This window comes from Candidatus Magnetaquiglobus chichijimensis (genome assembly GCF_045865675.1).
GTDB classification, from domain to species: domain Bacteria; phylum Pseudomonadota; class Magnetococcia; order Magnetococcales; family Magnetaquicoccaceae; genus Magnetaquiglobus; species Magnetaquiglobus chichijimensis.
This window is the reverse complement of sequence record NZ_BAAFGK010000004.1, coordinates 461,371-576,713: the sequence shown is the minus strand read 5'-3', so window position 1 is coordinate 576,713 and position 115,343 is coordinate 461,371. Positions and strand designations below refer to the sequence as shown.

General features: G+C 60.8%; 91 protein-coding genes, 2 tRNA genes, 2 other RNA genes and 5 pseudogenes. 49 read left to right on the top strand and 51 right to left on the bottom strand.

What is annotated here, in order from left to right; all coding sequences use genetic code 11:
• Positions 1-318 precede the first annotated feature (318 nt).
• Entirely contained in the window at positions 319-1,599 is a 1,281-nt protein-coding gene (locus tag ACOY6C_RS06895) for an AAA family ATPase (RefSeq protein ID WP_420904747.1), read from the top strand.
• Positions 1,559-2,284 (top strand): RloB family protein, encoded by a 726-nt coding sequence (locus tag ACOY6C_RS06890; protein WP_420904746.1) that lies wholly within the window; start codon positions 1,559-1,561, stop codon positions 2,282-2,284. The genes ACOY6C_RS06895 and ACOY6C_RS06890 overlap by 41 nt, the downstream gene beginning before the upstream one ends.
• Here ACOY6C_RS06890 and ACOY6C_RS06885 read toward each other — a convergent pair.
• On the bottom strand, positions 2,281-3,198 hold the full coding sequence (locus ACOY6C_RS06885) for an alpha/beta hydrolase (RefSeq protein WP_420904745.1): 918 nt from the start codon (positions 3,196-3,198) through the stop codon (positions 2,281-2,283). The two genes, ACOY6C_RS06890 and ACOY6C_RS06885, sit on opposite strands and share 4 nt — an antisense overlap.
• Positions 3,195-3,620 carry an NUDIX hydrolase gene (locus ACOY6C_RS06880; protein ID WP_420904744.1) on the bottom strand — a complete coding sequence of 142 codons (426 nt, stop codon included), beginning with the start codon at positions 3,618-3,620 and terminating at the stop codon, positions 3,195-3,197. The genes ACOY6C_RS06885 and ACOY6C_RS06880 overlap by 4 nt, the downstream gene beginning before the upstream one ends.
• 230 nt (positions 3,621-3,850) lie before the next feature.
• On the opposite strand from ACOY6C_RS06880, the gene ppk2 reads away from it, so the two are divergent.
• The 10 genes from ppk2 to ACOY6C_RS06830 all read left to right on the top strand — a co-directional run bounded on the left by ppk2 (position 3,851) and on the right by ACOY6C_RS06830 (position 18,341).
• Positions 3,851-4,702 (top strand): polyphosphate kinase 2, encoded by an 852-nt coding sequence (gene ppk2 / locus ACOY6C_RS06875; RefSeq protein ID WP_420904743.1) that lies wholly within the window; start codon positions 3,851-3,853, stop codon positions 4,700-4,702.
• Positions 4,703-4,754: 52 nt separating this feature from the next.
• The gene (locus ACOY6C_RS06870) at positions 4,755-7,184 is read left to right on the top strand and encodes a phosphotransferase (protein WP_420904742.1); all 2,430 of its coding nucleotides are present in this window, start codon (positions 4,755-4,757) and stop codon (positions 7,182-7,184) included.
• Between the two features lie 18 nt (positions 7,185-7,202).
• A complete protein-coding gene (locus tag ACOY6C_RS06865) occupies positions 7,203-8,111 on the top strand; it encodes a M12 family metallo-peptidase (RefSeq protein ID WP_420904741.1) in 909 nt (302 codons plus the stop codon).
• 414 nt (positions 8,112-8,525) lie between these two features.
• Positions 8,526-10,034, top strand: a complete 1,509-nt coding sequence (gene dacB, locus ACOY6C_RS06860) for a D-alanyl-D-alanine carboxypeptidase/D-alanyl-D-alanine endopeptidase (protein WP_420904740.1) — start codon at positions 8,526-8,528, stop codon at positions 10,032-10,034.
• Between the two features lie 125 nt (positions 10,035-10,159).
• The gene (locus tag ACOY6C_RS06855; protein ID WP_420904739.1) at positions 10,160-11,866 is read left to right on the top strand and encodes an AAA family ATPase; all 1,707 of its coding nucleotides are present in this window, start codon (positions 10,160-10,162) and stop codon (positions 11,864-11,866) included.
• Positions 11,863-13,521 carry a GspE/PulE family protein gene (locus ACOY6C_RS06850; protein WP_420904738.1) on the top strand — a complete coding sequence of 553 codons (1,659 nt, stop codon included), beginning with the start codon at positions 11,863-11,865 and terminating at the stop codon, positions 13,519-13,521. The genes ACOY6C_RS06855 and ACOY6C_RS06850 overlap by 4 nt, the downstream gene beginning before the upstream one ends.
• A gap of 183 nt (positions 13,522-13,704) precedes the next feature.
• Complete coding sequence (locus tag ACOY6C_RS06845; RefSeq protein WP_420904737.1) at positions 13,705-15,627, top strand: ExeA family protein; 1,923 nt, start codon at positions 13,705-13,707, stop codon at positions 15,625-15,627.
• Positions 15,609-16,019 carry a DotD/TraH family lipoprotein gene (locus tag ACOY6C_RS06840; RefSeq protein WP_420904736.1) on the top strand — a complete coding sequence of 137 codons (411 nt, stop codon included), beginning with the start codon at positions 15,609-15,611 and terminating at the stop codon, positions 16,017-16,019. The genes ACOY6C_RS06845 and ACOY6C_RS06840 overlap by 19 nt, the downstream gene beginning before the upstream one ends.
• Complete coding sequence (locus ACOY6C_RS06835) at positions 16,016-17,578, top strand: tetratricopeptide repeat protein (protein WP_420904735.1); 1,563 nt, start codon at positions 16,016-16,018, stop codon at positions 17,576-17,578. The genes ACOY6C_RS06840 and ACOY6C_RS06835 overlap by 4 nt, the downstream gene beginning before the upstream one ends.
• An 82-nt stretch (positions 17,579-17,660) precedes the next feature.
• On the top strand, positions 17,661-18,341 hold the full coding sequence (locus ACOY6C_RS06830; RefSeq protein WP_420904734.1) for a glutathione S-transferase family protein: 681 nt from the start codon (positions 17,661-17,663) through the stop codon (positions 18,339-18,341).
• A 77-nt stretch (positions 18,342-18,418) separates the two neighbouring features.
• Here the strand turns inward: ACOY6C_RS06830 and ACOY6C_RS06825 are convergent, their stop codons facing one another.
• Entirely contained in the window at positions 18,419-18,778 is a 360-nt protein-coding gene (locus ACOY6C_RS06825) for a metalloregulator ArsR/SmtB family transcription factor (RefSeq protein ID WP_420906094.1), read from the bottom strand.
• A gap of 95 nt (positions 18,779-18,873) precedes the next feature.
• Between ACOY6C_RS06825 and ACOY6C_RS06820 the strand changes: the two genes are divergently transcribed.
• The 13 genes from ACOY6C_RS06820 (at position 18,874) to ACOY6C_RS06760 (ending at position 32,387) form a co-directional block, all read left to right on the top strand.
• Positions 18,874-21,603 (top strand): GspE/PulE family protein, encoded by a 2,730-nt coding sequence (locus tag ACOY6C_RS06820; RefSeq protein ID WP_420904733.1) that lies wholly within the window; start codon positions 18,874-18,876, stop codon positions 21,601-21,603.
• Positions 21,600-22,814 (top strand): type II secretion system F family protein, encoded by a 1,215-nt coding sequence (locus ACOY6C_RS06815; protein WP_420904732.1) that lies wholly within the window; start codon positions 21,600-21,602, stop codon positions 22,812-22,814. The genes ACOY6C_RS06820 and ACOY6C_RS06815 overlap by 4 nt, the downstream gene beginning before the upstream one ends.
• Positions 22,814-23,380 (top strand): hypothetical protein, encoded by a 567-nt coding sequence (locus ACOY6C_RS06810; RefSeq protein ID WP_420904731.1) that lies wholly within the window; start codon positions 22,814-22,816, stop codon positions 23,378-23,380. Before ACOY6C_RS06815 ends, ACOY6C_RS06810 begins: the two co-directional genes overlap by 1 nt.
• A complete protein-coding gene (locus tag ACOY6C_RS06805; RefSeq protein WP_420904730.1) occupies positions 23,358-24,056 on the top strand; it encodes a prepilin-type N-terminal cleavage/methylation domain-containing protein in 699 nt (232 codons plus the stop codon). The genes ACOY6C_RS06810 and ACOY6C_RS06805 overlap by 23 nt, the downstream gene beginning before the upstream one ends.
• Positions 24,053-24,838 carry a hypothetical protein gene (locus ACOY6C_RS06800; protein ID WP_420904729.1) on the top strand — a complete coding sequence of 262 codons (786 nt, stop codon included), beginning with the start codon at positions 24,053-24,055 and terminating at the stop codon, positions 24,836-24,838. Before ACOY6C_RS06805 ends, ACOY6C_RS06800 begins: the two co-directional genes overlap by 4 nt.
• Positions 24,839-24,843: 5 nt before the next feature.
• Positions 24,844-25,539, top strand: a complete 696-nt coding sequence (locus ACOY6C_RS06795) for a hypothetical protein (RefSeq protein ID WP_420904728.1) — start codon at positions 24,844-24,846, stop codon at positions 25,537-25,539.
• 2 nt (positions 25,540-25,541) lie between these two features.
• Positions 25,542-26,219, top strand: coding sequence for a type II secretion system protein (locus tag ACOY6C_RS06790; RefSeq protein WP_420904727.1), 678 nt, complete (start codon positions 25,542-25,544; stop codon positions 26,217-26,219).
• Positions 26,220-26,457: 238 nt separating this feature from the next.
• Positions 26,458-26,988, top strand: a complete 531-nt coding sequence (locus ACOY6C_RS06785; protein WP_420904726.1) for a hydrogenase maturation protease — start codon at positions 26,458-26,460, stop codon at positions 26,986-26,988.
• Entirely contained in the window at positions 26,963-28,054 is a 1,092-nt protein-coding gene (locus ACOY6C_RS06780; RefSeq protein WP_420904725.1) for a hydrogenase small subunit, read from the top strand. The genes ACOY6C_RS06785 and ACOY6C_RS06780 overlap by 26 nt, the downstream gene beginning before the upstream one ends.
• The gene (locus ACOY6C_RS06775; RefSeq protein WP_420904724.1) at positions 28,051-28,719 is read left to right on the top strand and encodes a hypothetical protein; all 669 of its coding nucleotides are present in this window, start codon (positions 28,051-28,053) and stop codon (positions 28,717-28,719) included. The genes ACOY6C_RS06780 and ACOY6C_RS06775 overlap by 4 nt, the downstream gene beginning before the upstream one ends.
• On the top strand, positions 28,716-30,074 hold the full coding sequence (locus ACOY6C_RS06770) for a (Fe-S)-binding protein (protein ID WP_420904723.1): 1,359 nt from the start codon (positions 28,716-28,718) through the stop codon (positions 30,072-30,074). Before ACOY6C_RS06775 ends, ACOY6C_RS06770 begins: the two co-directional genes overlap by 4 nt.
• Entirely contained in the window at positions 30,071-31,801 is a 1,731-nt protein-coding gene (locus ACOY6C_RS06765; RefSeq protein WP_420904722.1) for a nickel-dependent hydrogenase large subunit, read from the top strand. Before ACOY6C_RS06770 ends, ACOY6C_RS06765 begins: the two co-directional genes overlap by 4 nt.
• A 307-nt stretch (positions 31,802-32,108) precedes the next feature.
• Complete coding sequence (locus tag ACOY6C_RS06760) at positions 32,109-32,387, top strand: hypothetical protein (protein WP_420904721.1); 279 nt, start codon at positions 32,109-32,111, stop codon at positions 32,385-32,387.
• A 28-nt stretch (positions 32,388-32,415) separates the two neighbouring features.
• On the opposite strand, the gene ACOY6C_RS06755 is transcribed toward ACOY6C_RS06760, so the two are convergent.
• Complete coding sequence (locus tag ACOY6C_RS06755) at positions 32,416-33,990, bottom strand: GlcNAc-transferase family protein (RefSeq protein ID WP_420904720.1); 1,575 nt, start codon at positions 33,988-33,990, stop codon at positions 32,416-32,418.
• Between the two features lie 166 nt (positions 33,991-34,156).
• On the opposite strand from ACOY6C_RS06755, the gene ACOY6C_RS06750 reads away from it, so the two are divergent.
• Positions 34,157-35,455 carry a hypothetical protein gene (locus ACOY6C_RS06750; protein WP_420904719.1) on the top strand — a complete coding sequence of 433 codons (1,299 nt, stop codon included), beginning with the start codon at positions 34,157-34,159 and terminating at the stop codon, positions 35,453-35,455.
• A 102-nt stretch (positions 35,456-35,557) separates the two neighbouring features.
• Here the strand turns inward: ACOY6C_RS06750 and ACOY6C_RS06745 are convergent, their stop codons facing one another.
• A complete protein-coding gene (locus ACOY6C_RS06745; protein ID WP_420904718.1) occupies positions 35,558-36,730 on the bottom strand; it encodes an ankyrin repeat domain-containing protein in 1,173 nt (390 codons plus the stop codon).
• Positions 36,731-37,038: 308 nt separating this feature from the next.
• Here ACOY6C_RS06745 and ACOY6C_RS06740 point away from each other — a divergent pair, with 308 nt between their 5' ends.
• From ACOY6C_RS06740 to ACOY6C_RS06725, 4 genes are all read left to right on the top strand, one after another.
• Positions 37,039-37,926 (top strand): DMT family transporter, encoded by an 888-nt coding sequence (locus ACOY6C_RS06740; RefSeq protein ID WP_420904717.1) that lies wholly within the window; start codon positions 37,039-37,041, stop codon positions 37,924-37,926.
• Positions 37,927-38,036: 110 nt separating this feature from the next.
• Complete coding sequence (locus tag ACOY6C_RS06735) at positions 38,037-39,254, top strand: cation diffusion facilitator family transporter (RefSeq protein ID WP_420904716.1); 1,218 nt, start codon at positions 38,037-38,039, stop codon at positions 39,252-39,254.
• 130 nt (positions 39,255-39,384) lie between these two features.
• Positions 39,385-39,708 carry a hypothetical protein gene (locus ACOY6C_RS06730; protein WP_420904715.1) on the top strand — a complete coding sequence of 108 codons (324 nt, stop codon included), beginning with the start codon at positions 39,385-39,387 and terminating at the stop codon, positions 39,706-39,708.
• A 57-nt stretch (positions 39,709-39,765) separates the two neighbouring features.
• The gene (locus ACOY6C_RS06725) at positions 39,766-40,065 is read left to right on the top strand and encodes a YciI family protein (RefSeq protein ID WP_420904714.1); all 300 of its coding nucleotides are present in this window, start codon (positions 39,766-39,768) and stop codon (positions 40,063-40,065) included.
• On the opposite strand, the gene ACOY6C_RS06720 is transcribed toward ACOY6C_RS06725, so the two are convergent.
• Positions 40,046-40,543 carry a putative molybdenum carrier protein gene (locus tag ACOY6C_RS06720; RefSeq protein ID WP_420904713.1) on the bottom strand — a complete coding sequence of 166 codons (498 nt, stop codon included), beginning with the start codon at positions 40,541-40,543 and terminating at the stop codon, positions 40,046-40,048. The two genes, ACOY6C_RS06725 and ACOY6C_RS06720, sit on opposite strands and share 20 nt — an antisense overlap.
• Positions 40,544-40,694: 151 nt before the next feature.
• On the opposite strand from ACOY6C_RS06720, the gene ACOY6C_RS06715 reads away from it, so the two are divergent.
• A complete protein-coding gene (locus tag ACOY6C_RS06715; RefSeq protein ID WP_420904712.1) occupies positions 40,695-41,588 on the top strand; it encodes a sensor histidine kinase in 894 nt (297 codons plus the stop codon).
• A gap of 3 nt (positions 41,589-41,591) precedes the next feature.
• Entirely contained in the window at positions 41,592-42,065 is a 474-nt protein-coding gene (locus ACOY6C_RS06710) for a chemotaxis protein CheD (protein WP_420904711.1), read from the top strand.
• Between the two features lie 80 nt (positions 42,066-42,145).
• On the opposite strand, the gene ACOY6C_RS06705 is transcribed toward ACOY6C_RS06710, so the two are convergent.
• The gene (locus ACOY6C_RS06705) at positions 42,146-44,644 is read right to left on the bottom strand and encodes an ABC transporter permease (protein WP_420904710.1); all 2,499 of its coding nucleotides are present in this window, start codon (positions 44,642-44,644) and stop codon (positions 42,146-42,148) included.
• A 173-nt stretch (positions 44,645-44,817) separates the two neighbouring features.
• Between ACOY6C_RS06705 and ACOY6C_RS06700 the strand changes: the two genes are divergently transcribed.
• Positions 44,818-44,895 (top strand) — tRNA-Arg (locus tag ACOY6C_RS06700).
• A 179-nt stretch (positions 44,896-45,074) separates the two neighbouring features.
• A tRNA-Leu gene (locus ACOY6C_RS06695) sits at positions 45,075-45,161 on the top strand.
• Between the two features lie 321 nt (positions 45,162-45,482).
• Here the strand turns inward: ACOY6C_RS06695 and ACOY6C_RS06690 are convergent.
• The 3 genes from ACOY6C_RS06690 to abc-f form a co-directional block, all read right to left on the bottom strand.
• Positions 45,483-46,844: a diguanylate cyclase gene (locus ACOY6C_RS06690; protein WP_420904709.1), complete on the bottom strand. Its 1,362-nt coding sequence runs from the start codon at positions 46,842-46,844 to the stop codon at positions 45,483-45,485.
• A gap of 51 nt (positions 46,845-46,895) precedes the next feature.
• Positions 46,896-47,750, bottom strand: a complete 855-nt coding sequence (locus ACOY6C_RS06685; protein WP_420904708.1) for a methyltransferase domain-containing protein — start codon at positions 47,748-47,750, stop codon at positions 46,896-46,898.
• A gap of 142 nt (positions 47,751-47,892) precedes the next feature.
• Positions 47,893-49,893, bottom strand: coding sequence for a ribosomal protection-like ABC-F family protein (gene abc-f / locus ACOY6C_RS06680; RefSeq protein WP_420904707.1), 2,001 nt, complete (start codon positions 49,891-49,893; stop codon positions 47,893-47,895).
• Between the two features lie 290 nt (positions 49,894-50,183).
• Here abc-f and ACOY6C_RS06675 point away from each other — a divergent pair, with 290 nt between their 5' ends.
• The 6 genes from ACOY6C_RS06675 to ACOY6C_RS06650 all read left to right on the top strand — a co-directional run bounded on the left by ACOY6C_RS06675 (position 50,184) and on the right by ACOY6C_RS06650 (position 60,542).
• Entirely contained in the window at positions 50,184-52,583 is a 2,400-nt protein-coding gene (locus ACOY6C_RS06675) for an ATP-binding protein (RefSeq protein WP_420904706.1), read from the top strand.
• Between the two features lie 127 nt (positions 52,584-52,710).
• Positions 52,711-54,456 carry a diguanylate cyclase domain-containing protein gene (locus tag ACOY6C_RS06670; RefSeq protein ID WP_420904705.1) on the top strand — a complete coding sequence of 582 codons (1,746 nt, stop codon included), beginning with the start codon at positions 52,711-52,713 and terminating at the stop codon, positions 54,454-54,456.
• A gap of 36 nt (positions 54,457-54,492) precedes the next feature.
• Positions 54,493-55,773, top strand: coding sequence for an O-acetylhomoserine aminocarboxypropyltransferase/cysteine synthase family protein (locus ACOY6C_RS06665; protein ID WP_420904704.1), 1,281 nt, complete (start codon positions 54,493-54,495; stop codon positions 55,771-55,773).
• A 283-nt stretch (positions 55,774-56,056) separates the two neighbouring features.
• The gene (dsrA, locus tag ACOY6C_RS06660) at positions 56,057-57,337 is read left to right on the top strand and encodes a dissimilatory-type sulfite reductase subunit alpha (RefSeq protein ID WP_420904703.1); all 1,281 of its coding nucleotides are present in this window, start codon (positions 56,057-56,059) and stop codon (positions 57,335-57,337) included.
• 118 nt (positions 57,338-57,455) lie between these two features.
• A complete protein-coding gene (dsrB, locus tag ACOY6C_RS06655; protein WP_420904702.1) occupies positions 57,456-58,529 on the top strand; it encodes a dissimilatory-type sulfite reductase subunit beta in 1,074 nt (357 codons plus the stop codon).
• A gap of 126 nt (positions 58,530-58,655) precedes the next feature.
• Positions 58,656-60,542, top strand: a complete 1,887-nt coding sequence (locus tag ACOY6C_RS06650; protein ID WP_420904701.1) for an NAD(P)-binding protein — start codon at positions 58,656-58,658, stop codon at positions 60,540-60,542.
• A gap of 191 nt (positions 60,543-60,733) precedes the next feature.
• On the opposite strand, the gene ACOY6C_RS06645 is transcribed toward ACOY6C_RS06650, so the two are convergent.
• Positions 60,734-61,753, bottom strand: a complete 1,020-nt coding sequence (locus ACOY6C_RS06645) for a hypothetical protein (RefSeq protein WP_420904700.1) — start codon at positions 61,751-61,753, stop codon at positions 60,734-60,736.
• A gap of 316 nt (positions 61,754-62,069) precedes the next feature.
• Here ACOY6C_RS06645 and katG point away from each other — a divergent pair, with 316 nt between their 5' ends.
• Positions 62,070-64,250 carry a catalase/peroxidase HPI gene (katG, locus tag ACOY6C_RS06640; protein ID WP_420904699.1) on the top strand — a complete coding sequence of 727 codons (2,181 nt, stop codon included), beginning with the start codon at positions 62,070-62,072 and terminating at the stop codon, positions 64,248-64,250.
• 264 nt (positions 64,251-64,514) lie between these two features.
• Here katG and ACOY6C_RS06635 read toward each other — a convergent pair whose 3' ends face one another.
• From ACOY6C_RS06635 to ACOY6C_RS06560, 16 genes are all read right to left on the bottom strand, one after another.
• Positions 64,515-65,288 (bottom strand): TorF family putative porin, encoded by a 774-nt coding sequence (locus tag ACOY6C_RS06635; RefSeq protein ID WP_420904698.1) that lies wholly within the window; start codon positions 65,286-65,288, stop codon positions 64,515-64,517.
• 62 nt (positions 65,289-65,350) lie between these two features.
• Complete coding sequence (gene feoB, locus ACOY6C_RS06630; RefSeq protein ID WP_420904697.1) at positions 65,351-67,735, bottom strand: Fe(2+) transporter permease subunit FeoB; 2,385 nt, start codon at positions 67,733-67,735, stop codon at positions 65,351-65,353.
• A gap of 4 nt (positions 67,736-67,739) precedes the next feature.
• Positions 67,740-67,967 carry a FeoA family protein gene (locus ACOY6C_RS06625; RefSeq protein WP_420904696.1) on the bottom strand — a complete coding sequence of 76 codons (228 nt, stop codon included), beginning with the start codon at positions 67,965-67,967 and terminating at the stop codon, positions 67,740-67,742.
• A 141-nt stretch (positions 67,968-68,108) separates the two neighbouring features.
• Positions 68,109-68,273 carry a hypothetical protein gene (locus tag ACOY6C_RS06620; RefSeq protein WP_420904695.1) on the bottom strand — a complete coding sequence of 55 codons (165 nt, stop codon included), beginning with the start codon at positions 68,271-68,273 and terminating at the stop codon, positions 68,109-68,111.
• Between the two features lie 257 nt (positions 68,274-68,530).
• A complete protein-coding gene (locus ACOY6C_RS06615; RefSeq protein ID WP_420904694.1) occupies positions 68,531-69,856 on the bottom strand; it encodes a sensor histidine kinase in 1,326 nt (441 codons plus the stop codon).
• Positions 69,853-70,530 (bottom strand): response regulator transcription factor, encoded by a 678-nt coding sequence (locus tag ACOY6C_RS06610; protein WP_420904693.1) that lies wholly within the window; start codon positions 70,528-70,530, stop codon positions 69,853-69,855. The genes ACOY6C_RS06615 and ACOY6C_RS06610 overlap by 4 nt, the downstream gene beginning before the upstream one ends.
• Positions 70,531-70,541: 11 nt before the next feature.
• Entirely contained in the window at positions 70,542-70,910 is a 369-nt protein-coding gene (locus tag ACOY6C_RS06605; RefSeq protein WP_420904692.1) for a P-II family nitrogen regulator, read from the bottom strand.
• Positions 70,911-70,914: 4 nt separating this feature from the next.
• The gene (locus ACOY6C_RS06600) at positions 70,915-71,727 is read right to left on the bottom strand and encodes a DUF1538 domain-containing protein (protein ID WP_420904691.1); all 813 of its coding nucleotides are present in this window, start codon (positions 71,725-71,727) and stop codon (positions 70,915-70,917) included.
• A 9-nt stretch (positions 71,728-71,736) separates the two neighbouring features.
• Positions 71,737-72,483 (bottom strand): DUF1538 family protein, encoded by a 747-nt coding sequence (locus ACOY6C_RS06595; protein WP_420904690.1) that lies wholly within the window; start codon positions 72,481-72,483, stop codon positions 71,737-71,739.
• Between the two features lie 74 nt (positions 72,484-72,557).
• Positions 72,558-74,015 (bottom strand): TrkH family potassium uptake protein, encoded by a 1,458-nt coding sequence (locus ACOY6C_RS06590; RefSeq protein WP_420904689.1) that lies wholly within the window; start codon positions 74,013-74,015, stop codon positions 72,558-72,560.
• Between the two features lie 9 nt (positions 74,016-74,024).
• The gene (gene trkA, locus ACOY6C_RS06585; protein WP_420904688.1) at positions 74,025-75,413 is read right to left on the bottom strand and encodes a Trk system potassium transporter TrkA; all 1,389 of its coding nucleotides are present in this window, start codon (positions 75,411-75,413) and stop codon (positions 74,025-74,027) included.
• 121 nt (positions 75,414-75,534) lie between these two features.
• Entirely contained in the window at positions 75,535-76,071 is a 537-nt protein-coding gene (locus ACOY6C_RS06580) for a DUF3124 domain-containing protein (RefSeq protein ID WP_420904687.1), read from the bottom strand.
• A gap of 239 nt (positions 76,072-76,310) precedes the next feature.
• Complete coding sequence (locus tag ACOY6C_RS06575; RefSeq protein ID WP_420904686.1) at positions 76,311-77,807, bottom strand: sigma-54-dependent transcriptional regulator; 1,497 nt, start codon at positions 77,805-77,807, stop codon at positions 76,311-76,313.
• A gap of 13 nt (positions 77,808-77,820) precedes the next feature.
• Positions 77,821-79,593 (bottom strand): ATP-binding protein, encoded by a 1,773-nt coding sequence (locus ACOY6C_RS06570; RefSeq protein WP_420904685.1) that lies wholly within the window; start codon positions 79,591-79,593, stop codon positions 77,821-77,823.
• 266 nt (positions 79,594-79,859) lie between these two features.
• The gene (locus ACOY6C_RS06565) at positions 79,860-81,173 is read right to left on the bottom strand and encodes a DUF4010 domain-containing protein (RefSeq protein WP_420904684.1); all 1,314 of its coding nucleotides are present in this window, start codon (positions 81,171-81,173) and stop codon (positions 79,860-79,862) included.
• 81 nt (positions 81,174-81,254) lie between these two features.
• Entirely contained in the window at positions 81,255-81,443 is a 189-nt protein-coding gene (locus ACOY6C_RS06560) for a hypothetical protein (RefSeq protein ID WP_420904683.1), read from the bottom strand.
• Between the two features lie 643 nt (positions 81,444-82,086).
• Between ACOY6C_RS06560 and ACOY6C_RS06555 the strand changes: the two are divergent.
• Positions 82,087-82,246, top strand: a pseudogene (locus tag ACOY6C_RS06555) (TerD family protein); the annotation flags it as partial.
• Between the two features lie 351 nt (positions 82,247-82,597).
• On the opposite strand, the gene ACOY6C_RS06550 reads toward ACOY6C_RS06555, so the two are convergent.
• The 14 genes and pseudogenes from ACOY6C_RS06550 to ACOY6C_RS06485 form a co-directional block, all read right to left on the bottom strand.
• Positions 82,598-85,990 carry an isoleucine--tRNA ligase gene (locus ACOY6C_RS06550; protein ID WP_420904682.1) on the bottom strand — a complete coding sequence of 1,131 codons (3,393 nt, stop codon included), beginning with the start codon at positions 85,988-85,990 and terminating at the stop codon, positions 82,598-82,600.
• A gap of 205 nt (positions 85,991-86,195) precedes the next feature.
• Positions 86,196-87,212 (bottom strand): annotated as a pseudogene (locus ACOY6C_RS06545) (response regulator); the annotation flags it as partial.
• Between the two features lie 90 nt (positions 87,213-87,302).
• Positions 87,303-88,091, bottom strand: a pseudogene (locus ACOY6C_RS06540) (ATP-binding protein); the annotation flags it as partial.
• Between the two features lie 135 nt (positions 88,092-88,226).
• Positions 88,227-89,177, bottom strand: a pseudogene (locus tag ACOY6C_RS06535) (PAS domain S-box protein); the annotation flags it as partial.
• Between the two features lie 32 nt (positions 89,178-89,209).
• Complete coding sequence (locus ACOY6C_RS06530) at positions 89,210-91,414, bottom strand: PAS domain S-box protein (RefSeq protein WP_420904681.1); 2,205 nt, start codon at positions 91,412-91,414, stop codon at positions 89,210-89,212.
• The gene (locus ACOY6C_RS06525; protein WP_420904680.1) at positions 91,407-92,321 is read right to left on the bottom strand and encodes a response regulator; all 915 of its coding nucleotides are present in this window, start codon (positions 92,319-92,321) and stop codon (positions 91,407-91,409) included. Before ACOY6C_RS06525 ends, ACOY6C_RS06530 begins: the two co-directional genes overlap by 8 nt.
• 9 nt (positions 92,322-92,330) lie before the next feature.
• The gene (locus ACOY6C_RS06520) at positions 92,331-93,416 is read right to left on the bottom strand and encodes an HD-GYP domain-containing protein (protein WP_420904679.1); all 1,086 of its coding nucleotides are present in this window, start codon (positions 93,414-93,416) and stop codon (positions 92,331-92,333) included.
• Between the two features lie 505 nt (positions 93,417-93,921).
• Positions 93,922-94,227 (bottom strand): STAS domain-containing protein, encoded by a 306-nt coding sequence (locus tag ACOY6C_RS06515; RefSeq protein ID WP_420904678.1) that lies wholly within the window; start codon positions 94,225-94,227, stop codon positions 93,922-93,924.
• On the bottom strand, positions 94,224-95,318 hold the full coding sequence (locus ACOY6C_RS06510) for a SpoIIE family protein phosphatase (protein WP_420904677.1): 1,095 nt from the start codon (positions 95,316-95,318) through the stop codon (positions 94,224-94,226). The genes ACOY6C_RS06515 and ACOY6C_RS06510 overlap by 4 nt, the downstream gene beginning before the upstream one ends.
• A gap of 198 nt (positions 95,319-95,516) precedes the next feature.
• Complete coding sequence (locus tag ACOY6C_RS06505; protein WP_420904676.1) at positions 95,517-98,690, bottom strand: ABC transporter substrate-binding protein; 3,174 nt, start codon at positions 98,688-98,690, stop codon at positions 95,517-95,519.
• Positions 98,691-98,926: 236 nt separating this feature from the next.
• Positions 98,927-99,547, bottom strand: coding sequence for a class I SAM-dependent methyltransferase (locus ACOY6C_RS06500; RefSeq protein ID WP_420906093.1), 621 nt, complete (start codon positions 99,545-99,547; stop codon positions 98,927-98,929).
• 726 nt (positions 99,548-100,273) lie between these two features.
• Positions 100,274-100,840 (bottom strand): transcription/translation regulatory transformer protein RfaH, encoded by a 567-nt coding sequence (gene rfaH, locus ACOY6C_RS06495; protein ID WP_420904675.1) that lies wholly within the window; start codon positions 100,838-100,840, stop codon positions 100,274-100,276.
• A gap of 606 nt (positions 100,841-101,446) precedes the next feature.
• Positions 101,447-102,061 (bottom strand): 3'-5' exonuclease, encoded by a 615-nt coding sequence (locus ACOY6C_RS06490; protein ID WP_420904674.1) that lies wholly within the window; start codon positions 102,059-102,061, stop codon positions 101,447-101,449.
• A gap of 157 nt (positions 102,062-102,218) precedes the next feature.
• The gene (locus ACOY6C_RS06485; RefSeq protein WP_420904673.1) at positions 102,219-102,431 is read right to left on the bottom strand and encodes a cold-shock protein; all 213 of its coding nucleotides are present in this window, start codon (positions 102,429-102,431) and stop codon (positions 102,219-102,221) included.
• 389 nt (positions 102,432-102,820) lie between these two features.
• On the opposite strand from ACOY6C_RS06485, the gene ACOY6C_RS06480 reads away from it, so the two are divergent.
• Complete coding sequence (locus tag ACOY6C_RS06480) at positions 102,821-102,994, top strand: N-6 DNA methylase (protein ID WP_420904672.1); 174 nt, start codon at positions 102,821-102,823, stop codon at positions 102,992-102,994.
• A 39-nt stretch (positions 102,995-103,033) separates the two neighbouring features.
• Here the strand turns inward: ACOY6C_RS06480 and ACOY6C_RS06475 are convergent, their stop codons facing one another.
• The 4 genes from ACOY6C_RS06475 to ACOY6C_RS06460 form a co-directional block, all read right to left on the bottom strand.
• Entirely contained in the window at positions 103,034-103,258 is a 225-nt protein-coding gene (locus tag ACOY6C_RS06475; protein WP_420904671.1) for a hypothetical protein, read from the bottom strand.
• Between the two features lie 68 nt (positions 103,259-103,326).
• Positions 103,327-104,067, bottom strand: a complete 741-nt coding sequence (locus tag ACOY6C_RS06470) for a GNAT family N-acetyltransferase (RefSeq protein WP_420904670.1) — start codon at positions 104,065-104,067, stop codon at positions 103,327-103,329.
• A 5-nt stretch (positions 104,068-104,072) separates the two neighbouring features.
• On the bottom strand, positions 104,073-105,731 hold the full coding sequence (locus tag ACOY6C_RS06465; protein WP_420904669.1) for a B12-binding domain-containing radical SAM protein: 1,659 nt from the start codon (positions 105,729-105,731) through the stop codon (positions 104,073-104,075).
• A 34-nt stretch (positions 105,732-105,765) separates the two neighbouring features.
• Entirely contained in the window at positions 105,766-106,536 is a 771-nt protein-coding gene (locus ACOY6C_RS06460) for a hypothetical protein (RefSeq protein ID WP_420904668.1), read from the bottom strand.
• Positions 106,537-107,481: 945 nt separating this feature from the next.
• Between ACOY6C_RS06460 and ACOY6C_RS06455 the strand changes: the two genes are divergently transcribed.
• The 3 genes from ACOY6C_RS06455 (at position 107,482) to ACOY6C_RS06445 (ending at position 109,739) form a co-directional block, all read left to right on the top strand.
• Complete coding sequence (locus ACOY6C_RS06455) at positions 107,482-108,234, top strand: hypothetical protein (RefSeq protein ID WP_420904667.1); 753 nt, start codon at positions 107,482-107,484, stop codon at positions 108,232-108,234.
• Positions 108,231-108,641, top strand: a complete 411-nt coding sequence (locus ACOY6C_RS06450; RefSeq protein ID WP_420904666.1) for a hypothetical protein — start codon at positions 108,231-108,233, stop codon at positions 108,639-108,641. The genes ACOY6C_RS06455 and ACOY6C_RS06450 overlap by 4 nt, the downstream gene beginning before the upstream one ends.
• Before the next feature lie 87 nt (positions 108,642-108,728).
• On the top strand, positions 108,729-109,739 hold the full coding sequence (locus ACOY6C_RS06445) for an Rpn family recombination-promoting nuclease/putative transposase (protein ID WP_420904665.1): 1,011 nt from the start codon (positions 108,729-108,731) through the stop codon (positions 109,737-109,739).
• A 1,118-nt stretch (positions 109,740-110,857) separates the two neighbouring features.
• On the opposite strand, the gene ssrA (ACOY6C_RS06440) is transcribed toward ACOY6C_RS06445, so the two are convergent.
• Positions 110,858-111,221: a transfer-messenger RNA gene (gene ssrA / locus ACOY6C_RS06440) on the bottom strand.
• A gap of 359 nt (positions 111,222-111,580) precedes the next feature.
• Here ssrA (ACOY6C_RS06440) and ACOY6C_RS06435 point away from each other — a divergent pair.
• Together ACOY6C_RS06435 and ACOY6C_RS06430 are read left to right on the top strand one after the other, a co-directional pair.
• Positions 111,581-111,784 carry a transposase gene (locus ACOY6C_RS06435; protein WP_420904664.1) on the top strand — a complete coding sequence of 68 codons (204 nt, stop codon included), beginning with the start codon at positions 111,581-111,583 and terminating at the stop codon, positions 111,782-111,784.
• Positions 111,727-111,999: pseudogene (locus ACOY6C_RS06430) on the top strand (transposase); the annotation flags it as partial. The gene ACOY6C_RS06435 and the pseudogene ACOY6C_RS06430, both read left to right, overlap by 58 nt.
• 490 nt (positions 112,000-112,489) lie before the next feature.
• Here the strand turns inward: ACOY6C_RS06430 and ACOY6C_RS06425 are convergent.
• Genes ACOY6C_RS06425 through ACOY6C_RS06415 form a run of 3 tightly spaced genes read right to left on the bottom strand, consistent with a single transcriptional unit; the run spans position 112,490 to position 113,251 of the window.
• Complete coding sequence (locus ACOY6C_RS06425) at positions 112,490-112,711, bottom strand: hypothetical protein (RefSeq protein WP_420904663.1); 222 nt, start codon at positions 112,709-112,711, stop codon at positions 112,490-112,492.
• A gap of 52 nt (positions 112,712-112,763) precedes the next feature.
• Positions 112,764-113,147 (bottom strand): hypothetical protein, encoded by a 384-nt coding sequence (locus tag ACOY6C_RS06420; RefSeq protein ID WP_420906092.1) that lies wholly within the window; start codon positions 113,145-113,147, stop codon positions 112,764-112,766.
• Positions 113,063-113,251, bottom strand: a complete 189-nt coding sequence (locus ACOY6C_RS06415; protein WP_420906091.1) for a DUF6444 domain-containing protein — start codon at positions 113,249-113,251, stop codon at positions 113,063-113,065. The genes ACOY6C_RS06420 and ACOY6C_RS06415 overlap by 85 nt, the downstream gene beginning before the upstream one ends.
• Positions 113,252-113,378: 127 nt before the next feature.
• On the opposite strand from ACOY6C_RS06415, the gene ACOY6C_RS06410 reads away from it, so the two are divergent.
• On the top strand, positions 113,379-113,573 hold the full coding sequence (locus ACOY6C_RS06410; RefSeq protein WP_420904662.1) for an HU family DNA-binding protein: 195 nt from the start codon (positions 113,379-113,381) through the stop codon (positions 113,571-113,573).
• Positions 113,574-113,752: 179 nt separating this feature from the next.
• Here ACOY6C_RS06410 and ACOY6C_RS06405 read toward each other — a convergent pair whose 3' ends face one another.
• Positions 113,753-114,322 (bottom strand): hypothetical protein, encoded by a 570-nt coding sequence (locus tag ACOY6C_RS06405; protein WP_420904661.1) that lies wholly within the window; start codon positions 114,320-114,322, stop codon positions 113,753-113,755.
• A gap of 534 nt (positions 114,323-114,856) precedes the next feature.
• Positions 114,857-115,220, bottom strand: a transfer-messenger RNA (tmRNA) gene (ssrA, locus tag ACOY6C_RS06400).
• Between the last annotated feature and the right edge of the window lie 123 nt (positions 115,221-115,343).

The following is a 115,343-nucleotide window of genomic DNA, read 5'->3' as shown; positions in this document are numbered from 1 at the left end:
AGTCTGTGCGAGCGTCGTTTCCGAATTTTGGAAACGACGCTCGCATCTTGCACACCCACTTCAAAAATCATGACGCCACGTCAACTGCAATCCAAAGCCCCTCGCCCCACGCATGACCGGTGGAAGGATAGGTTGGCAACAAAATCCCACGTCTCCTGATACAATCCTGAACCCCTGCACCCGGTTCGCCTCTCGCGTTTCGGCTACCCTCTCTTGGGGTGACTTCAATTCGCCTTTTTCACAAGCTACACATCAAAATGAATTGCACTTTTGCATAAAAAGCGCATAATCAAGATCCATTTTAATCAAAGAGGATCCATGACCATGCTGATCGAGTTCCGGGTCAAAAATTTCCGCTCCATTCGCGACGAAATGGTATTCAGCATGGTGGCCACCAAGGATGCTACCCTGCGCGAAACGAACACCATGCCATCCGGCCTTAAATCAGTGCCACACATCCTGCGCGGCGCGGCGCTCCATGGGGCCAACGCCAGCGGAAAAACAAATTTCGTTAGAGCAATTCACTACATGCGCTCAGTTGTGGTCGAATACGCAATCAAAGCTCCAGGGCAACCTTTCAGTGTCCAGCCCTTTCGTCTGAATGCCGAGACCAACGAACAACCCTCCGAGTTTGAGGTCACCTTTCTGCTGGATGGCGTCCGCCACCAATACGGCTTCTCCATGACCCGGCAACGGATCGTCCAGGAGTATCTGCTGGTCTACAAAACCTTAAAGCCTCAAACCTGGTTCGAGCGCCAATACGACGCCGAGACCAATCAGTACCAATTCCATTTTGGCACGGGCCTCAAAGGACCAAAAAACACCTGGGAGCAAGCCACGCGTCCAGACTCTTTATTGTTATCATCCGCTGTTCAACTGAACAGTGAGGCACTGCGTCCCATCTATGACTGGTTTGATACTCACCTGATAATCATTAATAATATCAGACCCAAAGATCCATTGCTTTCCATCAAGACACTCAAACAGGAATCAACCCGTCAAGAAGTCTGCACTTTTCTGAAGGCTGCCGATATAAGCATTTCTGATATTTTGATTGATACGCAGAAAGCAACAAAAATGGCGCTTGTTTTTAACCCAGAAAATAAGTCAGTAGAAGTAAAAGATGAAGAAGAGGAAAACGAAAAACTTCTTTTTCTCCACAAAACAGATCATGGTCAAGCCGTTCTGGAGGCTCAAGACGAATCCCAGGGAACCATGAAGTTACTCTATTTGTCTGTTCGAATTTTTGATATTCTTGGAAAAGGCCTGACATTGCTTGTCGATGAATTGGATAACAGCCTTCACCCATTACTGGTCAAAGAGCTGGTACAATTGTTCCATCAGAATCACACCAACACCGGTGGTGCACAGTTGATTTTCACCACCCATAACACGTCTTTGATGGACCACGATCTGTTCCGGCGCGATCAGATCTGGTTTGTGGAGAAAGATATCGATCAGGCCTCGTGTCTGGTCCCTCTGTCTGAATTCGCCCCGCGCAAGAACGAGGCGTTGGAGCGTGGCTATCTCAATGGTCGCTACGGCGGAGTTCCTTTCCTTGGCGATCTTTCCGGAGTCATCGCCCATGGTCCTGCCTAAAAACGCCTTTCAGAATCGTCAGCGCGATCTGATACGCCATCAGGGCAAACGACATCCTTATGATCGCATCCTGATCGTGACTGAAGGGACGAAAACCGAGCCGTTCTACCTTGAGGAGATTCGTCGCTTGCATCGTCCCTCATCCCCCCACATCCATGTCCGTCCTTGCGAGTCGGGCACCTCTCCACACCAGATCGTCGAAGATGCCGAAAAACTATTCCACAAAGGGGATCCATCCAATAAAAAGATCAAAGCACGATCCTTTGACAAGATCTACGTTGTATTCGACCGTGACGAACATGAACACTATGACGAGGCCCTGCACCGTGCCAGGGATCTGGATGGGCACATCAAAAACGACGAAAAGAAGTGGATTCCGTTCAAGGCCATCCCCTCCATTCCATGCTTTGAACTGTGGCTTCTGCTCCATTTTCAAGAGGTTCACGCCCCGCTCCATCGTAACGAGGCCAAGATGTTGTTGAGGGGCCACATCCCCGATTACGAAAAAGGGATGAAGACAACCTTTGCAGACACCAGGAAACACCTGGATGTCGCCCTGTCGAGAGCCAAACGTCTTGCCGAACGCACCACACCCGACAATCCAGAACAATGGCCCTATACCGCCATGCATGAACTGGTCGAGGAACTGCTGAAAAATGCTCGGGACGCGGGGCAAACCGTCTAGGGACGCTTGCCCAGTTCGGTCACAAACCCCCGCACCCCCGCCTCCACCGTCGGGCCGCCCTGGCTGACGCTGGTGTTGTGGCTGCCGGTGGTTTCGAGGAAGGTTTTGGGGTCGTTGGCCAGGGCGAGCAACTCCCGGCCATGACGCGGGAAGATCACCCTGTCGTCGCGACTGTGGATGATCAAGAGCGGTGCGCGGATCTGGCCGATGCGGCTGGCGTTGTCGAACCAGATGCGGCTTAGCAGGCGGATCGGCAGATAGGGGTAAAGCTCTTCGCCCACCGCCGGAATCGAAAGAAACGTCCCTTCGAGAATCAGCGCCTTCGGCGCATGCCGGGTGGCAAGCCAGGTGGCGACACCTCCACCCAACGAGTGGCCATGATAGATCACGCTGGCCGCCGGAATGCCGAGAGAACCGGTCAGATGGTTCCAGGCCGCCTCGGCATCGGCATAAAGCCCCACCTCCGACGGCTCCCCCTCGCTCAGGCCATAGCCCCGGTAATCGAACAGGAACACGCCAAGCCCCAAACGCCGGAACAGCTCCGTGTGTCCTCTCAATCCGGAAATGACGCTGGCGTTGCCGTGAAAGAACAGCACCACCGGCTGGTCCGACGCGCCTGGAATCCACCAGCCGTGCAGGCGGTATTTGTCACTGGCGAAGGAGACCTCCTGGAAGGGAACGCCCCAATCCGCCGGCGTGGCGGTCAAGCCGCGCGAGGGACGAAACACCTTGGAGGACTGGCTGAAATAGAGATACGCACCCAAGCCCCCGTAAACCAGGATCCCGACAACCAGCAGCGATCGAAGCAGCCGACCCCACCAGCCGCCCTTGCCACGCTCGGACCGGGAAGCCCGCTCGGGAAGATCCAGGAAGGCATCGGTTTCACCCTGTTTGAGCGGTCGCGGCTCGATCATGGCGCCACCACGGATAAAAAATCCGGAACCCTGGCCATGATCTCGCGCAATTTCTCCTCCTGAATCCGTCCGATCGCCTCATCCAGCGTCAACCAGACCCGCTCGCGAAAACTCTCCAGCCAGCGATCCAGCACCTCATCGACGCGCATCACATACACCTCGGCGACGCAGGTTCCGCCCCACTTGGGATAGTCGTACTCCCCGATCGGCTCGGGATGGACCCTGCCGCGAATGCCCGCCTCCTCGCAGGCCTCCTTGGCTGCGGAGTCCGCGGGGGAAAGGTTTGGTTCCACGATCCCCTTGGGGATGATCCAGCGACTGCGCGAACGGGAAGAGATCAACAGAACCCGCAGCGACTCCCCCTCGCCACGCACAGGAATCACCGCCGACTGCCGATAGTAATAGGCCGGATAGCTCGTCATGGTTGCGCCTCCCTTCGATTGCCCTCATCCATCAAGCCGCGCGCCGGAATCGGAACGCATCGTCCGACACCCGATCCATCCTACCACCATTGCCCACGCCATGCCATGCCGGGCGCTTGGATATTCCCCGTCATCCGCCTGGCCAACCATCTCGACAAGGGGATGGCAAAGGTCTACCATGATCCGTCCGTTGGTTTCGTTTCGATGTTCATTTTTTCGGAGTACCCATCATGACCGATCAGGAGAACCCCACCCCCGTTCCCGCTCCCCTCGTCTCCCCGGACGGCATTCCGTTCGAAGAACTCATCCAAGGCCGCGAGCTGGAAATCATGAAACTGCTGCGCGAGCAGGACTATCTGAACATCCTCACCCCGTTGCAACAGGAGTTGGTCAAGCTCCAGCAGTGGGTGGTGGACCAGAAACTCAAGCTGCTCATCCTCTTCGAGGGACGCGACGCCGCCGGCAAGGGGGGGACCATCAAGCGTTTCACCGAGTTCTTGAGCCCGCGCATCTGCCGCGTCGTGGCCCTGGAGAAACCCACCGAACTCGAAAAACACTCCTGGTATTTCCAACGCTACATCGCCCATCTGCCCCACGGCGGCGAAATGGTGCTCTTCGACCGCAGCTGGTACAACCGTCCCGGCGTGGAGCGGGTGATGGGGTTCTGCACCGAGGCCCAGGTGGAGGAGTTCCACCATCAACTGCCGTGCATCGAACGGATGATCACCGAATCGGGCATCCATCTGGTGAAATTCTGGTTTTCGGTGGAACGGATCTCCCAGGAGAAACGTTTCACCTCGCGTCAGACCAACCCTCTGAAGACCTGGAAACTCAGTCCCGTGGACCAGGAGGCCCAGGACCACTGGGAGGACTACTCCCGCGCCCGCGACGACATGTTGCAACGCACCAACTTCCCAGACACCCCCTGGACCGTGATCCGCTCTGACAGCAAGAAACTGGCGCGCATCAACAGCATCCGCTATCTTTTGCGGCAATTCGACTATCCGGGCAAAAACGAAGAACTGCTCACCCTGGATCCCGGCATCGTCCAGGGCGTGGAGGATGAGATCGGTCGTCCGTGATGGTTGGTCAGGCCAACCTCGCCACTCCTGCCTTGGGAGACTCCGTAATCACATGGGTGTCATCAAGAAGATTCTCTACCGTGGACAGATCCTCGGCAAACCGAGGCATCGCAACCTCTTCCTGGACATGGAAGAGAACATCCACATCCACTTCCGCGATCTGCGCATCGAGCTGAGCCGAAACGAATTCGAGGAGATCGGCACGATCTTCAACCGTCAGTCCGCGGAGTTGATGGGGATCATCCAGGAGAAGAACTACCAGGATGGCAAGCTGGCCAACGCCAACCAGGATGACGTGCGCATCTGGACCGAATCCCAGCTCAAACATCCGGTGGTTTACCATCCGCAACGGGTCTCCATCGAGGCGTGCAGCGACGGCTATCATCTGCACTACCGCAACTACAAGATCCTCATCGACGAGGCCGACTTCCGCGAGCTGCACCGTCAGTTCAAACAGCTCGACCCCGACAGCCCGTGCGCCTCCAGCTACACCGAGGTTCTGGAGTTGCTGGAAGCCAACGAGCTGGATTTCATGCTCGACTCCGGCAACGCCCCCGGCGAGCGCATGAGCCTGCTGGTGGCCCCGCACCACATGCCCAAGGTGCGGGACATCTTCAAGCTGATCGGCTTTACCCGCGAGGAGACCCCGGAGGGGATTTTCTACTCCGGCGAAAAACTCAAGGTGCTGGCCCGCGCCACCCGCAAGGAGGGAGGACCGGACTTTCGCGCCATGCGCGGTCTGGACCACGGCGAACGGCTGGTGGCCTACCTGAGCCGCCACGGCGCCAGCCTGGATCCCGACCGGCTCAACCGCATCAAGTGCCAGGTGCTCGATCTTTATCATGCGCTGGCCTCCGGACAACCGGCCCAGGTGAACTGCGATCCCCAATTCTGGCTCTTCACCCCTGGCAGTGACCGGGTGATCTTTCCCCACGATCTCAACCCCCAACCGGACGCCGCCAAGGTGCTCTACCGCAACTGGAGCACCCTGCTGGCCCGGCTGGAGATGAACTTCGTCAAACCGACCAAGATCACGTTTTCAGCAGGTGAACAGGCCGCGCTGCAAGCACGGGTCCACGAGACTCTACGCAGCGAAGTCTCCTCGCGGGCGGCGGTGGAGCGGGTCTATCTGATGGGATCGGCGCTGCGCGGGGACATGGGATTCTATCAGGCCCCCTTCGTGCATGGCACCAACGCCAAGCTCGGTTCGGACGTGGACATCCTGATCGAGATCCATCCCGATCGCGAAGAGGCGCTGCCGCCCAACTGGCAGTTGATCAATCCCGAATCCGCCTCGAGCAGCTGCGCGGTCTACCACATCACCCAGCTCCCGCTGGCCATGGACGTGAGCCGTTGGACCACGCTCCATCCGCGCATTCCGTATGTCCACCATCTGGTGGATGCCTACATCTTCTTCCCGTCCCGAGGCAATCCCGCGCTCAAGGATGCCTTCTTGAAAAAATTCGGCGCCAGGTTGATCCACGACCGCCACAAGGAGGCCGCACCCCCGAGCGTTGGGGATCTGCAAGCCCTGACCGACCAGGTGCGCGCCCGTTACGGCATGCCCGAAGCGCTGCTGGAGACCATGAAGGTCTCGACCGAAAACCTGCTCTACCGGCTGTTCAACGGTCCGCGGGAGACGATCCTCAAGCTGCACAAGGTGTCGGGCAACTACCACAGCCACCGCATCGCCGAACACACCGCCTACGAGGCGGCGCTGATCCGGGGTCTGGTGGCCCGTGGCGTGCCGACCGCCGACATCCTGCCCATGCTGCCTGGGGCCGAGGCGACCATCAGCGGCCATCCGGCCCTGCTCTTCGAACGCATTCCCGGCGCGCCCCAATCCAAGCCCGAATACCCTCTGGAGCCGATCGGCGCCGCCCTGGCGCGGATCCATCAGGTGCAGATCGACGCCCCCTTGCCCTTGGATGCCAGCTTCACCTTTGAGGACTCCTGTCGCATGTGGCTACCCTATTTCGCCACCTATCGGGAGAGCCCGGTTCTGACCCCGGAGTTGAAAACCGCCTTCGAGCAACTCGCCCCGCGCATCGGGCCCTTCCTGGACGAAGGGTATCGGACACGACTCCACGACGGCTGTCACGTCGTCCACAACCATGGGGACGTCACGCCAAAAAACGTGATCATCACCCCGGATGGCACGACCTGTTTCTTCGATTTCAACAACTGCTACCACGGTCCGCGACTGTTGGACCTGATCGACGGCGGCATCGAGTTCTCGCTGGCCGACAAATACATCCATCTGGCCGATTTTGGCCGTTTCGACCAGTTGGTCGCCCATTATGTCGCCGCCTCCCCCTTGAACGAGGCCGAAAGGCGCACCCTGCCCCAATGGATCGACCTGTTGGGAGTGATCAAGTTCATCAAGGAGATCCGGGTCTTCGTCGAAAAGCCCCACGAGGCGTTGCGCATCAAACGGGCTTTGGGCCTCGCGGGTTTCCTCCTCGCCCGCCCGCCGGGTTGAGCCTTGGACCGGACCCCGATGCGCGCCACGATCCGGCTGCTGCTGCTCCTGATTGCCGGAATCGGAAGTTGGGGGCAGGCGCACGCCGAAACCGTGTTCGGCATCCGCTTTCTGGTCAACGACACCCTGGGAAGGGACGAACCGACCCGCGCCGCCCTCCGCGCACGTCTGCACGCACAGGTTGCAACCGTGAACGGCTATTACCGGGACAGCCTGGTGGAACTGCGCGCCGAGGTCGCGGACGTGGCCTTTGTGCCGATCGAGGAACGGGAGGCCATCGAGATTCTGGAGGCGATGCGCGCGGAACGAGCGGGGTTTGCCGACCTTTATTGCCAGGCGGGGGAGCACGGCGCGGCCTACACGGTGGCCGTGACGCGCCACCGAATCCGCGGCAAACGCGGCTGCGGTCGAGCCATCGCGGTCAACAAGCGGATGGATCAATTGAGCCGTCCGGAAAACGGCCTGATGGTCTACGACATCGTGTGCGGAGCCCACACCCTGGCCCACGAACTGGGCCATCTGATGGGACTCAACCATGGCCGTCTGGTGGACGCCTGCGAACCCGGACAGGGCCATGCCACGGCCATCGCCCCCTACGCGCTGGGTCACGGGGTCGGCAACTGCGACGGCATCCGCCAACCCGGCGAGTTCGGCACCATCATGGTGGGCGGCTGGATGAAACGGGTGGTGGGGGATGACAAGGCCAGCCTGCCGCTCTTCTCCAACCCACGCCTGCATGATCCCCGTTGCGGGCTCTCCGGCATCTGCGGGGATCCGGAGCATGGCGACGAGGCACGGGCCCTGAACGAAACCGCCCCCCGGATCCTGGAACTCGCCGCGGCCAACCGCGCCCGCGCCGAAGGGTGCCGGAACGCCGGGCCATCAACCCGATCACCTCTCCATTCCCAACCGAACCAGTCGCCATGACCCGGATCGCCACACGCCCACATGGCGCGGCCTGATGGCCGCAACCAAAAGGGACGATCCCTGACTTGACCTTTGGATAACATTCGCGCGGCCATGTCAATTCCTGCGGAGGAATGGCCTATGACGCGCTCTGCTGGCCGACGCCGCGCGCAAGCTCCCGGCTGCGGCGCAACCCCGGTCATCGGGTGAAACACGCCCAACCGATCCGCACGCCGCATCCCCATCCCGATTTCGCCCCCTGGAATCGACCTGGAATCGCACTTCACGCGCGTGAAACATTGCGTTAATCGCTCAATGCGGGTTTAATGCGCCTTTGCGCAGCGGAGTCGCTCTTCTGAAGGCTGTTCGGGAATCGCCGATCAACCGATGTGACTCCGAAATCCGAAACCTCGCACGGACAAGACCACGAGCCGCATGTTCAGGATGATCTGTCTCGCCCTGTCGCTTCTGTTGTTCGCGCCCTCGAGCGTATGGGCCGAACCTGCCACCAACGGCAAAAAGGCCCAGGCCCAACAAAAACGGGCCGCCAAACCGGCCAAGGGCCGCAAGGGTGGCGCCAAAGCCACGACGCCCACCTTCGAGCACCCCCCTTTCATGGGGTATCTGCTCATGGATCTGCAATCCGGTCAGATCCTGGAGGCGCAACGCGACACCCAAAGCTACATCCCCGCCTCGGTGTCCAAGGTTCCCTCGACCCTGGCCGCCCTGCACATCCTGGGGGCCAACCACCGCTTCGTCACCTCCCTGCTCTCCCCGGCGCCGGTGGTCGATGGCGAGTTGCAGGGGGATCTGATCCTGGTTGGCGGCGGCGATCCTTCGCTCACCATGCCGGGTCTGATCGATCTGGCCCACCAACTGCAAACCCTCGGCATCCATCGCATCCGCGGACGTTTTCTGTTCGACGAGTCCGCGATGATCCCGGAGACCAGCATCAGCACCGAGCAGAACGACGAGGAGAGCTACAACCAGGGGTTGAGCGCCCTGTCGCTGGATCCCAACCGGGTGCGGGTACGTTGGATGATCGGTCGCAACGGGCAACTCCTCACCCAGACCAATCCCAATCTCGGCGACATCGCCTTGACCCTGGGCCCCACCTCGAGGACTGGACCCACCCTCACCTACCTGGGCGGCACCAACGTGGAGCAGTGGCGTTTGAATCCCCACGGCGCCAAGTCGGGTTGGGACTGGGTGCCGGTGAAACGACCGGGGCGTCACACCGCCATGGCCTTTCGGGAGTATTGTCGCCAGAACGGATTGATCCTGCCCGAGCCGGAACCGGGTCATCCCCCGTCCAACGCCACCATCCTGGCCAGCCGCGCCAGCGCCCCGTTACAGGAACTGGCCGACTCGGCACTGGCCCACAGCAACAACTTCTGGACCGAGATGATCGGCATCATGGCCGCCTCCCGTCTCACCGGACATCCCCAATCGGCCACCAGCGCCGCCAAGGTGTTGAGCGACTGGATCATGGCGCAACTCCCGCAAGTGGACTGGAGCGGCTTTCATCTCACCAACAGTTGCGGTCTCTCCTCCACCAGCCGCATGACCCCCAGGCAGATGGTGGCGATTCTGCTTCTGGCCAATGCCGCGCCGATCGGAGAGCGATCCTACGCCTCGATGCTGCCGGTCTCCGGCTGGAAAGGGACCCTGGCCGGACGGTTCGCCGGACCGGACACCTCGTTTCGCGTCTGGGCCAAAACCGGCACCATCCTTTACGGCAAGGCGTTGGCCGGGTATCTGTTCACCCGACAGAACCGCCGGCTGGTCTTCGCGATCTTCGCCAGCGACATGGAGAAGCGCAAGGCCTTCGATGCCAACAAGGGGCAACACTCCGGCAACGACATCCATCGCGGTCGCGCCTGGAACAACCATGCCACCGGTCAGATCAACGCCCTGGTGGAACGTTGGTTGAAAAACTACTGACCCCCGCATCCTTCGCATCCCCTCCCCACCTCTGTTTGCGGCTTGATTCTTGCAGAAGGCTTGATCAGACACGTCCAAACACGACGTGACCCATCCAGCCTCAGCTCGATGAGAGAGTCGAAGCCATGTATCTGCACCATTTCGGCCTGCGGGACCTCCCCTTCACCCTCACCCCCGACACCGGTCGTTTCTTTCCCGGCGGCGGACGGGAAGAGAGCCTGAAAGCCATCCTCGCCGCACTCCAGGAGGGCGAAGGGATGGTGCGTGTGGTCGGCGCCCCCGGAACCGGCAAGACCATGCTCTGCCGCATGCTCTGCGTGGGGCTGCCGCGCCACTACCGTCCGGCGCTGCTGCTCCATCCCGATCTGGGTGCCGACGCGCTGCTCACGGCGCTGCTCAAGGAGTTCCGCGTGCCGTGCGCCGAGGGGATCGAACCCTGGAACGCCCGTCAACGGCTCCTCAACCACCTGTTGATCATGCACCGCGCCGGACAACGGCCCCTGTTGATCATCGACGAGGCCCATGCCCTGCCCGCCGCCTCCCTCGAGGCGCTGCGACTGCTCGGCAATCTGGAGACCAGCCACGCCAAATTGCTCCAGATCGTCCTTTTCGCCCACGAACGGTTCGAAAATCTCAAAGACCCCAGGGAAACGCGCACCCTGCTGGAGCGGGTCATGACCCGCATCACCCTCAGGCCCTTCACCGCCGAACAGACCGCCCACTATCTGCATGCGCGCCTCATCGCCGCCGGACGGGAGGGCAACTCCCCCTTCACCCCCCTGGCGGCCCGGTTCATTCACCTGGGATCCGGCGGACGTCCCCGTCGCATCCATCGGCTCGCCCATCAGGCGTTGCGTGAGGCCTGCATGGAGGAGTCCAACCAGGTGCGTTCGATCCACGTCTGGCGCGCCATGTCCCAGGACACTCCGTTCGCGGCGCTCACGCAAGGGTATCGACCGCTGATGGCCGGGGTCTTTGCCGTCTCCCTGCTCGTGGCCGGCATCGCGCCCCGCCATCTGACCAGCCAGCCCATCGAACAGGCGGGCGTGGCGTCGCCAGCCGCGCCTCTGGCCGAGACTCCTGCCGCAACGCTTGCCGAAACACCCCCGAGCCCGCACAAGGGGCCCGAACCGATCCTGGAAACCACGGTCATCGAGTCCAGATCGATCGCCAAATCCGAACCGCGACCGGAACCATGGAACGGCCCCATCCCGAAACGGTCCGAAACCAACCCTGGCCCCAATCCGGAGATCCAGGAGCCTCCGGCTCCCCGGAATCGGCCCGCCGAGCCCCGATCGATCGCCGCGCACACCGTGCCCGAAGCCCGAACGCCCGTGAAACCGGTGGCCCGGATCACCCCGACCCAGGACGACTCCCCACGTTCGCGCCCGGTCTCGACCCACCCGACCCGTTCCGACGCCTCGGGCCATCTCCCCTATTTAAAGGAGAACGACCCCTTCGGCGAGGCGATCCTGGCTTCGCACCGCTGGCTGGAGCAGGGCAACGACCGCCATTACACCATTCAATTGATGCTGTTGACCCACGATCGGGGACTCGAACTGCTCACCGATCAGCTGGCCGCGATCCAACCGCCCCCCGGCGACCTGGATCTGAAGCTCTTTCGACTCACGAATGACACCCTGCTGGTCCATCTGAACGAATGCCCCTCCGCCGTGGCCTGCGAAGCGCTGATGAACCGTCTGCCGGTCTCCATGCGCGCCAACCATCCGAGCGTGCGCTCCCTGGCCCGCGTCAAGACCACGATCCACAAACTGGGAGTCGCCCCGTCGCAGCGGGCCGACTCCACGCCGATCCGCGATCGCCGCTCATGAGCGCCTCCATCACCCATCCGCGCCACGCGCAACCACGTCGTCTGGGGGAACTGCTCCACGACGCCTCGCTGATCAGCGCGGACCAACTGCACATCGCGTTGGCCGAACAACGCAAAACCGGCGAACTGCTCGGAAGGATCCTCACCCGGCTGGAATTCGTGCCCGAGGCGCTGCTGCGCGACCTGTTGGGCGATCTGCTCGGCGTGCCGGTGGTGGATCTGGATCAAACCGTGATCGATCCGCGCATCCTGGCCCTGGTGCCAAAAAAACTGATCGAACGCCATCATGTGCTGCCGATCCGCTGGAATCCCAAGGAGGCCATCCTCACCCTGGCCATGGCCGATCCACGCGACATGGCGGTGCTCGATGCGATTCAGGCCAACATTCACACCGAAATCAACCTCAAAAGCGTCCTCTCCGGTCCCGGCGAGATCGCGCGCGCCATCGGCAGGGCTTTCAACCCGTCGAACGCGCCCGTAGTCAATCCGCGCGTGCTGGCGGAAGATCCAATCCGCCTGATCGATGCCCTGCTGGTCGATGCCGCCCGGCAGGGAGTCACCCACATCCACATCGAGCCGGAACCGGGTCAGGTGAGCATCCGCTATCGCCACGACGGGGTGATGTCGCAACGGTGCGCCCTGCACCGCGACCACCTGCCCGCTCTGGTCGAGCGCATCCGCCATCTGGCCGGCATGGAGAGCGATCCGACCGGAACGCCCCGCCAGGGTCGCTTTCGCGCCCATCTTTCCGGGTTGGAGATCGACTGTCAGGTGACCTCCCTGGCCACCCTGCCCGACGAATCCCTGGTGCTGCGGGTGCGCAACGCCTCCCTGGCCGGCCCAACCCTGGAGTCCCTCGGACTGGCCGCGCCGACCGCCGCACAGCTCAAGCGGATGCTCGCCCGACCCACCGGTCTGACCGTGATCGCCGCCCCACCCGGCGGAGGATTGAGCACCACGTTGCACGCGCTCATGGCCTATCTCCAGGACGAGGAGCTGTCCCTGCTCTCCATCGAAGAGACCCCGGAACATCCCCACCATCCCGCGCGTCGGGTGATCGGCGGGGAGTGGCTTGCAGATCCGATCGCCGATCCCGTGGAGCTGCTCGACATGGACGCGGACATCCTGTTCCTGGATGCCGTGCGCGCGCCGGAGGCGATGCGCGCCGCGTTGCGCGCGGCCATGCGGGGCGCAAGGATCGTGGCCGGGATCCATGCCCACTCGGCTTACGGCGCGTTTCAACGACTCATCGACATGGAGATCCCCATTCGGGCGTTGATCGACAATCTGACCGGCGTGGTGGCCCAACGATTGGTCCGTCTGCTCTGTCCAGCCTGCAAGAAATCCCGCCCGCCGCTGCCCGAAGAGAAAAAAATTCTCGGACACGGCCCGGTTGAACTCCATTCGGCGCGCGGCTGCGAAACGTGCCGGCAGAGTGGCTACCAGGGCCGCGCGGCCCTGTTCGAAGCGTTGCCCGCGGATGCTCCGGTATCGCTCTGGCTCGAGGAAGGGGGCCGTCACTCGGCCTTCATCCCCTGCTTCCACGCCCACGAACTTCCCACCCTGGCCGATGACGCCTTGCGTCGGGTGCGCCAGGGCGACATCTCCCTGGAGGAGGCGGCACGGGTGGTTCATCTCGGCACCCATCCGCATTGAGCGCGCACCCATCCCGACCCAACGAAACGTTCTGCATGGCCGCGCCGAGAGAGCCGCGTATTTCACCCCGTTCACCTTTTCGTGGCCTGTTTCTTGCTTCTCTTAACCACGAATCCATCATCCCGTCATTTTTGCCAGAAATGACGATTGCGGAGCGCGTCTCACGTCGATTGGGGAAACATCATGTATCTGGATCACTTCGGATTCCACGCGCCACCATTCGCCATCACCCCGGACACGGAGCTGTTTTTTTCCGGCGGTGAACGGGGGGAGATCCTCGAAAAACTGCTCAAGGCCGTCGAGGCCGGCGAAGGGTTCGTGAAGGTGGTGGGCGAGGTAGGCAGTGGCAAAACCATGCTTTGTCGGCTCTTCTGCCGCAAGCTCCCCAAGAACGCCCACCTGGCCCTGCTGCTCAATCCCGGCATTCCGCCCGAAGAGTTGACCAGCGCCCTGATGGGAGAGTTCCGTCTGTCGCCCATGCGCGAGGAGGGTGCGGCGGCGCGTCATCAAGCGTTGTTGGAATTTTTCGTCTCCCTGGAGCGTCAGGGTAAACGGGCCGTCATCGTGGTCGAAGAGGCCCAGAGCATGCCTCCGGCCACCCTCGAGGCCCTGCGCCTGATCAGCAACCTGGAAACCGAACGGGTCAAGCTGGTCTCCATCGTCCTGTTCGGGCAACCGGAGCTGGATCGGAAACTCCAGGCGCGGGACTCCCGTCAAATTCTTGAACGGATCACCACCCAGCTGACACTGCCCAAGCTCTCCGTCGAACAGACCGAACAGTATCTGCGCGGTCGGCTGCACGCCTCGGGCTATCGCGGACCCCAGCTTTTTTCCACCGGCGCGGTGCGCGCCATCCATCGGTCGGCGCGGGGCAGTTTCCGTCAGATCAACCTGCTGGCGGAAAAATCGATCGTGCATGCCAGCCGTGGCGGCGCCCATCAGATCCAAAGCCGCCATGTCGCCCAAGGGATTTCGAGTCTCTCCGGCCACCCGAACAGCCCGGCCTGGCGTCGTCCGGCTCTGGCTGCCGGCGCCATGATCGCCCTGTTGGCCGGTGGTCTGGCCCTGCAATCCTCCTGGGGGATCAACCTTTCCCCCTACGAACGGATTCTCTCCACCCTGCAATCCGATGCCAACCAGGCCGACATCAGCCCGGTGAGCCTGCCAGTCGCTGGCCAAACCAACCAGGCCGCAACCGACTCCAAGGCCGCCATTCCAACGGATGTCAACGACTTTCGGGCGTCGAAGGGGAAAATCACGCCGGTGGCGGCCACCCCGCCCCCGAGTGTCCAGGCTCCACACGTTGCCGGCATCGCGTCGAACCCGCCGCGCTCGAGAGAACCGGTGAACGCCGAAACCGAAACGAAACGGCCAACCGCGACGCCCCCATCCACGCCGGAGAGCCATCACGCCAAAGCCACGCCGAACCTGGACGCGCCGTCAGGCGCGACGAGCCCGCCTTCCGTGCCGGGCGAGACCGGCAACACCCTCGCGAAGATCGCTCCGCCAGCCCAGGTCATGGCCAACGCCTTGACCGTGAGCTATGAACCGATCGAGATGGGCCCCACGCCGCTCACTCTGGCCAGAACCCTGCGCCTGCCCACGCCGCCCATGCCGGCCAGCATGGTCCAACCCGTGAAACCGACCTTCGCCCGCGTCGCCACCCCCACGCGCAAGGCAGAGGTTCGGGAAGTGGCGTCGTTGCCGGGCATGCAGCCCACCGATCCGATGCGCGATCGGGTGCGCGCCGCATACCGCTGGCTCGAGACGAGCCACAACACCCGACACACCATTCAGCTCGTCCAGTTGCGCAACATCGAGGGGATCGGCAAGGTGGAAAAGAGCCTGGCCGCGGCCCGGTCCGACCTGAACATGAGCGAACTGAAGATCTTCCGGCTGCGCAACCAGAAACTGCTCGTCTATCTGGGCGATTTCGACAGCGAACACGAGGCTCAGGAGGCCCTGCTGCGCCTGCCCCACGAACTGCTCACGGGCGGACCGATGGTGGTTCCCATCGAGCGGGTGAAAACCTTCGTGCGCGATCGCACCCGACCGGAAGGGTGCGCGACGGGTCAGGAGGGTCGTCCGTGCGCCCCCGCCGCCTGACACCGCGCCACACGGCTGTCGCGCTCCTTGGCGCCGCGCTCGGCTGCCTCGCGGTCGCCCCGGCAAGCGCGGAGGATGGTTCGATCCCGCCCCTGGTGATCAACACCCCCTTCGCGCCCCCGGAGACCACGGCCATGACGCGCGCCACCTTCTCGCTGGTGGCCAGCAACATCCCGGTGGATGAGTTGCTGCCCTCCCTGGCTCGCAAGGCCGGCCTGAACATCGACATGGCCCCCGGCGTGCAGGGCACGGTGAATCTCAATCTCACCAACCGGCCCCTGTCCGAAATCCTCGATCAGATCGCGGCGCAAACCGGCATCCGTCCCCAGATTCGCGATGGACACACCCTGACGATCCTCCCCAAATCCCGCAGCGAGCAGGCCCGGCGATGAGTCTGCTCCTCGACACCCTGGATCATGCCAGTCTGCCCGCGCCCCCGCCGATCGCGTCTCTGGCGTTGAGCGGCGAGGCGTGCGCGGGGGTGCCAGGGGCGTCCGTCGAGGAAGCGGAATTCCCGGAACGGTTCTTGTCCAGCGATCTCTATCTCATGCCGGTCGGCTGGCTGCAAAGCAACCTCCGGGTCGCCCCGATCCCGCCGCACGCATGGCCGGAGACATTCGCCAACACCCCCACCCACGAGCCGATCCGTCTCTCTCACGCCACGGGCGGACGGGGTTATGTACTGCACGGGATTCTGCTCGCTTCGCTGCTGATGGCCTCGACCATCACCGACGAGCCGCAAACCGGACTCCACGCCAAGACCTCGGGCCAGGGCCATCCGGAAGCGCGCGCCGCCCTGACCACGGCCTGTTTCACCACGCCGGGCACCACCGCCGCGCCCCAGTCGCACCGACCGGTATCGGCGCCCACCACGACCACGGCCCGTTTTCCGGATCCGGAACGGTTCTTTGCCGATCGGCGTGGCGATTCGATGACGCCGCCCGTCGTCCCGACCCAGACCACCGCGGCCACCCGTCCGCCCGTCGTCCCGACCCAGACCACCGCGGCCACCCGTCCGCCCGTCGTCCCGACCCAGACCACCGCGGCCACCCGTCCGCCCGTCGTCCCGACCCAGACCACCGCGGCCACCCGTCCGCCCGTCGTCCCGACCCAGACCACCGCGGCCACCCGTCCGCCCGTCGTCCCGACCCAGACCGCGGCCACGTCGCATCCAGCGGAGATCCCGGCCACGGCCAGCGCGCGCATTCCCAAATCCCTGCCCGTGCTCTCCCGGATGCCGGAGATCGGAGAGCGTGGACCGTTCACCGCGGCCTCGCTCCACGCCAGAGAGCGCATCGAGGAGCAGACCCCGAGTCATGAATGGACCCGCTCCCCGGCGCGTCCGGCCCGTTATCTGTTCCTTTCCAACCAGCCCACCCCCTTGAACCAGGCCCGCGTGGCCCTCAACAAGGGAGAGAACGCCAAAGCCAGGCGACTTTACGAGAGTGTGTTGCGTCAGGAACCGGGCAACCCGTCGGCCCTGGCCGGACTGGCGGCGCTGGCCATGCGCGAGCAGCGCGAGGATCGGGCGCGTCAACTCTATCGGGAACTGGCCCGTCTGCAACCCGACTCGCCGATCGCCATGGCCGGGCTTAATGCCCTGGACCGCTCCAGCGATCCCGAAACCCTGGAGAGCCGCCTGCGCGCCCTGCCCGCCGAATCGCCGGACATTCAACCGCTTCAGTTCGTGCTCGGCACCCGCCTGGCCGCCCGCGACCACTGGCCCGCGGCCCGCGATGCCTTTCGCGCCGCGTTGCGCTTCGACGCCGACAACCCCGATCTGCACCACAACCTGGCGGTCGCCCTCGAACACACCGGCGCCCGTCAGGATGCCCTGACCCACTATCGCGAGGCGTTGCGCGCCCGCGCCCACCGTGGCTGGGCCGGATTCGACCCCAACCGGATCCAACGCCGCATCTTCACGCTGCAAACTTCCTTCCCTGACGCCTGATCCTTGGTTACTCTTTAAAGGCTTGGTGATTCCGTCCATGGAATCACCCAACACGCCCCTTGCGCCACATATCAGGATCGCCATGGATATCGAACTGTTCGTCAATGATCTCTGTCCCTACTGCCAACGGGTGGTGATCACCGCCCGCCACCTGAACATCGCCCATCGGGCCACGCCGATCAATCTGGCCAGCCGTCCGGCCTGGTTGTCCGAGGTGTCGCCCCAATCCACCGTGCCGGCATTGCGCGCCGACGGCGTGGCGATCTTCGATTCGTCCGTGATCAACGAACTCTTCAACGACCTGGCCCAGGGGGGCATGCTGCCCGCCGATCCGGTTGACAAGGGGGTGTGTCGCGCCTGGATCAACCACTCCGGCCAATGTCAGTCGCTCTTCACCCAATGCTGCCTGGCCCAGGACGCCGCCGCCTTCGAGATCGCCCGCAAGGGACTGATCGACACCCTGAACGCCTTCGAGCAGGGGCCTTTGCAACGGGGCGCCCGAGGATTCGACGGCGCGGATCTCTCCCTGGTGGACGTGGCCATGGCCCCGCTTTTCACCCGCATCGCCCACCTCGAGGGACAGGTGACGCTCTGGCCCGAAACAGGACTGGAACGGGTGCGCGCCTGGTCGGATCGGTTGCGCGAAAAGGCGGTGGTGCGGGAGTCGGTTCCCGAAAAGTTCGCGCCGATGTTTCGGATGTTCTTGAAAAACCGGGCGGCGGGCGGCCATGTGGCCACCCGGATGAACGTGGGTGCCGACTGACGCCAAGATGGGGCGTTGACGCCAAGATGAGGCGTTGACGTCGGTTGACAAGACGAAAAGAACGAGGTTCCGGGTACTCAGATGGTGAATGGCGCAGAGCAGCGGTTCGGACGATCCGGCATTTCGCACAGACGGGCGTGATCGGCCTCATGGCGTTCCGACCCTCGCAACCCTTCGTCCAGGGCGCGCAACAGCGCCAGCGCCCAGGCGGGAAGTTCCGGATGCAACCGATAATAAACCCACTGGCCGGCGCGCCGGTCGAGCACCAGATGGTGTTCGCGCAAGGTGGCCAGATGTCGGGAGATCTTCGGCTGCACCTCGGAGAGGGCATGGCCGAATTCACAGACACACAGTTCGTTCTCGCGCAACAACAAATGCACGCAGCGCAGGCGGGTCTCATCGACCAGACATTTCAACAGCCGTTCAGGAGTGATCACCACGCACCTCCAGGGTCAAAAAAATCCATCATTCCCATGCAACCCGGCATTTGTCAATGGATCGGCGCGCACGCACCAGGAGTCCATCCGCAGGCATGATTTCCAGCCTCTCCCTTCGGTCACGCCTTGAAAGGCGACCGGTCAAGAATCATCTGACGCTGATCATCCAGGATCGGACGGTGCTCGTGGTGCATGTCGATGCGACGCGTCGCCCCCAGGTCACCCCGTTTGCCAACAGCGCGGAAGGGGTGGCCAGTTGCGCCGCGCGACTCGATGCGTTGGCGCCGCGTCTGCCGGTCCATCTGCTCCTCGACATCCAGGGAGAGGAGGCGCATCCGGAGTCGATCCCCGCCTTGTGGGGGCGCAACCGCCGCGAACTGATCGCCCGCCGCCTGGAGCGGCGCTTTCGCGCCACGCCGTTTCGCGCCGCCGAATCCCAGGGCAAACACAACGATGGCAACGAACGGCTGTTGCTGCGCGGCATCACCGAACCCGGACGGGTGCAACCCTGGCTGGATCTGCTGCGCGATCGGGACCGCCCGGTGGCCGGGATCTGGTCCGTGCCGCTGCTCACCCCCCTGCTGCGGACCGCTCTGGCCCCGGAGTCCGACGCCTGGAGCGCCCTGATCACCTTCCACCCCGATGGACACCGGCAGACCCTCTTCCATCAGGGAGAACCGCTCTCCAGCCGTCTGATCGCCGGTCGCTCCGAGGCCGGCGGCGAAACCCTCGACCTGGCGCTCGCCGAGATCGACCGGACGCGGCTCTATCTGGCCAGCCTGCGTCGCATGCCCAACGCACAATCGGGCCAGGTACTCATCCTCGCCCCGGATGGCGGGCTGCCCGCGCTCCAGGCCGCGATGGCCCAACGTACCCATCCGTGCGCCACCTGTCAAACCATCCCCCTGGGCGTCACCGCCCGCGACCTGGGATTCACCCCCACCGGCACCCAAGACGACACCAACCTGCTGTTCATGTTCCTGCTGCTCGGGCGACGGCGCCCCCCGAGCGGTTATTCCCTGCCCGAACCCCTCTCCTGGCGCGCGCGCCTGACGGCCAGGTTTCGTCCGCGCGCGCATGATCCGGAACCGCTCCCGGTGGTCCAGGGCGCGCCCAGACTGGGGGATCTGCTTGTCACCCGCGGGGTGATCAGCGCCGACCAGCTGGCCATCGCCCTCGACGAACAACAACGCCAACCCCAACCCCTCGGCAAGATCGTGGTGGCGCTCGGATTCGTTCCGGAACGCACCCTGCGCGATCTGCTCGGCGATCTGTGGCGCCAGGAGAGCATCGACCTGGATCCGGATCTGCTCGACCCCGCCGCCGCGCAAATTCTCCCCGCTGCCCTGGCCAAACGGCATCGGGTGGCGCCGATCTCCTGGAGTCCGGCGGAACACCATCTGGTGGTCGCCATGGCCAACACCCTGGAGATGACCACCTACGACAAAATCCGCGCGCAACTCCCGCCTGGCGCCACACTGACCTGCAAACTCGCCACGGAATCCGCCATCCACGCGGCCATCGATACCCTCTACGGGGTGGAACTTTCGGTGGATGGGATCCTGCATGAGATCGAAAGCGGCGAGGTGGACGCCGAAAGTCTGGAACCCCACGCCGGGGAGTTCGCCCATCCTCTGATCCGCCTGGTCGATGCCCTGCTGCTCGATGCCATCCGTCACGACGCCTCGGATCTCCATTTCAGCCCCATGGACGGCTTCATGCGGATCCGCTACCGCATCGACGGCGTGCTGCGCGAGGTGCGTTCCCTCCCGCGCAAGTTCCAGGCCGGCATCACGGTGCGCCTGAAGGTGATGAGCGGCATGGACATCGCCGAAACCCGCCTGCCGCAGGATGGTCACTTCTCGCGCACCATCGCCGGTCGCGCCATCGATTTCCGCGTCTCCACCCAACCGACCCTGTTCGGCGAAAACCTCGTGCTGCGCGTCCTGGACCGTAGCCGGGGCCAACTCAGCCTCGATGCCCTGGGGCTTTCGGCCCACAACCGCGCGGCCATCGACCGGATGATGGCCCAGCCCGAAGGGATCATCCTGGTCACCGGTCCCACCGGCAGTGGCAAGACCACCACCCTCTATTCGATGATCGCCACCCTGGACGCCTCGGCGCGCAACATCATGACCCAGGAGGATCCGGTGGAGTATCCCATGCCGTCGATCCTGCAAACCCAGGTCAACGAGGGGATCCAGCTCGATTTCGCCACCGGGGTGCGTTCCATCCTGCGTCAGGATCCGGACATCATCCTGGTGGGCGAAATCCGCGATCCCGATACCGCGCGCATGGCCCTGCGCGCCGCCATGACCGGTCATCAGGTCTACAGCACCCTGCACACCAACTCGGCCCTGGGGGCCATGCCGCGCCTGCTCGACATGGGGGTGGAGCCCCATGCCTTGACCGGCAACATCATCGGCGTGCTGGCGCAACGGCTGCTGCGCCGGCTCTGTCCGCGCTGCAAGAGTCCCCATCCCCTCGATGCCGCAGCGTGCCGGCTGCTGGGGGTGGACGAGGCGACCCCTCCCATGGTCTTCCGGGCCATCGGCTGTCCGGCCTGCGGACAGAGCGGCTACAAGGGACGGATGTGCGTGATGGAGGCCCTGATCGTGGACGAGACGATAAACGATCTGATCGCGCGGCGCGCCCATCCGGGGGAGTTCCGGGTCGCGGCGCGGGAGCGGGGGTTCGTGCCGCTGCACGCGGATGGCGCGCGGCGGGTGATCGATGGCGAAACCAGCCTCGAGGAGTTGACGCGCGTGCTGGGCATGCAGGGATGGGAAGAGCGCGCCCCATCCTCTGGATCGGATGCGCCATGATCCGCTATCGCTACCGGGCCACGGACGAGGGTGGCGCCATCCACGCCGGGGAGTTGACCGCCACCAGTCCGGACGATCTGGAGGCGCGTCTGGCCCGGATCGGGCTGATGCTGATCCGTCACCAGAGTCTGAACGAGGGTGGCGGAATGAATCGGCTCTTCTGGCGACGCGAGGTGTCGCGGCGCGGGCTGTTGCTGTTCTGTCTGCACCTTGAGCAGGTGTTGCGCGCCGGGGTGCCGCTTTTGACCGGCCTGGGCGATTTTCGCGACCATGTGGCCGACCGGCGCATGCGGGTCATCACGGCGGCCCTGATCGAGGATCTGCACGGCGGGGCGACCCTTTCCGAGGCGCTCGAACACCATCCCCGCGCCTTCGATCCGTTGTTCGTGCGCCTGGTCCACATGGGAGAGCGCACCGGTCAACTGCCCACCCTGCTGCAATCCCTGGCCGAAACCCTCAAATGGGAGGACGAACGCCACACCCGGTTGCGACGCATGCTGATCCATCCGGCCATCGTGGGCACGGCCATCGGCGGGTTGATCCTGTTCCTGATGCTCTTTCTGGTCCCCAAACTGCTGGAACTGATCGCCTCCCTGAACGAAACCCCACCCTGGCACACCCGCGCCCTGATCGCCATGGCCGGCTTTGTCGGCGACTGGTGGCCGCTGTTGCCGGTGCTGCCGGTGTTGCTTCTGATCGGTCTGCGCATGGCGCGCGTGACGAGTCCGACCCTGCGCGGAAGGGTGGATGCGGCGCTGTTCTCGCTCCATGTGATCGGCCCCCTGATCAAGAAAACCATCCAGGCCCGGCTGGCCCACGCCCTGGCCCTGTTGCTGGAAGCCGGCATCCCCCTGCCCGAGGCGTTGACCCTGTGTGGTGGACTGACCGACCGGCAACCGCTGCGCGATGCGCTGGAGGCCACCCGGAATCATCTTCTGAACGGCGAGCGGATCGCCGACGCCTTTGCCAACGCCCGGCTCTTTCCGCCCATCCTGGAGAACATGATCCGCGCCGGCGAGGCGAGCGGCGCGCCGGCCAAGGGATTCCGGCACATCGGCTACTTTCTCGACCGGGAGATCCAGGAGGGGATCGGTCGGCTGGAACAGCTGACCGAACCGCTTCTGACCTTGATTCTGGGCGGGATGATGGGATGGGTGATCCTGTCGGTGCTCGGGCCGCTCTACGATCTCATCGCCCGGATGGGTTCCTGATGGAAAAGGACCGCATCCACCCCTTGCCACCCCGTCCGACCCACACCGGCTCCCGACACGGAGAGCGCGGGGCGGTACTGCTGATCTGGCTGGCGTTTTTTCTGGTGGTAGGTCTGGGGTGGATCATCGACGCGCTGCTGCTGGAGTCCGACCAGATCCGCGCGGAACGACGCACCGCCCGATCGCTGGCCAGGGCCAGCCAGACCCTGATCGCCTGGGGGATCGTCGCCGCTTCGGAGCCTGGGCGCCCCGGCACGCTGCCGTGTCCGTTACCCGAGCGTGCGGGCGACTACCGCCAGACGGGGGACGCCCCCGCCGCGTGCCCGAACCCCGGCCAGGATGCCACCGGTCTGCTGCCCTGGCGAACCTTGCGACTGCCCCCCCTGTTCGATGGCCAGCAAAACCCGATCGGCTACACCCTGGTCGCCGCCTTCAGGCCCGACAACCAGGCCGGACCCGGAACGGATTGCGCGCGTCACCCGGTGGCCGCCCGACTGCATGCCGCCACCCGACCCCATGCCCCCCCTCTGGAGATCCCTTGCGATGCCCTGCGCGCCAGACCGTGAATGGTTCGAGGGATACGCCGGCCACTCGGCGCCCCCATCCCGCCAGTCGGGATTCTCCCTCGTGGAACTGGCCGTGGTGCTGGCGATCGTATCTCTTCTGATCGGCGGCGGACTCACCGCCCTCACCCCGCTCCGGGACGCCCAACAGAAACAAAAAGCCCAACTGGCCCTGGAAAAGATCCACGATGCCTTGATCGGCCACGTCATCCGCCATGGTCGCCTGCCCTGCCCGGACGCGCCAGCCGCCGCACCGGAAAACGTCGGGGTCCGGGAGGAGGGACTGGGCCTGGAGGAGTCCCCCGGTCACTGCCGCCACCGGCACGGGCTGCTGCCCTGGCGCGCCCTCGGCGTACCGCCGCGCGATCCGTGGGGCCAGCCGTTCCGCTATCACCTGTCTCCCGCCTGGCACGCGCCGATCACCTGCCAGACTCCAGGCGATCTCACCGTGCGCCTGGACCACGACGCCGGCCCGATCCTGGCCGATGACCTGCCGGTGGTGGTGGTCGCGGCGGGCAAGGAGGGGTGGCCGCCCCATCAACCCGCCACCCAGCCGGTTACGCTGGTGATGCGCAAGGGGGGCATCGGTCAGATGGTCTACCCCTCGCCGCTGCTGCTCAAGGCCAGGCTGCTCGAGGCCGGGCACCCGATCCTCTGCCGGGAACCACGCGCGCCATGAGTCCCCCCACGCCCCGCGCCACGCTGGCCATCCTGGCCATGGCCACCTGTCGCATGGCCTGGCGGGAGCGCTGGCACCTCGGACTGATGGGACTTCTGGTGACCGGCTGGCTGCTCGCCCTGCTCGCCGAACCGATCGCCCTCACCGAAACAGGCCACACCAGCGCCATCCTGGCCGGCTTCTGGCTCCGTCTGGCCAGCCTGTTCGAAATGGCCCTGCTGGTGATCCTCACCATCAGCCGCGAACGACAACAACGGCTTCTGGAATGTCTGCTGGCGCTGCCGCTCCCGCGCGCGACGCTGTTCTGGGGACGGCTGCTCGGCTTTCATCTGCTCGCGCTCGGCGTGGCCGCCCTGTGCGGTCTGCTCATGCTCCCGCTGCTCCCCGGACCGGTGACCCTGGCCTGGAGCCTCACCCTGGCCTGCGAACTGCTGATCCTCGCCACCCTCGCCCTGCTCCTGGCCCTGGCCATCCGCCAACCCACCCTGGCCATGACCGGCACCGCCGGTTTTTATCTCCTGGCCCGCCTGCTGCCCGCCATCCGGCTCATGGCCGATGAGCCGGGCCATGAACTGCCGGGGTGGAGCGGTCACATCCTGGATGGAACGCTGACCGGACTCGCCTGGCTGCTGCCCGATCTGGAACGGTTCACCGTCTCCCATTGGCTGGCTTACGGTCACGTAACCTGGGAGAGTTTCGGCCCCATGCTGGTCGAAACCGCGCTCCAGGTGCTGTTGTGGAGCGCCATCGGGCTGATCGATCTGGCCCGCAAGCCGTTTTGACCGCCATGGTCCGCCCGCTCCCCTGGCGTCTGATCACCCCGTTGATCGTGATCGCCCTTCTGCAAACGGTGTGGCGACTCCAGACACCCCGAGCCGAGCCGGTCGCCACCTCCCTGGAGCCACCCCCTTCCGTGGCCGTGCTGCGCTTGACCACCCTCAACGATCCCATCGTCGCATCCCTGTCATGGGGAATCCGACTGCAAACCTTCGATCAACAACCCGGTCTCCAACTCCCCCTGCGCACCATCGATCCGGAACGGCTGATCGCCTGGCTCGAGCGACTGCTGGCCCTGGACCCGCACGCGGGATTGCCGTTGGATCTGGCGCTGAAGATTCACGGCTTCGTGCCCGATCCGGCCCGTCAGCGGCGCATGCTCGATTTCATCCACCAGGCGTTTCTGGAGAATCCGGCGCAACGCTGGCCATGGCTGGCCCGCGCGGCCAGCGTGGCCAGACACCGCTTGAACGACAACCGGCTGGCACGGTATTATCTCAACAGCCTCGAATCCCACCTGGAGCCAAAAGAAATCCCCTTTTGGGTGGATGGATTGCATGCCAGAATCCTCGAGGAACTGGGAGAACCAAAAGAGGCGCGCAACCGGCTCGCGGCGCGCCTCGAACGCGGCGGGGACACCCCGGCTCAACAAAGGGCCATGCGCATCGGCATGGAACGTTTACGAACCGCAACCGGAGAGGAATGAGCATGCAGCGATTACGCGGAAGTTCACAAAAGGGGTTCAGCCTGGTCGAAATCGCCATCGTGCTGATGATCATCGGCCTTCTGATCGGCGGGGTGCTCAAGGGAATGAGCATGGTGAAAAACACCAAGATCAAACGTCTGGCCCTGGATACCCAGGCCACCCAGGGGGCGATCAACACCTATGCGGACGCCTACTGGATGCTGCCGGGCGACGATGCCGGGGCGGCGAGCCGCTGGGCGGTGGGAGCCACGCCCGGCAATGGCAACGGCATGATCGAGGGGCTGTTTCTGGCCCCGCCGGCCAACCGCGTCCCCTCGTCTTCCGCATCGCCCGCCGAGACCGCGCTGGCCTGGAACCATCTGTATTGCGAAGGGCTCTTGAAGGGGACGTGCCTGCCGAACGGAACCACCACCCCGATTGCCCAGCCTCTCAATCCGGCAGGAGGGCTCACCGGCATCGCCGATGGACGTCTGAGCCAGGTGCTCGGCATCACCAAAAAGATGGTCTGCATGAAGGACATCCCCTCGGAGTACGCCATGGTCTACGACACCCAGTTCGACGACGGCCACGGGGAGACCGGCGACATTCGCGGCAGCGACCACAACGAGGACGAAACCACCCCCGGCACCGCCACCCCCTATCAACCCGACAGGCGCATCCACATCTGCACCGGGTTCTGACCGCATACCCAGAAACCGGATCATCCTCTCGCTCACACGGTTGAAACCACCCAACGCACGAACCCGGATCCGCCTGAACACAACAGGCGGATCTTTTTTTGAATTCGCCTCAATGATGGCATACATTGCGCATCGTGACCATTTATTACAAAAAAATATGCGGAAATCTGACGCGGTTTAATGTATAAGAATATTCAAGCATTCTTACACATGCTACCTTGATCCGAAGGAGACGCGCATGGGCATGCCGGTACTGGTTCTGGGGGTGGGCAATGTGCTCCTGAGTGACGAAGGGGCCGGCGTGCATCTGTTGTCCCTGCTCAAAAACCATCCCGAACTCCCGGAAGGGGTCACCTGTCTGGATGGCGGCACCCTGGGCTTTGAATTGGCCTCGGTGATGGCCGATCTCCCGGCCCTGATCATCGTGGACGCGGCCAATCTGGGCGAAAATCCCGGCACGATCCGCCTCTTCGAAGGGGCCGAAATGGATCTCTGGATGTCCGGAGGCCGACGCAGCGCCCACGAAGTGGGTCTGTCCGATCTGCTGGACTCCCTCAAACTCGACGACGCCCTGCCGGTTCGACGCGCCCTGGTGGCCATTCAACCAGCCTCCCTCGGCTGGGGCACCACCCTCACCCCCCCCGTATCCGTGGCACTCCCCGAAGTCGCGGTCGCGGTGATTCATCTGATCCGTCTGTGGCGGCAGTCGTCCGCCGATCCATTTGCAAACGAGGAGCACTCCCATGAAAACGACCGGAACACTCGGTGAGCTGTTGCTCGACCGAGGGGTGAGCCGACGCGCCCTGTTGCGTTACGGCGCTGCCCTGGCCGCCGCGCTGGCGTTGCCCGTCGGCGCAGGAAAGGCCCTGGCCAAAGGCCTGGCAAGCGCGCGTCGTCCCTCGGTGATCTGGCTGTCGTTGCAGGAGTGCACCGGCTGCACCGAGGCGCTGACGCGCGCCTATGCCCCCACCCTGGAACAACTGATCCTGGAGTCGATCTCCCTGGATTACCACCACACCCTCCAGGCCGCCTCCGGCACCGCCGCGGAAGAGGCCCGCGAGGCGGCGATGCGCGAAAATCCCAACGGCTATCTGGTGGTGGTGGATGGCGCGGTGCCGCTGGGTGGCAAGGGGTTCTCCACCATCGCCGGCGTGGACAACCGCACCCTGCTGGAAGAGACCGTCAAGGGAGCGGTGGGGGTGATCGCGGTGGGCAGTTGCGCCGCCTTCGGAGGACTGCCCATGGCCCATCCCAACCCCACGGGCGCGGCCCCCATCTCGGCGGTGGTGCGCAACAAACCGGTGATCAACCTGCCCGGCTGTCCGCCGATCCCGGAGGTGATGGTGGGGGTGGTGGCGCACTTTCTCGCCTTTGGCAAATGGCCGGTGCTCGACAACCTGAACCGTCCCCGCTCCTACTACGGCGAAACCCTGCACGACCGCTGCTACCGCCGCCCGTTCTACGATCGGGGGCTGTTTGCGGAGCGGTTCGACGACGAGGGAGCCCGCAAGGGGTGGTGTCTGTTCAAGCTCGGCTGCAAGGGACCGGTCACCTACAACGCCTGCGCCACCCTGAAATGGAACGGCGGGGTGAGTTTTCCCATCCAGTCCGGACACGGATGCCTGGGCTGCTCGGAGCCGCGCTTCTGGGACGCGGGCGGCTTCTACCGCGCCCTGTCGGCCCCGGCGCCCCTGTCGCGTCGGGTCATCCCCATCGCCGTGGCGGGCGGCGCGATCCTGGGAGCCGGCGTGGCTTTGTCCAACCGCCGCCAACAGAACGCCAGCCGCGCGGCCACCCCGGTCCTGCAACTCGACGATTTGGAGAGATCCTCATGAACACCCTCGCCTCCGACCTGCTGATCTGGGCGCGTGGACCCGGTTTCCACGCGGCATTGGCCCTGTTTCTGGTGGGGCTCATCTGGCGACTGGTGGAGATCTACTCCCTCGGCCACCCGCGCCGCTGCCTGGCCACCCCCCTAAAGGATGGCCCGACCGAGGGGTTCAAAACCGTCTTCCGGCGCTTTCTGCCTGCGCCGGGCATGTTCGCCCGCGCGCCGGTGACCTATCTGGGCGGCTGGGTGTTCCATGCCGGCTTTTTCATCGTGCTGTTCTTCTTCGCCCCGCACATCGAGATCTTCCGGAGCCTGCTGGGGATCCGCTGGCCGGCGTTGAGCAATCCCCTGATCGAACTGGCCACGGTCGCCGCCCTGATCGCCATGATCCTGGTGCTGGTGAGTCGCATCACCAACCCGGTGAAGCGGTTTTTGTCCACCTTCATGGATTACTTCGGCTGGGCGCTCACCTTCCTGCCGCTCCTCACCGGCTGGCTCGCCTGGCATGAACTGCTCTTGCCTTATACCTGGTCGTTGGCCCTGCATGTGCTCTCCGCGGATCTGCTGCTGGCACTGCTGCCCTTCACCCGCCTGCTGCACGGGGTGACGGCCTTCCCATCGCGTTGGTACACGGGCGTCTGGTTCGGACGCAAGGGGGTGCAATCATGAGCGCGACCTTGGAACGGGGGCTCAACGCCTTCCGCAACTTCCTGAATGCGCCGGCGGCGAGCTTCTTCGCCTCCTGCGTCCACTGCGGGCTGTGCGCCGAATCCTGCCTTTTCTACACCGAAAGCAAGGATCCGCGCATGGCGCCGATCCACAAACTCGAACCGATGCGTCGGCTCTGGGAGCGGGAGTTCACCCTGCTGGGACGCATTCAGGCCATTCTGGGCCTTCTGCCCGAGGTGACCGACGCGGAACTGGCCTCCTGGAGCGAACTGGTCTTCGACACCTGCACCCTGTGCGGACGCTGTTCGATGGTCTGCCCGGTGGGCAACGATCTGGTCTACATGATCCGACGCATGCGCGAAGGGATGGCCGCCTCGGGACACGCCCCGGCGGATCTGGTGGGGGCCACCCGGCGCAACCTGGAAAAAGGGAGCGCCATGGGGGTCACGATCGACACCCTCATGGCCCAGATCCGCCATCAGGAAGCGGAACTCGGGGTCGAGATCCCGCTCGATCGCGAGGGGGTCGATTACATGGTGCTGCTCTCCTCCATGGAGATCGTGCAGTTCCCGGAGTACATCGGCGCGGTGGCGCGCATCTTCAAGCAGGCCGGCGTCACCTGGACCATCAGCACCCAGGCCTTCGAGGCCACCAACGGCGGCATTCAGATCGGCGTGCCGGACATCGCCCGGCGCATCGTGATGCGTACCGTGGAGGTGGCCGAGCGACTGAAGATCAAAACCGTGATCTGCCCGGAGTGCGGACACGGTTTCCGGGCGCTGCGCTGGGAGGGAGAGGATCTGATCGGACGCAAATACGGCTTCCAGGTGCAACACATCCTGGAGGTGCTCGACGAACTGCGCGCCCAAGGTCGGCTGCCCCTCGACAAAAACCTCGACGACCGCCCGTTGACCTACCACGATCCCTGTCAGATCGTGCGCCGTGGCGGGGTGATCGAAGCGCCCCGGAATCTTCTGAAACAGGTGGCCAGCGACTTCCGCGAAATGGCCGATCACGGCACCATGAACTGGTGTTGCGGCGGCGGCGGCGGCGTGAGCACCCTGGAGCGGGCCGAACCGTGGCGTATTCTGGCCTTCAAGCGCAAGAAGGAGCAGATCGAAACCCTGGGTGTGCATACCCTGGTGACCGCCTGCGCCAACTGCCGGATGGTGATCGAGGAGGATCTCGACAAGTATGCCATGGACATCGAGGTGGTGGGACTCACCGAACTGGTGGCCGAACACCTTTTACCGCAGGAGTCCCGCGAGGGAATCCCACGGGAGGGGGGTGAGAGGAAACTCCCCCCATCGTACCCATTCGAGAACCATTCTGACCGGCAGGAGCAACTCCCATGACGCAACGTCTCGTGGTGGATCCGATCACGCGCATCGAGGGCCATCTGCGCATCGAGGCCGAAATGGACGGCGACACCATCCGGGAGGCCTACTCTTCCGGAACCATGGTGCGCGGCATCGAATTGATTTTAAAAGGGCGCGACCCGCGCGATGCCTGGGCCTTCACACAGCGCATCTGCGGGGTCTGCACCCTGGTGCATGCCATCGCCTCGGTGCGCGCGGTGGAAGATGCGCTGGACTGGGAGATCCCGCCCAACGCGCAACTTATTCGCAATCTGATGATCGGCGCCCAGTATGTACACGATCATGTGATGCATTTTTACCACCTGCACGCCCTCGATTGGGTGGATGTGGTATCCGCCCTGAAAGCCGATCCCGCGGCCACCGCCGATCTGGCCCGTGCGGTGGGATCGCGGGCGCCGGGTTCGCCGGGTCACTTCGCCGACGTGCTCAAGACGCTCAAGGGGTTCGTGGAGAGCGGCCAACTGGGGATCTTCCGGAACGGCTACTGGGGTCATCCGGGGTATCGGCTGCCGCCCGAGGCGAATCTCATGGCGGTCTCCCATTATCTGGACGCCCTGCGCTGGCAACGGGAGGTGGTGAAGATCCACGCCCTGTTCGGCGGCAAGAATCCGCACCCCAACTTCCTGGTGGGCGGGGTGCCGTGCGCGATCTCGCTGGAGAGCGGCGCCCAGGCCGGCACCGCGGTGGACATGAACGCGCTGGCCACGGTTCGCAACGTGATCCGTTCCATGCGCGAGTTCGTGGATCACGTCTATCTGCCGGATCTGATGGCCATCGCCAGCTTCTACAAGGATTGGGGAACCGTGGGCGAGGGGGTGGGGAACTTCCTTTGTTACGGGGATCTGCCCGGCACCACGATGAAGGATCCGGCGTCGTTCTTCTTCCCGCCCGGCGTGATCCTGAACCGGGATCTCTCAAAGATCCATCCGGTGGATCTGCGCGCCGAGGAGGAGATCCAAGAGTTCGTGGCGCGCTCCTGGTATGACTATGCCGGCGGCAAGGAGCGGGGATTGCACCCCTTCGCCGGGGAGACCAAACTCAACTACACCGGTCCCAATCCGCCTTACGAGCAGCTGGAGGTGGAGAAATCCTACTCCTGGCTCAAGACGCCGCGCTGGCGCGGCAAGCCGGTGGAGGTGGGACCGCTGGCGCGGGTATTGATGCTCTTTGCCAAGGGGCACGAGCCGACCCAGGCGTTGGTGCAAAAGACCCTCTCCACGCTGAACATCCCGGTTTCGTCCCTCTTCTCCACCCTGGGCCGCACCGCGGCGCGCGGACTGGAGACCAAACTGCTCGCCGATGCCCTGGATGGCTGGCTCGACCAGCTCATCGGGAACATTCGCGCCGGGGATTTCCGCACCGCCAACGCCGCCAAGTGGGAACCCTCGACCTGGCCGGCCACGGCCAAGGGGGTGGGGTTCATGGAGGCCCCGCGCGGGGGACTGGCCCACTGGATCGTGATCCAGAAGGGGGTCATCGCCAACTATCAAGCGGTGGTGCCGAGCACCTGGAATGCCGGTCCGCGTGATCCGGACAACGTAAGCGGTCCCTACGAGGCGGCCCTGCGCGGTCACAAGCTGGCCAATCCCAAGCAGCCTCTGGAGATCCTGCGCACCATCCACAGCTTCGACCCCTGCATCGCCTGCGCGGTCCATCTGGTGGATCCCAACGACGGCGAGCGCATCGAGGTGAAGATCGTATAGAGAGGACGCCCCCGTGGAACCCGGCATCCACGGTTCCACGGGGGGACACATCCGATGGACAGCCCATCCCTCACCGCCATTGACCCGCATCCACGGTTCCACGGGGAATCACCCTGGATCCGCAATGATCGAATCCTTGTCATACGCCGTCCCTTGCGCGTCCGAACCACTCCTTGGTATGCTTAACGAAACTCTATAGCGTCTCTGGTCCCGTTCCTGCATGCAATCGGTTATCCGCTCTTTGTCATCCGAGCGAACCGACAAAGGGATGACGCATTTGCACGTTGAGAATCAAGGGGATTTGACCATGCGCGCACCTTCCATGGCCGGTTTGAATGCCGATCAGATGCCACACGCGGGATTGCATGCCAAAAAGCTGCTCGACGCCAACGAGGAACGCATCAACGCGCTGTACAACACCCTGAAAATGCTCGAGCGCGAACGCCGCACCCTCTGTGGTCATCTCCGGGGCAACGAAAGCCTGACCGCCAACGAGATCAACTGGCTGTTTCGTCCGCCGACCGCGCCGTTGAACGAGGATGAATATTTTGCCGAAAAGCTCGGCATCATGCACGGTCGCTGCTGATTACCCTCCCATATGGCGACTGGCGGGTTCACCAATCCGCCAGTCGCCACACCCCCAAGAACCGCTCATGACGCGCCTTGCCATCCGGAATCAACAGGATCGGTTCCGGGAGCGCGAACGGTGGCGCGGTCAGATTCACCTTGTGCCAGTGGCCGAGGGTGGTCTCCTCGTTGACCGCGTTGGGAAAGGTGGTGGCCAACAGATGGCGGCTCTCGCCGCGTTTGAAGTTGCGCAACGCCTTGAGAACCAAATCGTTGGGCAGATGGGTCAACACATTCCGACATAGAATCCCGTCCGCGCGCGGCAAGACCGTGTGGCAGATCTCGGCCACCCCGAACAGATGGTTGGCGCGGTCGCCGTGCAACGTCCGGTTGTGGCGGATCATCTCCTCCACCACGTCGTAGCCCAGATAAAGATCCAACCCCTTCGACACTCCGGCCATCCAGTTCAGATCCCCACACCCGGCATCCACCAGCACCCGCACCCCCAGACGCGCCAGGGTCTGCTCGAGCCGGGCGCGCAACTCGCTGGTGGCGCGCAACTCCGACCCCTCGCCGCTGCGGGTCTCCCGGCTCCCCCAGGTGTTCTCGGCATGGATGCGGGTGAAGATCCTTTCGATCTCCACGCCGATCCCGAAGGTGGGCGGATGGGACGGAAAGTGGCCATCCGATCCGCGCGTGCCGATCACCCGCCGGCGCAAATCCACATCCGCATAGGCCATATAGCCATCCAGGGTGCGCACCTGCCCCATGCCGTACCGTTCGATCTCCCGCAACACCTCCGGATCGGTGGAGGGACGCACCTCCAACAGATGTTCCAGGCGCGCCACGGCGTTTTTGTGCATCCGGTTCCAGTCGCCACGGTGATCATCCCAGTGCTTGTTGCGCTCCCGTTCGGTATAATCGTGGTAAAGGATCACGTCGTTGGGGGTGAACAAGTCATAGCCATGGGTCCAGAGCCGGGCCGAAAGCGTGATCTCCTCGCCGTGGAAGTAAAGATAGGGATCATAGGGCACCTCGTTCACCATGCTTCCCTTGGCGAACACCATGCCCGCGCCGATGAAAGCCGCCGGCGGGGGCTGTTCGGGCTTGGGGTCCAGGGCGAGATACTCCCCTTGCGGAATCAGGATGCCGTCGCGGTTGAACTTCTTGGCGCGCAGATGGGGCAATCCCTTGGCGAGTCGCTCGTCCGGGGGGAGGTATTTGTTGGGATGGGTGGAGAGGACCGGTTTGGGCGAAGGACAGGCGTGCAGCATGCGGATCAACTTCACGTCCCAATCCGGATCAAAGCGGGTGTGGCTGTCGATCTGGAGGAAATAGGCCTCATTGCCGAAGAGATCGGTCTGGATGAGGCTGCGCGCCCAGCAGGCCCCGCGGCTTTCGGCGACCGGCACGATCCGTCCGCGCACCTGGTCGCGCCAGGCATCCGGCACGGCGGTGAACTCCGGGCCATCCACGTCGGGCAGAATCTGCCACAACACCCCGACCGAGACCCGCTCGGGATGGCGCGCCTTGGCAAAGAGATCCACCAGGGTGGGTGCGCATTCGCTGTCGCGATAACTGGCGATCGACACGAACAGGGTGGCGGTTGCGACGTGATCCATGGAACGGTCCTGGGTGTGGGGTGATGCGGTCACGGGATGGGGAGTTGACGACTCAAACCGCATCCGGTCTGAATTATGTCGCTTTTTCCGTTGAAAAAAAAGAGAGAGTCCGGGAGATTCCCCTCCCAGGGTCTGGTTTTTGGCGCGACGGGCGCCTGGAGGCACAATGAATCGGTTCGGAATCGAGCATCGCGCTCACATGGGTCGGGTGGGTCGAGTGGGTCGGGTGGGTTGGGCCCGGGTGGGTTGTGCCTGGCTGATGCTGGCAAACGCGCCGGTTCATGCCGATGCAACGCCCACCCCTGCCCCGCTCCAGGCCACCCTGGAGGCGGTGCGCCGGGTGGAGGATCCGGGTTGTGGAACAGGCCGGATCCGGCTCGAAGGACTGTATCGGGTGACCGGCGCGGATCCGGTGGAGCTGTTGATCGAACGGGTGGAGGCGGAGGGGAAGACGGTTCAGGAACCGGTCAGCCAGGTGGATCCGGAGGGGCGGGTGTTGGATGCCCGCTGCGTGACACGCAACCAGACGGAACATGCCGAGGTGCGGTTGCGGTCGGTGTCGGGGGCGCAATCGGCGCCTTTCAAGGTGGAGTCCAATCCGAACGACACGCGCCCCTCAGCCGCGCCCACGGAACGGATCGCGGTGAACCGCGCCACCCGCCATCAGCAGTTCAACACCGAAAAAAGACCGAACCAGCGCGGCACCTGCTGTTGGCACTATGTGTACATCACCTATCCCTGGCAACGGGAGGAGCCGGTCACGGAGATCGCCATTCCTCTGACCCTGGAGCCGTTTCCGCTGGATGGCGGACGTCTCTATCTGCAATTGCACTCGGCCTTGAACGGCATCTCGTTTTATTTCGGCCTGCAAACCGAGTTGCGACTGCATGACACGTTGCATGGACCGGGTGCGATCTTCTCGCGGTGGGACTCCCAGGATCCGCGAGATCTGAAAACCGCGCCAGGAGGATTCTCGGAGATCGGGGCCTACGAGGGGCGGTTTGTCAGCGTGCGCAAGCCGTTCGAACCCGGAACCGGTGAAGTGACCCTGCGCCTGCGCGCCCGAGCGGACGAATCGAGCCGGGAGCATGTGTGGTTGGAGCTGGGGGTGATCCGCTCGCTTCGGGAGGGCGGGCGCGAGGAGATTCAGGTTGGCGCGTTGCGGTTTCCGGGCACCACCGCCCGTCTGACCAAGCGGCTCAAAGTGGCGGTGGAGAGTTATGATCTGAAAAATCCGGCCATTGCCTCGACCTGGCGCGTGCCCTGTTTTGTCTGGTCCCTCGCCTCCCCGCGTCTGGATGGGCTTCCGATCGCCGCACCCCCCCGGATCGACTATCCGGAAAACGCGCCCCGCATCGTGCGCGCCACCCCGGTTGATCGGGGTGGCGTGCAAGCGCGGCGCATCGGTTGGAGCTGGAACGGACGCGAGGTGCGGGCATGCGCAGAAGACGCTGCGGAGCGATGAGCGTTCTGAGTTTGTCTGACCACCTCTGAAACCATGGCTCCCCCTCGGAACAACCAGGCGGCCAGAAGCGAACGACGCATCAGGACGAACGATGCCTGGGGATCAGCGGTTGCCGGAAGGAGCGGTCACGTTGCCGGAGGGCAAGCGCGCCCCGACACCCGACGCGGAGGCCGCCGAGGCTCCATCCCGCACATTCGCTGACGCGCGCATGGCGTTGGCCGCGTTCTTCTTGACGAATTTCAGATCCTCCTCGCGCGCGGCCAGGAGTTTGACCACCCCGTCGTGGCCTTTTTGCCTGGCCAAAGTCAACGGGGTGTTGCCGATCTTGTCCTTGGCGTCCAGATTGGCACCATGGCCGAGCAGAATGCCGGTCACCTCGGCATGACCACGCATGGCCGCCCAGTGCAACGGGGTCTCCTGGTACTCGGCCAACGGGTTGATGTCGTTCATCCAGCGGATCAGGAACTTCACCATCTCGGCATGCCCCTCGCCGCTCGCCCAGTGCAACGGGGTATCGCCCGACTCGGCGCGCACATCCACCCGCCCCTTCATCGCGAACAGATACTCGGCCATGGGAATATCCCCCAACCGGGCGGCCCAGAAAAGCGGGGTACGTCCCTGGCGGTTGGCCAGATTCGGATCCGCGCCGTTTTCCACCAGCAGGGCGACCATCTTGTCGTGCCCGGCTTCGGCAGCCCATTGCAACGGCGTATCGCCGCTCTCATCCTGACTGTTGAGATTGGCGCGCGCGGCCAGCAGCACCCGGGCCAGATGGAGATTCCCCTCGGCGGCCACCCAGTGCAGGGGGGTCTGACCGGTACGGTTCGGCACATCCGGCTTGGCGCCCGCTTTAAGCAGCAGCCGGGCCAGATCCTCGTTTCCGCCATTGGCCGCGAGCATGTGCAATGCGGTGTCGCCGCGCCGATCCTGGGCATTGACCTCGGCCTTCTGCTTCAAAAGCGCCTCCACCAGATCCGCCTTGCCCTTGATGGCCGCGAAATGAAGGGGCATCAGACCAAAACCGTCCGGGGTGTTGATCAGTTGCCCGGCGGCGATCAACTTCAGGGCGACATCGGGGGTATCGGCCTCGATCGCCTGATGCAGCGCCGTGCGCGACGTGGCGGGGGTCTCGGAGGTGGTTTGCACCGCCTGAACGGGCGCGGATTCAGCCCACGCCGGGGATACGCACAGGCTCCATGCACCCAGGGCCGCAAGAGCACTCAGGGTGGCGCGATGAAAGGTCCGGGACGTGGAAGGGATCAAAGATGGCGTCATGGTCTTGAATCGATCCTGTCAGGGCAACGTGGATTGATTGTGAAGTCGATCGTGGGCGATGTCGCTGACGCGATCGAGTTATTAAAAAGGATTTGCAATTGCCGTGCCTGCAACCCACAACATCTTGTTCCAGGAAACATTATTCCCGTTTCACATCATCCTTTGTCTCCCGATCCGGACCCATGCGTCAAGGTTGACAAGGTGCCCAACCCGAAGAAGATGCTCGCCGTCTTTGCATTCCTGCGCGTGGTTGGTCTATAGTGATTCTTCCAGCGCCACTTCCAGATCAACCGCACGGAATCGATGACATGCCGACCTGGCTGGTATTCTTGATGGTGACCCTCATCTGGGGCAGCACCCCCATGGCGATCCAGTGGAGCCAGGATGGCATCGGTTATGCCCTGGCGGTCACCACCCGCATCGCCATCGGCGCCCTGCTGTTCCTGCCTCTGCTGCCCTGGCTGAAAAAACATCCGGCACCCCCGGTTCAACTGCTCACCGTGTCGGTGATCGCCGGACTGAACCTTTTCGCCAGCATGATCTGCGTCTACTGGGGGGCGCGCTACCTCCCATCGGGATGGATCTCCGTGCTTTTCGGTCTCGGACCGATCCTCACCGGCCTGCTGGCCACCGCCTGGCTCAAGGAACCTTTCACCCGACATCAATGGTCCGGCTCGCTGCTCGGACTGCTCGGACTGCTGACGATCTTCGCCCATGGCCACGCCGGCGGAGAGCGCACCCCGGTCGGCATCGCGGTGATCCTGCTGTCGGTGTTGATCTATTCCGCCGGCAATGTCGGCATCAAACGGTGGAATCACGGCATCTCCCCGCTCTGGGTCGCCGCCGGGTCGCTGTGGGTGGCGTTTCCACTGTTCCTGCTCTTTTTCATCCTCACCGACCACACCTGGCCGGTCACCGTGCCACCCCGCGCCATGGCCGCCATCCTCTACCTGGGCGTGGTAGCCAACGGCTTGGGGTTCGTCGGCTTCTACCTGCTGTTGAGCCGCGTCCGTCCCGCCAACGCCGCCCTGGTCACCCTCAGCGCCCCGGCGGTGGCCCTGTGGCTCGGAGCAGCCATCAACCACGAGGAGATCCAGGGCGGACTGGTGGCCGGCACGCTCCTGATCCTCACCGGTCTGGCGCTCTATCAGTGGGGCTGGCCGAAACTCTCCCCGTCACGCATCCAATCGGGGTGACCGATTCCGAATTCAGTTTCGATTCATCTGAATCTGCTATGTTCACGCGCGTCGGCCTGACAATCCGGCCCAAAAGGACTTAAAGAGTTACTCAATCAAGGATACCCAGCATGACCAATCACGCAACCAGTCACGCCCACGAACACTTCGGTCCAGTCGTCAGCAACAAAGAGGGCCACTACGCCGAGGCGCGCCTGGTGACCCTGGTGGGAACCGGCGGCGACACCCTGCTCACCCTCGGGAAACTGGTCATCGGTTTCATGGCCGGTTCTGCCGCCCTGGTCGCCGAAGGGGCCCACTCCGGAGCGGACCTGCTCTTCGATCTGGTGGTCCTGGCCGGCATGAAAATCGCCCGCAAGAAACCCGACGAGGAGCACCCCTACGGACATGGCAAGTTCGAAGGGCTGATCACCCTCCTGTTGGCATTGATCCTGATCGTCGTGGCCGGCGGGGTGGTGATCGACGCGGTGCATCGCATGAGCGAATCGAATCTCGAGGCACCCGGTCACCTGGCGTTCTGGATCGCCATGGGCTCGGTGGTGATCAAAGAGGCCCTGTTCCAATACACGGTCCGGGTGGGACGCCGGATCAAGTCGAACATCATGATGGCCAACGCCTGGCACCACCGCGCGGATGCCATCTCCTGCATCGCCGCCACCCTCGGCATCGGCGGTGCGCTGCTGGGTTTTCCGATCCTGGATCCGGTTGCCGCCATCGCCGTGGCCTTCTTCGTGAGCAAGGTGGCCTTCGAGATCGGCCACAAGGCGATCCAGGAGTTGACCGACGCCTCGACGGCGGTGGATCAGGAGACCCGTCAACAGATCCATGACCTGATCCATTCGATTCCCGAGGTGATCTCCGCCCATTTCGTCACGCCGCGTCAACTCGGTCCGGACATCATCGTGGACGTGCATGTGGTGGTCCCGATGGATCTGACCGTCTCCGAGGGGCATCAGGTGGCCGAAAAGGTCCGGCATACCCTGTTGAAAAACGTGGATGCCATCACCGAGGTGGTGGTGCATGTGGATACCGAGGACGACATGGCCAGCAGCGTGCCGATCTACGCGACCCGAAAGGAGATTCTGGCGGTGTTGCAAACGCTGTTGCCGACGGATGGGGCGATCGAGGGGGCGGACCGTCTTTATCCCCACTACTCGCGCACCGGCATTCATCTGGATCTGGTGTTGCGGGTGAAGGCAGGCAGCGGATTGGAGAGCCTGCACGCCGAAGTGGGACGACTGTGTGAAGGGCTGTTGAGTTCCAACGCGCGGATCGTCGAGGTGAAGACCAGTCTGGCCTCGGTGGAGCCGGCGCGCCTTCCCAGTTGACGACGTGGAGCCGATTCCAAGACCAGAAAGTCCGGAAAATGGGGATTCTGACTTTCAATACCTTGTCGAATGCACAGGCAGGTTGTAAGCTGAATGGTGACCTTCATTAACACTTGGCCACCGGACCGGCATGAATCACGCGCTCGACAGGGAGATTCTCGGACAAAAGGAACGTGCCATCCAGCTTGGAATCCAGGCGCACTTGGCCTTCCGCAGACACTCCGAGGCCCGCATCCATGCCATTCGGGACGGTTCCTGGCTGGACACCGCCTCCCAGACCCAGCTTTTTCGTTTGCAGTCCGAATACGACGCGCAACAGGAAGAGTATCGCAAGGCTCTGCATGCCCTGCGTGAAGTGGCGCCCGAGGAGTATGCCGTTCTGCTCAAGGAGATCGCCCAGCAGATTCGCCAGGAGGTCAGTCAATCCGCGCCCCCGGAAGGGAGCGCGGGGTAACCGGCCCTGGTGAAACCCCACGCGCCGCAAACCAGACCATTTCGGGAAGGAACGCACATGTATTTTGCCATCATCGGCGAGGACGCCCCGAACTCCCTCCCCTTGCGACTTGACGCCAGACCGGCCCACCTGGCCCGTCTCGAAACCCTGAACGCCGAAGGACGCCTGCTGCTGGCCGGTCCTTTTCCCCGCGCCACCCCGGAGGCTCCCGAGGCGCCCGGATTCTCGGGAAGCCTGATCGTGGCCGATTTTCCTACCCTGGCCGAATGCCAGGCGTGGGCCGACGCGGATCCGTATGTGCTGGCCGGGGTTTACGCCCGTGTCGCGATCCAACCCTTCAAGAAGGTTCTTCCGTGATCTCGACCCACGGGGTCCAGGTCGGCTCCCCACCCAACAAGGCATCCAGAAACGCCAGCGTCTGGGCGTGAATGCCGCGATTGCCGCGTTCGCGCGGTCCAGCGACATTCAACACGCGGATTCGATGGCTGCGTATCCAATCGCGGATTTCGTCCAGATCCACCTCCCGGTTCAGATTGATCAGTCGGTGCGCCTTCTGAATGGAACGGGCCAGTTGCGCGGTGAGCAGCGTTCCCCCGCTCAACTGTCCGCGATGCAGGATCAAGGCGCCATCGCAATCCCGCATGTTCCAGAAGGTGCGCTGACGATAATCCGCATTGGGGGTCTCGCGTAGCGGATAGGTTGGTTCAATGGGGCCATCATCGGCCTTGCGTCCCTTTGGACACCACCCCCCCACGGGTATTCCACGGGACATGGCAAAATCCAAAGCTGCCCGATCCACGCCTGTTTGACCACCTGAAATGATTCGGTTAAACACTTGTACCTCTCTTGGCTGGAAAAAATTCTACAAATAATAGATCCGCCCCAAACTTATTTCAAGTCTGCCAGTACTGGCACTTATCGTTTTTTTGGTGTAGCATGGCTTTCGCTTCCCCAGATGCACCAAATCATTTTTGGAGACTTGGATCATGGATATCCTCAGTGACGACGAACTCATAGCCGAGTTGAAAAAACGCTTCGATCAGACCAAGCAGGCCTTGTATGACGTTAAAATGATCAGCAAAAAACTGGAGGATGTCAACCATAAACTTCAGTTGTCAGAACAGGTAAAAAGCAATTTCGTTTCTCATATGAAAAACGAAATAAATAATCCTCTTTCTTGCATTTTAGGGTTGTCACAACAGTTGGTATCGTCAGCCGGAGACCCCGAAACCGTCTCCAGCGCCGCCGCCCTCATCTACAACGAAGCCTTCAGCCTCGACTTCCAACTGCGCAACATCTTCGCCGCCGCCGAACTCGAAGCCGGCGACACCACCCTCCAGCCCTCCATCCTGGATGTGAACGCCCTGGTCACCAGCGCCCTCGCCTCGTTCCGCCATCTGATCGATAGCAAACGCCTGACCGTGGACTTCGCCTCCCAACCAGAAAAGTTGTTGTTCAAAACCGATGCCGACCGCCTGGGTCTGGTCTTCGCCAATTTGCTCTCCAACGCCATCGAATTCAACGAGGAGGATGGCTGGGTCACCATCCAGGCCGAAGTCATCGACGATCACCTCACCCTCCGGGTCTCGGATACCGGACACGGCATCGACATGTCGCAACTGCATCGCCTGTTCGACCGCTTTGTCCAGGGCGAATCCGGCCTGCGCAAGAGCCACAAGGGGCATGGCCTGGGACTCTCCATCACCCAGGCGATCATCGAGTTGATGGGCGGAACCGTCTCGGTGAACTCCACCGACAACAAGGGCGCAACCTTCACCATCTCAATCCCGGAGTTGCCTGGCGACGCAGACGCGGACACCTTCTCGGTGGATGGCAACGATTTCCTTTTCGGCGACGACGACGGCATCGAGGCTTTTTGAGCCATGACCACCGGCACCGATCCATCCAGGCCCTTCCTGCTGCCTGGCGCCCTGTTCGCGCAAAACGGGGAGTATGTCATCACCACGGTCCTTGGCTCCTGCATCGCGGTATGCCTGTGGGACCGCATGCGCAAGGAGGGCGGGATGAACCACTACAAACTCCCCTTGTGGAACGGTGATGGCCTCCCCTCCCCCAAATTCGGCAACATCGCCATCGCCAAGCTGATCGAACGGATGGACGAGATGGGCTGCATGCGCCGCAACATCGTGGCCAAGGTGTTCGGAGGAGGCGCGGTGATCAAAAGCTCCTCGGGCCTGTTGAACGTCGGCGAGCGCAACATCGAGGTGGCCATCGATCATCTGGCGCGGGAGAACATTCCGATCATCGCCTCGGACATGGGCGGGGATTACAGTCGCAAGATCATCTTCAACACCGTGGACGGCACGATCATGATGAAACGGGCCGCCCCGACCTGACGCCTGTCCACCCGGCCAAAGGCACCTCCCGGATCCAGCCGCATCGCCCCTATCCACATCCGATCCCGGCCACACCCGGCTCAATCCTCACGGGCGCGCAATGCCTCGAGAATCGGACGCTCCAGATCGCGTCGCGCGGCCAGAAATCCCGTCCCGGCCACCAGCAACGCCCCACCCGTCAGTGTGACGACGGTGATGCCCGGCAACCAATCCCAACGGTCCTGCAACAGGAATCGAATCACTGCCCACGCGATCCCCTGCCCGACGATCACCCCGACGCCGCTGGCGCAGATCCCGAGAATCAGGAACTCCCGCCAGGCCACCTGACGCAAATCCCTCTGCCGGGCCCCGAGCAGGCGGGCGATGGCGGCTTCCCGAACGCGCCCGCGCTCCAGGAGCAGAATGGCGACCAGCAGGGCGATCACCCCGGCCACGACCGCCATGCCACCGGCCAGACGGAGCGAACCGATCAGCCTTTCCAGCATCTCCCTGGCACGTTCCATCACCTCGCGGGCGGCGATCAGGGAGATATTGTTCAGGCGTTGCGTCACCTCGGCGCGAAACGGCTCCTCCCGGTCCGGATCGAGACGGATGCTGGCCAGATGCGAGAAAGGCACCCCCTCGACCACGCCAGGCGCGAAGATCACGAAGAAGTTCAGACTCATGTCCGACCAGGAAAGCTCGCGGATGCTGGTGACCGTGGCGGTGACATCGACCCCGAGGATCGAAAAGGTGATGGCGTCCCCGAGACCGAGACGCAGATCCCTGGCCATCTCCCGCTCCAGACTGACCTCCCTGGCATTCGGATCCGACCACCAGCGCCCCTGGATGATCCGATTGCCCGCCGGCGGTTCCCCGGCCCAGGTGAGAACGTAATCCCGTTGAAAGCGCCACGCCTGGGGATGGCTGGCCGCCACCGCGCCGGTCACTTCCGCACCGTTCAGGGCGCGCAACCGACCGCGCACCACCGGGGTGACGCGCAGATCGTCGGCCTGATGGAGATAACGACCGGCCATCTCCCGCAGTGGCGCTTCCTGATCCGGCTGGAGATCGAGCAGAAAGAAGCTGGCGACCCGATCGGGCAACCGTTCGGTCAACTGCCGGTCGATGTTGCGTTCCAGAAACAGCATGGTGGCCAGGGTGGCCATGCCGAGTCCCAGGGAGACCAGGGAGCCGAGGGTGCCGTTGCCATGGGCGGTCAGGCCGCGCAGGGAGAGTCGCCACGCCAGGGAGGCGGGTTGCACCTTTCCCAACAGCCAGAGCATGGCGCGGCCCAGCAGGGTGAGGACGAGCAGAGCGCCGCTCAGTCCCGCGACCAGCAGGAGCGCCGCTTTCCAGCCGTCCTGGGCGCCGACCGCCAGCGCGGCGAGCAGCACCAGGCCAAAGGGGACGCCCCAACGCCAACGGGCGCGGAGATACTCGCCGCCACCGCTCCAGGCCACCGCCCGGAACAGCCCCAGCGGAGAAACCGAACGCAGGCTCCAGAGGGCGCCAAACGAAAAGAGCAGGCTGCCGAGGAGACCGCCGACAACGCCAGACAGAAAGATCGTGGTGGAGAATCCCGTGGTCACCCCCGCATCCATCCCCAGGAAGTCGAACAACAGCGGCCAGCCACTGCCCGACAAGGCCCCCACCAGAGCGCTCGGCAGGGCGACAAGCAGGATGCGCAGCATGAAGATCCCCAGAATCGTCCCATGTCCCACGCCAAGGGCTTGGAGAATGGCCACCTGACGCCGACTCTCGCGGGCGTGGGCGGCCATGGCTCCGGCCATGGCGTTGCCGGTGGAGAGCAGGGTCAGAAGGGTCAACAGACGCATGAAGAGGGTGAAACGGTCGATGAAGCGTCGTGCCGACATCTGTCCATCGTTGGGGGTCATCACCCGGATGCCGGTGCCGAGGGTCTCCTCGGTGAGTTCTCGGGCCACGACTGCCGGATCGCCCCCTTCCGGCAGACGGATCAGGGTGACATGGGTGACCCGACTGCCGAAACCAAGCAGTCCGGTGTTGTTCACCTGCTCGAGGGGGATGATCAGGCGAGGCCCCCAACGAAAGAAACGAACCACCCGATCCGGTTCCCGGGCCAGCCGGTCGGCGAGTCGCAGTTTGGCCCGCCCCAGCTCAAACCGTGCGCCCGGGCGCATGCCCAGGCGTTCCAGCACGACCCCCTCGGCCACCGCCCCATCCCCACGCAACGCCTCCGCAAGCGGGATCCCGGAGGCCAACTCCACCTCCCCGCGCAACGGATGGCCGGATGCGGCGGCCAGCACCTCCACGAGCAGGCTCGCCCCGGTGGCCGGATTGCGCATCATGGCGTTGAACTCGAGGTTCTCCACCACGCGCCAATCGGGCCGGGTCAGGCGCGAGCGCAGCGCTTCGGGCAGAGGAGCGGTCGATTCCAGACGCAGGTCCGCGGCCAGCATCTGCCGGCTCTCCCGATCAACCCCGGCCCGCAACCCGGAGGTCAATGTGGCCACTCCGGTGGCCATGGCCACGCTCAGCAGGATCGCCAGGGCAAAAATCCAGAAATCCCCGCGTGCGCCGCGCAACCCCTGCACGCCAATGATCCAAATGGCTTTCATGTTTTTTCACTTGTTCATCCAGGCCGACAAACGGAAGAAACCACCCTGCAACGCCCCCAAAAGGCTCCATGCCAGAAACGCCACGCACATTTTTTGATAAAAACCGTTGAAAAAGACATTTTGCCGCTTGACGACAGCCGCGTCACGGATTATAAAGCAGAACTGTTTCGCAAGCGCTCGTAGCTCAGCCCGGATAGAGCAATTGGCTACGAACCAATAGGCCGGAGGTTCGAATCCTTCCGAGCGCGCCAATAAAAAAACGAAACCAAAACAGCCACCCGCAAGGGTGGCTGTTTTGGTTTACGGATCATGCCTGGACCACACCCAGTTCACGACATTGGCCACAAACCCCAACAACGCCCTGCATTGGCCACGAGCCTCAACAACACCCTTGACTCGAACCCGCGATATTGCTAATATGCGTGCTCATGCCGAGATGGCGGAACTGGTAGACGCACCAGACTCAAAATCTGGCGAGTGTGAGCTCGTGTCGGTTCGACTCCGACTCCCGGCACCACGATTTGATTCCAAAGATCTAGAAAAAATCAAAAAAGCCAGCAAGCTTGAACAGTTGCTGGCTTTTTTGTCGCAGGGCGTCCGGTTATGTCTTACGATAATCCAATCATTTCCCCAGGATCGTGGACAGAATGCCAGAAAAGAGCATGATATTTATTATTTTTTATGAATGAATTTAATTTTTATCCCGACCGGTAATGTATCTTGCCTGTCTTCGGAAAATGGATTTGGCCTGCCAGGGGGGCGTCAACTCCTGGTGAGGAGGGATCAGGAATAAGCCCACCGGAAAATGGGCACCGCATGGCCGCATCTTCAGCCTTGTTCATGCGCGATTGTCACGCCTTTCTGCCGTCGTCACGCCAAACTCCGAATTCACCGCCACCTCCACCCGGTTGCGTCCCCCCTCCTTGGCGACATACAACGCCCGGTCGGCCCGCTCGGTCAGATCGCGAATCGTATCGTCGTCGCGCCGTTGCGCCACCCCAAAACTGCACGTAATGTTCCCCACGGTAGGAATGCAGGTGGCTTCGATCAGGCCGCGCAGCTTCTCGGCCAACATCCTCTGACTCTCCAGATCGTTCTGCGGCGAAACGATCATGAACTCCTCGCCACCCCAGCGGGCCAACACATCCTCAGCGCGGATGTTGGCGGCCATCAACGCCGACACCTGTCGCAACACGTCATCCCCGGTCTGGTGACCGAACCGGTCGTTGATCCGTTTGAAATGATCGATATCACACAGGATCACCGACAAGGGCAGTTCATGGCGTTGCGAACGCCGCAACTCGGCGTTGAGCACCCCTTGCAGACGGGCGCGGTTGCAGGTTCCGGTCAGGGCATCGGTGAAAGCCTGAATCTCGAGCTGCTGTTTCTCCTTCTCCAGATGGGTCACATCCGAAAAAGAGAAGATGTATCGGTTCAGCTCCGGCAGGGCATTGAAGGTGATCGCGTAGGGGGTGACCCGACCCTGGGGTTGATCGGCGCGGCGCAAATGAACCACACCATGCTCCTGAGAGACGTTCAGGAGCGTCGTCAACCAGTGATCCGCGTTGGGGCTGGCAGAAGGATCGACCAGAGGCTTGCCGGCCCGATCCAGCAACCGATCCCCCAACCGCGCACCGCTGACCAAAAACTGCTCCAACGACTGGAACCCCAACAGATTCAGAAAGGCGCGGTTGATGTATTCGAGCCGCTCGTGCTCCGTGACCAGGAGCAGATTGGGCTGGATATCCAGGATGAAACGGACGTAGCGGTTGGCCGATTCGGTCTCCCGGCGATGTCTGAGAGCCTTGGCGCAGTGTTGCAACGCCTTGAGGAGGGTTTGGGGCGCGGTGGGCTTGAGCACATAGCGATCGATCCCCAGATCGATGGAGCGCATGAAAAACTCGGCGTCGCTGTGGGCGGTGGTGACGATGATCGGAATCTCGGGTTCCAGGTCACGGATCAACCTGGTCATCTCCAGACCGTCGAGGGTGGGCATCAGAATATCGGTGACGATGATATCCGGTCGCTTGAGTTCGAACAGCCGCAACCCCTCCTCGCCATCGCGGGCGGTGACCAGGGCCCCGGCATGGGCCTGGATCACCCGATCGAGCAGACGGTGAATATCCGGATCATCCTCGACGTAGAGAACGGTCAGCTTGGAGAGGAAATCGCTTTCCGGAATCGGGGATGTTTCGGACATTAAGGGTTGACTCGCGTTCAAGGGATGGTTGATACCGGCAGGAGATCCCGTTCAAGGCTTCCAGGCGTGGGCAAACAGGATCTCCAGGGTGACCGGCAGCCCGGTGGCGGACGGATCGGCCTGGCGCGGGTCACACCGCCGCGCCAGCTCGCGGAGGGTTCCCTTGCCCATCAGCCCAGGCGGACGGCGCCGATGGGCGTTGGTCGCGCCGATGCGACGCAGCTCGAACAGCAGATGCTCGACATCCTCGAAACGGGGTCGGATCATCTCCCGGTCCACCACCGGACGGGCCAGACCGGCCAGACCCAACAAATCCCCGAGATCGGCCAGGGAGAAGAACTCCGGAATGCGCGGCCAGACCTGTCCATGCCGCGCCTGATCGATTTCGGCCAGCACCGCGCGACATTCGGAGAGGGTGGCCGGCCCCATGGTGACCAGCAGCAATGGCGCGCCGGGCTTGAGCACGCGCCGGATCTCCCGCAGGGCGCGCATGGCATCCGCGGACCAGTGCAGGGTCATGTTGGCGATCACCAGATCGAAGGTGTTGGTCGCGAAGGGGAGTTTGACCGGATCCCCGACCAGGGCGCAGGGCGGATTCGGATCCTGGGGCGTGGCGGATGTGGACCAGGCCTCCGGGCGCGGCGCGGCCAATCCCTGGGCGATCACGCGGGCGTCCGGGAGCTGGGCGCGCAACAATTGGGCGGCATGGCCGGGCACGCGGCCCAACTCGAGGATGGCTGGGAAATCCAGACGGATTTCGGTGACGCGCTCCACGAGACGCTGGTTGACGAACGCCAGGAAATCATCGTTTTCGACCGGCGCGGCGCGCCCCATGGCCCGACGCACGCGGCGCGGGTCCAGGCGCGAGGCAGGATGGTGCTCCAGGGGGACGGTTTGGGAACTCATGGCTCGCAAGGTCACGGGGTACCGATGGATTTTTCAGGAGCGGTCATCATAACCTGGATTCCTCCATCTGCAAACATCAATCGCACGACAGACCAAACCCCGCCCTGACCGGTCGTTCCCAGGCCTGACACCCGCGCGGGCATCACCCCTCGCCGGCGCGGATCCGGGCCAGCTCGGACTCCGCTTCCGACTCCTGGGCCGCGACCTCCAGGGACAACGCCTCCCAGGTGGTCATCGCCTCAAGCAATCGCCCCTCCAGTTGCCCAAGGCGCGCCACGTCGTTTTTCAGGCTCTCGCGCGCGGCGTCGGCATAGGCCTCGGGATCGGCCAGAACGGCCTGAATCCGCCCCTGCTCCGCCTCCAGGGTCTCGATCTCCTTTTCCAGCTTCTCCAGACGTTTCCTGGCCTGCTGGGTTTCGGCGCGCAACCGGTCGCGCACCTGGGCGGTCAGACGACGGATCTCGCGGGGATCGCGGGGATCGCGCCCCGCCTGCACGGCCAGCGCCGCGCCGCTCGCGCCACCCGCCGGCTCATCGCGGATCGCCTGCTCCAGATAGCCTTCCAGCGTCCCCTCCCAGACCGTCACCTTGCCGTTGGCGACCACCCACAGAGCATCGCAGCTGGCCTCCATCAGATCCCGATCGTGGGTCACCAGGATCAGGGCCCCCGGATAGTCGATCAGCGCCTCCTCGAGCGCGGCGCGGGCCGCCATGTCGAGGTGGTTGGCCGGTTCGTCGAGCAACAACAAGTTGGCTCCGGACAAAAACAGATGAGCCAGGGCCAGCCGCACCCGCTCCCCGCCGGAGAGATCCGCCACCCTGGTTTTCACCGCATCCCCGGAGAAAAGCATCCCTCCCAACAGCGTCCGCAAGGCGGTATCCCCGAAGTGGTCCGGGGCTGCGGTGGCGGCGGATTCGAGCACGGTCTGGGCCGGATTGAGGGTTTCGAGGGCGTGCTGGGCGAAACGGGCCACCTTGATCCGCTCGGAGAGGAGCACCTGTCCGGAGTCGGGGGTGATGTCGCCGGCGATCAGTTTGAGCAGGGTGCTCTTGCCCGCGCCGTTGATCCCCACCAGACCGATCTTCTCACCCCGTTTGAGTTCCAGCCCCACATCGTCGAGGATGAGCCTGTCGCCGTACCCCTTCTTGAGCCGGCGGGTCTTGAGCACCTCCATGCCGCAGGCCGGCGGGGTGGGAAACCGGATGCGCGGCGGCCCGACGCCGGAAGCGGCCTTCTGGACCGGCTCCAGTTTGGCGAGCATCTTGACCCGGCTCTGCACCTGTTTGGCCTTGGTGGCCTTGGCGCGAAACCGTCGAATGAAGCACTCCAACTCCTCGCGACGCCGGTTGATACGCGCGGCGGACTTCTCCAGGGTTTGCAGGTTCATGGCCTTTTGCTCCAGCCAGGCGTCGAAGGGGCCGGAAAAACGGGTCAGGCGTCCGTTTTCCAACTCCACGGTGACGTTGGTGGCGCGATTGAGAAACGAACGGTCGTGGGAGACGATCACCAACGCCTGGGCTCCGGCGTTCTTTTTCAAATGGTTCTCCAGCCAGGCGGCGGACTCCAGATCCAGATGGTTGGTCGGCTCGTCCAGCAGCAGCAGATCGGGCGCCCAGAAAAGCAACCGCGCCAGCTGCGCCCGCATCCGCCAGCCTCCGGAAAAACTGCCCAACGGACGGGAGGGATCTTCCGGCGCGAACCCCAGACCGGTGAGGATCGCGGCGGCGCGCGACTCGGCGGCATAGGCGTTCAGGGTGGTCAGACGCAGATCGATCTCCCCGAGACGGGCCACCAGCGCATCGTGCTCCGCGGCGCGGGTCGGATCGAGCAGATGGTGTTGAATCACGTCGCGCTCGCCGCGCAACCCGGTCAACTCCGGGTCGCCGGCCAGGGTCATGGCCATCAGGGTTTGGCTGTCGTCCTGAATCTCCTGGCGCAACAATCCGATCCGCACCCCGCCCCGCATCCGGATCGAGCCGGCATCGCACTCCATCTCGCCCAGGATCATGCGCAACAACGTGGTCTTGCCGGCGCCGTTCGGACCGATCAGACCCACCCGTTCCCCGGGGTTGATCAGCAGTTCCGCCTGATCCAACAGTTGGCGTCCGCCAAGATTTTTATTGATTTTGTCAATTGTCAACACGCTGATAACTTCCCGTCAGGCCCCATCCGGTCGCGGTCGGAACGCATCCCCACCTCCCTGCGAACAGGACGACACGAGGGGTCAGGGCGCTCCCGCACCGGGTAAATTAGTTCTGTACATCAAGTGGTAATTGTGGGATGCTGGATTGTCATAACTCAACAAAGCAGTTCAGCCTCTTGGCAACGTTCGACATTCCGGACCCGACATGCACCGGACGCGCCGTGCGACCCATTATTTGGCACGCGATCCCATCCAGATGCAAGGGCGGGATGCCACGCAGGGAGGAATCGATGAAAATCGCCGGCTTTGTGCGGCAACGCTATCCCATGGCCCGCTCCGGGGCCGAACGAGTGGCGGCAGCCCGTGAAATCGCCAGACATGGCTTTCTGGTCATCTTCCGACACGAGGCGTTCGCGGGAATCCTGACGCTCGAGGATATTCAGGCCGGTCGCGGTCTCTCCGGCGGTCCCCTGGTGCGGGCGGGCGAGGAGTTGAATGTCGTCCTCGAACGCATGACCCAAAGCAACCGTCCGGTCCTGCCGGTCATGGAGGAGGAACGGTTCGTGGGCGTGGTGACCCGCGCCGACCTCGAGGCGGCCCGCAGCCAGTTGGAACAACAACCCGACTCGGGCAAACGAAAAAAAAACAAGGCCAAGGACGATCGGGAACCAACCGGTGGCACGGAACTGGAAACCCGTTACCAGGACCTCTCCGCAGAGGTCGAAACCCTGCGCGAACTGGTGCGCCACAACGAACGCACCTCCCAGTCACGCCTGGCCATCAACACCCTGCTGCAAACCGCCCTGGAACCCATCTCCCTGGAAGAACTCCTGCAACGGGCCCTGGACATCATCCTCGATGTGCCGTGGCTGGCGGTGCAGGCGCGCGGGGCGATCTTCCTGGCCGATCCGTCCACCAAACGGCTCTCCCTGGTGGTCCAGAAAGGACTCTCCGCCAGCCTGATCTCCCACTGCCAGGTGGTGGAACCGGGCTTCTGCCTGTGCGGACGGGCAGCCCAGGATGAGCGCATCTACTTCGCCGACTGCGTGGGGCCGGAACACGACGTCCGCTATCCGGGCATGATGCCCCATGGTCACTACTGCGTGCCGATCCTGTCACGGGGGGAGCTTCTGGGGGTCTACAACCTCTATCTCACCGTGGGACACTCCCGTCTGGCCGAGGAGGAGACGTTTCTCACCGCCGTGGCCAACACCCTGGCCGGTCTCATCGAACGCAAGCGGGTCGAGGCCGATCTGCGCCAGGCCAAGGAGGAGGCGGAAAGCGCCAACCGTGCCAAAACCGCCTTTCTGGCCAACGTCAGCCACGAAATCCGCACCCCGCTGAACGCCATCGTCGGCTTCTCCCGCATCCTGCTCAAGCATCAAAGCCAGATCTCGCCCCGTTTCATGCGCTATCTGGAAAACATCCGCGTCAGCGGAGACAACCTCACCGAAATCATCAGCAATGTCCTGGATCTGGCCAAGATCGAAGCCGGCAAGGTGGAACTCGACAAAGAGGACATCGACATCGCCCTCCTGGTGCAGAGCCTCTATCAGGTCGCCAAGGATCGCGCCGCCGAAAAAGGGGTGCTGCTCCACTATGCGCTGGATCCGGAACTGCCCCGTCATGTCCACTCAGACCGCACCCGCATCAACCAGATCCTCATGAACCTGGTGGGCAATGCCATCAAGTTCACCCCGCGCGGCAAGAGCGTGACGATTCGCGCGGTACGCGACGGGGGATTCATGATGTTCGAGGTCGAGGATCAGGGGATCGGCATCCCGCGCGAACGGCTCAACGCCATCTTCGAACCGTTCGAACAGGCGGATGGCTCGACCACCCGCCGTCACGGCGGCACCGGACTGGGCCTGGCCATCGTGCGCAGTCTCACCGGGATGCTGGAGGGGAGCGTCTACGTGGACAGCCACGAAGGGGTCGGTTCCACCTTCCGGGTGCGTCTCCCCTTGCAGGAGGCCGCGCCCCCGGCCCAGGACGGCGACGACATCAACTGGCGCGAATACCGATTCGATCCCAAGGCGCGGATTCTCCTGATCGAGGACAATCCGATGAACCAGGAGATGCTGCTGGCCGTGCTCGACGAGGTGGGATTGACCGCCACGGTGGCCGAAAATGGACAGAACGGGGTGGAAAAGGCGCGGGAGTGGTTGCCGGATCTGATCCTGATGGATCTCCACATGCCGATCATGGATGGTCTTACCGCCACCCGGATGCTGAAAAACCACCCGGAAACCGCCAACATCCCGGTGATCGGCCTGTCGGCGGACGCTTTCGTGGAACGGGAGAAGGAGGCCCTGGAGGCGGGGGTTTCGGACTATCTGACCAAGCCGGTCGATCTGGCCCGGTTGATCCCGATGCTGGCGGCCTACTTGACCCGCAAGCCCGGCGACGCCACCCCCGCGCCGTTCGTGCCGGGACAGGAGTCTCTGCCCGAGGGGTTGACGGAACGGTTGCGCGCCGGATTGGCCGAAATCGCCACCCTGCCTCTGTTCGAGTCCGCGCGGATCGTCGCCATGTGCGACACCTTGTCCGCGCTCTGCTCGCCTTACGAATGTCCGCACAAAACCGTGTTCGAACGCATTCGCGAGGCCATTTTCGCACGCAACTCCAAACGGATCCCGGAAATCATCCAGGAAGCCGAAAGGTTGCTCGATCCGGACCGAACCGCTTGAACCAAGGACGATCGCTTGAATTTTCGACAAATCATCGCCATGATGCCCACTGAAGCGCAACAACGGACCGTCGGGGGATCTTGACGCGCGAGCCACGGACGCATGGAGGGGACACGGGGCTGTCGGCATGTACATCCATCACAAATTGGGACTGGGCTTTGGTGGCACGGTCGGTCTGGTGCTGCTCTTATCCATGTTGGCCTGGCAGAACATGCAGATCCTGGTCGGCATGGAGCGGGGTCAGGAACGGGTCCGGCAGATGCGCGAGGCGCTGCTCGAGGCTCGGCGACATGAAAAGAACTACCTGTTGCGTCAGGACGAAAAATGGGCCGACCTCACCCGCGACTGGATGACCCGTCTCGGGCAGATGGTCCGCGACGAGACCTCGCAGAGTTCCGGCGCGGAACACGAATCGTGGCACGAGATCGATGAACTCACCCAGACCTATCTGGATCGATTCGAGGCCCTCGGACAAATCCCCCTCCACTCCTGGAAAGAGCGCGTCGAACAGACGGAACGACAGCTCGTCCCCCTGGCCAGACAGCTCCACGAACGGTTCGATGCCCGACTGTCGGCACGCCTGGGGAAACAGGAAACCCATCTGGCCTACACCGAACGGCTGCACACGATCTTCGTGGTTCTGGCCATTCTGAGCGCGGGTCTGATGGTGTTCACGCTCACCCGCTCGATCCTGCGCTCTCTCAAGTCGGGGGTGCAGTTCTCCCGCCAGATCGCGGCGGGCAACCTGAACGCCACCATCGACCATATCCCCAAGGATGAGATCGGCATTCTCCTGCACGCCATGCAGCAGATGGGCCGCGAACTGAACCGTCTCGACGAGACCAACCTGCGCTCCCAGGCGCGCCGTCTGGCGTTGAGCGCGCTGCTGGAAAGCTCCCTGGAACCTTTGTCGCTGCAAAAACAGCTCGAAGTGGCCCTGCACATCGTCCTGACCGTGCCGTTTCTGCGTCTGGAGCACCGGGGGGCGATCTTCCTGGCCGACGAACAGGATGGCACCTTGCGGATGATAGCCTCGGACGGACTCACCCCCCAGAACGAACAAGCCTGCCGCACGGTCCGGCCCGGTTGGTGTCTGTGTGGACGGGCCGCAGTCGAAAAGCGGCTGTTGCACGTCCAGAACGTGGATGGCCGGCACGAAAACCGCTTCGACGGCATGCCCGATCACGGTCACTACTGTCTGCCGATCGTCTCGCGCGGCAGGGTTCTGGCGGTGATGAACCTCTATCTGGACCCGACCCACGTCAAGACCGCCGAGGAGGAGGCCTTCCTGGCCAACGTGGGTTTCACTCTGGCCGGCATCCTGGAGCGCAAGCGGCTGGAGGAGCGGATGCAGCATCTGGCCCATCACGATCTCCTGACCTCGCTCCCCAACCGGATGCTGTTCACCGAACATCTGACCCATGCCCTGGCCCAGGCCACCCGCGGCCAGGAGCCGCTGGCCCTGATGCTGATCGATCTGGACCACTTCAAGGAGGTCAACGACACCCTGGGCCACGCCGCCGGCGATCAGGTGCTGATCACCTCCACCCAGCGCATCCGTGTCTGTCTGCGCGCCTCGGATCTGGTGGCGCGCATGGGCGGTGACGAATTCGCGGTGATCCTGTCGGATCTGGCCGACCCAGCCGCCGCCGGTCGGGTGGCCGAAAAGATCGTGCAGTCCGTTTCGCAACCGATCGATGTGGCGGGAGAGAAGGTGACGGTGGGCGCGTCGATCGGCATCGCGCTCTTTCCCGCGCACGGAGACAACGGGGATGCCCTGATGGAACACGCGGACATGGCGATGTACGCGGTGAAGGAGCGAGGGCGCAACGGTTTCCGGTATTTCGAAAAAGCGGACCGGAAAAGCCGATGATCGGATATCAACTTGAACAAAAGGAGTTGTGAACCCATGAAACTGGAAACCCTGGCCATTCACGCCGGCTACCGTCCGGAACCGACCACCAAATCCGTGGCGGTGCCCATCTATCAAACCACCTCCTACGCCTTCGACGACACCCAGCACGCGGCGGATCTGTTCGACCTGAAGGTGGCGGGCAACATCTACACCCGCATCATGAACCCGACCACCGCCGTGCTCGAACAGCGCGTGGCGGAGCTGGAAGGGGGCATCGGCGCGCTGGCGCTCTCCTCGGGCCAGGCGGCGATCACCTACGCCATCTTCACCATCTGCGAAACCGGGGACAACATCATCGCCTCGAGCACCCTCTACGGCGGGACCTACAATCTCTTTGCCCACACCCTGCCGCAACTGGGCATCGAGGTGCGCTTCGCCGACTATCGCGAACCAACCAGCTTCTCCGCGTTGATCGACGAACGCACCAAGGCGATCTTCGTGGAATCGATCGGCAATCCCCTCGGCAACGTGGTCGATTTCGCGGCCCTGGCCCAGGTGGGTCACTCCAGGGGGGTGCCGCTGATCGTGGACAACACCGTGCCGACGCCGGCCATCTGCCGTCCGTTCGATCACGGCGCGGACATCATCATCCACTCGCTCACCAAATACATGGGGGGACATGGCACAAGCATCGGCGGCGTTCTGGTCGATTCCGGACGCTTCCCGTGGGCCGAACACAAAACCCGTTTCCGCCGCCTGAACGAGCCGGATATCTCCTATCACGGGGTCACCTACACCGAAGCCCTGGGCGCCGCCGCCTTCATCGGACGGGCAAGGGTGGTGCCGCTGCGCAACATGGGGGCGGCGATCTCGCCGTTCAACAGCTTTCTGATTCTGCAAGGGATCGAAACCCTGGCCCTGCGCATGGAACGCCACTGCGCCAATGCCCTGGCCGTGGCCGAATACCTTCAGGGGCATGCCAAAGTGGCCTGGGTGAACTACGCCGGTTTGAAGGATCACCCGGATCGCGGCCTGGTGGACCGTTATTTCAATGGCAAGGCTTCCGGGATTCTGACCTTCGGCGTGCAGGGAGGCCGCAAGTGCGGTGAAAAATTCATCGACTCCCTGAAACTGATCACCCACCTGGTGAACATCGGCGACGCCAAATCCCTGGCCTGCCACCCGGCCAGCACCACCCACCGGCAACTGTCCCCCGAAGAGCTGAAAAAGGCCGGCGTCTCGGAGGACATGGTACGTCTCTCCGTCGGTCTGGAGCACATCGACGACATCCTGGCCGACATCGCCCAGGCCCTGGATGCCGCCACGTCGGTCTGAGTTTCGCCTTTTTCTACCATACTGAAATATAACCTGAAATTCCCACCCTTCCCCCTCACGCGGACCTGGAGAAAATCCGGGTCCGCGCAAAAAAAGTTCCTTGCCTTGTCGTGATGTCAAAGAGAAAATCACAATATTGGAATTTCATGATTGTCTAATGCACTGCAACATAAAACCCTGTCTGATTCTGTCGATGCCGAGGGGGCAGCAAGATCGCCAGTTGGAAAGATTCGGCTCGATAACCGTTCCATCACGGCGTTTTTCAACGAGGAGTGCGCGAAGAATGAGTGGCAACCAAACATCCCAGGCAATGGAACTGCATACGCCTCTGCTCAACGAGCTGGAGAGCGGTCCCTGGCCGAGCTTCTTCTCCGATCTCAAGGAGTATTCAAAAAAGAAGCCGGTCGTGGCCCAGCTGCTCAACCAGCTCGAAGAGTCGTATGAGAATCGCTGGAACTACTGGCTCGGCAAAATCATCAATGCTCCGGGTTACGGCGGAGGCATCATCGCCCGCGTCTCCGAGTTGTCCGACAAGTATCCGGGTCTGGCCAACTTCCACACCGTGCGCGTCATCGAGCCGCCGGGTTGGGTCTATTCCACCAAGGCGCTGCGCAACCTGGCCGACACCTCCGAGCGCAATGGCGCGGGAATCCTGCAATTCCACGGCATGAGCGGCGACGTTCTGCTGCTGGGCTTCGACGACGCCGGTTCGTTGCAGTGCGTCGAAGATCTGATGAACGATGGTTGGGACATCGGCGGATCGGGCGCGGCCATGCGCACCCTCCAGTGCTGCGTCGGCCAGGCCCGCTGCGAAATGGCCTGCTACGACACGATGAAAACCACCAAGCACATCACCGACACCTTCATCCACTACCTGCACCGCCCCGAATTCGTCTACAAATTCAAGTTCAAGCTCTCCGGTTGCGGCAACGACTGCGCCAACTCCATGCTCCGCTCCGACATGCCGATCATCGGCACCTGGCGCGGTCCGATGCAGGTGGATCAGGCCAAGGTCGCGGAGTTCATCGACGAGAAGGGCATCGAATATCTCATCGACAACGTGATCACCCGCTGCCCGACCCGCTGCCTGGCGGTGCGCGGCAAAACCCTGGAAGTGGACAACGACAACTGCGTGCGTTGCATGCACTGCATCAACGTGATGCATCACGCCCTCAAGCCGGGTCTGGATCGCGGCGTCACCATCCTGGTGGGTGGTCACCGCACCTTGAAGATCGGCGACACCTTGAGTTCGGTGCTGGTTCCCTTCATGAAGCTCGAGACCGACGAGGATCTCGAGGAGCTGACCAGCTTCATCGAGCGGATTTGGGAGTTCTGGAACGACAACGGCATGGATCACGAGCGCATCGGCGAATTCATCCACCGTGTCGGCATGGGCACCTTCTTGAAGGGTGTGGGTCTGGAGCCGGATCCGCGCATGATCCGTCAGCCGCGCACCACCCCCTACATCAAGTTCGAGGAGCTGGCCCCGACCCGTTTCGAGGGCGAGCAGACGAAGAATCCGCCGGTCTGGAACCGCGAGGCCGAAGCGGTCGAGACTGCGTGACCCGCTTCACGGACTCCCCGCGCGCCGGATCGCTTGCGGCTTGATCCGACGCGCGCCGGGAATCCCTTCGAAACCCGAACGAACGTGAACTCCCTTTATCGAAAGGAAAGTTTTCAACATGAGCAACAAACCATTGGCTCCTCGCGACCAGGGCGCGCCCGATTACACCAAGATGCTCCATCCCCTCATGGCCAAGAACTATGGCGAATGGGAATCCCATGATCGTCTGCGTCCCGGCGTGCTGGTGCACACCGCCAAAAACGGAGACAAGCTCTATTCGGTCCGCGCCGGTTCGCCCCGCACCATGAGCGCCGACACGGTGCGCAAGGTGTGCGACATCGCCGACCAGTATTGCCAGGGCTTCCTGCGTTTCACCTCGCGTTCCAACGTCGAGTTCCTGTGCGGCGACAAGAACGACCTGGATGGCCTGGTCAACGCGGTGGAAAACAGCCTGGGCTGGCCGCTGGGCGGCACGGGTCCGTCGGTCTCCAACATCTCCCACACCCAGGGCTGGCTGCACTGCAACCTGCCGGGCAGCGACGCCGCCGGTTCGGTGAAGGCGCTGATGGACGAGCTGATCGACGAGTTCAAGAACGAAACCCTCCCCAACCGCGTCCACATCTCCTCGTCGTGCTGCCAGATCAACTGCGCCAGCCACGGCGACATCGCCATCATCGTGCAACACCATCACCCACCGCGCATCAACCACGCCAACATGCAGATCTGCGAGTTGCCGAAGGTGGTCGCGATCTGCCCGGCGGCGGCGATTCGTCCCGCCGTGGTCAACGGTTACGAAACCGTCGAGGTGGTTCACGAAAAATGCATGTACTGCGGCGCCTGCCACGGTCAGTGCCCGAGCATGGAGATCCGCGACTCCGAAACCGACACGTTGTCGATCTGGGTGGGCGGCAAGGTCTCCAATGCCCGCACCCCGCCGGCCTTCATGAAACTGGCGGTGTGGGGTCTGCCGAACAATCCGCCTCGCTGGCCCGAGGTGGGCGAAGCGGTGCGTCGCATCCTGTCGGCCTACAAGGAGAGCGGCAAACCCTGGGAGCGGGTTGGCGAGTGGATCGAGCGCATCGGTTGGCAGCGGTTCTTCGAAAAGACCGGCTTCCCGTTCACCCGTTATCACATCGACGACGGCCCGGAAGCCCTGTCCAACCTGAACCGTTCCGCCATGGTCCGCCTGTGACGGAAAAAAGAGGATGCTTACCGTGGCCCGCTTCCATGGGGGCCACGGGTGGGGGGCAGCTCGCATCGCCCCCCATCATGCACGTTTGCAAAGTTTTCTCTCTCACGCTTCGAGGGGACCTGACAGATGGGTTTATCCACCACGATTTTGAACGAGGAGTTTACCAGGGCTGACCTCGAGCCCACGTTGGACAAGGGGGTCGCGGAAGAGATCGTCGTCCGCAACGGCACCAGCTGGAAATGCCCGACCTATGTGCAGCGTCTGCCTCCCTGCCGGGATGCCTGCCCGAGCAGCGAGGACATTCGCGGCTATCTGACCACGATCGCCCAGGCGGAAAAATCGAAAATCTCGCTGGACGATGCCACGGACCAAGCCTGGTATCGTCTCACCGACACCAACCCGATGCCGGCCACCCACGGTCGCATCTGCCCGCATCCGTGCGAAAAGGGTTGCAACCGCAAGGAGTTGACGGACGGCTCGGTGGCGATCAACAACATGGAGCGCTATGTGGGAGATCATGGTCTCCGTCGCAAGCTCAAGCTCACCATGTTGACCCAGGAGAGAAAGAACCAGTCCGTGGCCGTGGTCGGCTCCGGTCCGGCGGGTCTGTCGTGCGCCTATCAACTGGCCCGTCGCGGCTACGACGTGACCATCTACGAAGCGTTCGAGAAGGCGGGCGGCATGCTGCGTTACGGCATCCCGGACTATCGCCTGCCGCAGGAGGTGCTGGACGGGGAGATCCAGAACATTCTCGATCTGGGCGTGCAGTTGAAGTGCAACGTCCGCATCGGACGGGACATCTCCTTCCAGGAACTGAAAGAGAAATACAACGCCGTTTTCCTGGCCATCGGCGCCCACAAGGGGAGCGTGATGAACCTGGAGGGCGAGAACTCCGCCAACGTCTTCACCGCGGCCAGTTTCCTGAACCGGGTGAACACCGGCGCCAAGGTGGAGATCGGCTCGCAGGTGGTGGTGGTCGGTGGTGGCGATAGCGCCATGGACGCCGCGCGCGTGTCGTTGCGCTTGCAGGCCGAAATGGACGAGGCCGAAGCCGCCGGCAATGACGAAGCCTATGAAAAGGCCCGTCAGGCCCTGGACGACGTGGCCAAGGAGCAGGAAACCTCCATCTCCACCGAAAAGACCGCGATGGATTCGGCGCGCATCGTGCGTCGCGTTTCCAAGTACTCCAAGGTGACCCTGCTCTATCGTCGCACCAAGGACGAAATGCCGGCCATCGCCAAGGATGTGGTCGAGGCGGAGCACGAGGGAATCGAGTTCAAGCTGCTCTCCACCCCGGTCGGCCTGGTGACCCAGGGCGGTCGCGTGGTGGCGATCCAGTGCGTGCGCATGGAACTGGGAGCCCCGGACGCCTCGGGTCGTCGCAGTCCGGTGCCGGTGGCCGGTTCCGAGTTCACGGTCCCCTGCGACACCCTGATCATGGGTATCGGTCAGGTGCCGGAACTGGAAGATGGCATGACCGAGTTCGCCAACAAGTGGGGCTGGATCTCTGCCAACAACACCCATCAGACCAAAGACCCGAAGGTGTTCGCCGGCGGTGACGTGCTGGGTCTGGGGATCTCCACCCGTTCGGTCGGGCATGGTCGCGTGGCGGCCCGCGCCATCGACGGGTTCTTGAAGGGTGGCGCGCCGTATCAACTGCCCTCCAAGGGCAAGCCGATCAAGACCGATCAGATGCGTCTGGCCTACTACAAGCCAGCTCCGCGCAACGAAGAGATGGCCCTGCCGGTCGAAGAGGCGATCAAGGGGTTCGTCGAGACCACCCAGACCATCACCACCGAGCAGGCGCTGGCCGAGGCGAAGCGGTGCATGAGCTGTGGTTTGTGTTTCGCGTGCGACCAGTGCCGCATCTTCTGCCCGCGCGAGGCGATCTCCAAGGATCACTCGCGTCCCAAGGGCAAGGTGATGCACACCGACTACACCCGTTGCAACGGCTGCCATGTGTGTCACATGGCCTGCCCGTGCGGCTATATCCAGATGGGCATGGGGTTGTAATTCCGCGTCCTTTGGGATGGTTGGCCTTTGATCAAAAAAAAAGAGCGATCCGAACACAACCGGATCGCTCTTTTTTTGTACCTTCATGATGGGGAGAGTCCCCATCCCCCCCTTGCACCCTTGCAGGATGGCCCCCCCTCACCCCCTTTAGCATGAACCTTTCGGGAGTTCCGAAGAAATCAACACGCGCCTCAACGGTTCTTGATGACCGCCTCGCAGGTCATCACCAACCCCTTTTTGTCGCTGACCAGCAACAGGCGCAGCGTGTCCTGATTCCTGTCGAGCACCGTGATCCCCTCGGCCCGGAAGCCAAGCGGAAGGGTGCCGACAAAACGGATTTCGTCCTGATCGTCGTTCCAGATCCCCAATTGAAAGGGCAAATCGCTTCCCGATCCGGAGGCGCCCAACAACACCAGCCAGGCATTGCCGCCGGCACCCGGAATCAAGGCCATGTCCCGCACCCCCAAAGGCTCCTTGCCGATTCCGAGGATGCCCCCCTCCTGGAACCGGGCCTGGAGTTTCAGCTTTCGCCACTGAACGACCGACAGAGCGCCGTTCGCCTCCTCCCTGGCGACCAGCACGACCGGTTTACCCGCCAACTCCGGATTGCGGAATCCGAACACCAGGAGACCCTCGCGGGAGGTGGCCAACCCTTCGACATTGATGCCGGTTTCGCCGTCCAGTGCCGAGATCTTCTTGTCCCAGGGCGGATTGGCGGTCGTGGTCAGCCAGCCATTCAGCCCCCCGGCGGGCGAGATCTTCCGCGGGGTGTCGATCCCCGGAGCCTGCGCCCCATTCGGCTTGAGCGCGAACCGCAAGAGCGTATCCCTCGGTTTGCCCTTGTGCAGCCCCAACGATGCCGTGGCCACGAATTCGCCGCCCGGCAGTCGGGTGATCCCCTCCAGATCATCCGGATTGAACTGCTTGACCTGGGCAGGCGTGAGCAGAGGAAGCGCGCGAATCGTGTTGTCCGGGCGGATCGCCTTGGGATCGAAGGCGAACAAGGCATGGGGCGAAGACTCGTCCGAGACCCCGATCGCCCATTGACTCCCCGGATCCCAGGCCACGCCCGACGGCTCGACCACGCCCTGATCAGCCACCAGTCTAGGTAATTTCTTGATATTGTCCGGACATTTGAGCGAATCGGCGCAAGCCGGGGTCGCCAGCACGGTCAAGAGCATCAGCGTGGTCAAGAGTGACGGATTGCGCATGGTTCCTCCCTGGTTGGTCAGACGATTTCCACTGGTTTGTTGTTGCGACGGAACCCGGTTGGCCATGCCAACAGGATCGGACTCCTCATCAGACGGTAACCCGATTGGGATGGATCGGCAAGCGCATTATCTGATATTAAATTTCTATCGTATCGATTGATAAATAGTATTTTACTATTGACAGGTCTGTAACGTATGCTGGCATCAAGGTCGGACAGAGGATTCACCCGACCGGATCTCCGACGTTGCCCGTTCACCGTGCGACGCTCATCCATTCACACACCCCAACACCCAACCATAAAGATGCGGAGGCAACATGTCTGGAAACGACACCCCAACCGCCGGAAGATGTCCCGTGATGCACGGGGGAAACACCCAGGCCAGCATGGCCAATCAGGCCTGGTGGCCGAAATCGCTGAATCTCGATATCCTGCATCAACACGACACCAAGACCAACCCGATGGGGGCGACGTTCAACTATCGCGAGGCGCTCAAGGGGCTGGATGTCGAGGCCCTGAAAAAAGATCTGCTCGCCCTGATGACCGACAGCCAACCCTGGTGGCCGGCGGATTGGGGCCACTACGGCGGTCTGATGATCCGCATGGCCTGGCATGCCGCCGGCACCTACCGGATCGCCGATGGCCGGGGAGGCGCGGGAACCGGCAATCAGCGGTTCGCCCCATTGAACTCCTGGCCGGACAACGCCAATCTGGACAAGGCGCGCCGTCTGTTGTGGCCGATCAAGAAAAAGTACGGCAACGCAATCAGTTGGGCCGATCTGATCATCCTGGCCGGCACCCTGGCGTATGAATCCATGGGCTTGAAGACCTTCGGGTTCTCCTTTGGCCGCGAGGACATCTGGCATCCGGAAAAGGATATCTACTGGGGTTCCGAGCGGGAGTGGCTGGCTCCGAGCGGGAGTGAGGGAAGCCGCTACTCTGGAGAGCGCGACCTGGAGAACCCCCTGGCCGCCGTGATGATGGGGCTGATCTACGTGAATCCGGAAGGGGTGGACGGCAAACCCGACCCCTTGAAGACCGCGCGCGATGTCCGCATCACCTTCGGACGCATGGCCATGAACGACGAGGAGACCGTGGCCCTGACCGCCGGCGGTCACACCGTAGGCAAGGCGCACGGCAACGGCAACGCGGCCAATCTCGGTCCCGCGCCCGAGGGTGCCGACGTCGAGGAGCAGGGGTTGGGCTGGATGAACCATGCCGCCCGAGGGATTGGCCGGGATACGGTGACCAGCGGCCTGGAAGGGGCCTGGACCACCCATCCCACCCGTTGGGACAACGGCTATTTCGATCTGCTGTTGGGATATGACTGGTGGTTGCAGAAATCCCCGGCTGGAGCCTGGCAGTGGGAACCGGTCAACATCCGGGAAGAGGATATGCCGGTCGATGTCGAGGATGCGACGATTCGACGCAAACCGATCATGACCGATGCCGACATGGCGTTGAAGTTCGATCCGGCCTATCGCAAGATCGCGGAGGGCTTCCACAAGGATCCGGCCCGGTTCTCGGAGGTGTTCGCGCGGGCCTGGTACAAACTGACCCACCGGGACATGGGACCGACCTCCCGTCACATTGGCCCGGACGTGCCTGCGGAGGCGTTGCTTTGGCAGGATCCGATTCCGGCGGGGACCACGGGATACGATGTGGACGCCGTGAAGGCGAAGATCGCCGCCAGCGGTCTGACCAGCGCCGAGATGGTGGCCACGGCCTGGGACAGCGCCCGGACATTCCGGGGTTCGGACAAACGCGGCGGAGCCAACGGCGCGCGCATTCGTCTCGCGCCGCAACGGAACTGGGAAGGCAATGAACCGGCCCGTCTGGAAAAGGTTCTGGCCGTTCTGGAACCGATCGCCGCATCGACCGGCGCCAGCGTGGCGGATGTGATCGTGCTGGCCGGCAACCTGGGAATCGAGCAGGCAGCCAAGGCCGCCGGTTTCACGGTGACCGTGCCGTTCGCGCCGGGACGAGGCGATGCCTCCCAGGAGTGGACGGATGTGGCCTCATTCGAGGTTCTGGAGCCGCTCGCGGATGGATTCCGCAACTGGTTGAAAAAGGATTATGTGGTCACCCCCGAGGAACTTCTGCTCGACCGCGCCCAGTTGATGGGGTTGACGGCCAGGGAGATGACCGTTCTCGTGGGCGGTCTGCGCGTTCTGGGCGCCAACCACGGCAACACCGGGCACGGGGTGTTCACGGATCGCGCGGGGGCCTTGACCACCGACTTCTTCGTCAACCTGACCGACATGGCCCACACCTGGAAGCCGGTGGGTCGTAACCTCTACGAGATCCGCGACCGACAGAGCGGATCGCTCCTCTGGACCGCCACCCGGGTGGATCTGGTCTTCGGCTCCAACTCGATCCTGCGCGCCCATGCCGAACTCTACGCCCAGGACGACAACCAGGCGAAGTTCGTGAACGACTTCGTGTCCGCCTGGACCAAGGTGATGAACGCCGATCGCTTCGACCTCGCATCCTCCTGATTCCCCCCTCCTCGGGTACGACGGATCCCCTCCGTCGTACCCGACCGCATGCGCCAGAAGTCATCCCCCCGACACCAACGGCACAACAGAGGCAGGGGTGTGGGCTGGGCGTGCAGACCCGAGATGCCAGTTCATGACAGCCTGATTACCATGGGACTCCCGAAGGGAGGTCCATGCTACGGGGGGTGAGGGGGACTCCCCCCAGCATGCACGTTTCAATGGCCATCCCTGGCCTTTCCTCTCCCGTCTCGACAACAAGCGGGATCAGAAACTTTTGCTGACCTTCAACACCGCTTGATCATCCGAATTGGCGAGATTGAGCTGGCGGCCATCCCGGTCGGTGAAGTTGTAAGAGAGATCCACACCGAAACCGAACAGCTCTTTCGACAGACCAACGGTGTAGTCGTTGTAGGATTCGGGAGCCCCCGTTCCCTTGAAATGATCCCCTGCCGTATGGCCCATGTGCGCCGCGGCCACGATTTCGTAAGGCAGATCGTAGGTCAGCGCCCCTTCCAGGTAATAGGCCGACTTGTTGCCCGGCACGACGAGGTTGTCACCACCGAAGTTGGACGAGTAGCTGTATTTGGCGTTCATTCCGAGGGCGTTGAACTTGTAGGAGCCCCCCAGGTAGTATTCGGTGTAGTCCAGATGCATGGCAGAATTCACCCCCGGATAGGTGTAGTGGACGACACCCAGATCCGGCTTGAATCCGGGGAACAGGATCTCCTTGCTCCAGCCCGCCGCGTAGTCCAATTCCAGATTGGCGTTGTTGGCCGCCTGGAAATCGACCGAAAAGGCCGACACCGTGGCATAGATCCCGCTGGGGGTATGGCTGACCGTCGCCGCCCCCTGCAACGAAGGATGCTTGTCGGAATTGGTGATGCCCCGCGACACATAATTGCTGGCCAGCGCCACATTGCCGGAAACGGCGAAATCACTGGCGGTTTCAACTTTTTGGGCGTTCGACTCTTCCGCCTGGACTGGAACGGCGATCAGGCCTGCCAGAAGCGTGGCGGCTGTCATGAACGGATAACGCATGGTTGCACTCCTTTGTTTTTTCATGTTGATTTGCATGCCTTGCCGGCACTGTTAACGACTTCTCAATGACCGCTTTCACAGCCGGCGCAGCCGCTTCCGCACCCTGCGCCGCTGGCGATCGGAATCGCGCGTGGCCGTACCGGCACGGCCAGAATCGAGCGCATCGAAACCAAACGCATCAGCATCACCACCACCATCCAGAAGATCCCCAATCCGGCCAGCCACACAAAAGAGGAACCCGGATGGTGCGCGAAGGTGGCCGCCTGGTAAAATCCGGTCGCCACCGACCAGGCCACCGAGGTGGTCCAGAGGGCGGCAAACACCGTCCAGCGCGACCCGACCTCCTGTTGAATCGCCGCCGTGGCCGCCACGCAAGGGAAATAAAGCAGCACGAACAACAGATAGGCCACGGCCCCGGCGGTCCCGTCGAACAGACGGGTCATGGCCCCCAACGTACCGGTGGTCACCTTGCTGGCCTTGGCCGCATCCTCGGCGCTCTCGAAGCTCTCCAGTTGAACTTTCAGCGGATCTGTCAGGGTCTGAGCCAACTCGCCGAACTTCTCGCCGATCGACGCAAAGGCCTCTTGCACCTTGCCCATGAGATCAAACGGCGCCTCTTCCTTCTTGGCTTTCTCCTGGCCATCCATCTGGCTGTAGAGCGCATCCAGCGAGCCGATCACCGCCTCCTTGGCGAACACGCCAATGAACAGCCCCACCGTGGCCGGCCAGTTGTCCTCCTGGATCCCCATCGGCTTGAAGATCGGCGTGATCTGCCGTCCGATCTGACTCAACACCGATTTTTCCTGATTGGCGCTGTCGAAACCGCCATCCGTACCCATGGCGTTGAGCATGCTCAACACCACGATCACCGGGATCAAGACCCGACTGGCCCTCGTCACAAAACCACGCAGACGACCCGAAGCATGATGCAAAACGCTGGCCAAAGATGGCAGATGATACAGAGGCAACTCCATGACAAATGGGGTCGGTTCGCCACGTAACAGGGTGTTTTTGAGGATTAAACCGGTCAGGATGGCCAGCAGGATCCCGGTCAGATAGAGAAAAAAGACCACGTTCTGTCCGCCTTGCGGAAAAAAGGCCGCCACGAACAGGGCATACACCGGCATGCGCGCCCCGCACGACATGAAGGGATTCATCAGGATGGTCATCAGCCGATCCCTGGGATTTTCCAGGGTGCGCGTGCCGAGGATGGCCGGCACGTTGCAGCCAAAACCGACCATCATCGGGATGAACGCCTTGCCCGGAAGACCGATGAAGCGCAGCAGCCGATCCAGAATGAAGGCCGCGCGAGCCAGATAGCCCGAGTCCTCCAGCCAGGAGAGAAACAGAAACATGAAACCGATCGGCGGAATGAAGGTGGCCAGGGTCTGGATGCTGCCTCCCAGGCCATCGGCCAACAGGGTGATCAACCACTCCGGAGACGACACCCCTTGCAGCAGCACGCGGGTTCCCTCGACGAACACGGCGCCAAAGAGAATGTCGAAGAAATCGATGAACGCCCCACCCAGATTGATCGTGAACATGAACATCAGATAGAGCACGACCAGAAAGATCGGCAGTCCCAAAAACCGGTTGAGCAGTACCGTATCCAGCCGGTCGGTGAGCGCGTGGGAGGCCATGCCGTGCCGGTCGATCACCGCATCGGCGATCTTCTCGATGGCATGATACCGGGCATGGGCGAACGAGATGTCCGGTTCGTCGCCGGTTTTGCTTTCCAACTCCTGCCGGATGCTGGCAACCTGTGCGACGATGCCCGCCTCATCCACCCCCTCGGGCGCGCCGCCATCCCCTTCGATCAGCTTCAACGCCAGCCAGCGGGAATCCAGCCCAGCCGCATGCGCGATCGGAAGCACGGCAGGCCGCAACGTTTCAACTGCCGAGGCGAGAGGTTCGGTCAACTCCGGCATGCCCGGCAGCGACTCCCGGCCCATCTGAGCGGCCCGGACCATCACGGCCCGCAAGGTCTCCAACCCCTCGTCGCGCTTGGCCACCACCCCCACCACCGGACACCCCAACCGCTCCGCGAGCGCCTTCGTGTCTGGCACGCAACACCGTTGCTCGGCCACATCCATCATGTTGAGCACCACCATCATCGGCACGCGCATCTCCATCAACTGCATGGTGAGATAGAGATTGCGCTCCAGATTGGAGCCATCCACGATGTTGATGATCAGATCATGCCCTCGGGAGAGCATAAAATCCCGCGCCACCCGTTCGTCCGGCGCAATCGCCGCCAGCGAGTAGATCCCCGGCAGATCGACCAGGGTGATCTCCTGATCGCCAACCTGAAGCAGCCCTTCCTTGCGCTCCACGGTCACGCCCGGCCAGTTGCCGATGGTTTGCCGACCACCGGTCAACCGGTTGAACAGCGTGCTCTTGCCACAGTTGGGATTGCCGATGATCCCCACGACCAGATTGTTTTTCATGGTTTCAAATCCTTTCCACCCGAACGGCGGATGCCTCTTCCCGGCGCAGCACCAGGGCAAACCCTCGAATGACAACCTCCACCGGATCGCCCATGGGGGCGACCCGACGAATTCTCAACAGCGCGCCACGGATCACCCCCATGGCGAGCAAACGCGAACGATAGGCAATCGGTCCCTTTTGATAACCGATCACCCGGGCCTGCTCGCCCACCGCCAAATCTCCTATGGTCATGGTCGTTCCTTGATTGAAGCGTGAATGGTGTACTCATCGATGGGAAGAGCGTAGCGGATGCGCCGATTTTTGTAAATAGGAATTATTTAGATTTGCATTCGAATTTTGACCTGCCTTGGCCATGACAACCCAATCTTTGCCTCACCCACCCTTCAAAGCCGTGGTGACCAGGGTGAACACCGACCGTTCGATGGTCTGCCGGGCAAAGGTCTCAAACAAGGCGCGTCCGAACAACTCGCCGGCTCTGCCCCCCCATGGCCGGTGGCACCACGAATCGCGTGCCATCCGTTCGGGATGCGTCGGCATGGTGCATGGCTCCGGTCATGGCGGCAAACTGCTCCCGTGACAACAAAACCGGATCGTGGCGGATCAACAGCGAACCGATATGTCGGTTGTGCGGAAGGCAAGATGCGGAAGGCAAGATGCGGAAGGCAAGATGCGGAAGGCAAGATGCGGAAGGCAAGATGCGAGGAAACTCTCCGTCGAACAACACCCGGAGAGCGCCGAGCGGAAAACGCAGGACCGGGCTCACGACCTCGCGGCGACCTTGGGAAGTCGATTCTTCATGCTTTCAACCGAATGCTGACCATGAAGCCACCCAACTCCCTGGAGATCCCCAGGGTGATCTCTCCGTCGTAGAAGGAGACGATATCCTGCGCGATCATCAGTCCCAGCCCCTGGCCCGGACGGCTCTCGTCCAGCCGCTTGCCGCGCCATTGACGCAGGATCGCCAGCTGCTCCTCCCCGACTCCGGGTCCGTCATCCTCGATGGTCAGCCAGAACCCCCCTTCATTACCGGCGGAGATGATGATCCGGGATTTGGCCCACTTGCAGGCATTGTCCGCCAGATTGCCGATGAGTTCCAGAAAATCATCCCGATTGCCCGGACAGTTCAGATCGTCCGGGATGCGCATGCGCGTGTCGATCGCTTTGTCGTAATAGAGGATATCGAGCGCCCGGACCAGGGCGGGAAGCTCCTGTCCCAGCGAAAAAAACTCACCGGGCGTCGTGCGTCCAGCCAACGAGGCGCGACGCAAATGGCGTTCGATCAACCTTTCGAGCAGTCTGGTCTGTTCGGTCAACACCTCCCGGACAGCCGGATGCTGGCGCAACTCTCCGGACTCGGCCAGATGAAACAGCACCGTCAACGGAATCCTCAAGGTGTGACCAATGTGCGACAAGGTGCGCCGCACCCGATTCAAGGAGCGCTCCTCGGAGAACAACTGCCCTTCCAGGATCCGCATCAGGGGCTGGATCTCCTCGGGTCCGGGCGGCAAGCGCCGGGGACCGCTCCCGGAACGCCAACGCTCCAGATCGCTCCGCCACTGTCCGAACACCTCGAACTGTTGCGTGACATGCCAGTAGGTCAGCGCCGCAAACAGAAAAAACACGCAGAACGTGAACAAAAGATGATAGAATCGCCATTTCCGCAACTGCCCCTTGAGCAGGGACTCGGACTGTCCCACCGCCAGGATCAACGTGCCGCCGGCGTGCGCGGTCGAGAGCGCCACCACCCGCATCTCCCCGCCTTCCGGCTCCGAAAGTTTCAGTTGCAACAGGCTCTCGGCAGACATCTCCGGCAACGAAATCGGTTTGCCCGCCAAGGATGGGGATCGATGGATCGTGGCGCCAGTTGCCCGCCGCACCTCCCATTGGCAGTACAACCCGGAACCAGGCGGTTCCTGACACGGGTTGACAGGCTCGTCCATGTGTTGCAGGGCGGCAACCAACAGTGCGCGCAACCCTTCCGCCTTGTGGGTGATCTCCCGCCATGCCATCGAGTCGGCCAGACCGTGGGTGAGTCGATCGTTGACCGAGAACAGAATCAGAAAGATCGAGAACAACAAAGCTGACAGCCCGATGCGCAACTGCCCGGCGACCGACTTCATGCGCCGGTCTCCGGCTCACTCAGTCGATAGCCATGCCCCCGCACGGTTTGGATCCACCCCTCGCCGATCTTCTTGCGCAAACGCATCACATGGGTTTCGATGATGGGCAGATCCGGTTGGGCATCTTCGTGATAGAGATGGGAGAAAAGCTGCTCCTTGGAGAGCACCCGGTTGCGATTGAGCAGCAGACAGCGCAGCAACTTGAACTCCATGGCGGACAGGGCCACGCTCCGTCCGTCCGCCAACACCACCTTGCGACGCGGTTCATCCAGGGTCAGACCGCCGACATGCAGCGCCCCCTGCTGGGTCTTGGTGTGCGCGCGACGCAGCAACGCACGCAGACGGCTGGTCAACTCCTCAAGATGAAAGGGTTTGCCCAGATAGTCGTCCGCGCCGGCATCGATCCCCTCCACCCGCTCCTTCCAGGAGTTGCGCGCCGTCAGGACAATCACCGGCAAAGGATTGCGCGCCCGACGCCACTGCCTGAGAATCTCCAGGCCGGAGTATCCCGGCAGGCCCAGATCGAGAATCGCCACGGCATAATGGGGTTCCTGACCCATCTCTACGCCGACCAGCCCATCGTGGACCACATCCACGATGAACCCTTCGCCCTCCAAATGGTGGCGAATCGATTCGCACACCTGCGCATTGTCCTCGATCAACAGCACGCGCATGCGTCACGAACTCATTTGGCCGACTGTTTCTCCAGGACGCTCGGATGCTTGGAGAGCCTCTGGAAGTGGGCCAACTGTGGATCGATGCCAACCGCCCGGATCACCGGCAGGTTCAGGGCAATCCCGGTGCCGTGCTGATCGAAGTTGCCGACCTTGTTGATGACGTCCAAAATGTGATCCGCCACGCCCGCTTCCAGAAAGAACAGGATCACATCCGACTGCATGTTGAGATCCAGCCCGAAAAAGGTCTTGGCCTCGTTGATTCCGGTTCCCTGCGCCGAGATCACGGTGGACCCGGTGGCGCCCGCCGCCTTGGCAGCGCGGATGATGCGATCGGTCAACTCTGTCTTTGTCATGCAGACGACAAGATTGAATTCCATGGAATCAGATCTCCTGTTGGATCAATGAGGCGTTTTCCCGAGCCATCCGTTGCGCTTTTTGTTTCTGCCAGACTGCCAACTGGGCATACCCCATCACGGTCATCATGGGAAAAAGACTGGCAAAGGCGATCAGACCAAACCCGTCGATGGCCGGATTGCGTCCCGGAACGGTCGATGATAGACCAATTCCCAGCGCCGCCACCAGGGGAACGGTCACCGTGGAGGTGGTGACCCCTCCGGAATCATACGCGAGGGAGATGATGAACTTGGGTGCGAACCATGTCTGGATTATAACGATGATATACCCGACGATAATGTACATCGCCAGGGATGTTCCGGTGACGATGCGAAAACAGCCCAACGAGATGCCGATGGCCACGCCGATGGCCACCGCCACCCGCAGGGGCCACTCGCTGATGGTGCCTCGCGAGACCTGATTGGCCTTGAAGGCCACGGCCATGAGCGCCGGTTCGGCGATGGTGGTGGCGAACCCGATCATGGCGCCGAACAGATAGAGCCACCCATAATCCCGCCAGGTGCTGTCCGCCGGAACCTCGTTGGCGCCGAACAGGAATTGCGGGGCCGAAAGCTGGGTAGCCATCAGTTTGCCGATGGGAAACAACGCCTTTTCCAGACCCACCAGAAACAGCGTGATGCCGATCAGCACGAACACCATCCCGAGAAACAGCCGTTTCGGATGGGGCAGACCATCCCGCAGGATGAGCAGTTGAAAAAAGACGATCAGCACCACGATCGGCGCGATGTCGGTGATGGTATCCAGAAAGGTGTCGAGAAGCAAAACGAGGGTGCTGTTCATGGAGGACTCCTATTGGATCCCGAACACGATGACGCCATAGGCCATCACGAAAATCATGGGGGTGAGGGAAGCAAAGGCGATCAGTCCGAAGCCGTCGATCATGGGGTTGCGTCCCCGGATGGAATTGGCCAGTCCGATGCCCAATGCGGTGACCAGCGGCACCGTGATTGTGGAGGTGGTGATGCCGCCGGAATCATAGGCGATGCCGATGATCTCCCTGGGCGCCATCGCGGTGACGATCATGACGACGATGTAGCCGCCGATGATCAGGTATTGCACCGGCCACCCCTTGATGATGCGCAACGCCCCCACGGCGATGGCGAATCCCACGGAGAGGGCCACCGCGATGCGCATCCCGAAGGCATACTCCTCCATCCCCTGCTGACCCGGCGGCAGCAATCCGGCGCCACTGGCCACCCTGGCCGCCTCATCGGCCACGGCGATCAGAGCGGGTTCGGCGACCGTGGTGGAGAATCCCAGTCCGAACGCAAAGGCCAGCAGCCACGGCAGGCTGTTGCGCCTGGCGAAGTTGTAGGCCATCGCCTCGCCGATCGGAAAAAGCCCGATCTTCAACCCCTCGACGAACAGGGCCAGCCCGACCAGGACCAGAGCCGCCCCCAGCAGGATCTCCTCCAGGTTGGGAATGGGCTGACGAATGAGTCCGTACTGGAACACCGCCACCACGATGACGACCGGCATGAAATCCCGTCCGGCCTCCTTGATACGTGAGAACAACCAGTTAAAAATGCGGAGCATGTGAATTTCTCCAGCCGGAAAAAGGATCTGTCATCTCACGCCTTAGCCTTGGAGCCAAACAATCCGTCAACCCATCATTTCAGGATGGCGTCCGGTTTCCAGAAATGAGGCACGAACAGAATGAACACGGTGAACACCTCCAGGCGTCCGGTCACCATCAGCACGATCAACAGCCATTTGCCCGGATCGGGAATGGCGCCGAAATTCTCCATGGGTCCGACCAGACCGATTCCCGGACCCACGTTGATCAGGGTCGCCAGGGTGGCGGAAAATGCGGTGGCCAGGTCCAGATTCAACGAGGTGAGGATGATGGTCGCCGCCGCCACGGTCAGGGTCATGGCGAATCCCAGGGCCATCACGCTGTCCAGCAGTTCCGCCGGAATCCGCTTGCCGTTGATCTTGATGGCGATGACCCGCTCCTGGGTCAGCATGCGGTTGATCACGGCGAAAAGCACCTTGAACAGCACGATGGCCCGCACGATCTTGATGCCACCCGTGGTGGATCCCGACATGGCCCCGGTGATGGCGATGGTCAGTAGAATAATCTGCACATAGAGCGGCCAGGTCTCCCAGTCCACGTTGGCGAAGCCGGTATTGGTCACCAGGCTCACCGCCTGGAACAGGCCATGCAGCAGGGCATCGTGGAGATTCTTGGCCGCCGTGGAGGCAAACGCTTCCAGGGTGCAGAAGAGCGATCCCACCAGCATGATGATGCCATACCACTTCAACTCCTCATCCCGCAGAGAATGCCACTCCCCGAGAAAGATCAACTGAAAGTAGAGAACATAGTTGATGCCCGCCAGAATCATGAACACGATGGCGCACCACTGCACCGCCGGACCATAGGCCCCCATGCTGGCGTTCTTCGGCGAAAATCCGCCGATGGAGATGGTGGTGAAGGCGTGGTGCAGCGCATCCAGGGAGGACATGCCCGCCAGATGGTAAGCCAGGACGCATGCAACCGTCAGCCCCACGTAGATGGCCCACAGGATGCGCGCCGAATCCGCGATCCGGGGCGCGAGCTTGTCCTTTCTGAACCCCGGCATCTCCGCCTTCATGATCTGGGCTCCGCCCACCCCCAGATAGGGCAGAATCGCCACCGCCAGCAACAGAATCCCCATGCCGCCGATCCACTGGCTGATGCTGCGCCACAACAACAGCCCCTGGGGTAGCGCCTCGACATCGGCCAGCACCGTGGAACCGGTGGTGGTGAAGCCCGAGGCGGATTCGAACATCGCGTCCACGCCGCGCATCGTGCCCGAAAGATAGTACGGGAGGGAACCGAGCAGAATCATGACGATCCAACCCAGAATCACCGCCACCACGCCGTCGCGGGCATTCACCCCGCCGCCGAAGAGCTGGCCTCGCGAAGGCATGTAGAGCAGCGCAAGGGTGAACGTGATCACCAGGGTCCAGGCGGACGGGGCGAGTCGTTCTCCCAGGTGCCATGCCAGCGCCAGACCGGGAAGCTGAAAGAGTCCCAGCATGGCGGAAATCACCGCGATGATGCGCAGGTTGAGTTGCAGGTTCATGCGGGGCGGCTAGAACAGGGTTGGCCACCGGGTATTGCGTGCAATCCACCTGTCCAACAGCGGCGCCTTGCCCGGTTGCACCACGAACAATGCCTGATCCCCCTGTTGCAAGCGCAGGTTGCCATGCGGCACCTCGATCCGGTCGTTACGCACCGACGCGGCCACGATCACCCCCTCGGGCAGCGATGCCTCCTTGAGCATGGGACCATCCAGACGGGATCCGGCCTGAATTTCGGTCAGGAACAGATTCAACTTTCCGCCCAGCAGAATATCCGAATCCAGCACCCGCCCCATGCGGATGAATCGCAGGATCGAACCCACGGCAGCGGCGCGGGGACTTAAAATCGCATCCACCCCCAGTTCCGGGGCCAGGGAGAAATAGGCCTCGTTGTCCATCATGCTGATCACCTGCATGGCGCCCCGTTTGCGCGCCCAGAGCGCAATGAAAAAATTGACCTCCTGCACCGACGTGGTGGCCAGAAGCGTGGTCTCCGGGGTGATGGCGCGTCCGAGCAGTGCCGTGTCGGTGACCTCGCCGTGCAGGATCACCGACTTGGACAGCATCTCCGTGAGCATCTGACACCGTTCGTAATCCGATTCGATCACCACCACCTGACGACCGCGCTGTTCGAGCTGACGGGCGATGTTGACGCCGATCGGCGATCCGCCGGCAATGACGAACTTCTGTCTGGAACGATGGCTCTTGCCCAGCAGAGGCAGGATCACCGGCAGTTCGATCCCCTCGGGAAGGGTGATGCAGATCCGGTCGCCGGTCTCCAGAACCGTATCCCCGCTGGGAATGAACACCTCGTCGCCCCGTTCCACGCCCACGATCAGGATCTGCTTCGACGGCAATTCCGCCCGCGCCGCCTGCAACGGCTTGCCGGCCAGCACGTTGTCGGAACCGAGCCGGAAACAGGCCACCCGGATCTTGTTGTCCAGAAATTCGACCAGATCGAAGGCGTGCTGAACATCCAGGATGTTGATCGCCTTCTCGATCACCGCCCGCTCCGGACTGATGATCAGGGTATCGTTGAGATCCCGCGACTGCCAGAGCTGATGATTGTTCAAGAAGGCGTCATCCTTCACCCGCGTCACGATCCTGGCCGTGGGGTTGAGCGAACGGGCGATCAGGGTGAGAATGATGTTGCTCTTGTCCTGATTGGTGATCGCCAGGATCAGATCCGCCTCCCGTACCCGCGCCTCCCGCAGGGTGTCCTGATCTTCCGCCGAGCCATGAACGATCTGCACGTCCATCTGTTCACGGATCTTGCGCACCGTGTTGAGGTTGGATTCGATGAAACAGAGATGGTGTCCCTGTTCGGCGATGTGCCGACCCACCGCCTCGCCGACCAGTCCGGCGCCGAAGATCACCACCTTCATGGGTTTGTTCTGCATGGATCCCTCCTCAAGCGCCCTCTTCCGGGGTCACCCCCTCAGGAAGTGTGAACGCCGTGTGCCCAAAAAAAGATCGCCCTGATATTGGCATGGCGGACAAGGGGCTCCTCAATGCGTAGGCTCAAGGTTTTTGGGGGGCTTCGGGTTTGGCATTGGGATTGGTCGCATGGATCACCTGTCCGCGACTGGTGAAGGCCTGGGACTGCGTACCCCAGTGGTAGACCTGTACCGTTTCCATCATCGGCTGGTCGATGGGCTGTTCGGCGTGCCAGATGACGATGAAATTGGCGCCGGTTCCACCTTTGTTATCCCGGTTTTCGACGAAGAAATCGGCGGTGGCGAGATGGGGAAGGAGCTGCGGTTTGGAGAGGTAGCGGCGTATCTGTTGACCGGTGGAGTCGTAGTAATCCACCGCCGTGATGGTCATCGCGTGATGGAGATCGGTATTGCGAACGCTGAGCATGGAGGAGAGCAGCGCCTGTTCCGGTCTGCCCCGGTCGTTGAAATTGCCGTGCAACACCGAGGAGTAGACCGGCACGTAAACCGTCTGTCCCGTGGACAGGGGCGGCTGTTCCATGGCGTTGGCATCCGGGATTGGGACCATCAACACCCCGGACAGCAGACACCCGATCCATGACGACACCTTGGAAACGCGCACGGCACACCTCCTTTCTCACCCTGTTTGCCGACCAGGCATGGCCGACCAAAACCTCATGAAAGGGAAGTCTATCCGCGTTTCCTGACATTTGGCTGACAAAGCGCGAAGATTCACCCGCAATCCGGGGCGCGACCCACCTTTTCTTGAAGGTATCCAGATTGAATTCAGGTTGCCGTGTTACCCGACCGTCGTGACACCCCCTTTTCTTGAAGGCCTCCGATTGCATTCAGGTTGCCGTGTCACCATGCCTCCGATCCATCATCGGGCGATTCCCCGTGCAGCAGGGTTTGGTTCAGAAACTCCCGCCAATGCGGCTGGGTGCTCAAGCGGGTCAAACGCCGGTTCAGCGCCACCCGGGAGATCCCCAACAACAGGGCCGCCGTACCCTGATTTCCTCCAGCCCGCCTGAGCGCCTCCCGGATGAGGATCGCTTCGGCGTTGCGCAACGTTGGAAACTGTTCGAGAATTCGCAAAGAATTCTGCCCGGAGTCCAGATCCATGCGCCCCGCCTGGTCCCCTTCCGCCTGCCGCTTCTGAAACAACTCCCGAAAACTCTCCATGGAAAGATACGGGCCGGAACGATGCACCGCCAATGCGTTGTAGATCATGGCGCGCAACTCACGCACATTGCCCGGAAACGAATGGTTCTTCAGCAGCGTGATCAATTCGCCGGGCACGATCGGCGCCTTCTTGTGCATGGATGTGGCGGCCTCTTCCAGAAAATGCCGCACCAGCAGGGGGATATCCTCCTTGTGGTCACGCAACGGCGGAATCTGGATCTGATGCACCGAAAGCCGATAATAAAGATCCGCCCGGAACTGATTGGCCAACATCGACCGGTCGAGATTCTGATTGGTTGCGCAGATGATCCGCACCCGGCTGTTCTTGGCCACATCGGATCCGAGCGGATAGTAGCGTTGCTCCTGGATCAAGCGCAGCAGTTTGACTTGCGACGCCATGGAAAGATCACCGATCTCGTCGAGAAACAGCGTCCCATCCACCGCCTGGGCCACCAACCCCTCCCGGTTCTGATGCGCGCCGGTGAAGGCCCCCTTGCGATGCCCGAACAGCGTATCCGAAAACAACGTCTCATCCAGTCCGGCGACATTGAGCTGCACGAAGCGGCCCGGCAACCCGCTCAAGTGGTGCAGCGCTTCGGCGAACTTCTCCTTGCCAACGCCGGTCTCGCCCGAAATCAGGATCGGTTCCGGCGAGGGAGCCACCGCTTCGGCGTATTGAAACAAGGCGCGGAACTTGCGGCTCTGTGAGATGATCCCGGAAAAGGAGTGGGCATGTCGCAGATCATCCGTGATCAGATAATGCTTGAGCGTATCGACCTGGGTCTTGAGCGAACGCACCTCCAGGGCATGGCGGATCGTGATCGAGAAACGTTTGTCGTCGATCGGCTTGACCAGATAGTCGAAAGCGCCCTCCTTCATGCAACGCACCGCGATATCCACATCCTGGGCCGCGGTGATGATGATCACCGGAACATGTGGATAGCCGCTCACCAGCATCGGCAGCAATTCGGTTCCGGACAGGTTGGGCATGAACAGATCCAGCACCACCGCCCCGACCGGACCGTGACGCATGCGCTCCATCACCGTCGTTCCGCCCTCGAACAACTCGATCGACTCGATGCCCGCCCCCTGCAACACCGCCTCGGCGCTCTCGAGCACCGTGCTCTCGTCGTCCACGAGCAGAACCGGCAGGGACTCTCGGCCACGTTTGATCATGTTTCGGAAACCGTCACGGAAGGTTGACAAGAAACGGCAGAAATACCGATACCCGCGTACCGACGCCATGCCGCGAATGGATCACCATCCGTCCCTGATGGTTGCGGATGATCGATTCGGAAATCGACAGTCCGAGCCCGGTTCCGCCATGCTGCGCCTTGCGGGTGAAAAACGGATCGCGAATCCTCTCCAGATCCTCGGACAGAATGCCGCTCCCTTCGTCGATGACGTCCAGACGCAATTGACCCGATTCCACATCTCGGACCGCGGCGACGATCACCTTCCGGGAACGATCCGGCAGGGACTCCAGGGCGTTGACGATCAGGTTGAGCAGCACCTGTTCCAACAGTTGCGCATTGCCGCGCACCGGCGGAAGCGCGTTCTCCAGGGAGACCTGAAAATGGTCGGTGAAACGCTGAATGCGGTCATGCAGAATCTGCTGGCAGGCGTCGATCAACGGCGGAATCTCCACCAACCCGTTCAGATTGCCCTGATCGCAGCGTCCCATGGATTTCAGATTGACCACGATTTGCCGGATCCGTTCACAATTCTGCACGATCCGGCGGATCATCTTCTCGGGATGGGCGTGCCAGGTCCGATAGGAGTGCTTGCCCAGCGAAAAATCGCCGTTCTCCCGGCTGTATTCATCCAGCACGGGAATCACGTCCTGCCACACATCCAACAGATGCGAGGCATTCATCAGGATGGCATGATTCGGATTGTTGATCTCGTGGGCAACGCTCATCGAAATCAGACCGATCGAGGCCAGGTGAACGTTTCTGAGATGTTCCCGTTCCATACGTTCACGATACAGGAAGGTCAGCTTCCCCCGATGCACGTAGGTGGCCAGCAGCATGGTGAAAACGATGCCGCCGATCAGCACGATCCAGTGTCCCCCCCGAAACGCCTCGGCGCTGCGAAACTCCTGAATGGCGATGCAGAACACCTTCCAACTGCGGTCGGCGACCTCCACCACCCGGACCCGTTGCAAAAAGGGGTGTTCCTGACGGACGACCGCGTCCGACGCGGACAGGGAAGACGACACATTGCGGCGACTGGAGAGACGACTGGTGTAAACCTCCAGATTGCCCTCCTGCGCACGCGCGGAGTCGTCGTGGATCACCACGTCGATGCCGCGCGGTTCCAAAAGTCCCAACGAGGAGGAGACCAGCTTGTCGATATCGACGATGGCCAGGACAAAACCGGTCACCGTACCCGATGCGTCGGTCCCGGTGTCGATGACGTGCGACATCTGGCCAATGGGAATCACCACGGGAAATCCGTGCTCGCGTTTCTGCTCCGCCAGCACAATCCGCTCCCCGGCCACCTCTCGTCCAGTCCGGGCCGCCTTGAGGAACAATTCGCCAAAGTCAGGATGTTTCAACCAGTTTCCGCTCTTGGCGTCCAGTCGCGAATCCGGGGCGTCGGAAACGGTCGGCACCTGGATCAGGCTGGCCGAACCGGATACGAAGGACAACAGATACAGCCGATGCAGATAGGGGAAATGGGCATCCAGACCGTTACGAATGGTCTGGTAGTGGACATCACCTCCGGAAGAGGCGATCTGAATCAGGGGGCCATAGATGCGCAACCCCTCGAACAACCGATGCAACTCCTGTTGCAGCGCACGAACCCGACTCTCGGCAACCCATTCGAACTCCTTGGAAAAGTTGATTTCCAGAAGTTGCCGGACGTTGTAGGAGGCGGTCAGGGTGAAGAACAGACCCGCCAGGATCACGACCCAGGTCGCCACGAACACCCGACACCATGCCAGGAGACGATTCACGCCCGAAACATCCCTTCCCGAACGGGTCCATTCCAAATACGCCAACTCTTCCATACCGAGAGCACGTTGCAAGCGATGCACAAACTGCACACGCCAATCCAACGGCGTGGGCGAGGCGTGCCAACACCCCGTTGGCCACGCCGCGATGGCATGGCCACCTGACAAGGAACGACTTGTCCCGTGGCCATGCACACCGATCAACCGCCTGCTGACAAAGATATTCATCCAGTCATCCTGGCGATCACAGGGTAACCCGTGGATCCGATTCAGTGCAAGGTACTGAGGGTGGTCCACAAGGTCAGCGACCCCACGCCCGCCAGAGCGGCGACCGGAATGGCGAATGGATAGCTGTGATTCCATCCAACCCGCTTGGCGATGACGATATATTTGGCGAAAATGCTACCCAGGAGCGCGGCAATGACGCTCCAACCGCCCACTTGCAAAGAGATGTCGTTGCTGATCAGCGAGTTGCCCACTGCGGCCAGAGCCGCCGCCGAACTGATGATGCCGGAGAGGAACGAAGCGATCACGGTGGCATCGCTGCCAAGATAGTGCGTCACCATCGCCATGAACACCATGACGCAGGCAAACACGAACGAAAATTTGGTGACGAAACTCAACGGCAATGGACGATCGGTGATCTTGATCTCTTCGGATTCCGCATGAGCGAAGGAATACATGGTGATGGAGGCGAACAGCACCAGGGTCGATGCCATGGGGAAAAGATATTTCTCGAAGGTGGCCGAACCGATCACCGCAAAAAAGACCACCATGTCCTTGGTGATCGAACCGGTATTGGCGGCCACGAAGCCAAGAAACACCTCGCGCGGGCTCAACTCCTTCCGCTCACCGCTGGGATCCTTGCGCAGCAGCAGAATGATGGTGGCCAGCGAGGAGACCAGACCACCGAAAAAGGTGGCAAGCAGCAAGGCATTCCTTCCCTTGATGTACTTGGTGATGAAGTGGGATCCGAAGCTCATCAGACTCACCATGATGACCACCTTCCAGAAGATCAGGACATTGATCTTGTGAAAGGTGGTGCTCCAGTGACCGTCGATGTAGCTGAAGAGCGGCACCGGCAGCGCGGCATCCTTGGGGATCAACGGCGTGATGGTGATGGTAATGGCGATCAGGATGGCCAAATCGATCAGTTCGGCGCGATTCATGTTCTCGCTGAAGGTGTGGAACTGCTCCTTCATCCCGAGAATCAGCAACATGACGAACAGCAGCGTGGCCACGAACCAGAGATCCACCTCCAGATTGCCCAAACCGGCCATCAGGAAGGTGATCGGCAAAGAGAGCGCCGAACTCAAACCCGGCGAACTTTTCATGTTCTCGAAATAGGTGATGACCAGCGAAAAGCCGAGTACGCCGGCGAACGCGACCGGCCAGATCAGTGGAGACTTCACCTGCAACATGCTCGATATGAACGCCATGATGGCCACCAGAATGAAATCCCGGATGCCGAGACGGCGTTCCATGCCGCGTTTGGTGATGCTGCGTTCCAAACCGATCGCCAGCCCGATGAAACAGGCCACGGCCAGATTGGCGCCCAGATGAAGCAGTTCCTTGTTTTCCATCTCGTTCGTTATCCTTTCTCGCAATCAGATGATGTTCATGATATCCAATGAGATTTATTTGACGCTACCAACAGCACGCTTCTATTTTTCAAGAATCTCTCCGCGAATCACCGCAATATTGTATTCAACCTCCGGAAATGACGAACCAGCAATCTCCTCGAACTTGTTGAGGGATTCTGAACGATTCCCGCTATCATACAGTTCCACTGCATCATAAAATGGATCTCCCGCCATGAATTGAGAAAATAGTTCTACGATATTTCTGATCATGTTTGTCTCCTCGATCGGTTGTGTTAGGCGGAAATAAGAAAATCAATATCCATATGCAATGTTCTGATTCGGGATACGGTCCCAACCAGGGCCTTGACCACCTCCATCAAATGTCGGCTGAACCGAAAAAGAGGCTCATGGTGATCCGGTGACAGGGAAGACCGCGCAACACCGTTCATGATACGGCTCGCGTACATGGGAACGTTTCATCCCCTATCCGTGATTGTGAATGAGGTGCGCGGGACGCCATTATAATGGCAACGGTCAGGCCAGATTGTTTGGTCTGTTTTGTTTTTTGTTAACAACAAGTTAACAGCAAAAGAAACATGGCCTGGCTGTAACGTTCTGGAAGGCGAAAAACGGGGAGCAAACCGAGATAATTAAGAATTTATTATTTTGTTTCAACAATTTGTACAACAATCACCCGTGCCGGTGCGCCTCATTCGCATGACAGAATGTAACACCATCACGACACAGCGGAGTCCGATGATCCAACAACCGGCTCGGGCGGATGAACCGATCCAGAGCGGCAACACACACTTTTTTTGAATGCATCCAGCTTGGATTCAGGTTGCCGGGTTCACACACCTCGAAACGTAATGCACCGCCCTTCGATCCTCGAATACCCGCTGGAGATGCCGGAATCGCCCGATACGACCTTTCCGAAGACGCCTCGACCGGAACCGTCCACGATCTTCGGAAAAAGTTATCGCAACGGATCGGAATGGAAAGTCCGGGCCGTTGGACAAGGGTTCGCGGGTGGTCTGGAACCATTGGCGCGAAATGTCGGTGTGAACGCCTGATCAGGAGAAGATACAATGGGTTTTAAAGATGAAAAGCTGTCGATATGGCGGGAGCCCCCGGGTCCGTGGGGGACTTGGATGCGTGGATGCGATCCAAAGCATACTTGCGAATCTGGAAGCGGTCGGAGTGTCTGACCGATCGGTGAGGTCAAGAGTTCAGCATGGGACATGCGGGCGGCATGGCTGCCAATCCGCCTGCCATACCGCCCTTATTCCCCCTCAAATCAATCCAGCATGGCCTCTGCCAGGCGTTTTCTGGCGTTGCGGATTGCCTGGGGAAAATGGCCGTTCGTTGAATTTGGATTCAGTTTCTTCAATGGTCAAAACCACACATTTCAAACCGAATGCGGTTCAGTCCGCGACCTTCTCCATGTGAAGCGTCACCTTTCCACCTGCCAGGGAGGCGGTCGTCTCCGCCGTGAGACCCGGTTGGTGCCGAATCACCTCGGCGAGCAACTCGCCACGGAGATAGTCGTCATGGACGCGCACCGCATCGACCACGGCGGCAGGGGCATCAAACACGATGACAACGCGGTCGTTCATGTCCAGACCGATCTCCCGGCGCATGTTCTGCGCCACGCGATTGAAGTCCCTGGCCAACCCTTCGTGGGCCAACTCCGGCGTGATCACGATGTCGAGCACCACCAGGACACCGCCATCCCAGACCGCGATGCGTCCCTGGCCCGCGTCGAAGGAGAACTTGAGATCCGTGGCGGTGAGTTCGATCACCGTGCCGTCCGGCATGGGAAGAGGCCAGGTTTCGCGTTCGACGATCACCTTCCAATACAGGGCCATGGCGTCGAGGTGGCCAATGGCCTCCGCCGCCCGTGGCATGGCGGAACCGGTCTTGGGCCCCAGGGTCTTGTAGTTGGGGACGACCGAGATGCGGACACCGGTTTGATCTGCGGAGGCAAGCAGATCCATCTCCTTGATGTTGCACTCTTCCAGGATCTGCGCCTGGAGATCGGGTTCGCCAAGAACCACCCGTTCCGCCGGGACGTTGGTGAAGATCGCCATGCGGTTCAAAGGCTGACGGACCTTGATCTGACATTCGTTGCGCAGGTTGAGCACGATGTTCTTCATGCGGATGGCGATGTCGATGGATTGCTCCAACCCTGCATCGACGCGCGTCGCGTCAACCTGGGGATAGGGGCGCAAGTGGATCGATTCCGGCGCCTTGGGATCCACAGAGCAGACCAGATTCTGATAAATCGCCTCCGTGAAAAAGGGCAGGATGGGGGCGAGCAACTCCAGACAGGTCACCAGGGTTTCGTGCAGGGTGGCATAGGTGGCCCGTTTGTCGGGATTGAGGCCATTGCCCCAGATGCGACGACGCGAACGACGCAGATACCAGTTGGAAAGGTCTTCGACGAAACTCTCGAAATGGGCGACCAGACGGTAGACGGTGACGGCTTCGAACATCTCGTGCGCCTGTTTCACCAGTCCCTGCAGGCGACTCAGGATCCAGCGATCCAGAGGTTCCCGTTGCGCGGGCAAGGGATCCTCCGGACCAGGGGTCCACCCATCCAGCGTGGCATAGGAGACGAAGAAGCTGTAGCAGTTCCAGAAGACGAGAAGCTTGCGGCGCGCCTCGGCGTCCGTGTGGACGACATGGCCATCCTTGTGTTTCAGGTCAGGGAAGTTGAGGTTGACGGAGGGGTTCTGGGAGGCGTACAGATAGCGCATCACCTCGGCCCCCAGCACATCCGCGGCCTCGTCGAAAAGAATGGAATTGCCGGCGGATTTATGCATCTCCTCGCCCCGCTCGTCCCGAACCAGGGCATGGCCCAGCAGGGTGCGGAACGGCGCCCGACCATCCAGTTTGACACTCATGGCAAGCAACGAGTAGAACCAGTTGCGGAACTGCCCCGGAAAACACTCGATGACCATATGGGCGGGAAAGAATTGCCGCCAGTATTCCGGATCCCGCCGATAGTTGAGGGTACTGAAAGGGACGATGCCGGCATCCAGCCAGGGGTTGCCCACGTCCTCGACACGGTGGGCGTGGCCACCGCACGCCTCGCAGGCAATCTTGACCTGATCGATGTAGGGACGATGGGGCGAATGTCCCTGAAACGCCTCCCACCCCGCCACCGCCTTGGCGGCCAACTCCTCCTGACCACCGATCACGGTGAACCAGCCGCAGGAACACTCCCAGATCGGCAGGGCAAGCCCCCAGAAGCGCTTCTTGGAAATCAGCCAGTCCCCCATGTTGCGCAGCCAGTCCTGTTCCCTGGCCTCGCCGTCGCCGGGAATCCAGCGCACACTCCCAACCACGGCCTGGATCCGGTCACGCCAGCTCATGTCGATGTACCAGCCGTCGATCAGCCGATAGACCAGCTCGGTCTTGCAGCGCCAGCAGTGGGGGTAGACGTGGGGATAGCGCTCCTTGGCCACCAGCCGTCCCGACTCCTTCAAGGCGGTGATGACGTTCTGGTTGGCGGTTTTGACGGGCAGATGGGCATAGGCTCCGAATTTGTCCTGAAAAACGCCGTTCTCATCCAGGGGGGCGACGACAGGGAGATGGTTTTCCCGACCCAGGTCGTAGTCCTCCTTGCCGCAGCCAGGGGCGATGTGGACGATGCCCGTACCCTCGTTGCTGGTGATCTCCTTCCAGGCAATGGCGCGATGGGCCATGGTGGCCGTCTGTTCGATCCCCTTGGCCGGACCGAAGGGGGTGACGCCACCGGGGATGTTCAGGGCCTCCAGGTCGTCGAGGGGACCGTGGTAGGCGATGCCGAGAAGCGCACTGCCCGGAATTTCGCCCAGGATCTCCACATGCCCCCCCTGCCCTTGCAGGAGTTGCGCGAGGGCGGGAAGCCTGGCCTGCTGCTTGACCCCCTCGGTTTCCAGGAGCTGATGGCGCTTGGAATGGAGATTCTCCTTGCCGACGTAATAGATCCAATCCTTGTGGCGAACCTTTACATAGGTCATTTCCGGATTGACCGCCACCGCGACGTTGGAGGTAAGGGTCCAGGGCGTGGTGGTCCACACCAGGAAGGCCTCGCCAGGGTGGTCGCGCAGGGGGAAACGCACGTAAACCGCGTCATGCTCGACGATCTTGCGACCATCGGCCAGCTCCATTTGCGACAGACCGGTGCCACAGCGGGGACACCAGGGCATCACGTCGGTGCCTCGGTAGATGTGGCCATCCTCGTGGCACTTCTTCAAGAAGGACCAGATGGTATAGTTGTTCTCGTTGGAAAAAGTGAAATAGCTGCCTCCGAACTCGGGACTGCCGAGCGCGCCAATGATGGATTCCGGCGATGCGGTGATCGTTTGGCCGTTGGCGGCGGTATAGGTCACCTGCTCGGCGCCGGCGCGAAGCGCATCGCGGAGCCGTCGCAACTGGTCGGGGTCGTCCCAGTCCATCCAATAGCCCAGACGGATGGATTGCTCGGTCTGCTTGGCGGCAAAGGTCAGCACCCGCTCCTTGCACGCGCTGATGAACCGCTCGATGCCGAACGCCTTGATATCCTTCTTGGAGGCGAAACCGTGTTCCTTCTCGATTTCGACCTCGACCCACAACCCCTGACAGTCAAAACCGTTCTGATAGCGTAACCGTTTGCCCTGCATGGCGTGGTAACGCTGGAAGATGTCCTTGAGCGTGCGTCCCCAGGCATGGTGGACGCCCATGGGATTGTTGGCGGTAATGGGACCATCCTGGAACGACCAGACTTCGCCTTGGCTGTTTTTGTCTTTCAATTTCTGAAAAATCTGCTTCTTTTTCCAAAAATCCAGCATATCTTGTTCGATTTGAACAAAGTTCGGGTATTTTTGAGCTTTTTTGTACATGAATGATGCCTTGGCGTAGCTTGTGAGGTCGGGGATAACGGACGCACGAACGAAAAAAAGGGCCGTGCGGGCCAGCGAATCATCTTACGCCACATTCGCTTTCCAGGGAAGCCCCCTTTGCCGTTGGATACCGATCCGGAAGCGATCCGGGGCATCACATCGCACGGTTGAAGGTCACCAGGGCGGCCTCGAAATCGAATCGATCGATCTGCTCCATAAAAAGCGACCACCGCTCGCCCAACAGACGACGCAACTCCCGTTCATGCTGTCTGGCGAAACGACCGGAACGGGTATTGTCCTCCCGAAGCAACCCGACCAGTTGATTCACGCAATCAACCGCGGACGACGCATCCGGAACTTCCGACACGGGATCCTGGAACGCCGACCAACCATCCGGATCCAGCCGCTCCGTCTGTCGCTCCAGATCCAGAATCGCCAGTCGGCAACGCTCCGTCAGGATCTTGCAGTCGGCATCCGCAACCCCGTGCCGCAAGGCCTGCTCCAGGGAACGACTCGACTCGGCGATCTCCACGAGTCCCAAGGTCGCGGCGATGCCGCGCAACCGGTGCGCGATCCGGCTCGCCTGCTCCCGTTGCCCGCCCGCCAGCGCCTCGCCCACCCGATCCATGTCCAGGCGGTGATCTGCCAGAAAACGGTGTACATGCGCCAGAAATTTACCGCCATCCCGATTGACCACGGACAATCCCTGTTCGAGATCCACACCGGACAACAAGGAGAGTTCAAACAACAGCCGGCTCTTTTGAGGCGCGTCGTCGGCTGCCGCAGTCGCCGTCGTCGCCGCCGCCGTCCGGTCCACCCCATCGGGCGGGACCATCTGCAACCATCGACGCAATTTGGCGTTCAGAAGCGACGGAACCACGGGTTTGGCGATAAAATCGTTCATGCCCGCTTCCAGGCACGCCTCCCGATCCTCGGTGAAGACGTTGGCGCTCATGGCCAGAATCGGCAGATCGGAGGGCGCGAACCCCTGCCTGATCCGTCGCGTCGCCTCCACGCCATCCATCAGCGGCATCTGCATGTCCATCAACACCAGGGCATATCGATTGGCAAGCACCTTTTCAACGGCGCCATGACCATTCTCGGCGGTATCCACGCGATAACCCAACCCCTGCAACATCTCACGGGTCACATCCAGATTGACTGGATTGTCTTCCACCAACAGCAGGGGCCTAGCGGAAATCACAGCGGGAAGATGCGCCTCCAACTCCCCCGCCTCCGTCGCGAACACATCGTCGTCCACGTCCGCGCACCCCTGTCGCAGCACCGCGGTGAACCAGAACAGACTCCCCTCACCAGGCACGCTCTCGACACCGGTCTCCCCACCCATCAGAACGGCCAGATGTCGGGTGATGGCCAACCCCAGACCGGTTCCACCATGCCGGCGCGTCGTGGAAGGATCCGCCTGCTCGAACGCCTGAAACAATCGGGACACCTGTTCCGGCGCGATCCCGATGCCCGTGTCCCGCACCTCGAAACGCAGACGCATGCCGGCATCGTTCGTTTCCAGCACCCGGACACCCAGTCCGACGCTCCCCTTCTCGGTAAACTTGACGGCATTGCTGGCATAATTCAGGATGGCCTGACTCAATCGGGTCGAATCGCCGCGCAACCACATCACCTCCGGAACGGCTTCCACCTCCACCCGCAATCCCTTGGCGCGCGCCAGCGGTGAAATCAGCGAAACAATGTGGTCCAGCAGGGATGGCAAGGCGAAAGACCTCTCTTCCAGCCGGATACTCCCGGCCTCGATCTTCGACAAATCGAGAATGTCGTTGAGCAGCGCCAACAAGTGCTGCGCGGCCACCTCGATCCGGTCGAGGTGTTCGGCCTGACGCGACGCCACCCCATCCCGACGCAACAGATGCGTCAGTCCGAGAATGGCATGCATCGGGGTGCGTATTTCATGACTCATGTTGGCCAGAAACGCACTCTTGGCCCGGTTGGCGGCCTCGGCATCATCCTTGGCTTGAGCCAATTGCCGGGTACGCATGTCCACAACCCGCTCCAAATGATGCTCGCTCTCCTGCAACCGGACGTTCACCGCTTCGGCGCGGGCATGTTGCCGAATGGCATCCTCCATCAGATTGAGGGCAGCCAGTCGCCCGCGTCGTTGTTTTTCGAGCGCTTCCTTCTGACTTTCGCGCAGCGACCACTCGGCCTGTTTCCGCATCGTGATATCCTGCACCGTTCCGAACAGGCTCGTGACCACCCCGTTCCCGTCCCGCCGGGCCATCCCCCTGGCGACGATCCAGCGACGCTCCCCATCCGGTCGAATCACTTCCGCTTCGTATTCATACTCCTGCCCGCTTTGCAGACACACCTCGACCTGGGCCGATAGTCCACGCCACGACTCTGGCGTGAAATATCCGGCCACCTCCGGATAGACGGCAGGCGGCAAGGTCGGATCCCGCCCGTAGATGTGATAGATCGCCTCCGACCACTCATGACGACCCGCAGCGATATCCCATTGCCAGATGCCGATTCCCGCCAGTTTCAAGAATTCCAGCATCTGAACGGAGGCCTCCTTGAACATCTGTTCCGGCGTTCCGTGCCCGTCGTTCTCCTCCGCGAACAGCACCGCCTGTCGAATCGGCGCGTTCGCGTCACGAGGCCAGAACAGGCTCCAGCGAATCGAGACGCTCACCCCATCGGCCCTCCGACACCGGGTGTCCAGCACCCCGTCCACACCGTTCGACAGCGCGCTCCAATCCGGGGGAACCCCTCCGGAATCGACGCACTCCCAAAACCTGCGCCCTGTCCACGCCGCTTCGGATTCGCCCAGGATCGCGCACAGGCGCGGATTGATCCGCAGAAACCGACCATCCGGATCCAGCAGGGCCAACCCCGTCGCCGCATGGTCGAAGAGATGTTCGAACAGAATTTCATGAACCCTGGATCGCTCCCGAACGGCCAGCCATTCGGTCTGCCACCGTTCATCGGCCCTCTGCAACCTGACCGCTTTTTCCCACAGGTTCCGAACGGCGAGCCCTCCCACCAGCAACAGCGACGCACAAAAGCCGATCCATCCCCACGCGCGCCTGCCAAGGTTCTCTTCCCAACCGACCCAAAACAACACACCGATCACCGCCGCCAGAATGACCGTCACCACCGGCATCACCGACGCTCTCGCGACCAGGCGGGACTCGATCATCGCTCCTCTCCAAGCGTCACCGCCCGCTCCGACGACGCCAGGGAATACGGGGGCTCCCGTCCCAACTCCCGACTCAAGGCATTGATCTCCTGCTTGAGTTCCAACATCACCAGCTCCCGCCCCACCATCGCTTCGTTGAACCGTTCCAACTCCTCATTGCGTTGGATGGTCTCCACGGTCAAACGCAACAACTCCTCTTCGATGTTCTTGCGTGCGGTGATGTCGATCGACACCGCCATAATCCGCTCCATGCCATCGATCAGAATGGCGTTGAGCAACACCTCTTCCCAGAACTCCACCCCATGACGGTCGCGATTCTTCCATTCGAACCGCTGCTTGTCTTCGAACGATGTACTGCGGATCCATTTCAAGGCATCTTCCCGGGAATAGGGCGGCTCGATCCTGAATGCGTTCTCTTGAAGATCGGCCAGGGTTTCAAAACCATACGAGGCCAAGGCGCGACGATTGGCATCCAGGATCGTTCCGGTCTCCTTGTCGAACAGGATGATCGATACCGCCGCGGTCTGAAACAGGGTACGAAACAGCACCTCGCTCTGACGCAGACTCTCCTCGGCCTGCTTGCGCTCGGTGATGTCCCGCGAAATGCCGAACGATCCGATGATCTGGCCATGCAAATCCAGCAGCGGCCCCTTGAATGCGGAAAAGAACCGGATCCCCTGATGCGTGGCCAGGCGCTCTTCCTGGATGATCGAGCGTTTTTCGGCGATCACCCTGCGATCGGCGGAACGGATCATCTCGGCCTGCTCAGCCGGAAACAACGTCCCGTCGTCCAACCCCAACACCCTGTGCGCGGCCATGCCGACAAATCCGCCCGCGGCCTTGTTAAACAGAATGTAACGTCCGTCCAGATCCTTGGCGAAAATGGCATCTTCCGAACTGTCCACAATGGCATCGAGCAGTTGCAAGGCCCGCAAACGCTCCTCCTGGGCGCGATGCAGCTCGGCGACCACCGCGAGTTGTTCCCCACGACGCAACAGGACCATCGCCATCACGGCGGCGGAGACCGCCAACACCCCGGCCAACAGGATCCATGCCGAGGTTGCGGTCATCTGCCGATACAACTCGGCCTGATCGATTTTGGCAACCAGATGCCAATCGGTCTTGGGAATGGCGTGGGCCACCCCGTAAACCGGAACATCACGATAATCACGCCCCTTCATGATCTGACCATGCGCCACATCTCCGTTCAGGAGTTGTACCGCCAGCAGGTTGCCGCGTTCCAAGGGAAGCTGGAGCTTGAGCGCGGCATCGGCATGATAACGCAGCGCATTGAGAAACTGCACCGTCCCGTTCCGGGCCCGGAACAACAAGGTTTCGCCACTGATATCGGGCATGGGCCAGAACTGTAGCATGGGATACAGCCACACGGTCGGATCCACCTGAAAACCGATCCAGGCCCTGGGCGATACGTCACCCAACGGCGCGACGATGAAAAGACTCGGTTTTCCGAAACGATCCAGGCGAAGATCGACCCGGATCCGATCGGCATCGTGCATCGTGACGAATTCGTTCCAGAGCGGCTCGGAAAAGGACTCCCATTCTCCGGAATCGTTGAGCGAATGGCCGCCGGCGTCCAACAAAACCACGCTCTGATAGCCATGGCTGCGACGCAGCAGATCCAAACTGGCGACGATTCGCTCTCTGGCCGTCGGCTCCTGATCGGCGCACCAGGCTTTTTGCAGTTCGACAAATTCGGCGTTCTTCTGCACAAGCGCAACATCGTCCAGCCTTTCGTTCAACCAGTCGCCGATCTGTCTGGCCTTGAGATCGACGATGATGCGCAGTCTGGAAAAGGTCATCTCGTGATGGTTCTGGAGCGTGTAGACCGTACTGGCCCCCACGACCAACAAAATGCCTCCCACGACGAACGACAGGATCAGTTTGAAGCGACCTCGGGTCACGGTCTTCTCGGAACCGGCCAAGGGCAGGCGACGCAACATGCCATACAGCAGCAGCGCCGTGACCACCACGAACAACCATCCCTTGACCGTACTGGCCAGCAGAATGTGCTCCGGGTTCTGAAACAACCAGATCACCACGCGATCCGAAAGCAGGATCCACAAGGCCGCGAACAGAAAATAAACCATGACAACAGTCATAATGCTGCCCTGAACATCCAGGCCGAACGAGGCGACATCCCCCTCCCCGTCGTTGGACATGCGCACCTTCCGTTCACCCATCCGCCCGCTCCGACCGTGCGACGATCACGGCTGTGACGATATTGCCATTCCCTTGATAATCGAGGCCATCAAAGCTGAACTTGCCAGCCATGGCAATCCCCCGACCATGCAGATCGAAAGCCCGTTCCGGAGCAAAATCGAGATATTGCCGCCAGTCGAAGCCACACCCCTGATCCCGGATGGTAAACTGCAACGAGATCGGGCCGCGTTCGAACCGTACCTCCACCATGCGGTCCCGGAGTTCGGGCAACCGCAGACGTCTCTTGATCTCCTTTTCCCATTCGCCGGACAAAAGCAGGTTCCCCTTTTCCTGGTAAGAGATTTCCAGATTCCCATGCTCGACGGCATTGACGAACAACTCCTGCAACCCCATGATCACCCGTTCCGGTTCCGGACAGGCATGGGCCAGATGGTTGGCCAGCAGGCGCCCCTCTTCCAGATCGCGGAAAGCGAACACGCCCGATTGCATCAGACTGAGGGGACGCTCCGCGCATCGCACCCGCTCGACCAGATTCCGCATCTCCAGACACTGTTGCAAGGCGGTCTTGACAACGGCCAGCAGAACCTGTGCCTGCCATGGTTTGGTCAGATAATAGTACGCCCCCTGCTGCAACCCTTCGCGCACACTCTCGTGATCGCTCTGCACCGTCTCAAGGATCACCGGGATATGTGCCAGACGGGTATCCTGTTTGATGCGTCGCAACAATTCCATCCCATTCAGTTTCGGCATGATGCGATCCAGAAGAACGACATCGTATCCCGACGGATTGGCATCCAGATGTTCCCAGGCCGTCTCCCCGTCCGAACAGATCGTGACCCGAGCCCCCTGCGCTTCGAGCAGTTCGCGAATGATGGTGGACGTCAACGCCTCGTCCTCCACCAGCAGGATGTGTCCAGTTTGCAGCATGGCATGACCTCACGGGAAACGGGTGAAAATTTCACAGAACTTGTCAAAATCACTCAAGAAAACATCCACCAGATCCGGTTCGAAATGCCTGCCCCTCCCCTCGGCGATGATGATCCGCGCCTGTTCCAAAGAGAGCGCCCGCTTGTAGACGCGCGGCGAGATCAAGGCATCGAACACATCCGCCACGGCCATCAATCGGGCCGGCAACGGGATCTCCCGACCCGCCAGACCATCCGGGTATCCCGATCCGTCCCAGCGTTCGTGATGCCAGCAGGCGATGATTCTGGCCATTTCAAGGATGGGGACCGGCTGTCCGGCATCCTGTTGTGCCAGAGCGATGGCTTCCGCGCCCTTTCGGGCATGGGCGCGCATGATGATCCATTCGGACTCCGAGAGAGGACCAGGTTTCCGCAAAATGTCATCCGGAACCCCGACCTTGCCAATGTCGTGCAAGGGAGCGCTGCGGACCAGCATGGCAATGGTCGCATCGGTCAGATCGTCGTCCGGTCGCTGGCGCGCCTGGAGGCTCAAGGCCAGTTGCCGAACATAGCTTTGGGTGCGAACGATATGATGCCCGGTCTCCTGATCGCGAATTTCGGCCAGGTGGGCCAGCGCATGGATCGTAACGCTCTGCATGCGCTCGTTCTCGGCCATGCGTCGGTTGACTTCGTTCTCCAGCCAGGTATTCTGATTGGCCAACCGATCCCGTGCATGCTTGAGTTCCAGTTGCAGGCGAACCCGCGCCAGAAGGAGCGCCGGCACGATCGGTTTGGTGATGTAATCCACGGCGCCGATGGTCAGACCACGCAATTCGGCAGCCGATCCATCCATGGCGGTGATGAAAATGACGGGGATATTCTGAGTTTTCGGATTGAGGCGCAGTTGTTCGAACACTTGATACCCATCCATGTCGGGCATCATGACATCCAGCAGAATGAGATCGGGTGGCGTATCACCCGATGCGATCCGCAGCGCCCTTCCCCCCGAGGTCGCGGCGCGCACCTCGTAATACGGTTGCAACAGATCGCTGATGATGGAAAGATTTTCCGAAAGGTCATCGACAATCAGCAGTGTTGACCCATCCACGGTTCGCATGTCGAATCGCACCTCATCTCTTGACCGTGGCACGCCCTTCAGGAGGACCACGCGGGGGTGAGGGGGGAATCCCCCCGTCATGCACGTTCACGATGACCTGTATTCGTTTCAAGATTACATCATCCCCTTTGACATGCCAAGCAGGAATTCTTGTCGTATTCATGCCTCTGCACAACGACACCATTCACATGCAAGCCGGACTCAAAGAAACCGGCACACAACCGAAACCCCGCGGAATGACCCACCCCCTCCCGCCCCCATCCCCATAACGCCGTCAAACCACGGTGTAACCGTCCAGATCAGTAAAGCGCTTCAAACGGACTGAATGACTTCAACTTCCAGGGATGGAAGCCGTGAGGATGCCGGTTTGTCTCGAAGGCGAGCCTCGACAGCCTCGATCAGAAATGCCAGGACATTGCGTTTTTGTAGGCGACAGGTGGCCGATATCGTCATGATCCGCTCGGCAAAACGGTTGCCAGCTTGGCTGTCCGAGCCGAAGTTTCCCTTACACCCCGTTCTGGTCGATCTCAAAGAGTGTGTCGATCGATGAATAGACGAACACCCCGGCAATCCGGTTGTTGCACCGCAACAACCGGATACGACTGTCATTGCCCTTGCAAAACTCGTACATCAACAACAGCATACCCAGGGCGGAACTGTCGATGATCTTGACCAGATTGAAGTCGATGTCGTACTGCACGCCAGGTTCCCGATGCTGATAGATATCACGGAACTCCCGATACATTCGGTACGAAAACTCCTCCGGCAGTGTCACCACGACTCTGCCGCTCAACTCTTCGATCTCGATCATAGAACCTCCACCATGGTGATGTCGTCGAGCCGCTCTTTTCCACCACTGAAAGCCTCGAGAACTGGCAATATGGTTTCCAACTCTCCCCCCACAAAAATTTCACGCTCCAGAAACGCTTCCATGCGTTCCATTCCAAAACACTCCCAGGTCTCCGAACGCGTCTCCAGGCTTCCATCCGAAAACAGATAGATCCGATCGCCTTCCCGCCACTCCCCCATGCAACGCTGCGCGGGAACGCTCAACTCCGCACAAATTCCCAGCAAAGGCAGACTGGCGGGGAATCGATCCATCGCCTTGCCTGCCCGGATCCGCACCACCGGCGGAAACGCGGCGTTCCAGACATGCAGCACGCCGCGCGTTCGATCCAATTCGAGAAACGCGGCGGACAGAAACATATTGATCGGCATGCGGGTGTAGATCAAATTGTTAAGTTGTGATATAATGGTCCAAAGATCGACATTCTGCTCGGTCAGACGATAAAACAAATCGGAAACCAAAGGCCCGCAAATCGCCGCCGCAAGTCCGTGTCCGGCAAAATCACCCACCATCAAACAGTGAACCCCATCCCCCCGACGGGCGGAAAGCACGATGTCACCCGTGGTTCTGCCAAGAGGGGTCATCAGCACCCTCAATCCTCGCGGATCGAAATGATGGTCCAAACGCATCTTGAGAATGACATTTTCCACATCCAATCGATCGATCGCCAACCGATTGGCCATGTCGGCGCGCTGCAACCAGACCTGGATGCGCGCATTCAACAGAATCGGATTCGGTGGCTTGTTCAGAAAATCATCCCCGCCACACTCCAGACAACAGGCCAACTCCTGATCGGTCTGCACCGAGGTCAGAAAAATCACGGGAATCAAAAATCCCGACGCGCTGCGCTTCTTGATGCGACGGGTCGCTTCATACCCATCCATCACCGGCATCAGAATATCCATCAGAATCAAATCGCAGGATCGCTCTTCCAGCCGCTCCAGAGCCTCCACGCCGTTGGATGCCGAAACCACGCGATACCCACCCTGAAGCAACATCTCCTCCAGGAAAATCCGGGTTACCGGATCATCATCGACAATCAGAATCGTGTTCATCGCATCACCAGACATTCATCGACCGACAAAAGCACCCTGGACCGGGCTGCATCCGCATCATCGACAAACCGCTCCCGAATGCACACAATCTCCGAAAAAACCCGCTGAAACACCGCGACCACGACAGGATCGCCCCCCCTCCTCACAAGCGGACGCTCATCCGGAAGAGATCGCCCGACATCCCCGGTCCCGCCGTCTTCAACCCCCACACACAGCATTCAGAGCCTCCCCTGCCTGATCATACAAACGCGCGCATGCCGCCACACAACGTCCGACCCGCTCCAGATCCGAATGGTTCGCCTCCATCTCCCGCCCCATCGCCGCCAACCCCACGACCCCCATGGTCAGGCTCGACGATTTCAGGGAATGGGCCGCCACCCGCACCGCCTCGCCATCCCCCTTCGCGACCGCCTCCGAAAGAGTCCCCAAGAGTGCCCGCGTTTGTTCCATATAATGCGCGACCATGCGTCTGGGCAGAGTCGAATCCCCTTTGCGGGCCAAGGTCATGATCCGCTCCAGCGCCACGTCGTCCAGTACCCCGCCCGTATCTCCCGACTGAAGCGCCTGCGTCGGTTCCGGATCTCCGACAGGCTCACCCCTGACGACGGGCGGCAGCCAATGCCTGACCATGGCGCCCAATTCACCCAAACTGAACGGCTTGCGCAGATGGTCGTTCATCCCCGATGCAAGACACTTCTGGCGACTCTCCTGCAACACATGCGCCGTCAACGCCACGATCGGCATGGGGGGACGCGCGTGCGCCAACTCCCATTGACGCACGCGACGGGTCGTTTCGAAGCCATCCATGATCGGCATTTCACAATCCATGAGAATCAGATCAAACTGCTCCGGAGCGGATTTCAAACGCTCCAGGGCACTGAGTCCGTTGTCCTCCACCGTGACCTCACACCCGAACAGTCGCAGCGCGGCCAGCGCCACCTCCTGATTGACAACATTGTCCTCAACCAGCAGGATACGCCCTTCCAAACCACCCAGGAACACGCCCGACTCCCGCGAATCCGGCTCGTCCAGCCGATTCCAGTCCACGGATCGAGGGATGATCCCAGGATGCATCTTGCCGAAACGCGCCGTGAACCCGAACGTCGATCCAACTCCCGGAGCGCTCTCCACCCACAAGCGACCATTCATCAACAAAACCAGTTGCCGGGAAATCGCCAAACCGAGTCCGCTTCCGCCAAAACGTCGCGCCACCGACGAATCCTCCTGCGAGAACGACTGAAAAATCCGCTCCAGGTACTCCGGAGAAATCCCGATACCCGAATCGGCGATCAGAAACCGCAACACCAGATCCACCTCCCTCTCCTCCTCCACCTCCACCGACAGCGTGATCGAACCGGTTTCGGTGAACTTCACGGCATTGCCCAGCAGGTTGAACAAGATCTGATCGAGTCGATACGGATCGCCAAGCAATCCCTCGGGAAGGGATGCACGCACCTGAAACCGAAAATGCAAACCCTTTGCGCTGGCCTGCTGCTCAAAAAGTTCCCGAATGTGCTTCAGTACGTCGTTGAGGCTGAAATAGATGATCTCCAGATGGAACTGTCCGGACCGGATCTTGGCGAAATCCAGGATGTCGTTGATGATCCGCAGCAACAACCGTCCCGATCGATGAATGGTATTGACATAATGGCGTTGCTGTTCGGTCAATGAGGTTTCTAAAATCAGGTCGGCCATGCCCAGCACACCATTCATGGGGGTGCGAATTTCATGACTCATATTGAACAGAAAACTCTCCTTGGCGCGTGCGGCGGCCTCGGCATCGTCCCGCGCCCGTTCAAGCGCCAGAGTCCGAAGCCGAACCTGCTCCTCAAGGGTGTCCTTATAGCCACGCAACGCCTCTTCGTTGCGCTTCCTCTCGGAAATATCCTGCAAAATCACCATCCACAACTCGCCATGCACCGGATGGGTCAGCGAGGTGATCGACACATATCCCCAAAACGGCGTCCCATCCTTGCGGATGTTGCGGGTCTCCCCAACCCACTCCCCCTTGTGCAGCAAACAGGTGGCGATCCGCCGAACCTCGGAAACCGAATCATCATGCACCGGTTCATAAATCACCTCGATATTCCGCTCCAGGATCTCCCCGCGCGCATACCCGAACAACCGCTCAAATCCCCGATTCACGTAAACGATGGCGGCATCGCTGGCCCGCACCAGGCACACCCCTTCGGTCATGTTCTCAAGCATGAGCGCCTGAAGCCGCTGATCGTCCCGACACACAAGCGGCACATCGACCTGGTGCATGACATATTTTTCCGGAATGACCGGATCGACCGGACCGAACTCGCGAATCAGTTCGAATCGTCCCGCCGCATCGCACCGGGTCAAAAAGGTCTGCACCCGTGCGTGATGGGTTTCAGGATCCATGCGGACCGTCCCTTGAGGTGAAGAGATCGACACGTTCTCAAGGGCTTCCACCAGCGATTCGACACCCAGTTCGCCAACCTGATTGACCGCCTGGGCGAAAGCCTTCACGCACAGATAAACCCCCTCGCCGAAATGGGTCACGATACCATTGCCATCCGGCCAGATCCCGCGCACCCTTGGCATTCTGGAAAGTCTGTTCAAAAAATCAATATTATCTTTAGTTTTTAAAGACATGAAATAAGTATTGCTTGCATAAAATCCCTGCCGCACCTCCGGGGGCAGATGACTGGCCATCCTTTCGTCGAAATGTCCCATCACCACGGCGATTCGATTCTTGAGTCCGAGCGTGGAAAAACGGGTCAGAAGACGCATCTGATCGCTGCCGACAAAATAAGGCACAAACACATCCGCACCGGATTCCATCAGTTGGTGCAGCAATCGGTCGATCTGCTCATGGGTGAGCGAGATCGGCAAATACTCCTCTCCAGACACCGTGCCACCGATGCGCAGCAACACCTCCTTGGCCGCTGCGATGGAACCGCGCGGCCATTCATAACCGTTGCCGGCAAAGAACATCCGCAGTCCGTACCGCTCCTTCATCCAGGGGATCATCCGATCGATCTGCTGGTTGGGCAACGCCGCGAAATGGAAAAAATAGCGGCTGAAGATGCTCCCCTCGTAGAAGGAGAAGTTCAGCAGAGGAACCCGCCGCGACTCGGCGACCCGATAGGTCACGGCGATGCGCGCATTGGAGAGCAGATTGCCGACGAGCGCCACGCAACCGTGTTGATCGATCAACCGTTCCCCAGCCCGAACGGCCATCTCCGGATGGCAGCCATCGTCCTCGATGATCAGGTGCAAGGGTCTGCCCAGAACGCCGCCCTGTTCATTCACCTCCATGACCGCGATCCGGGCGGCAAGGACGAGCTCATCCCCGTAAATGGCCGCCACGCCGCTCAGGGGGGACAACAAGCCCAGTTTCACCGGTCTCTTCCGAGCGAACAGACCCTTCCTGGCGGGACGACCGTTCGTGGGAGAAAACTGCCGAAGTCGTTTCTTCATCCAACCCCTCCGCCGGCGCAGACCGCGTATCAGCGATGATGCGCCGTTTTCACTGACCGCCATCCCAGATGGCGCCCTTGGCCGCGCATGCGAAAACAGTTCTGATCATGCCCGTGGTGACGGGTTTTCAACCACGATGCAGGGCGGTATCACCAGCTTCAGTTCGAGCCCCGTGAAGCGGTGATGACCACGAATTCAAAATACTCCTGCATCTGGCGATAGCTTCTGCCCACCCGTTCGCAATCGGTCATCACCAAACCACAAGCCGTCAACACCTCCTGATAATGATCAGGGCTGATGAACCGGAAGGGATGGTCGTTGCCGAAATAGGGAGAAGTCGTCCTGAGGATCCCTCCTAAAGTGTATTCATCGATTTTCCGGGCAGGCGCATGGTTCCGGAAGGCATCCGAAGCCATGGACGGGCTGTAGGAAAAAAACAGTCCTCCCGGCTTAAGCACCCTCACCACTTCCGCAAGGCACTGCCTGAAATCGGTCTCCGGCAGGCAATAGGAGGAAAACACATCCAGCACGACATCCATGCTCTCATCCGGGTAGGGCAACTCGGTCATGCTGCCGACTTTGAGTTCTCCGCTGACCCCCCAATGGGCCATCATCCGGTGACCAAGCTCGATGGCCTCGGACGACAGATCAATGCCGTGTGCCTCGAACCCCTCTCGAGCCACCATCCACAAATTGGAGCAACTGCCACAGCCGATCTCCAGCACACGAATCCGTGCACGCTCGTTGGGGGTTGTGCAGGAAAAAAAACGCCTCCCCAAAAAACGCAGCAACTCTTCGTTTGGATACAGCCTCTGCGCCTAAAAACCGTGCTCCCCAAATGATTGACTGTACCACAATTCCGTTTGTCGTCGCAATTCGCGCCCGTTTGCTGCCATTGTCCGGTTCTCCTCCAATTAAAGACGTCTTCTGTTTGCGGTGTACGCCTGCATACGCACAGTCTTCGGGATGGAAACCTCCCATGCGTTGACCACTTTGCATGACCGGAATGATTCTACTGATACACCGTTCCCAATGTAAAAGCGAAATCTTTTGTAACCTGCAAGTCTTTAGAAGAGTCGATCGGTCATCTGTTCAATCATCAAGCTGCGAAAACGATCATGATAGCATACACGAAACTCAAACATGGTCATCGATTCCGTCAACCGTGGCGCGATTGACACGTTTCTTACCAAGCCGAGGAAAGATGACGCGCTCTCGCAAGGAATCAAGGATGGGTTCCGTCTGTACAAGATCGGACGCGGAAACCGGGAGATGTCGCATCGACTCAGGAAACTGGAAGAAACGTAACATGGGCAGGGCTGAGGATTGAGGTATGATCCGCCGCCCGACGGTGGCGCATTGACCATTCTGGATTTGCAGGAGGATCCGGCAGATCGATATCCTGGTCACGGGAGCGGATGGCCTGGAAAGGACAAAGGGCTTGATTGATCCTGTCGAAAATCGCGCATTCTCACGACCATTTTCCGAACCTGGATCCGGTCATGTCAACACGCTCTGGCGCCATTTGACGCGAGCGTGCAGATCGGCACCTGTACCCGCGTGGCGTCTCCCAGGATCTGAATCAGCAGCAAGGCCCGTTCCTGACCGTTACGCGCCTGAAAAATCGCCTCGCATCCGGCCAATGGACCCTCCTGAATCCAGACATGTTGTCCGGGCGCAAATTCGGCGGGTTCGGGGGACGGCAGGATGCTGTTGGCATCCGCACGAGCGATCAGCGACTCCACCAATGCATCGTTGACCGGAGGGATATATCCGCCGAACCGCACCAGACCGGTCACACCCAGAGTGGAACGGATCGGAGCGATATTGGTTTGCTCAAGAACAAGCTGGATGAACAGATAACTGGTGAAGAACGGTTCGATCACTGGCTGCGATTTTCCCCGCCGTATGCGCTTGACCTGGATGCGTGGCAGAAAGCAATGATACTTCTGATTTTCTAAATTCTGGAGTGCCAGCAACTCCTGACGCGGTTTGGTATGTACCGCATACCATTTCCGGTTGAGAACCGGTTCTGGTGTTTCCTCGGACGGCAGTTCATCGGTAACGGGCAAATCGGATTCCATTGCTGACATTGTTTCTTTTCTTCATTTTCTGGATAGAAAAACACCGGACTCCGACTGTTCGCAAGATCTCATCATGGGGTTGCCCACGCCAATCAACGGTTCGACATCGTTGCGATCCTGAAGCACCGCCGCCGCTGCGATCTTTGGCTGCCAATCGATTGCATGGTACAGCAGACCATCTGGTTCGCAAAGGCTCGTCGCGTCTCTTGCTCCTTTCCTCCCGAACAGAAGGCTCTATCTTTTCCGACCAGAAGGAATCGGCCTTGGCGATCCGTTCACCAGCCCAAGATGGCGTGAAGCCGAAACGCGGAGCTTGGCATGGGCAGGTTCAAAGCCTGTTGCGCGGGCATGGAGGTCGCCAGACGTCGCCCCATGGATGGAACGGTCGAGAGCCGGAAGATTTTCGGATTTTCTCTGATCCATGGGCAAAACGATGCCGGTCAGAGTGAGGATGGCGATGTTCCGGATTTTCCCCTGATTCCTGGACGAAACCCTGACGCAACCGGTTGCACCGTATCGCATTTTCTTTCTGATGGGCAAGGCCTGTTGCGGGGGCTTGGCGGGGCGCGACGGGGGCACACGGGGCGCTTTTTTTCAAGCGGCTCGGATGAGTTTCCGGATGGTTGACTGGAGATCGGCAACCTTGACCCGTTGCAAAACGCGCAGCAAAGCATGGGAAAGATGTCCGATCTGAAATCGTTGTATCAGAGTCTCCTCCATGTGGCACAGCAAATGGGCGGTCATTTCGGTATCGGCCATGGCACGGTGTGCTTTCCCGGTGTCGGGAAGCCGTGCAAAGGCGGCCAGAGTCCCCAGTTTATGGTTCGGCGCGGTTGGATAAACCCTCCTGGCCACCAGCATGGTGCAGGCAAATTCCTGCTGACGGGTACGTCCGACTCGGGACAATTCGGCATCCCAGAATTTGCGATCAAAGGAGGCGTTGTGGGCAACCAAAGGAAGATCACCCACAAAATCGGCCACCTCCTGCATGACCTTGGCTGCGGGCGGTGCGCAACGCACCATCTCGTTGGTGATGCCCGTCAGATTGGTGATGAAGAAGGGAACCCGCACGCCGGCATTCATCAGGCTCTGATAATGCCGGACGATTTGGCCGTTCTCCAGGACAACAGCCGCGATCTCCGTGGCCCGCGCCCCCTCGCCAGGAGAGAGTCCGGTGGTCTCGAAGTCGATGATGGCCAGGGTTTCCATGGATCACGCCAACAAAAAAAACGAGCGATCAACCTCTGCATCTGGAATGTCCGCCGTCTGTCTCCAGACGGCGGAATTCACTCCCCGACCCACCATGGAACACCCGAAGAGAGTCCATGGCAAGGAGGGTGTAGGGGTTCTCCCCCCATCATGCAAGTTACAGGGGCGTCACGTTGGAGGCCTGATCCCCCTTTTGGCCTTTCGTGATGTCAAACTCCACCTTTTGCCCCTCGGCAAGCGACTTGAAACCACTCATCGCAATGGCTGAGTGGTGGACGAATGCGTCCCCTTTGCCATTATCGCGCTCAATGAAACCAAAGCCCTTGCTGTCATTGAACCATTTCACTTTTCCTGTCTCACGACCTGCCATGCTCTTCTGATCCTTTTGTTGAACGTTTATGGACGAAATCACGCAATTACTTTATTCTGCACATGTTTGCAACAGAAAACAACCAAGGCGCACGGTATGATAATAAAACATCAAACCAAACCTGAGTTTACCCGAACGATTGGTTTGAAGGGCACCTTCTTTGGTATCGTTGACGAGTCAAACATCTGAAAACAATGTAACACATTGAAATTGATTGTCAACAAGTAAATCTGGCTGCGCTGTGATGCGACGGGAAGAATGGAAATTCTGGGGTGTTGGGGGATACGAGGTTTTTGAGAAATGGCGGTTGGTTATGGAGGATTTTGGGTTAGGGATCCGATCTCTCCTGGCTGAACACACTGGTCTACAATTCTCCAGAATTCCGTTGCTTGCATTCTGCCGAGAACGTCCTGCGACGAGCCTTCTCCAAGACCTCTGGATCGACGCCGAAGCCGGAGACCGTATCTGTGATCTGTGATCCGGCCTGCGGATCGGGATCCCTGCTCATCGACGTGGACGAACAGATCGGAGGGGCGAACTTTCAACTTTTCGGTCAGAGGTGAATTGTCTAGGTTCAGCGGAAAAAGGACTCCCCCCCTGATTCACTCCTGGCTCTTTCCCTGGTTTTCCGGGTCAGGAAAGGTGCTTTGTAAAGTGGTATTGCTGCTCTTTCGTCGCATTGCTCTGGCCGCCCGAGCGGCTTCGAGTTTGCCGTCACGAGCATCCCAGATCTCCTGCTGCCGTCCTTCCAGCCGGTCGCTGGGCGCAATGCGCAAGATCACCACCTTCTCGGCATCACTAAATCGCTTACGATATTTTTGCTCCATGACTGTCTCCTCCGTTGATACACATTATAAACGGTGGATTAGTCCTTTTCCAGTTGGTCCGAGACAGTTCACGGTTTCAGCATGAAGAAACGGTAATGTCCCTGTACCGCGAAGGCCAGACGCCTGTAGAACCCCAGGAGCAGCTCGGCACTACGGTCGGCGAACAGGCCGCAGATGGGGATGTTGGTTTCCGCCAAGCCCGCAAGTACGTTGGTGATGCATGTGGAGGCATAGCCCCGGCCCCGCTCGGATGGAAGAGTCGCCACGCCACCAAGTTGGGCGTAACTGCGATCCGGCAGTATGAAGTGAACTCCAGCGGCGGCCAGTAACGCGCCGCCGCTCCCCAGAATGCCCCAGTAATGGCCGAACTTCAGCATCCGCGGCGTCCAGAAGCCGGTTCCGGCCTGCCTGTAGAGCTCCAGCAACTGGGCAGGGTCGGTCAGGGGGACTGCCTTGCCTCTGCGTTGGACTCCAAGGGTGGGGCGAACCATCCAGGTGTCGCGGGATACGAACCCGGCCTCGAGCCAAGCCGGAACGGGCACCGTTTCATGCAGGCAGACCGTACATTCCTCATCTTGGCGCCGCAGCCGATCGATCAATTGTCCCAGTGGTTCTGGTTCTCTGCCCGCGGCGACTATCACCGGAACATTGAACCCGTCGAAGCGGGCAGCGATCCCATCTTGGCTGGCAAGGAAAGTGGTGTGCGGCGCGAGAGGTGCGGTGGTGTCAGCCAAGATGAGCAGTCTCTGTTCAAGAGGCAGTCCCTGACAACGTCGACTTGCCTCGCATGCGTCCACGGTCTCGATCATCGCCATCACCCGCTGTCAGCAGGAGCCATGGTGGAAAGCTGAAGCACATTCTGCACACGAGCCAGAGGGCTCAAATCCACGGCCTCGGGATCCCCACTGTCCAACATTGCCCCCAGAATGCCGACCGCGTTCCACACCTGCTCGAGGAATCTACCTAGGATGACCGGGAATGACGCCTCCAATCGGCCAACCTCTGCTTCGCTGACCATGACAGCAAAATGGTTGCGGTAGACTTCCTGGGTCAATTCAACCGCCCGTTCCAGCTTGCCAGCAGGACGTCCGTCGCGGTGTGCGCCTGCACACAGCGCCTTGGCTTGGCGCAGCAAGCGATCAAGCTTTCTCAGCACCGGATCATACAGGAAGGTATGCCGCGATACAGCATCAACTACCGGGTCCAAGAAGGCATAGCCCGATGTGTCCGCGATATCGGCGTCAGATGGGAATAGTCCATCGGCGATCATTTGGGCACGGACTTCTGTGCCCGGATAGAGCTGCAGACGGGTCATGAAGAAATCCCAGGTGGCTGGCCCAAACCGAGACAGTGCCGATGCGTTGATGAGCAATTCGGCGGCTGTCATACGAGGATCGAACATGATAAAACCGCTCGCATCATAGGCCACCCCATGGCGGCGCAACAACTCGATGGCATCTTCGTTGGCCTTGGCAGAGTTGCGCTTGTTGTACAGCTCGAGCAATCGGTCGACGCCGCTCTCGATTCCCATCTCCACTGAGCGCAACCCAGCTTTGACTAGGCGCGGCATCACGTCTTCGTTCGCCAACAGCGCGTCGGCACGCGCCATGAAATAAAAGGGGAATCGGAGCTGTTTCTGCTCAAGCTTATCGAGAAAAGTGTCAACCCAAGCGCGCGCTTTAGGAGATGTGCCTAGAAAAATCACGTCCTGAAACTGGATCACAGGATGGATGTTGGAATGGTCCATATAGGACCGCACCAGCCGTTCAATCTCCTCGACTACCCGCTCGGGGCTTCTGCGACGCCAGACGGTACCACCGCCTAAGCGGAAATACGTATTGGCCGTACAGAACTTGCAACTAGACGTGCAGCCTCGCCCAGTCAGAACCGACAAAGCCACTGGCTTGCCTAGTACTAAGGCCATTTCCACCACATCTTTTTCGGCATCGGGCAAGACGTCCAGGTCTTCGATGGATGGACGGAAGCCTCCGTCACAGATGGTGCCGTCGGCCTGGCGGGTCACAGCCCCGGCAACAACCGGGCGGTGGCCGTCCTGGAATTGACCGACCATATCAAGCATAGTCAGCTCGCCTTCACCCTGGACAACAGCATCAACAACAGGGTGTTGCTCAAGGATGCGGTGAGCATGAAATGTCGCGTGCTCACCGCCCCATACGCAGTAAGGCGCTTCATGCAGCTTCTTCAGCCCTTCTGTAATGGCTAGGGCTGGACGGTAGTCGGCGAAGGAGTGGAGAGAGATGCCGACCAGCTTCGGCTGAAACGTGGCTATGGTTTCGATCAGTTGTTCGTTGTCGAACCCGAACAGCAGTCCGTCAACCACCCCGACCTTGTAGCCATCTCTCCGTAGCACCGCCGCCAAGTACCCAATCCCAAGGGGGTCTTGAGCGATCGTTCCTGGTGGAACATATTGGCGCGCCCAAGGGCGCACCAACACCACATCCATCTTGGTCATGAATGATATCCTATCGTAACCGTCAACTTTTACCTTATTCCTTCGATGGTTCGGCGGCTTTCAACGCCTTCGAAACGCTGTCAATGACGGCCTTGGTGACATCTGGAGAAGTCAGCACGGCCTTGACGGCGTCCTGAACGGTGACAGCCTTGGCGAGGTCAGGTAAGGCGACAGCCTTGGCGACATCCTGAGCCGCGACCACGGCCTTGACGGCGTCCTGAATGCTGACGGCCTTGGCGAGGTCGGGTTCCATGACCTTGGTTGCATCCTGGGACGCAAGCACCGCCTTGACGGCGTCTTGGACGGCGACAGCCTTGGCGACGTCGGCTGAGACCGACTTGGCCACGTCAACGGCGACGGCCTTGGCGATGTCGGCTGAGACCGACTTGGCCAGATCAACGGCGACGGACTTGGCGACGTCGGCTGAGACCGACTTGGCCACGTCAACGGCAACGGCCTTGGCGATGTCGGCTGAGACCGACTTGGCCACGTCAACGGCAACGGTTTTGGCGGCGTCCACTGAGACCGACTTGGCCACGTCAACGGCAACGGTTTTGGCGGCGTCCACTGAGACCGACTTGGCCAGGTCAACGGCAACGGTTTTGGCGGCGTCCACTGAGACCGACTTGGCCAGGTCAACGGCAACGGTCTTGGCGGCGTCCACTGAGACCGACTTGGCCAGGTCAACGGCAACGGTCTTGGCGACGTCCACTGCCACGGCCTTGGTGGCATCGGCGATAAGATTGGGATTCGAGGGTGCCTCGGTAGGCGCTCCCGCATGCTTCTGATCCGGCTTGTCCGTCATGGAAAATCCTCCCTAAAGAAGTAGTGAAGTGTTGCATAAAAGCACGCCAAACTTCGGTGACATCAAGATCGGTTTCCACCTTTCCCTGTTTGCCCAGACCCAGGTTTGACCGTTTCTTCGCCCGCGGGTGAACCAAGTTACCGGTCAAACGGGTTCATTATCAGTGAACGCTAATGTTTTTTTATTCTGCACGGGACAGGTCGATACCGTAACTTGCGGACTCACTTGCGGTGAGTCTGAAGGTTTCAAATATAGCGACTGATAGAAAATAAAAAGGAAAATATTGGACACAATGCCCACTTTATCTCACGGTTTTACCGCATAAAATGTCTATAACAGTTTCATTACCCCTACTCTTTCGAGGAAAAATGTTAAACTATTTTCACAAAAAGAGTCAAGCATATTTTTTCCTAAGTCATTTTTTTGACTCAGGCTCACCTCGTCCCCGCGTAGTGTGACGCGACAGGGAGAATGGGAATTCCGGGATGTTGGGGGAATTTTTAGGGATGGCGGGGGGTATGGGGGATTTTGGGTTGGGGAACGGGTGGTGATGCTGCGCGATGATCGTATCGTGGAACCTGCCTGAATGCTCTTTCAACCCGCGATCCTGGCGCTGTGGTTTGCCCGATCTAGTCACCATCGGTCTGTTGGCCTGACCGACCGCCTGCAACTCCCAGCGGGGAGGTCAACGATTGCGGCAGGGGCTTTCTGAGGAGGCCCCAAGTAATCTCTCTCCCATCCCATTTCACCACCCGGTGCGCTTCTGGCCCCATTGTCAAACGGCCTGGCAATGGGGCCGCTTTCTTTTGGACACTTTGGGGGGCGTGTCACGAAAAATGCCGTGGCATGAGGTTGCCCAGGAGGGTAGAATGGAACCGACCTTCATCCCCTGAACCGAGTGTGTTGTGGCCGGTTCGCTCCTTCGATCCTGAAACGGTGTTAAGCGTGAATCCCCAGATCGTGCAACGCATTGCGGATCGTCTGCAAGCCCGGGACAAACGATTCGTCTCCCGAAACGAGTTCTTCAAGGTGATTGGCGCAGCCTTGGCACGCACGCTCGGAGTCTCCCTGAACGATCCTGTGTCTGTGCTGAGTTCGGCGTTGCAGAGCCATTGCGGCGATGCCTTCCGTGTGGTCCAGGGGGGACGCACCCTCTATGTGGCCATAAACCTGCCAGACGAGGCCTTTCTGCTCGACAAGGCCAGGCGCTTGACCACCTTCACCCCCGCGCAACTGGCTTTGAACCTGCCCATGCCCAAGGCGCGCGTCGCTCCGGCCTTGACGCGACTTCTGGAGTCCGGCGAGATCCTCTGCATCGGCTTGAAGTCTGATTTCACGCCGATCTTGCGTCTATCCGGATCCAGAAAACCCTCCGATTCGATAGCCGTGTCCACATCCCAACCCCCGGACGAGCAGACAGCTTTATCTCAACTCCCGAATGACGAGACCGCCTTGCATCAAGCCTTTCTGGAGATCGGCCAGGGCCGGAATTTCGTGGCCATCCATCGTCTGCGCGCCCATCTGGGCTGGGAGCGGCAGCGTTTTGATCAGACCGTGTTGCGCCTGCAATCTGCCGAACGGATCCTGTTGAACATGGGGGATCCGACCCGTCTGACCCGCAGCGAGCTGGAAGGGACGTATATGGACCGCAACGGCATGCGTTATCTCACCCTCAACTGGCTGGAGTCCCGGCCATGAAAGCCGAACGCCTGCGCGAGCGGCTGATCCGCGACAATCCTCTGGCCTCGGTGGCCGCCGGCTCCCCCTGGGAGCGGGTCGGCGTGGATGTGCCGGCTATCAACCATATCCCCTTCGAAGGGGTGATGCGGCTGTTCCACCAGATCGCCCGCACACCTGGGGAAGCCCTGGCCGCTCTGATTCTCGGCGAGGTCGGCAACGGCAAAAGCCATCTGCTGGCCCGGCTGCGCCAATCCTGTCAACAGGGCACACAAGCCGGGGCTTTTGTCCTGGTGACGCCCCCGGAGAATGGCGCCACGCCGTTTCGTTATCTTCTGAGGGAGCTGGCCGAACTGATTCAGAAACATGCCCGAAAATATAAGTTGAAACCTCTGTTGGAGAAGCTCAAAATGGATCCTCGGTCATGATGCGCGAACGTCCATTTTCTCTGGTCTGCTATCGACCTCACGGGAGGGCATGCCAGACGAGAATGCCCTGAAACCAAGGAACGATGGATGAACGAACTGTCCCAACCTCATGATCGACTATTCAAGGCACTGGTCTCCAACCCAGAGACCGCCGGTGCCCTGCTGCGCGAGTATCTGCCCCAGGAAATCGTTGCCTTGCTGGCACCCGAGAATCCCGAACTGGAGCCTGGGTCGTTCGTCAGCCAGGAGTTGCAGCCCTATTATTCAGACCGCCTGTTCCGATCCACAACGTTGAGCGGCCGAACTCTCTTCTTCTACACCCTGATGGAGCACAAGAGCTATCCAGATCGCAAGGTCGCTTGGCAGTTATTCCTGGGATGCAGTCGTTTCCTGGAGCAGCAGGATCGAAAAAATCCCGAATGGACCCTGCTTCCGGCCATCGTGCCTTTCGTGCTTTATCATGGCGCGCAAGAGTGGAAAATTCATAATGAATTCATTGCATTAATCGATACGGACGATGCAATGCGCCCTTGGCTGGTCAACTTCCCATTCACCGTTGCGGACCTCGGCCCGATACCCAACGAGCAGTTGGCCCGCAATACCCGTTTGAAAGCGGGCCTCATGGCATTGAAGTATGGCACCCGCACCCCTGAAGAGCAAATGGCGGCACTTGAGAGCATCGCCGCTGCTCTGGCCGATGCCCCGGAACTTCTGATCCCGATCATGCTCTATCTGTTTACCACCTTTCCACACCTGGATCAGGATGTCGTGCGAGATGTCGTCGTCCAGGTTTGTCCACAGGAGGATTTTGAAATGATGTCTCTTTTCGCGCGTGAAATAATCGAACAGCACAAACATACATGGTTGCAGGATGGGCGTCAGGAAGGCCGCCAGGAAGGCCGTCAGGAAGGCCGTCAGGAAGGCCGCCAGGAAGAAGCCGCTTCCATGCTGCTCAAACAGATGCGCCGCAAGTTTGGCTCGACGCCGGATTGGGTGACCGAGAAGGTGCGGTCGGCGGATTTGGAACTGCTCGGTGCGTGGGGCGAAAACATCCTGTTCGCCAACTCGGTGGACGAGGTATTCGTCGATAGGCATTGATCGGAGAAATACCCTCTAAATTCTCTGATTCTCTATTTACGTTTGAAAAGTTTGCGCTCCCATCATCTTGCCGACCAATCGGGACTCGAACCCGGATCCACAGGTGCCATCCCTTCTCGGGAGGCAAATTTGAGTGGACGCAAAAAGCATTTGAAAATCATATAGCTTGGTGCTGAGTTGGACAATCGGTAAGCAAGATGCCTTCAAACTTTTCTTTGTGTTGCATTACAACAAGCCATGGAGAATTGGTTCGAAACCGTATCACTTGCTCTACCATTTATTTTCAACAGTGTTTTCTCCGCGCAACGCCGCCCTTTGGGACGGCTTTTTGTGCGCGCAGCATGGGCGGCGTGATCTTGGAGGTGCGAGTCCTCCCATGAGTTGACCACGGCGAATGCAGCGAAGCACAACTGCGTGAGGGTGACCGAGCGTGGGGAGGAAGTGTGGAGCGAAACTGTGAGTTGATGGACAAGAATCGGATATAAGGCGATGCCGAGCAGGGCGAGCGGGCAAACGACCGAGAAGCTCTCGTGGTCAAAGTTCAGGTGGCGTAAATCCGACGACTGTGCAGTGAAGGATCATGTTCTCACCGGGAGATCCCACCTTATGCCTGAAAGGGAGACGGATGCGAGTCCGGAGTGGGAAGTCAGCCGAGGCCATAGTAGCCGCAAGGAGAAGGGCCGAACGAGGAGGAGAACCAAACACCATGACGCTTGGCAGTGCAAGGCATCAGAAGCCCGAGGAGTCGGGGCGGACCGGAAGGATGGGAGGTGAAGCCGCCCAAGAATCGGTCTGCGATGAAACACGGTTGGCGCGTTCTGGAGAGGGCGGTTCAGGACGAGCGAAGCTGTTAGAGCAGACGCTCGGGAGCCAACATGGTAGAGGCATGAAGACGTGTCAAAGCCAACAAAGGCAGTGCTGGGGTGGATGGACTAACGATCCAAGCCACTGCGGAACACCTCAAGTAGGAATGGCCCCAGATATGCTTCGCTTCATTCGCCGTGGTCAACTCATGGGAGGACTCGCACCTCCAAGATCACGCCGCCCGCCCATGCTGGGCGCACAAAAAGCCGCCCCAAAGGGCGGCGTCGTGCGGAGAAAACACTGTTGAAAATAAATGGTGGAGGTGGCGGGAGTTGAACCCGCGTCCGAAACCGTTACTTAGACCTGAGGAATTACGACCATCTGCCGGTCATGAATGACCCTTGGCCGTTACAGACCGGCTGACCTTGGGACCTCCGTTGCCTCGGAGTACTGGGCGACCCTGGATTTAAACCGGCCTTCGCATTTCCGGGGTGATCCACCTTACGGTTTTCTGTTGCCAGGTCTGGATCCAGACCCCGCCTCGCGCGGGTTAAGCCGCGGCGAGAGCTGGAGCGTAATGCTCGTCGTTGGCGTCTAAACGCTGTGGTCCATTACGGCGGAACCATGCCGAGTCGCCTCCCGATCCTTTCATTGCCCCGTCGAAGCCGTTTCACCCCCACGAAATTTCGACGCAAACCCATTAAATCGGTTCTTGCCCTCAGGGTCAAGAAAATTCCAACGCCCAACCACGATTGTCCCACAACCATTCAGCCAAGGCGTCAAGTCGCCCTGCCGGGCACACGAATTCGACCTCGCGGCCCGAATGAGCGTCGCAGAGGAGCCTGTCGCAGAATCGGGTCAAACCGTCTGAAATCTGGTAGAATGCCGTCATCGATACCCGTAGGAGCAGGAGGCAGAGATGGCGGGATTTTTTCGTGAGCCGGACAGGCGTCAGATACACCTGTTGCCGGTGGACATGCTGGAGTGGGTGCTTTGAAGATGATATTGCGCACCTGATTCTGGATGTCGTGGAGGGGATGGACCTGAGTCGCTTCAAAGCACGATATCAAGTCGGAGGTGTGGGTGCTCCGGCGATGTCTCCTGGGATGATGCTGGCGGTGCTGATCTACGGTTACAGCCATGGCTACACGTCGAGCCGGAAATTGGAACGACTGTGCGTGCGAGATGCCGGGTTCCCAAAGGGTTGTCGGCCCGAGAGAAGATGGAGCGCAAACTTTTGACCAAGCGAGGCAAGGAGCTGTACAAAAAGCGCGGCCAGACAGTGGAACCGGTTTTCGGCCAGATGAAAGAAACCCAGGGAGCGGATGAGTTCCGCTTGCGGGGACTGGAACTGTGCAATGGAGAGTGGAATCTGCACTCTGCCACGCATAATCTAAAGAAACTGCACTCGAAATGCGTCCTGATGGGACGAAAAGGGGGAAAATGGCTTCACTGAGAGCGGAATTCCCGCCATCAGTGGGGAAAAACAGCCTGATGAAGACAGGTTGAGGCTAGACGACCGATTTGTGGCCTTGTCGAGCCATTCGGCAACAGGCTCTTCAATGGCTATAAATTTAATCGGCAGGGTGTCCCCGGATTTCGATGAGTTCATTATATCAAATTATGGCGATAAGGGAAACAGGTATGGTGTCCCCAGATTTATAAGGGAAACAGGTATGGTGTCCCCAGATTTCGATGTCCCCAGATTTCCTGGTGACCAATCCTTGAGTTGATCAACATTTCAATAACGTCATGCTACCGGGCCGAAGCCGGGCTATCCGCCCAAAAATTTACAGCAGTTTACGGACTCAATCGCCCAGACAGATGCTGGTTCTCTTCAAGTAGAGCTGTGATGTCCAATCCCATGATGTCGTTCATGGGAAGAAACCTGACTGTCAATAATCATTCTGTCAAGGTGTGACACCAACCGATACTGGGGTGAACGGTTACTTGATTTTTTGGTGCCCCTTCCAGGCATCCTCAGCATCGTACATATCGTCATACGCCCCGTCCAAGGCGGAGGCGGTTTCCGGTGTCGGATTGCGAATGTGGGCGGTTCGACATGTCGCCCATGCCTCATGGGCTTTTGTCATGGCGGCTTTGATCGGTTCAGATTTATCGGCTGATTCGGACATTGTATTCTCCTTGGTGATGCGGTCGGAAACCATGAATGAGTCCCCTGCAAAAAAACTTTGTAACCGTTCAGGTCAGTAACGCGCTTTAAGCGGGCTGAATGACTTCGACTTCCTGGGATGGAAGCAGTGAGGGTGCTGGTTTGTCCTGCAGGCGAGCCTCTACAGCCTTAATCAAAAATGCCATGACATGGCGGTTCTGTTGGCGACAGGTGGCCGATACCGTCATGATCCGTTCGGCAAATCGACTGCCTGCCAAGCTGTCCGAGCCGAAGCTTCCTTTGCGCCAGAGCACCCCATGCCTTACCGCCCGTTCCTCGGCATTATTGGTCGGTTCCACGCCAGGAATTCGAATAAACGTCCACAAGGCTTGCGCCACGGAAAGAATCAAGTTGCCGGTTTCTTGGGACGCTTCACGGAAGGCGGATCCTGAGACGGCGGTTTGGAGGAATTGCTGGAATTCTTTTGCAATCGCTCTTCCAACGTGGCGACCCGTTTGACCAGCTCAGCAATCTGCTCCTGCTGCCGAGCAACCAGTTCCCGAAGGGACTGGTTTTCCTCGCGCAAAAAGCAGATTCTCCTCCCGAAGAGCCCGGTTCTCTTCTCGCAGTCGTTGATTCTCTGCAAGTAGATCCGTGTTGTTCAATCCCATGATAGCATTCATGGGTGAGAATCTGACTGTCAACAATCATCCTGTCAAGGTATGGCGTCGCTCGGTACTGGGGTGAACGGTTACAAATTTACAGCAGTTTACGGACTCAATCCGGGCTTTGGCGTCTTTTCCGTGAGCAGCAAACGTTCCCGGCCAGGACGGAATCCGAACGGGGAACCCATCGAGATCACGGCACGCGAGATGGTGACGTTCCAGGCCAGCCCATTGCTCCTGGAAAAAAAGTGATGGCGCAGGGTGCGGAACCCTGGCCAACCAGTCGCACCGTATCGCGCTTTGCTTCCTGTGGCAAAGCATGTTCGCGGGGTATTGATGGGACGCAACTCACCATCTGCCCTCTGCCATGCCATCCACGCACCTTGTTAATATCATTAGATATATTATAAAATACTAAACCCTTTTATGTTTCATGATTTTCCAAACCATAGATTCATCCAGAAGCGCATTCCACGAATCGTGGCGTCCAAGGCCAGGTTCACTGGCGTAAGCATCAACTCCCAGTGCCGAAGGGAGTGCAGATAACGCTCCCGTTGTTCTACCAGCAGGGCGCGTCCGACCATCGACACCCCCAAACCAGGCAGAATGGGGGCTATGATCAGATGCACCCGCTGCCGCGTCGGGCTCTCCACCGAGGAAAAGAACCCGAACAGAGTGCATCGTTGTTCATTGTCCAGCCGCATGCAGCGGCCATCCCCCGAAGCCGAACGACACGGAATACTCACCAGTTGCACAGGAGAAGGAAACTCCACCCCCTCTTCCACGGTGGCAAACCCAGCAGTGTAGATGCAGCGCTCCTTGACCTCGCGCAAAACGGTGATCGGCAATTGGGTAGCGGCGACCAAACCATCCTTTTCCGGCGCACCGTCCATCACCAGCCCCGCTTGGTGCAGCAGCCGCTGGGGCACGGTGTTCTTCAGGGCCAGCATGGTACGACCACGGGCGTCTGTGACGGGTTCAAAGAATTCGGGATCGAGCATGGGGAGATCTTCCGTCTAAGTCTGGACCGGTCGCACGATTATGTTTCTGGTTGCGTTGCGTCCCAATAGACCACCAGGTTGCGAACGCGCCCCTATCCTGAATCGCGGAGGACTTTTAACCTCGCAAGCCGACCATTATTCAACTCTGCATTCTTTCACAAAACGCAAAAGAAAGCTGCCAAATCGACAATCCAACATCAAACCAGACCCGAGTTTACCCAGATGATCGATTGAGAGGGAACCATCTTTGGTGTCGAACGAGTCAAAGATTAGGAAACCATGTAATACATTAAAATTTATTGATAACAAGCAAATCCGGTCAAGCCGGACTCACCCATGGCAAGTCCAGTCCTTTTGGAGAATTCCGGCCAAGGAGAGAAGAAAATAGAGATTCCAACTCCCGTGAGTCCGGCTCTCTATCAAATTCGTTTCCGAACCACCTTCTCTATCTCTTGGAAATATTGGACTTTTTTGAAATGAAAAAACCGCCCTGGGGTTGGGCGGTTGTTTCGAGAAAACCTCTTAATGACTTTATGGTGGAGGTGGCGGGAGTTGAACCCGCGTCCGAAACCGTTACTTAGACCTGAGGAATTACGACCATCTGCCGGTCATGAATGACCCTTGGCCGTTACAGACCGGCTGACCTTGGGACCTCCGTTGCCTCGGAGTACTGGGCGACCCTGGATTTAAACCGGCCTTCGCATTTCCGGGGTGATCCACCTTACGGTTTTCTGTTGCCAGGTCTGGATCCAGACCCCGCCTCGCGCGGGTTAAGCCGCGGCGAGAGCTGGAGCGTAATGCTCGTCGTTGGCGTCTAAACGCTGTGGTCCATTACGGCGGAACCATGCCGAGTCGCCTCCCGATCCTTTCATTGCCCCGTCGAAGCCGTTTCACCCCCACGAAATTTCGACGCAAGCCCATTAGATCGGTTCTTGCCCTCGGGGTCAAGAAAATTCCAACGCCCAACCACGATTGTCCCACAACCATTCAGCCAAGGCGTCAAGTCGCCCTGCCGGGCACA

Bases quoted from the DNA above. Each gene is read 5' to 3' on its own strand.
- ACOY6C_RS06895 (WP_420904747.1), top strand. From the start codon at position 319: ATGACCATGCTGATCGAGTTCCGGGTCAAAAATTTCCGCTCCATTCGC.
- ACOY6C_RS06885 (WP_420904745.1), bottom strand. From the start codon at position 3,198: ATGATCGAGCCGCGACCGCTCAAACAGGGTGAAACCGATGCCTTCCTG.
- ACOY6C_RS06880 (WP_420904744.1), bottom strand. From the start codon at position 3,620: ATGACGAGCTATCCGGCCTATTACTATCGGCAGTCGGCGGTGATTCCT.
- ppk2 (WP_420904743.1), top strand. From the start codon at position 3,851: ATGACCGATCAGGAGAACCCCACCCCCGTTCCCGCTCCCCTCGTCTCC.
- ACOY6C_RS06870 (WP_420904742.1), top strand. From the start codon at position 4,755: ATGGGTGTCATCAAGAAGATTCTCTACCGTGGACAGATCCTCGGCAAA.
- ACOY6C_RS06865 (WP_420904741.1), top strand. From the start codon at position 7,203: ATGCGCGCCACGATCCGGCTGCTGCTGCTCCTGATTGCCGGAATCGGA.
- dacB (WP_420904740.1), top strand. From the start codon at position 8,526: ATGTTCAGGATGATCTGTCTCGCCCTGTCGCTTCTGTTGTTCGCGCCC.
- ACOY6C_RS06855 (WP_420904739.1), top strand. From the start codon at position 10,160: ATGTATCTGCACCATTTCGGCCTGCGGGACCTCCCCTTCACCCTCACC.
- ACOY6C_RS06850 (WP_420904738.1), top strand. From the start codon at position 11,863: ATGAGCGCCTCCATCACCCATCCGCGCCACGCGCAACCACGTCGTCTG.
- ACOY6C_RS06845 (WP_420904737.1), top strand. From the start codon at position 13,705: ATGTATCTGGATCACTTCGGATTCCACGCGCCACCATTCGCCATCACC.
- ACOY6C_RS06835 (WP_420904735.1), top strand. From the start codon at position 16,016: ATGAGTCTGCTCCTCGACACCCTGGATCATGCCAGTCTGCCCGCGCCC.
- ACOY6C_RS06830 (WP_420904734.1), top strand. From the start codon at position 17,661: ATGGATATCGAACTGTTCGTCAATGATCTCTGTCCCTACTGCCAACGG.
- ACOY6C_RS06820 (WP_420904733.1), top strand. From the start codon at position 18,874: ATGATTTCCAGCCTCTCCCTTCGGTCACGCCTTGAAAGGCGACCGGTC.
- ACOY6C_RS06815 (WP_420904732.1), top strand. From the start codon at position 21,600: ATGATCCGCTATCGCTACCGGGCCACGGACGAGGGTGGCGCCATCCAC.
- ACOY6C_RS06810 (WP_420904731.1), top strand. From the start codon at position 22,814: ATGGAAAAGGACCGCATCCACCCCTTGCCACCCCGTCCGACCCACACC.
- ACOY6C_RS06805 (WP_420904730.1), top strand. From the start codon at position 23,358: ATGCCCTGCGCGCCAGACCGTGAATGGTTCGAGGGATACGCCGGCCAC.
- ACOY6C_RS06800 (WP_420904729.1), top strand. From the start codon at position 24,053: ATGAGTCCCCCCACGCCCCGCGCCACGCTGGCCATCCTGGCCATGGCC.
- ACOY6C_RS06795 (WP_420904728.1), top strand. From the start codon at position 24,844: ATGGTCCGCCCGCTCCCCTGGCGTCTGATCACCCCGTTGATCGTGATC.
- ACOY6C_RS06790 (WP_420904727.1), top strand. From the start codon at position 25,542: ATGCAGCGATTACGCGGAAGTTCACAAAAGGGGTTCAGCCTGGTCGAA.
- ACOY6C_RS06785 (WP_420904726.1), top strand. From the start codon at position 26,458: ATGGGCATGCCGGTACTGGTTCTGGGGGTGGGCAATGTGCTCCTGAGT.
- ACOY6C_RS06780 (WP_420904725.1), top strand. From the start codon at position 26,963: ATGAAAACGACCGGAACACTCGGTGAGCTGTTGCTCGACCGAGGGGTG.
- ACOY6C_RS06775 (WP_420904724.1), top strand. From the start codon at position 28,051: ATGAACACCCTCGCCTCCGACCTGCTGATCTGGGCGCGTGGACCCGGT.
- ACOY6C_RS06770 (WP_420904723.1), top strand. From the start codon at position 28,716: ATGAGCGCGACCTTGGAACGGGGGCTCAACGCCTTCCGCAACTTCCTG.
- ACOY6C_RS06765 (WP_420904722.1), top strand. From the start codon at position 30,071: ATGACGCAACGTCTCGTGGTGGATCCGATCACGCGCATCGAGGGCCAT.
- ACOY6C_RS06760 (WP_420904721.1), top strand. From the start codon at position 32,109: ATGCGCGCACCTTCCATGGCCGGTTTGAATGCCGATCAGATGCCACAC.
- ACOY6C_RS06755 (WP_420904720.1), bottom strand. From the start codon at position 33,990: ATGGATCACGTCGCAACCGCCACCCTGTTCGTGTCGATCGCCAGTTAT.
- ACOY6C_RS06750 (WP_420904719.1), top strand. From the start codon at position 34,157: ATGAATCGGTTCGGAATCGAGCATCGCGCTCACATGGGTCGGGTGGGT.
- ACOY6C_RS06745 (WP_420904718.1), bottom strand. From the start codon at position 36,730: ATGACGCCATCTTTGATCCCTTCCACGTCCCGGACCTTTCATCGCGCC.
- ACOY6C_RS06740 (WP_420904717.1), top strand. From the start codon at position 37,039: ATGCCGACCTGGCTGGTATTCTTGATGGTGACCCTCATCTGGGGCAGC.
- ACOY6C_RS06735 (WP_420904716.1), top strand. From the start codon at position 38,037: ATGACCAATCACGCAACCAGTCACGCCCACGAACACTTCGGTCCAGTC.
- ACOY6C_RS06730 (WP_420904715.1), top strand. From the start codon at position 39,385: ATGAATCACGCGCTCGACAGGGAGATTCTCGGACAAAAGGAACGTGCC.
- ACOY6C_RS06725 (WP_420904714.1), top strand. From the start codon at position 39,766: ATGTATTTTGCCATCATCGGCGAGGACGCCCCGAACTCCCTCCCCTTG.
- ACOY6C_RS06715 (WP_420904712.1), top strand. From the start codon at position 40,695: ATGGATATCCTCAGTGACGACGAACTCATAGCCGAGTTGAAAAAACGC.
- ACOY6C_RS06710 (WP_420904711.1), top strand. From the start codon at position 41,592: ATGACCACCGGCACCGATCCATCCAGGCCCTTCCTGCTGCCTGGCGCC.
- ACOY6C_RS06705 (WP_420904710.1), bottom strand. From the start codon at position 44,644: ATGAAAGCCATTTGGATCATTGGCGTGCAGGGGTTGCGCGGCGCACGC.
- ACOY6C_RS06690 (WP_420904709.1), bottom strand. From the start codon at position 46,844: ATGTCCGAAACATCCCCGATTCCGGAAAGCGATTTCCTCTCCAAGCTG.
- ACOY6C_RS06685 (WP_420904708.1), bottom strand. From the start codon at position 47,750: ATGAGTTCCCAAACCGTCCCCCTGGAGCACCATCCTGCCTCGCGCCTG.
- ACOY6C_RS06675 (WP_420904706.1), top strand. From the start codon at position 50,184: ATGAAAATCGCCGGCTTTGTGCGGCAACGCTATCCCATGGCCCGCTCC.
- ACOY6C_RS06670 (WP_420904705.1), top strand. From the start codon at position 52,711: ATGTACATCCATCACAAATTGGGACTGGGCTTTGGTGGCACGGTCGGT.
- ACOY6C_RS06665 (WP_420904704.1), top strand. From the start codon at position 54,493: ATGAAACTGGAAACCCTGGCCATTCACGCCGGCTACCGTCCGGAACCG.
- dsrA (WP_420904703.1), top strand. From the start codon at position 56,057: ATGAGTGGCAACCAAACATCCCAGGCAATGGAACTGCATACGCCTCTG.
- dsrB (WP_420904702.1), top strand. From the start codon at position 57,456: ATGAGCAACAAACCATTGGCTCCTCGCGACCAGGGCGCGCCCGATTAC.
- ACOY6C_RS06650 (WP_420904701.1), top strand. From the start codon at position 58,656: ATGGGTTTATCCACCACGATTTTGAACGAGGAGTTTACCAGGGCTGAC.
- ACOY6C_RS06645 (WP_420904700.1), bottom strand. From the start codon at position 61,753: ATGCGCAATCCGTCACTCTTGACCACGCTGATGCTCTTGACCGTGCTG.
- katG (WP_420904699.1), top strand. From the start codon at position 62,070: ATGTCTGGAAACGACACCCCAACCGCCGGAAGATGTCCCGTGATGCAC.
- ACOY6C_RS06635 (WP_420904698.1), bottom strand. From the start codon at position 65,288: ATGCGTTATCCGTTCATGACAGCCGCCACGCTTCTGGCAGGCCTGATC.
- feoB (WP_420904697.1), bottom strand. From the start codon at position 67,735: ATGAAAAACAATCTGGTCGTGGGGATCATCGGCAATCCCAACTGTGGC.
- ACOY6C_RS06625 (WP_420904696.1), bottom strand. From the start codon at position 67,967: ATGACCATAGGAGATTTGGCGGTGGGCGAGCAGGCCCGGGTGATCGGT.
- ACOY6C_RS06620 (WP_420904695.1), bottom strand. From the start codon at position 68,273: ATGCCGACGCATCCCGAACGGATGGCACGCGATTCGTGGTGCCACCGG.
- ACOY6C_RS06615 (WP_420904694.1), bottom strand. From the start codon at position 69,856: ATGAAGTCGGTCGCCGGGCAGTTGCGCATCGGGCTGTCAGCTTTGTTG.
- ACOY6C_RS06610 (WP_420904693.1), bottom strand. From the start codon at position 70,530: ATGCGCGTGCTGTTGATCGAGGACAATGCGCAGGTGTGCGAATCGATT.
- ACOY6C_RS06605 (WP_420904692.1), bottom strand. From the start codon at position 70,910: ATGGAATTCAATCTTGTCGTCTGCATGACAAAGACAGAGTTGACCGAT.
- ACOY6C_RS06600 (WP_420904691.1), bottom strand. From the start codon at position 71,727: ATGAACAGCACCCTCGTTTTGCTTCTCGACACCTTTCTGGATACCATC.
- ACOY6C_RS06595 (WP_420904690.1), bottom strand. From the start codon at position 72,483: ATGCTCCGCATTTTTAACTGGTTGTTCTCACGTATCAAGGAGGCCGGA.
- ACOY6C_RS06590 (WP_420904689.1), bottom strand. From the start codon at position 74,015: ATGAACCTGCAACTCAACCTGCGCATCATCGCGGTGATTTCCGCCATG.
- trkA (WP_420904688.1), bottom strand. From the start codon at position 75,413: ATGCAGAACAAACCCATGAAGGTGGTGATCTTCGGCGCCGGACTGGTC.
- ACOY6C_RS06575 (WP_420904686.1), bottom strand. From the start codon at position 77,807: ATGATCAAACGTGGCCGAGAGTCCCTGCCGGTTCTGCTCGTGGACGAC.
- ACOY6C_RS06565 (WP_420904684.1), bottom strand. From the start codon at position 81,173: ATGGAAAACAAGGAACTGCTTCATCTGGGCGCCAATCTGGCCGTGGCC.
- ACOY6C_RS06560 (WP_420904683.1), bottom strand. From the start codon at position 81,443: ATGATCAGAAATATCGTAGAACTATTTTCTCAATTCATGGCGGGAGAT.
- ACOY6C_RS06550 (WP_420904682.1), bottom strand. From the start codon at position 85,990: ATGCTGGATTTTTGGAAAAAGAAGCAGATTTTTCAGAAATTGAAAGAC.
- ACOY6C_RS06530 (WP_420904681.1), bottom strand. From the start codon at position 91,414: ATGGGTGAACGGAAGGTGCGCATGTCCAACGACGGGGAGGGGGATGTC.
- ACOY6C_RS06525 (WP_420904680.1), bottom strand. From the start codon at position 92,321: ATGCTGCAAACTGGACACATCCTGCTGGTGGAGGACGAGGCGTTGACG.
- ACOY6C_RS06520 (WP_420904679.1), bottom strand. From the start codon at position 93,416: ATGCGAACCGTGGATGGGTCAACACTGCTGATTGTCGATGACCTTTCG.
- ACOY6C_RS06515 (WP_420904678.1), bottom strand. From the start codon at position 94,227: ATGATCGAGATCGAAGAGTTGAGCGGCAGAGTCGTGGTGACACTGCCG.
- ACOY6C_RS06510 (WP_420904677.1), bottom strand. From the start codon at position 95,318: ATGAACACGATTCTGATTGTCGATGATGATCCGGTAACCCGGATTTTC.
- ACOY6C_RS06490 (WP_420904674.1), bottom strand. From the start codon at position 102,061: ATGGAAACCCTGGCCATCATCGACTTCGAGACCACCGGACTCTCTCCT.
- ACOY6C_RS06485 (WP_420904673.1), bottom strand. From the start codon at position 102,431: ATGGCAGGTCGTGAGACAGGAAAAGTGAAATGGTTCAATGACAGCAAG.
- ACOY6C_RS06475 (WP_420904671.1), bottom strand. From the start codon at position 103,258: ATGGAGCAAAAATATCGTAAGCGATTTAGTGATGCCGAGAAGGTGGTG.
- ACOY6C_RS06470 (WP_420904670.1), bottom strand. From the start codon at position 104,067: ATGATCGAGACCGTGGACGCATGCGAGGCAAGTCGACGTTGTCAGGGA.
- ACOY6C_RS06465 (WP_420904669.1), bottom strand. From the start codon at position 105,731: ATGACCAAGATGGATGTGGTGTTGGTGCGCCCTTGGGCGCGCCAATAT.
- ACOY6C_RS06460 (WP_420904668.1), bottom strand. From the start codon at position 106,536: ATGACGGACAAGCCGGATCAGAAGCATGCGGGAGCGCCTACCGAGGCA.
- ACOY6C_RS06450 (WP_420904666.1), top strand. From the start codon at position 108,231: ATGAAAGCCGAACGCCTGCGCGAGCGGCTGATCCGCGACAATCCTCTG.
- ACOY6C_RS06445 (WP_420904665.1), top strand. From the start codon at position 108,729: ATGAACGAACTGTCCCAACCTCATGATCGACTATTCAAGGCACTGGTC.
- ACOY6C_RS06435 (WP_420904664.1), top strand. From the start codon at position 111,581: ATGGACCTGAGTCGCTTCAAAGCACGATATCAAGTCGGAGGTGTGGGT.
- ACOY6C_RS06425 (WP_420904663.1), bottom strand. From the start codon at position 112,711: ATGGTTTCCGACCGCATCACCAAGGAGAATACAATGTCCGAATCAGCC.
- ACOY6C_RS06410 (WP_420904662.1), top strand. From the start codon at position 113,379: ATGGCGTCGCTCGGTACTGGGGTGAACGGTTACAAATTTACAGCAGTT.
- ACOY6C_RS06405 (WP_420904661.1), bottom strand. From the start codon at position 114,322: ATGCTCGATCCCGAATTCTTTGAACCCGTCACAGACGCCCGTGGTCGT.